Source organism: Streptomyces sp. NPDC008163 (assembly GCF_042956885.1).
Classification (GTDB): domain Bacteria; phylum Actinomycetota; class Actinomycetes; order Streptomycetales; family Streptomycetaceae; genus Streptomyces; species Streptomyces drozdowiczii_A.
The window spans coordinates 1-115,343 of the sequence record NZ_JBIBHG010000005.1 but is presented as its reverse complement, the minus strand read 5'-3'; the positions used below and the strand labels follow the sequence as shown (position 1 = coordinate 115,343).

At 72.9% G+C, this 115,343-nt stretch carries 88 protein-coding genes and 1 riboswitch (1 of these 89 running past the window's edge); of the genes, 63 read left to right on the top strand and 25 right to left on the bottom strand.

The features are described from left to right. A protein-coding gene (gene nusB / locus ACFZAT_RS13145) for a transcription antitermination factor NusB (RefSeq protein ID WP_391263725.1) crosses the window boundary here: on the top strand, positions 1-218 show its 3' portion. Its footprint begins 214 nt before the window's first position; the window shows 218 of its 432 coding nt (coding positions 215-432); its start codon lies off the left edge, out of view; its stop codon occupies positions 216-218. A gap of 166 nt (positions 219-384) precedes the next feature. Here nusB and bldD read toward each other — a convergent pair whose 3' ends face one another. After that, on the bottom strand, positions 385-885 hold the full coding sequence (gene bldD, locus ACFZAT_RS13140) for a transcriptional regulator BldD (RefSeq protein WP_018103903.1): 501 nt from the start codon (positions 883-885) through the stop codon (positions 385-387). Between the two features lie 221 nt (positions 886-1,106). Here bldD and pyrR point away from each other — a divergent pair, with 221 nt between their 5' ends. From pyrR to ACFZAT_RS13070, 14 genes are all read left to right on the top strand, one after another. Beyond that, a complete protein-coding gene (gene pyrR / locus ACFZAT_RS13135) occupies positions 1,107-1,691 on the top strand; it encodes a bifunctional pyr operon transcriptional regulator/uracil phosphoribosyltransferase PyrR (RefSeq protein WP_391263723.1) in 585 nt (194 codons plus the stop codon). Positions 1,692-1,776: 85 nt separating this feature from the next. Beyond that, positions 1,777-2,769 (top strand): aspartate carbamoyltransferase catalytic subunit, encoded by a 993-nt coding sequence (locus tag ACFZAT_RS13130; protein WP_391264271.1) that lies wholly within the window; start codon positions 1,777-1,779, stop codon positions 2,767-2,769. A 2-nt stretch (positions 2,770-2,771) separates the two neighbouring features. Further along, positions 2,772-4,058: a dihydroorotase gene (locus tag ACFZAT_RS13125; RefSeq protein ID WP_391263721.1), complete on the top strand. Its 1,287-nt coding sequence runs from the start codon at positions 2,772-2,774 to the stop codon at positions 4,056-4,058. Beyond that, positions 4,055-4,630 (top strand): hypothetical protein, encoded by a 576-nt coding sequence (locus ACFZAT_RS13120; protein WP_391263719.1) that lies wholly within the window; start codon positions 4,055-4,057, stop codon positions 4,628-4,630. Before ACFZAT_RS13125 ends, ACFZAT_RS13120 begins: the two co-directional genes overlap by 4 nt. Beyond that, positions 4,627-5,766, top strand: a complete 1,140-nt coding sequence (gene carA, locus ACFZAT_RS13115) for a glutamine-hydrolyzing carbamoyl-phosphate synthase small subunit (RefSeq protein ID WP_391263717.1) — start codon at positions 4,627-4,629, stop codon at positions 5,764-5,766. Before ACFZAT_RS13120 ends, carA begins: the two co-directional genes overlap by 4 nt. Further along, complete coding sequence (carB, locus tag ACFZAT_RS13110) at positions 5,759-9,067, top strand: carbamoyl-phosphate synthase large subunit (protein WP_391263715.1); 3,309 nt, start codon at positions 5,759-5,761, stop codon at positions 9,065-9,067. Before carA ends, carB begins: the two co-directional genes overlap by 8 nt. 56 nt (positions 9,068-9,123) lie before the next feature. Continuing rightward, positions 9,124-10,233 (top strand): quinone-dependent dihydroorotate dehydrogenase, encoded by a 1,110-nt coding sequence (locus ACFZAT_RS13105; protein WP_391263713.1) that lies wholly within the window; start codon positions 9,124-9,126, stop codon positions 10,231-10,233. Then, on the top strand, positions 10,230-11,069 hold the full coding sequence (gene pyrF / locus ACFZAT_RS13100) for an orotidine-5'-phosphate decarboxylase (RefSeq protein ID WP_391263712.1): 840 nt from the start codon (positions 10,230-10,232) through the stop codon (positions 11,067-11,069). The genes ACFZAT_RS13105 and pyrF overlap by 4 nt, the downstream gene beginning before the upstream one ends. Positions 11,070-11,314: 245 nt before the next feature. Beyond that, on the top strand, positions 11,315-11,638 hold the full coding sequence (locus ACFZAT_RS13095; protein ID WP_018103912.1) for an integration host factor: 324 nt from the start codon (positions 11,315-11,317) through the stop codon (positions 11,636-11,638). Between the two features lie 37 nt (positions 11,639-11,675). Beyond that, complete coding sequence (gene gmk / locus ACFZAT_RS13090; RefSeq protein ID WP_026171628.1) at positions 11,676-12,293, top strand: guanylate kinase; 618 nt, start codon at positions 11,676-11,678, stop codon at positions 12,291-12,293. 82 nt (positions 12,294-12,375) lie between these two features. Next, complete coding sequence (gene rpoZ / locus ACFZAT_RS13085) at positions 12,376-12,648, top strand: DNA-directed RNA polymerase subunit omega (RefSeq protein WP_003970369.1); 273 nt, start codon at positions 12,376-12,378, stop codon at positions 12,646-12,648. 170 nt (positions 12,649-12,818) lie between these two features. Then, complete coding sequence (gene coaBC, locus ACFZAT_RS13080) at positions 12,819-14,021, top strand: bifunctional phosphopantothenoylcysteine decarboxylase/phosphopantothenate--cysteine ligase CoaBC (RefSeq protein WP_391263710.1); 1,203 nt, start codon at positions 12,819-12,821, stop codon at positions 14,019-14,021. A 239-nt stretch (positions 14,022-14,260) separates the two neighbouring features. After that, a complete protein-coding gene (metK, locus tag ACFZAT_RS13075; RefSeq protein WP_018103916.1) occupies positions 14,261-15,469 on the top strand; it encodes a methionine adenosyltransferase in 1,209 nt (402 codons plus the stop codon). 129 nt (positions 15,470-15,598) lie between these two features. Then, complete coding sequence (locus ACFZAT_RS13070; protein WP_391263708.1) at positions 15,599-17,731, top strand: primosomal protein N'; 2,133 nt, start codon at positions 15,599-15,601, stop codon at positions 17,729-17,731. Between the two features lie 224 nt (positions 17,732-17,955). Here ACFZAT_RS13070 and ACFZAT_RS13065 read toward each other — a convergent pair whose 3' ends face one another. Next, positions 17,956-18,432 carry a hypothetical protein gene (locus tag ACFZAT_RS13065; protein WP_391263706.1) on the bottom strand — a complete coding sequence of 159 codons (477 nt, stop codon included), beginning with the start codon at positions 18,430-18,432 and terminating at the stop codon, positions 17,956-17,958. Positions 18,433-18,675: 243 nt separating this feature from the next. Between ACFZAT_RS13065 and fmt the strand changes: the two genes are divergently transcribed. The 4 genes from fmt to ACFZAT_RS13045 all read left to right on the top strand — a co-directional run bounded on the left by fmt (position 18,676) and on the right by ACFZAT_RS13045 (position 23,071). Next, positions 18,676-19,608, top strand: a complete 933-nt coding sequence (fmt, locus tag ACFZAT_RS13060; RefSeq protein WP_391263704.1) for a methionyl-tRNA formyltransferase — start codon at positions 18,676-18,678, stop codon at positions 19,606-19,608. 66 nt (positions 19,609-19,674) lie between these two features. Further along, a complete protein-coding gene (locus tag ACFZAT_RS13055) occupies positions 19,675-21,108 on the top strand; it encodes a transcription antitermination factor NusB (RefSeq protein WP_391263702.1) in 1,434 nt (477 codons plus the stop codon). Positions 21,109-21,223: 115 nt separating this feature from the next. Further along, positions 21,224-21,907 (top strand): ribulose-phosphate 3-epimerase, encoded by a 684-nt coding sequence (gene rpe, locus ACFZAT_RS13050; protein ID WP_391263700.1) that lies wholly within the window; start codon positions 21,224-21,226, stop codon positions 21,905-21,907. Positions 21,908-22,054: 147 nt separating this feature from the next. Then, positions 22,055-23,071 carry a sugar-binding domain-containing protein gene (locus tag ACFZAT_RS13045; protein WP_391264269.1) on the top strand — a complete coding sequence of 339 codons (1,017 nt, stop codon included), beginning with the start codon at positions 22,055-22,057 and terminating at the stop codon, positions 23,069-23,071. 86 nt (positions 23,072-23,157) lie between these two features. Here ACFZAT_RS13045 and ACFZAT_RS13040 read toward each other — a convergent pair whose 3' ends face one another. After that, positions 23,158-24,180, bottom strand: coding sequence for a terpene cyclase (locus tag ACFZAT_RS13040; RefSeq protein WP_391263698.1), 1,023 nt, complete (start codon positions 24,178-24,180; stop codon positions 23,158-23,160). Positions 24,181-24,486: 306 nt separating this feature from the next. On the opposite strand from ACFZAT_RS13040, the gene ACFZAT_RS13035 reads away from it, so the two are divergent. The 4 genes from ACFZAT_RS13035 to ACFZAT_RS13020 all read left to right on the top strand — a co-directional run bounded on the left by ACFZAT_RS13035 (position 24,487) and on the right by ACFZAT_RS13020 (position 29,347). Then, positions 24,487-25,953 carry a GuaB1 family IMP dehydrogenase-related protein gene (locus ACFZAT_RS13035; RefSeq protein WP_391263696.1) on the top strand — a complete coding sequence of 489 codons (1,467 nt, stop codon included), beginning with the start codon at positions 24,487-24,489 and terminating at the stop codon, positions 25,951-25,953. Positions 25,954-26,048: 95 nt separating this feature from the next. After that, positions 26,049-26,504, top strand: coding sequence for an Lrp/AsnC family transcriptional regulator (locus ACFZAT_RS13030; protein WP_073967758.1), 456 nt, complete (start codon positions 26,049-26,051; stop codon positions 26,502-26,504). A 288-nt stretch (positions 26,505-26,792) separates the two neighbouring features. Beyond that, positions 26,793-27,590, top strand: coding sequence for a nitrilase-related carbon-nitrogen hydrolase (locus ACFZAT_RS13025; RefSeq protein ID WP_391263694.1), 798 nt, complete (start codon positions 26,793-26,795; stop codon positions 27,588-27,590). A gap of 56 nt (positions 27,591-27,646) precedes the next feature. Continuing rightward, positions 27,647-29,347: an FAD-dependent oxidoreductase gene (locus tag ACFZAT_RS13020; protein WP_391263693.1), complete on the top strand. Its 1,701-nt coding sequence runs from the start codon at positions 27,647-27,649 to the stop codon at positions 29,345-29,347. Positions 29,348-29,359: 12 nt separating this feature from the next. Here ACFZAT_RS13020 and ACFZAT_RS13015 read toward each other — a convergent pair whose 3' ends face one another. Beyond that, a complete protein-coding gene (locus tag ACFZAT_RS13015) occupies positions 29,360-30,751 on the bottom strand; it encodes a solute carrier family 23 protein (protein ID WP_391263691.1) in 1,392 nt (463 codons plus the stop codon). Between the two features lie 156 nt (positions 30,752-30,907). Continuing rightward, entirely contained in the window at positions 30,908-32,134 is a 1,227-nt protein-coding gene (locus tag ACFZAT_RS13010) for an MFS transporter (RefSeq protein WP_391263689.1), read from the bottom strand. Positions 32,135-32,256: 122 nt separating this feature from the next. On the opposite strand from ACFZAT_RS13010, the gene ACFZAT_RS13005 reads away from it, so the two are divergent. After that, the gene (locus tag ACFZAT_RS13005) at positions 32,257-33,432 is read left to right on the top strand and encodes an ROK family protein (RefSeq protein ID WP_391263687.1); all 1,176 of its coding nucleotides are present in this window, start codon (positions 32,257-32,259) and stop codon (positions 33,430-33,432) included. Positions 33,433-33,525: 93 nt separating this feature from the next. Here ACFZAT_RS13005 and ACFZAT_RS13000 read toward each other — a convergent pair whose 3' ends face one another. Continuing rightward, complete coding sequence (locus tag ACFZAT_RS13000) at positions 33,526-35,871, bottom strand: chitinase C-terminal domain-containing protein (RefSeq protein ID WP_391263685.1); 2,346 nt, start codon at positions 35,869-35,871, stop codon at positions 33,526-33,528. Between the two features lie 286 nt (positions 35,872-36,157). Further along, positions 36,158-36,288: riboswitch (FMN riboswitch) on the top strand. Positions 36,289-36,443: 155 nt separating this feature from the next. On the opposite strand from ACFZAT_RS13000, the gene ribD reads away from it, so the two are divergent. The 10 genes from ribD to ACFZAT_RS12950 all read left to right on the top strand — a co-directional run bounded on the left by ribD (position 36,444) and on the right by ACFZAT_RS12950 (position 45,082). After that, complete coding sequence (gene ribD / locus ACFZAT_RS12995; RefSeq protein ID WP_391263683.1) at positions 36,444-37,544, top strand: bifunctional diaminohydroxyphosphoribosylaminopyrimidine deaminase/5-amino-6-(5-phosphoribosylamino)uracil reductase RibD; 1,101 nt, start codon at positions 36,444-36,446, stop codon at positions 37,542-37,544. Continuing rightward, positions 37,545-38,162: a riboflavin synthase gene (locus ACFZAT_RS12990; protein WP_391263682.1), complete on the top strand. Its 618-nt coding sequence runs from the start codon at positions 37,545-37,547 to the stop codon at positions 38,160-38,162. Beyond that, positions 38,159-38,803: a nicotinamide mononucleotide transporter family protein gene (locus tag ACFZAT_RS12985; protein WP_018103934.1), complete on the top strand. Its 645-nt coding sequence runs from the start codon at positions 38,159-38,161 to the stop codon at positions 38,801-38,803. The genes ACFZAT_RS12990 and ACFZAT_RS12985 overlap by 4 nt, the downstream gene beginning before the upstream one ends. Beyond that, on the top strand, positions 38,800-40,098 hold the full coding sequence (locus ACFZAT_RS12980; RefSeq protein WP_391263680.1) for a bifunctional 3,4-dihydroxy-2-butanone-4-phosphate synthase/GTP cyclohydrolase II: 1,299 nt from the start codon (positions 38,800-38,802) through the stop codon (positions 40,096-40,098). Before ACFZAT_RS12985 ends, ACFZAT_RS12980 begins: the two co-directional genes overlap by 4 nt. A 29-nt stretch (positions 40,099-40,127) precedes the next feature. Continuing rightward, positions 40,128-40,613 carry a 6,7-dimethyl-8-ribityllumazine synthase gene (gene ribH, locus ACFZAT_RS12975; protein WP_018103936.1) on the top strand — a complete coding sequence of 162 codons (486 nt, stop codon included), beginning with the start codon at positions 40,128-40,130 and terminating at the stop codon, positions 40,611-40,613. Between the two features lie 34 nt (positions 40,614-40,647). Continuing rightward, a complete protein-coding gene (locus ACFZAT_RS12970; protein ID WP_018103937.1) occupies positions 40,648-40,920 on the top strand; it encodes a phosphoribosyl-ATP diphosphatase in 273 nt (90 codons plus the stop codon). Between the two features lie 63 nt (positions 40,921-40,983). Continuing rightward, positions 40,984-41,832 (top strand): ATP phosphoribosyltransferase, encoded by an 849-nt coding sequence (gene hisG / locus ACFZAT_RS12965; protein ID WP_391263678.1) that lies wholly within the window; start codon positions 40,984-40,986, stop codon positions 41,830-41,832. 25 nt (positions 41,833-41,857) lie between these two features. Then, a complete protein-coding gene (locus tag ACFZAT_RS12960) occupies positions 41,858-42,322 on the top strand; it encodes a PH domain-containing protein (RefSeq protein WP_391263676.1) in 465 nt (154 codons plus the stop codon). A 310-nt stretch (positions 42,323-42,632) separates the two neighbouring features. Then, complete coding sequence (locus tag ACFZAT_RS12955; protein WP_391263674.1) at positions 42,633-43,994, top strand: CNNM domain-containing protein; 1,362 nt, start codon at positions 42,633-42,635, stop codon at positions 43,992-43,994. Then, a complete protein-coding gene (locus ACFZAT_RS12950) occupies positions 43,991-45,082 on the top strand; it encodes a CNNM domain-containing protein (protein WP_391263672.1) in 1,092 nt (363 codons plus the stop codon). The genes ACFZAT_RS12955 and ACFZAT_RS12950 overlap by 4 nt, the downstream gene beginning before the upstream one ends. A 50-nt stretch (positions 45,083-45,132) precedes the next feature. Here the strand turns inward: ACFZAT_RS12950 and ACFZAT_RS12945 are convergent, their stop codons facing one another. After that, positions 45,133-47,022 carry an AAA family ATPase gene (locus ACFZAT_RS12945; protein ID WP_391263670.1) on the bottom strand — a complete coding sequence of 630 codons (1,890 nt, stop codon included), beginning with the start codon at positions 47,020-47,022 and terminating at the stop codon, positions 45,133-45,135. Between the two features lie 404 nt (positions 47,023-47,426). Next, positions 47,427-48,011 carry a uridine kinase gene (locus tag ACFZAT_RS12940; protein ID WP_391263667.1) on the bottom strand — a complete coding sequence of 195 codons (585 nt, stop codon included), beginning with the start codon at positions 48,009-48,011 and terminating at the stop codon, positions 47,427-47,429. A gap of 192 nt (positions 48,012-48,203) precedes the next feature. Here ACFZAT_RS12940 and ACFZAT_RS12935 point away from each other — a divergent pair, with 192 nt between their 5' ends. Then, complete coding sequence (locus ACFZAT_RS12935) at positions 48,204-49,559, top strand: C39 family peptidase (protein WP_391263666.1); 1,356 nt, start codon at positions 48,204-48,206, stop codon at positions 49,557-49,559. 38 nt (positions 49,560-49,597) lie between these two features. After that, positions 49,598-50,647, top strand: coding sequence for an alcohol dehydrogenase catalytic domain-containing protein (locus ACFZAT_RS12930; protein WP_391263665.1), 1,050 nt, complete (start codon positions 49,598-49,600; stop codon positions 50,645-50,647). Between the two features lie 24 nt (positions 50,648-50,671). Here the strand turns inward: ACFZAT_RS12930 and ACFZAT_RS12925 are convergent, their stop codons facing one another. Next, positions 50,672-51,322, bottom strand: a complete 651-nt coding sequence (locus ACFZAT_RS12925) for a TetR/AcrR family transcriptional regulator C-terminal domain-containing protein (protein WP_391263663.1) — start codon at positions 51,320-51,322, stop codon at positions 50,672-50,674. A gap of 72 nt (positions 51,323-51,394) precedes the next feature. On the opposite strand from ACFZAT_RS12925, the gene ACFZAT_RS12920 reads away from it, so the two are divergent. The 5 genes from ACFZAT_RS12920 (at position 51,395) to ACFZAT_RS12900 (ending at position 57,514) form a co-directional block, all read left to right on the top strand. Then, complete coding sequence (locus tag ACFZAT_RS12920) at positions 51,395-52,807, top strand: FAD-dependent monooxygenase (RefSeq protein ID WP_391263661.1); 1,413 nt, start codon at positions 51,395-51,397, stop codon at positions 52,805-52,807. Between the two features lie 134 nt (positions 52,808-52,941). After that, the gene (locus ACFZAT_RS12915) at positions 52,942-53,643 is read left to right on the top strand and encodes a response regulator (protein WP_391263659.1); all 702 of its coding nucleotides are present in this window, start codon (positions 52,942-52,944) and stop codon (positions 53,641-53,643) included. 144 nt (positions 53,644-53,787) lie between these two features. Continuing rightward, positions 53,788-54,921 carry a non-hydrolyzing UDP-N-acetylglucosamine 2-epimerase gene (gene wecB, locus ACFZAT_RS12910; protein WP_391263657.1) on the top strand — a complete coding sequence of 378 codons (1,134 nt, stop codon included), beginning with the start codon at positions 53,788-53,790 and terminating at the stop codon, positions 54,919-54,921. Between the two features lie 45 nt (positions 54,922-54,966). Continuing rightward, positions 54,967-56,301, top strand: coding sequence for a glycosyltransferase (locus ACFZAT_RS12905; protein WP_391263655.1), 1,335 nt, complete (start codon positions 54,967-54,969; stop codon positions 56,299-56,301). Between the two features lie 37 nt (positions 56,302-56,338). Next, positions 56,339-57,514 (top strand): SpoIIE family protein phosphatase, encoded by a 1,176-nt coding sequence (locus ACFZAT_RS12900; protein ID WP_391263653.1) that lies wholly within the window; start codon positions 56,339-56,341, stop codon positions 57,512-57,514. 64 nt (positions 57,515-57,578) lie between these two features. Here ACFZAT_RS12900 and ACFZAT_RS12895 read toward each other — a convergent pair whose 3' ends face one another. After that, positions 57,579-61,853: a S8 family serine peptidase gene (locus ACFZAT_RS12895; RefSeq protein WP_391263651.1), complete on the bottom strand. Its 4,275-nt coding sequence runs from the start codon at positions 61,851-61,853 to the stop codon at positions 57,579-57,581. A 340-nt stretch (positions 61,854-62,193) separates the two neighbouring features. Here ACFZAT_RS12895 and ACFZAT_RS12890 point away from each other — a divergent pair, with 340 nt between their 5' ends. Next, positions 62,194-66,297, top strand: coding sequence for a S8 family serine peptidase (locus tag ACFZAT_RS12890; protein ID WP_391263649.1), 4,104 nt, complete (start codon positions 62,194-62,196; stop codon positions 66,295-66,297). Positions 66,298-66,340: 43 nt separating this feature from the next. Here the strand turns inward: ACFZAT_RS12890 and ACFZAT_RS12885 are convergent, their stop codons facing one another. After that, complete coding sequence (locus ACFZAT_RS12885; protein WP_391263647.1) at positions 66,341-67,192, bottom strand: helix-turn-helix transcriptional regulator; 852 nt, start codon at positions 67,190-67,192, stop codon at positions 66,341-66,343. Positions 67,193-67,398: 206 nt separating this feature from the next. On the opposite strand from ACFZAT_RS12885, the gene ACFZAT_RS12880 reads away from it, so the two are divergent. Then, positions 67,399-71,178: a S8 family serine peptidase gene (locus ACFZAT_RS12880; RefSeq protein ID WP_391263646.1), complete on the top strand. Its 3,780-nt coding sequence runs from the start codon at positions 67,399-67,401 to the stop codon at positions 71,176-71,178. Between the two features lie 194 nt (positions 71,179-71,372). Beyond that, positions 71,373-71,522, top strand: coding sequence for an SCO1431 family membrane protein (locus ACFZAT_RS12875; protein ID WP_391263644.1), 150 nt, complete (start codon positions 71,373-71,375; stop codon positions 71,520-71,522). 62 nt (positions 71,523-71,584) lie between these two features. On the opposite strand, the gene ACFZAT_RS12870 is transcribed toward ACFZAT_RS12875, so the two are convergent. Further along, the gene (locus ACFZAT_RS12870) at positions 71,585-72,859 is read right to left on the bottom strand and encodes a glycosyl hydrolase family 18 protein (RefSeq protein WP_391263642.1); all 1,275 of its coding nucleotides are present in this window, start codon (positions 72,857-72,859) and stop codon (positions 71,585-71,587) included. A 393-nt stretch (positions 72,860-73,252) separates the two neighbouring features. On the opposite strand from ACFZAT_RS12870, the gene ACFZAT_RS12865 reads away from it, so the two are divergent. Further along, positions 73,253-74,425: an acyl-CoA dehydrogenase family protein gene (locus ACFZAT_RS12865; protein WP_391263641.1), complete on the top strand. Its 1,173-nt coding sequence runs from the start codon at positions 73,253-73,255 to the stop codon at positions 74,423-74,425. Between the two features lie 399 nt (positions 74,426-74,824). Here ACFZAT_RS12865 and ACFZAT_RS12860 read toward each other — a convergent pair whose 3' ends face one another. Beyond that, entirely contained in the window at positions 74,825-75,220 is a 396-nt protein-coding gene (locus tag ACFZAT_RS12860; protein ID WP_391263639.1) for a hypothetical protein, read from the bottom strand. Positions 75,221-75,422: 202 nt separating this feature from the next. Between ACFZAT_RS12860 and ACFZAT_RS12855 the strand changes: the two genes are divergently transcribed. The 4 genes from ACFZAT_RS12855 to fxsA all read left to right on the top strand — a co-directional run bounded on the left by ACFZAT_RS12855 (position 75,423) and on the right by fxsA (position 79,491). Then, positions 75,423-75,863 (top strand): Lrp/AsnC family transcriptional regulator, encoded by a 441-nt coding sequence (locus ACFZAT_RS12855; RefSeq protein WP_018103953.1) that lies wholly within the window; start codon positions 75,423-75,425, stop codon positions 75,861-75,863. A 46-nt stretch (positions 75,864-75,909) separates the two neighbouring features. Next, positions 75,910-77,550, top strand: coding sequence for an amidohydrolase family protein (locus tag ACFZAT_RS12850; protein ID WP_391263636.1), 1,641 nt, complete (start codon positions 75,910-75,912; stop codon positions 77,548-77,550). Positions 77,551-78,077: 527 nt separating this feature from the next. After that, positions 78,078-78,845, top strand: a complete 768-nt coding sequence (locus ACFZAT_RS12845) for a glycosyltransferase (protein ID WP_391263635.1) — start codon at positions 78,078-78,080, stop codon at positions 78,843-78,845. A gap of 55 nt (positions 78,846-78,900) precedes the next feature. Next, the gene (gene fxsA / locus ACFZAT_RS12840) at positions 78,901-79,491 is read left to right on the top strand and encodes an FxsA family membrane protein (protein ID WP_391263633.1); all 591 of its coding nucleotides are present in this window, start codon (positions 78,901-78,903) and stop codon (positions 79,489-79,491) included. A gap of 175 nt (positions 79,492-79,666) precedes the next feature. On the opposite strand, the gene ACFZAT_RS12835 is transcribed toward fxsA, so the two are convergent. The 4 genes from ACFZAT_RS12835 to ACFZAT_RS12820 form a co-directional block, all read right to left on the bottom strand. Then, positions 79,667-80,041 carry an RNA polymerase-binding protein RbpA gene (locus ACFZAT_RS12835; protein WP_003959706.1) on the bottom strand — a complete coding sequence of 125 codons (375 nt, stop codon included), beginning with the start codon at positions 80,039-80,041 and terminating at the stop codon, positions 79,667-79,669. 274 nt (positions 80,042-80,315) lie between these two features. Next, complete coding sequence (locus ACFZAT_RS12830) at positions 80,316-81,692, bottom strand: MFS transporter (RefSeq protein ID WP_391263631.1); 1,377 nt, start codon at positions 81,690-81,692, stop codon at positions 80,316-80,318. Between the two features lie 51 nt (positions 81,693-81,743). After that, positions 81,744-82,508, bottom strand: coding sequence for a glycerophosphodiester phosphodiesterase family protein (locus ACFZAT_RS12825; protein WP_391263628.1), 765 nt, complete (start codon positions 82,506-82,508; stop codon positions 81,744-81,746). After that, positions 82,505-83,146 (bottom strand): YitT family protein, encoded by a 642-nt coding sequence (locus ACFZAT_RS12820; protein WP_391263627.1) that lies wholly within the window; start codon positions 83,144-83,146, stop codon positions 82,505-82,507. The genes ACFZAT_RS12825 and ACFZAT_RS12820 overlap by 4 nt, the downstream gene beginning before the upstream one ends. A gap of 103 nt (positions 83,147-83,249) precedes the next feature. On the opposite strand from ACFZAT_RS12820, the gene ACFZAT_RS12815 reads away from it, so the two are divergent. After that, complete coding sequence (locus tag ACFZAT_RS12815) at positions 83,250-84,749, top strand: aminotransferase class I/II-fold pyridoxal phosphate-dependent enzyme (RefSeq protein ID WP_391263625.1); 1,500 nt, start codon at positions 83,250-83,252, stop codon at positions 84,747-84,749. Positions 84,750-84,823: 74 nt separating this feature from the next. Here the strand turns inward: ACFZAT_RS12815 and ACFZAT_RS12810 are convergent, their stop codons facing one another. Together ACFZAT_RS12810 and ACFZAT_RS12805 are read right to left on the bottom strand one after the other, a co-directional pair. Next, entirely contained in the window at positions 84,824-86,413 is a 1,590-nt protein-coding gene (locus ACFZAT_RS12810) for a hypothetical protein (RefSeq protein ID WP_391263624.1), read from the bottom strand. Between the two features lie 37 nt (positions 86,414-86,450). Beyond that, the gene (locus ACFZAT_RS12805; RefSeq protein WP_018103962.1) at positions 86,451-86,645 is read right to left on the bottom strand and encodes a hypothetical protein; all 195 of its coding nucleotides are present in this window, start codon (positions 86,643-86,645) and stop codon (positions 86,451-86,453) included. A gap of 244 nt (positions 86,646-86,889) precedes the next feature. On the opposite strand from ACFZAT_RS12805, the gene ACFZAT_RS12800 reads away from it, so the two are divergent. The 6 genes from ACFZAT_RS12800 to ACFZAT_RS12775 all read left to right on the top strand — a co-directional run bounded on the left by ACFZAT_RS12800 (position 86,890) and on the right by ACFZAT_RS12775 (position 100,090). Next, positions 86,890-87,282 carry an ankyrin repeat domain-containing protein gene (locus tag ACFZAT_RS12800; RefSeq protein ID WP_391263622.1) on the top strand — a complete coding sequence of 131 codons (393 nt, stop codon included), beginning with the start codon at positions 86,890-86,892 and terminating at the stop codon, positions 87,280-87,282. 234 nt (positions 87,283-87,516) lie between these two features. Further along, a complete protein-coding gene (locus ACFZAT_RS12795; protein WP_391263620.1) occupies positions 87,517-88,938 on the top strand; it encodes a HEAT repeat domain-containing protein in 1,422 nt (473 codons plus the stop codon). A 101-nt stretch (positions 88,939-89,039) separates the two neighbouring features. Beyond that, positions 89,040-92,669, top strand: a complete 3,630-nt coding sequence (locus tag ACFZAT_RS12790; protein ID WP_391263619.1) for a hydantoinase B/oxoprolinase family protein — start codon at positions 89,040-89,042, stop codon at positions 92,667-92,669. 70 nt (positions 92,670-92,739) lie between these two features. After that, complete coding sequence (locus ACFZAT_RS12785; RefSeq protein WP_391263617.1) at positions 92,740-94,266, top strand: hypothetical protein; 1,527 nt, start codon at positions 92,740-92,742, stop codon at positions 94,264-94,266. A 58-nt stretch (positions 94,267-94,324) separates the two neighbouring features. After that, positions 94,325-95,239 carry a hypothetical protein gene (locus ACFZAT_RS12780; RefSeq protein WP_391263614.1) on the top strand — a complete coding sequence of 305 codons (915 nt, stop codon included), beginning with the start codon at positions 94,325-94,327 and terminating at the stop codon, positions 95,237-95,239. 57 nt (positions 95,240-95,296) lie between these two features. Continuing rightward, entirely contained in the window at positions 95,297-100,090 is a 4,794-nt protein-coding gene (locus ACFZAT_RS12775) for a hypothetical protein (protein WP_391263613.1), read from the top strand. 15 nt (positions 100,091-100,105) lie between these two features. On the opposite strand, the gene ACFZAT_RS12770 is transcribed toward ACFZAT_RS12775, so the two are convergent. Beyond that, complete coding sequence (locus ACFZAT_RS12770) at positions 100,106-100,552, bottom strand: hypothetical protein (RefSeq protein WP_391263611.1); 447 nt, start codon at positions 100,550-100,552, stop codon at positions 100,106-100,108. A 399-nt stretch (positions 100,553-100,951) separates the two neighbouring features. On the opposite strand from ACFZAT_RS12770, the gene ACFZAT_RS12765 reads away from it, so the two are divergent. From ACFZAT_RS12765 to ACFZAT_RS12750, 4 genes are read left to right on the top strand one after another with little or no spacing between them, the layout of a single operon-like run. Continuing rightward, a complete protein-coding gene (locus tag ACFZAT_RS12765) occupies positions 100,952-103,696 on the top strand; it encodes a nitrate- and nitrite sensing domain-containing protein (protein ID WP_391263609.1) in 2,745 nt (914 codons plus the stop codon). Then, complete coding sequence (locus tag ACFZAT_RS12760; protein ID WP_073967715.1) at positions 103,693-104,136, top strand: roadblock/LC7 domain-containing protein; 444 nt, start codon at positions 103,693-103,695, stop codon at positions 104,134-104,136. Before ACFZAT_RS12765 ends, ACFZAT_RS12760 begins: the two co-directional genes overlap by 4 nt. Positions 104,137-104,145: 9 nt before the next feature. Next, on the top strand, positions 104,146-104,568 hold the full coding sequence (locus ACFZAT_RS12755; protein ID WP_391263607.1) for a DUF742 domain-containing protein: 423 nt from the start codon (positions 104,146-104,148) through the stop codon (positions 104,566-104,568). Then, positions 104,549-105,154 carry an ATP/GTP-binding protein gene (locus ACFZAT_RS12750; RefSeq protein WP_391263605.1) on the top strand — a complete coding sequence of 202 codons (606 nt, stop codon included), beginning with the start codon at positions 104,549-104,551 and terminating at the stop codon, positions 105,152-105,154. The genes ACFZAT_RS12755 and ACFZAT_RS12750 overlap by 20 nt, the downstream gene beginning before the upstream one ends. Here ACFZAT_RS12750 and ACFZAT_RS12745 read toward each other — a convergent pair. Then, entirely contained in the window at positions 105,151-105,501 is a 351-nt protein-coding gene (locus ACFZAT_RS12745) for a DUF962 domain-containing protein (RefSeq protein ID WP_018103974.1), read from the bottom strand. The two genes, ACFZAT_RS12750 and ACFZAT_RS12745, sit on opposite strands and share 4 nt — an antisense overlap. Positions 105,502-105,615: 114 nt before the next feature. After that, positions 105,616-106,422, bottom strand: a complete 807-nt coding sequence (locus tag ACFZAT_RS12740; protein WP_391263603.1) for a M15 family metallopeptidase — start codon at positions 106,420-106,422, stop codon at positions 105,616-105,618. Positions 106,423-106,543: 121 nt separating this feature from the next. Between ACFZAT_RS12740 and ACFZAT_RS12735 the strand changes: the two genes are divergently transcribed. After that, entirely contained in the window at positions 106,544-107,053 is a 510-nt protein-coding gene (locus ACFZAT_RS12735) for an NUDIX domain-containing protein (protein ID WP_391263601.1), read from the top strand. Here the strand turns inward: ACFZAT_RS12735 and ACFZAT_RS12730 are convergent. Further along, on the bottom strand, positions 107,044-109,401 hold the full coding sequence (locus ACFZAT_RS12730; protein WP_391263599.1) for a TIM-barrel domain-containing protein: 2,358 nt from the start codon (positions 109,399-109,401) through the stop codon (positions 107,044-107,046). The genes ACFZAT_RS12735 and ACFZAT_RS12730 overlap by 10 nt on opposite strands. 231 nt (positions 109,402-109,632) lie before the next feature. On the opposite strand from ACFZAT_RS12730, the gene ACFZAT_RS12725 reads away from it, so the two are divergent. Beyond that, entirely contained in the window at positions 109,633-111,609 is a 1,977-nt protein-coding gene (locus ACFZAT_RS12725) for an acetoacetate--CoA ligase (RefSeq protein ID WP_391263597.1), read from the top strand. Positions 111,610-111,676: 67 nt separating this feature from the next. After that, positions 111,677-112,597, top strand: coding sequence for a hypothetical protein (locus ACFZAT_RS12720; protein WP_391263595.1), 921 nt, complete (start codon positions 111,677-111,679; stop codon positions 112,595-112,597). Positions 112,598-112,665: 68 nt separating this feature from the next. Here ACFZAT_RS12720 and ptsP read toward each other — a convergent pair whose 3' ends face one another. Both ptsP and ACFZAT_RS12710 read right to left on the bottom strand, forming a co-directional pair. Beyond that, positions 112,666-114,336 (bottom strand): phosphoenolpyruvate--protein phosphotransferase, encoded by a 1,671-nt coding sequence (ptsP, locus tag ACFZAT_RS12715; protein ID WP_391263594.1) that lies wholly within the window; start codon positions 114,334-114,336, stop codon positions 112,666-112,668. A 79-nt stretch (positions 114,337-114,415) separates the two neighbouring features. After that, a complete protein-coding gene (locus ACFZAT_RS12710; RefSeq protein ID WP_391263591.1) occupies positions 114,416-114,865 on the bottom strand; it encodes a PTS glucose transporter subunit IIA in 450 nt (149 codons plus the stop codon). Positions 114,866-115,343 lie beyond the last annotated feature (478 nt).

The following is a 115,343-nucleotide window of genomic DNA, read 5'->3' as shown; positions in this document are numbered from 1 at the left end:
TGGACTGGGAGCTCGACCGCATGCCGGTCGTCGACCGGAACATCCTGCGACTCGGTGCCTACGAGCTGATCTGGGTCGACGGCACCCCGGACGCGGTGGTCATCGACGAGGCGGTGCAGATCGCCAAGGAGTTCTCCACCGACGACTCCCCGTCCTTCGTGAACGGCCTGCTGGCCCGTTTCAAGGACCTCAAGCCGAATCTCCGCCGGGAGCAGTGACCCGGCGGCGTTCCGCCGACGAAGGGCCCACGGCTTCGGCCGTGGGCCCTTCGGCATGTTCGCGCGGATCTCTCGCGCTTACGGCCCACGAGAAAAGCCGGGCCCGGCGGGGCACCCGTGCGGGGCCCCGCCGAACCCGGCGGCAACGTTTCTCCGAGGGGGCTGCTCAGCCCTCGTCGTGGGCGACGGCGCGGCGCGCGTCCGCGTCGAGCACGCCCCAGCTGATCAGCTGCTCAGTCAGCACCGAGGGCGACTGGTCATAGATCACGGCCAGCGTGCGCAGGTCGTCCTGGCGGATCGACAGCACCTTGCCGTTGTAGTCGCCGCGCTGGCTCTGGATCGTCGCCGCGTAACGCTGGAGCGGGCCGGCCTTCTCCGGCGGCACGTGCGCCAGGCGCTCCAGCTGGAGGACCAGCTTCGGCGGCGGCTCGGCGGCACCGCCGGGCGTCGTGCCCGGCAGGAGCTCCTGGACCGGGACGCCGTAGAAGTCCGCCAGCTCGGCAAGGCGCTGTACGGTCACGGCACGGTCGCCGCGCTCGTACGAGCCGACCACGACGGCCTTCCAGCGGCCCTGGGACTTCTCCTCCACGCCGTGGAGGGAGAGGCCCTGCTGGGTGCGGATGGCACGGAGCTTGGCCCCGAGCTGCTTTGCGTATTCGCTGGACATAAGGCTCCCCGGACGCTGGAACGTACGCGGCTGGACCGCGTGTCTGGTAACTCACTGTGAGGTTACGCAGCGTTACTTGGTCGCGTCAAGCTGAGATGGTCCGTACCGGCTTTCCCCAGGGGTGCGGGCGAGCTCCGGCACGGGCCCTGGTAACGTGGATGACGCAATTTCGACGTCCTTTAAGGTCCGTCCCGTGAGGCGGAGAAGGAGGTCCGTTTCTTATGGACGCACAGTACGACGCCACCGGCAATGCGGCACGCCCCGTTCTGGAGGCTCCCGACATCGCCCGGGTCCTGACCCGCATCGCCCACGAGATCGTCGAACGCGCCAAGGGCGCCGACGACGTGGTGCTCCTCGGCATCCCGACCCGCGGGGTCTTCCTCGCCCGCCGGCTCGCCGCCAAGCTCGAAGAGATCACCGGCCGCACGATGCCGGTCGGTTCCCTCGACACCACGATGTACCGCGACGACCTGAGGCTGCGCCCCGCGCGCGCCCTGGCCCGCACCGAGATCCCCGGTGACGACATCGAGGGCCGCCTGGTCGTCCTCGTGGACGACGTCCTCTTCTCCGGCCGCACGATCCGCGCCGCCCTCGACGCGCTCGGCGACCTCGGCCGGCCCCGCGCGGTGCAGCTCGCGGTCCTCGTGGACCGCGGCCACCGCGAACTGCCGATCCGCGCCGACTACGTCGGCAAGAACCTCCCCACGTCGCTGCGGGAGACGGTCAAGGTCCAGCTCGCCGAGGAGGACGGCCGCGACGCCGTGCTGCTCGGGGTCGAGCAGGCCGCCCCCGCGGTCGAGCGCTAGCTGCCCCTCCGTACGGCCGCCCGCCGTACGGCGGCTTCCGCGCGCCCGCATGCCTGAAACCTCCAGCCACCCGGAGAACACCCAGATGAAGCGCCACCTCATCTCGGCCGCCGACCTCACCCGCGACGACGCCGTCCTGATCCTCGACACCGCCGAGGAGATGGCCAGGGTCGCGGACCGGCCGATCAAGAAGCTCCCGACCCTGCGCGGCCGGACCGTCGTCAACCTCTTCTTCGAGGACTCGACGCGTACCCGCATCTCCTTCGAGGCGGCCGCCAAGCGGCTGTCCGCCGACGTCATCAACTTCTCCGCGAAGGGCTCGTCCGTCTCCAAGGGCGAATCCCTCAAGGACACCGCCCTGACCCTGGAAGCGATGGGCGCCGACGCCGTCGTCATCCGGCACGGCGCCTCCGGAGCCCCGTACCGGCTGGCCACCTCCGGCTGGATCGACGGAGCCGTCGTCAACGCCGGTGACGGCACCCACGAGCACCCCACCCAGGCCCTGCTGGACGCCTTCACGATGCGCCGCCGGCTCGTGGGCGCCGACGCCGGGCTCGGCAAGGACCTCGACGGCCGCCGGATCACCATCGTCGGCGACATCCTGCACAGCCGGGTCGCCCGCTCCAACGTGCACCTGCTGAACACGCTCGGCGCCCACGTCACCCTCGTCGCCCCGCCCACCCTGGTCCCGGTCGGCGTCGAGCAGTGGCCCTGCGACGTGAGCTACGGCCTGGACGAGGTGCTGCACCGGTCCGACGCTGTGATGATGCTTCGTGTGCAGCGCGAGCGGATGAACGCCGCCTACTTCCCGACCGAGCGCGAGTACTCGCGCCGTTACGGCCTGGACGGCGAGCGGATGGCGAAGATGCCCGAGCACGCCGTCGTCATGCACCCCGGGCCCATGGTCCGCGGCATGGAGATCACCGCCGAGGTCGCCGACTCCGACCGCTGCACGGTCGTGGAGCAGGTCGCCAACGGCGTCTCCATCCGCATGGCCGTGCTCTACCTGCTGCTCGGCGGCTACGAGTCAGCCGCCCCCGGCACCCCTACCGCCGCCCGTACCGAGGAGAACAAGTAACCATGAGCAAGATCCTTATCCGCGGTGCGAAGGTCCTCGGCGGCGAGCCTCAGGACGTCCTCATCGACGGCGAGACCATCGCCGCCGTCGGCACCGGCCTGGACGCCGGCGACGCCACCGTGATCGAGGCGGCCGGACAGGTCCTGCTGCCCGGCCTGGTCGACCTCCACACCCACCTGCGCGAGCCCGGCCGCGAGGACTCCGAGACCGTCCTCACCGGCACCAGGGCCGCCGCGGCCGGTGGCTTCACCGCCGTCCACGCCATGGCCAACACCTTCCCCGTCGCCGACACCGCCGGTGTGGTCGAGCAGGTCTGGCGCCTCGGCAGGGAGTCCGGCTACTGCGACGTCCAGCCCGTCGGCGCCGTCACCGTCGGCCTGGAGGGCAAGCAGCTCGCCGAGCTCGGCGCCATGCACGACTCCGCCGCCGGCGTGAAGGTCTTCTCCGACGACGGCAAGTGCGTCGACGACGCGGTCATCATGCGCCGCGCCCTGGAGTACGTGAAGGCGTTCGACGGCGTCGTCGCCCAGCACGCCCAGGAGCCCCGCCTCACCGAGGGCGCCCAGATGAACGAGGGCGTCGTCTCGGCCGAGCTGGGCCTCGGCGGCTGGCCCGCCGTCGCCGAGGAGTCGATCATCGCCCGCGACGTCCTGCTCGCCGCGCACGTCGGCTCCCGGGTCCACATCTGCCACCTGTCGACCGCGGGCTCCGTGGAGATCGTGCGCTGGGCCAAGTCCAAGGGCTGGAACGTCACCGCCGAGGTCACCCCGCACCACCTGCTCCTCACCGACGAGCTCGTCCGGTCCTACAACCCGGTCTACAAGGTGAACCCGCCGCTGCGCACGGAGGCCGACGTCATGGCGCTGCGCGAGGCCCTGGCCGACGGCACCATCGACTGCGTCGCCACCGACCACGCCCCGCACCCGCACGAGGACAAGGACTGCGAGTGGGCCGCGGCGGCCATGGGCATGGTGGGCCTGGAGACCGCGCTCTCCGTCGTCCAGCAGACGATGGTCGAGACCGGGCTCCTCGACTGGGCCGGCGTCGCCGACCGCATGTCGGCGCGCCCCGCGGCCATCGGGCGGCTCGACGGCCACGGCCGCCCCGTCTCGGCCGGTGAGCCCGCCAACCTCACGCTGGTCGATCCGGCATACCGTGGAGAGGTGGACCCCGCGGGCTTCGCCTCCCGCAGCCGCAACACCCCGTACGAGGGGCGCGAGCTGCCGGGCCGAGTGACCCACACCTTCCTGCGGGGCCGTGCCACGGTCGTCGACGGGAAGCTCGCGTGACAACTCAGACCCTGTACCAGCTCGCCGCCGAGCAGAAGTCGGCGGAAGTGACCGATTGGTCCGCCCGGATCAGCTGGGCGATCGGACTCCTCGTCCTCGTCGCGTTCGTCTACTGGCTGATGCGCCAGGGCTGGAAGTGGCGCGGAAACCTCCAGTCCGACCTGCCCGCCCCGGCCACCGTGCCGGAGGGCTTCGCGGACGGCGAGAAGCTGCTCACCCTCTCCGGCCGCTACCACGCGTCGACCACGGCCGGGCAGTGGCTCGACCGGATCGTCGCCCACGGTCTCGGCACCCGCAGCCGCGTCGAGCTCACCCTCACCGCCGAGGGGCTCGACGTCGTACGGCCCGGCGCCGCGGACTTCTTCGTCCCGGTCGCCGACCTGCGCGGCGCCCGCACCGAAAAGGCACTGGCGGGCAAGGTCCTGCCCGAGGGCGGACTCCTCGTCATCACCTGGGCGCTCGGCGACCGGCTGATCGACTCCGGATTCCGCTCCGACCACTCGGCCGAACACCCTGCCTGGGTCGACGCCGTCAACCACCTCACCAGCACTACGGAAGGCATCGCACGATGACGACCTCCACCCGGGGAGCCCAGGCTCCCGCCGTACTCGTCCTGGAGGACGGCCGCACCTTCCGCGGCCGCGCCTACGGGGCTGTGGGGGAGACCTTCGGCGAGGCGGTCTTCTCCACCGGCATGACCGGCTACCAGGAGACGCTGACCGACCCGTCGTACCACCGCCAGGTCGTCGTGATGACCGCCCCGCACGTCGGCAACACCGGCGTGAACGACGAGGACCCCGAGTCGAGGCAGATCTGGGTCTCCGGCTACGTCGTCCGCGACCCCGCGCGCACCCCCTCCAACTGGCGCTCCCGCCGCACCCTCGACGAGGAGCTGGCGGGCCAGGGCGTCGTCGGCATCAGCGGCGTCGACACCCGCGCCCTCACCCGCCACCTGCGCGAGCGCGGCGCCATGCGCGTCGGCATCTTCTCCGGCGAGGCGGTCACCGACGAGGCGGCGATGCTGGCCCGCGTCCAGGAGGCCCCCGAGATGAAGGGCGCCGACCTGTCCGCGGAGGTCGCCACCAAGGAGGCGTACGTCGTCCCCGCGATCGGCACCAAGAAGTTCACGGTCGCCGCGGTCGACCTCGGCATCAAGGGCATGACCCCGCACCGGATGGCCGAGCGAGGCATCGAGGTCCACGTGCTGCCCGCCACCGCCACCCTGGAGGAGATCTACGCGGTTGCCCCGGACGGCGTCTTCTTCTCCAACGGCCCCGGCGACCCCTCCACCGCCGACCACCCCGTCGCGCTGATGCGGGGCGTCCTGGAGCGGCAGACCCCGCTCTTCGGCATCTGCTTCGGCAACCAGATCCTGGGCCGCGCGCTCGGCTTCGGCACGTACAAGCTGAAGTACGGCCACCGCGGTATCAACCAGCCCGTGCAGGACCGCTCGACCGGCAAGGTCGAGGTCACCGCGCACAACCACGGCTTCGCCGTCGACGCCCCCCTCGACAAGGTCTCCGACACCGCCTACGGGCGTGCCGAGGTCTCCCACGTATGCCTGAACGACCAGGTCGTCGAGGGCCTTCAGCTGCTCGACCGGCCGGCCTTCAGCGTCCAGTACCACCCCGAGGCGGCCGCCGGCCCGCACGACGCCGCGTACCTCTTCGACCGCTTCGTTTCCCTGATGGAGGGCCAGCGTGCCTAAGCGCTCCGATATCCAGTCCGTCCTGGTCATCGGCTCCGGCCCGATCGTCATCGGGCAGGCCGCCGAGTTCGACTACTCCGGTACCCAGGCGTGCCGCGTGCTCAAGGCCGAGGGCCTGCGCGTCATCCTGGTGAACTCCAACCCGGCGACGATCATGACCGACCCGGAGATCGCCGACGCCACCTACGTCGAGCCGATCACCCCCGAGTTCGTCGAGAAGATCATCGCCAAGGAGCGCCCCGACGCGCTGCTGCCCACCCTGGGCGGCCAGACCGCGCTGAACACCGCCATCTCCATGCACGAGAACGGTGTGCTGGAGAAGTACGGCGTCGAGCTCATCGGCGCCAACGTCGAGGCGATCAACAAGGGCGAGGACCGCGACCTCTTCAAGGGTGTCGTCGAGGCCGTCAAGGAGAAGATCGGCTACGGCGAGTCCGCCCGCTCGGTCATCTGCCACTCCATGGACGACGTTCTCGCCGGTGTCGACACGCTCGGCGGCTACCCCGTCGTCGTCCGGCCCTCCTTCACCATGGGCGGCGCCGGCTCCGGCTTCGCCCACGACGAGGAGGAGCTGCGCCGCATCGCGGGCCAGGGCCTCACCCTCTCCCCGACCACCGAGGTGCTGCTCGAAGAGTCCATCCTCGGCTGGAAGGAGTACGAGCTGGAGCTGATGCGCGACCGCAACGACAACGTCGTGGTCGTCTGCTCCATCGAGAACTTCGACCCGATGGGCGTCCACACCGGCGACTCGATCACCGTCGCCCCGGCGATGACCCTCACCGACCGCGAGTACCAGCGGCTGCGCGACATCGGCATCGCGATCATCCGCGAGGTCGGCGTCGACACCGGCGGCTGCAACATCCAGTTCGCGATCGACCCCGCCGACGGCCGCGTCATCGTCATCGAGATGAACCCGCGCGTCTCCCGCTCCTCGGCGCTCGCCTCCAAGGCCACCGGCTTCCCGATCGCCAAGATCGCCGCCAAGCTGGCCGTCGGCTACACCCTGGACGAGATCCCCAACGACATCACCGAGAAGACCCCGGCCTCCTTCGAGCCGACCCTCGACTACGTCGTCGTCAAGGCCCCGCGCTTCGCCTTCGAGAAGTTCCCCTCCGCCGACTCCACCCTCACCACCACCATGAAGTCGGTGGGCGAGGCCATGGCGATCGGCCGGAACTTCACCGAGGCCCTGCAGAAGGCCCTGCGATCCCTGGAGAAGAAGGGCTCGCAGTTCACCTTCACCGGTGACCCCGGCGACAAGGCCGGACTGCTCGCCGAGGCGGTCCGCCCGACCGACGGCCGCATCAACACCGTCATGCAGGCGATCCGGGCCGGCGCCACCCAGGAGGAGGTCTTCGACGCCACGAAGATCGACCCCTGGTTCGTGGACCAGCTCTTCCTGATCAAGGAGATCGCCGACGAGCTGGCCGCCGCCGACAAGCTCGTCCCCGAACTGCTGGCCGAGGCCAAGCGCCACGGCTTCTCGGACGTCCAGATCGCCGAGATCCGCGATCTGCGCGAGGACGTCGTCCGCGAGGTGCGCCACGCGCTCGGCATCCGCCCGGTCTACAAGACGGTCGACACCTGCGCCGCCGAGTTCGCCGCGAAGACCCCGTACTTCTACTCCTCGTACGACGAGGAGACCGAGGTCGCGCCCCGCACCAGGCCCGCGGTGATCATCCTGGGCTCAGGCCCCAACCGCATCGGCCAGGGCATCGAGTTCGACTACTCCTGCGTCCACGCCTCCTTCGCGCTCAGCGACGCCGGCTACGAGACCGTGATGGTCAACTGCAACCCGGAGACGGTCTCCACCGACTACGACACCTCCGACCGCCTGTACTTCGAGCCGCTGACGCTGGAAGACGTGCTGGAGATCGTGCACGCGGAATCCCTGGCGGGCCCGATCGCGGGCGTCGTCGTCCAGCTCGGCGGCCAGACCCCGCTGGGTCTGTCGCAGGCGCTCAAGGACAACGGCGTGCCCGTCGTCGGCACCTCCCCGGAGGCGATCCACGCCGCCGAGGACCGCGGCGCCTTCGGCCGCGTCCTGGCCGAGGCCGGCCTGCCCGCCCCCAAGCACGGCACCGCCACCACCTTCGCCGGGGCCAAGGCGATCGCCGACGAGATCGGCTACCCCGTCCTCGTACGCCCGTCGTACGTGCTCGGCGGGCGCGGCATGGAGATCGTGTACGACGAGGCCCGGCTCTCCGCGTACATCTCCGAGTCCACCGAGATCAGCCCCACCCGGCCGGTCCTGGTCGACCGCTTCCTCGACGACGCCATCGAGATCGACGTCGACGCCCTCTACGACGGCACCGAGCTCTACCTCGGCGGCGTCATGGAGCACATCGAGGAGGCCGGCATCCACTCCGGCGACTCCGCCTGCGCACTGCCCCCGATCACCCTCGGCGGCCACGACGTCAAGCGGCTGCGCGCCTCCACGGAGGCCATCGCCAAGGGCGTCGGCGTCCGCGGCCTGATCAACATCCAGTTCGCGCTCTCCGGCGACATCCTCTACGTCCTGGAGGCCAACCCGCGCGCCTCGCGGACCGTGCCCTTCACCTCGAAGGCAACCGCGGTCCCGCTCGCCAAGGCCGCCGCCCGGATCTCGCTGGGCGCGACCGTCGCCGAGCTGCGCGAGGAGGGTCTGCTGCCGAAGACCGGCGACGGCGGCACGCTGCCGCTGGACGCGCCGATCTCCGTCAAGGAGGCCGTCATGCCGTGGTCGCGCTTCCGCGACATCCACGGCCGGGGCGTCGACACCATCCTCGGCCCGGAGATGCGCTCCACCGGCGAGGTCATGGGCATCGACTCGGTCTTCGGCACCGCGTACGCCAAGTCGCAGGCCGGCGCCTACGGGCCGCTGCCCACCAAGGGCCGCGCCTTCATCTCGGTGGCCAACCGCGACAAGCGCTCGATGATCTTCCCGGCCCGCGAGCTGGTCGCCCACGGCTTCGAGCTGCTGGCCACCTCCGGCACCGCCGAGGTCCTCAAGCGCAACGGCATCAACGCCACGGTCGTGCGCAAGCTGTCCGAGGGCGAGGGCCCGAACGGCGAGCGGACCATCGTCCAGCTGATCCACGAGGGCGGTGTCGACCTCATCGTCAACACCCCGTACGGCACCGGCGGCCGGCTCGACGGCTACGAGATCCGCACCGCGGCCGTCGCCCGCTCCGTGCCCTGCCTGACCACGGTCCAGGCGCTCGCCGCGGCCGTCCAGGGCATCGACGCCCTCAACGGCGGGGACGTCGGCGTCCGTTCCCTCCAGGAACACGCGGAACACTTGACCGCGGCCCGCGACTAGGCAGCCCACAAGGGGGACACCGGAAACGGTGTCCCCCTCTTCATGAGGACACCGTGATGTACAAGTTCTTCTTCCAGCTGGTCTTCAAGCGCATGGACCCCGAGCGCGCCCACCACCTGGCCTTCCGCTGGATCCGCCTGGCCGCCCGCGTCCCCGTGCTGCGCACCTTCGTGGCCGCCGCTCTCGCCCCCCGCTACGAGGCACTGCGCACCGAGGCCCTGGGCCTGCGGATGCACGGCCCCTTCGGGCTCGCCGCCGGCTTCGACAAGAACGCCGTCGCGATCGACGGCATGGCGATGCTCGGCTTCGACCACGTCGAGATCGGCACCGTCACCGGGGAGCCGCAGCCCGGCAACCCGAAGCAGCGCCTGTTCCGCCTGGTCGCGGACCGCGCGCTCATCAACCGCATGGGCTTCAACAACGAGGGCTCGGCCGCCGTCGCCGCCCGCCTCGCCGCCCGCACCCCGGTCTTTCGCACCACCGTCGGCGTCAACATCGGCAAGACCAAGGTCGTCCCCGAGGCCGAAGCCGCCGCCGACTACGTGAAGTCCACCGAGCGCCTGGCCGCCCACGCCGACTACCTCGTCGTCAACGTCTCCTCGCCCAACACCCCCGGCCTGCGCAACCTCCAGGCCACCGCGTCGCTGCGCCCGCTGCTCACCGCCGTGCGCGAGGCGGCCGACCGCACCGTCACCCACCGCCGCGTCCCGCTGCTCGTCAAGATCGCCCCGGACCTCGCGGACGAGGACGTCGACGCGGTCGCCGACCTGGCCGTCGAGCTGGGCCTGGACGGCATCATCGCCACCAACACCACCATCGCCCGCGAGGGCCTGGGCCTGAAGTCCCCGGCGGCCCTGGTGAAGGAGACCGGCGGCCTGTCCGGCGCCCCCCTCAAGGAGCGCTCCCTGGAGGTCCTGAGCCGCCTGTACAGCCGTGTCGGCGACCGCATCACCCTGGTGGGCGTCGGCGGCATCGAGAACGCCGAGGACGCCTGGCAGCGCATCCTGGCCGGCGCCACCCTCGTCCAGGGCTACAGCGCCTTCATCTACGAGGGCCCGTTCTACGCCCGCGCGATCCACAAGGGCCTGGCGGCGCGCCTGGCCGCCTCCCCGTACGCCACGCTCGCCGACGCCGTCGGCGCGGAATCCCGGAAGGCCGCGAAATGACCCTGGAACCCTTCGGCGCCCGGCTGCGCCACGCCATGGACACCCGAGGCCCGCTCTGCGTCGGCATCGACCCGCACGCCTCCCTGCTCTCCGCCTGGGGCCTGAGCGACGACATCGCGGGCCTGGAGCGGTTCACCCGTACGGTCGTCGAGGCGCTGGCCGACCGGGTCGCCGTGCTCAAGCCGCAGTCCGCGTTCTTCGAGCGGTTCGGCTCGCGCGGCATCGCCGTCCTGGAGAAGGCCGTCGAGGAGGCGCGCGCGGCCGGGGCCCTGGTCCTGATGGACGCCAAGCGCGGCGACATCGGCTCCACCATGGGCGCCTACGCGGCGACCTACCTCGACAAGGACTCGCCGCTCTTCTCGGACGCGGTCACCGTCTCGCCGTACCTCGGCTTCGGCTCGCTGCGCCCCGCGCTCGACGCGGCTGCGGTCTCCGGCGCCGGCGTCTTCGTCCTCGCGCTGACCTCCAACCCGGAGGGCGCCGAGGTGCAGCGCGCCACCGCCGCCGACGGCCGTCCGCTGGCGCAGCTGATGCTCGACCACATGGCCGCCGAGAACGCGGGTGCCGCACCGCTCGGCTCGGTCGGCGCGGTCGTCGGCGCCACGCTGGGCGACGCGGGCGTGGACCTCGCGATCAACGGGCCGCTGCTGGCGCCGGGCATCGGCGCGCAGGGGGCGACCCCGGCCGATCTGCCGGGCGTCTTCGGCGACGCGGTCCGCAATGTGGTGCCCAGCGTGAGCCGGGGCGTGCTGCGCCACGGCCCGGACGTGGCGGGGCTGCGCGGCGCCGCGGAACGGTTCGCGGACGAGGTCCGCGCGGTCGTCTCGGACCGCTGACTCTGGCACGTAACCGTGTGTTGACGGAATCCTGACGAAAAAACTCGGTGGTTATGCCTGAAAAGTCCCGGTCGGCAGAGGCTGACCAGGACTTTTCGTCTGTTCTCGCTGACTCCGGCGGCCTTGGCCGCTAGTCTCCGTCGAGAGCCGACGCGCACGGGGTGTTCGCGGCTCAGCAGGTGAGGGGCGATCCCGCTGCCTCACCGGTCCGTATCCGACAGATCGACATCCGAGGTGACGTAGGCGTGGCTCTTCCGCCCCTTACCCCTGAACAGCGCGCAGCCGCGCTCGAAAAGGCCGCCGCGGCTCGCCGGGAGCGGGCCGAGGTCAAGAATCGACTCAAGCACTCCGGCGCCTCCCTCCACGAGGTCATCAAGTCGGGCCAGGAGAACGACGTCATCGGCAAGATGAAGGTCTCCGCCCTGCTGGAGTCCCTGCCCGGTGTGGGCAAGGTCCGTGCCAAGCAGATCATGGAGCGGCTCGGCATCTCCGAGAGCCGTCGCGTGCGGGGTCTTGGCTCCAACCAGATCGCATCCCTGGAGCGCGAGTTCGGCGGCACCGCCGCCTGAGTTCTCAGGCACCCCTGAGAACCTGGATAATCGCTCCATGGCTGCAACATCCCGGGGGACGTCCCCCGTACCCCCGGACGTACGTCCGCGGCTGACCGTGCTCTCCGGCCCCTCGGGGGTCGGCAAGAGCACGGTCGTCGCGCATATGCGCAAGGTCCACCCCGAGGTGTGGCTCTCGGTGTCGGCGACGACCCGCAAGCCCCGCCCCGGCGAACGCAACGGCGTCCACTACTTCTTCGTGGACGACGAGGAGTTCGACAAGCTGATCGCCAACGGTGAGCTGCTGGAGTGGGCCGAGTTCGCCGGCAACCGCTACGGCACGCCGCGCCGCGCCGTGCAGGAGCGGCTGGAGGCGGGGGAGCCGGTGCTCCTGGAGATCGACCTCCAGGGCGCCCGGCTGGTCCGCCAGTCCATGGCCGACGCCCAGCTGGTCTTCCTCGCCCCGCCGAGCTGGGAGGAACTGGTCCGCCGGCTCACCGGCCGGGGGACCGAGGCTCCCGAGGTGATCGAGCGCAGGCTCGGCGCCGCCAAGGTGGAACTGGCCGCCGAAGCGGAGTTCGATACGACGCTCGTCAACACCTCCGTCGAGGACGTGGCACGTGAGCTGCTAGCCTTGATGCTGGAGGCTTCCGGCCACCGCGCCGCCGGCGAGTGAAACACCGGCAGCGGGGGCCCGGCACCAAGGCCCCTGACTGTCAAAGAATTCTTTGATCTTCATCCCCTTCGGAAGGCAGAGCGTGTCCTCTTCCATCACCACGCCCGAGGGCATCATCAACCCGCCGATTGATGAGCTCCTCGAAGCAACCGACTCGAAGTACAGCCTCGTGATCTACGCCGCCAAGCGCGCGCGCCAGATCAACGCGTACTACTCGCAGCTCGGTGAGGGCCTCCTCGAGTACGTCGGTCCGCTCGTCGACACCCACGTGCACGAGAAGCCGCTCTCGATCGCGCTCCGCGAGATCAACGCGGGCCTGCTCACGTCCGAGGCCATCGAGGGCCCCGCGCAGTAAGCAGCGACGACGCACCTTCACCCCGGGCCCGGCGGATCATCCGCCGGGCCCGGGGCCTTTCCTTTGGATCAGGCTGGATCGGGGAGCGGGGTGTGTCCGGGCCGACCGTCCGGTGCGGGCACCCGTGAGGCAGCATGGGAGGCGTACGCAACCGAGTGCGGGGAGACGCAGTGGACAAGCCGAAGGTCGTTCTGGGGGTCAGCGGTGGCATCGCCGCGTACAAGGCGTGCGAGCTGCTGCGCCGGCTGACCGAGTCCGGCCACGACGTACGGGTCGTCCCCACCGAGTCCGCCCTCCACTTCGTCGGCGCCGCCACCTGGTCGGCGCTCTCCGGCCACCCCGTCTCCACCGAGGTCTGGAACGACGTCCACGAGGTGCCGCACGTCCGGATCGGACAGCACGCCGACCTCGTCGTCGTCGCCCCCGCCACCGCCGACATGCTCGCCAAGGCCGCCCACGGTCTCGCCGACGACCTGCTCACCAACACCCTGCTCACCGCCCGCTGTCCGGTCGTCTTCGCCCCGGCCATGCACACCGAGATGTGGGAGCACCCGGCCACCCGGGAGAACGTCGCGACGCTGCGCCGCCGGGGCGCCGTCGTCATCGAGCCCGCCGTCGGCCGTCTCACCGGCGTCGACACCGGCAAGGGCCGGCTCCCCGACCCGGGCGAGATCTACGAGGTCTGCCGCCGCGTCCTCGCCCGGGGCACGGCCGCCCCCGACCTCGCGGGCCGGCACGTGGTGATCAGCGCCGGCGGTACGAGGGAACCCCTCGACCCGGTCCGCTACCTCGGCAACCGCTCCTCCGGCAAGCAGGGCTACGCGCTCGCCCGCACCGCCGTCGCGCGCGGCGCCCGGGTCACCCTGGTCGAGGCCAACACCGGGCTGCCCGACCCGTCCGGCGCCGACGTCGTCCGCGCCGGCACCGCGACACAGCTGCGCGAGGCCGTGCTGAAGGCGGCCCGGGACGCCGACATCGTGGTCATGGCGGCCGCCGTCGCCGATTTCCGGCCCGCCGAGTACGCCACCGGCAAGATCAAGAAGAAGGACGGCCAGGAGCCCGCCCCGATCACCCTCGTCCGCAACCCGGACATCCTCGCCGAGGTCTCCGCCGAGCGCGCCACGCCCGGGCAGATCGTCGTCGGATTCGCCGCCGAGACCGACGACGTCCTGGCCAACGGCCGCGAGAAGCTGCGCCGCAAGGGCTGCGATCTGCTGGTGGTCAACGAGGTCGGCGAGCGCAAGACCTTCGGTGCCGAGGAGAACGAGGCCGTGGTGCTCGCCGCCGACGGCACCGAGACCCCCGTCCCGTACGGGCCCAAGGAGGCCCTGGCCGACACGGTCTGGGACCTCGTCGCGGCGCGCCTGGGATGAATTTCAGGTGACACGCCGGGGCGCACCTCGCTCCCACGACACGGTCCGGGACCTTGCGCCGGCGGGCTTCCGGGGGCCGAAGGGCCTGGTGGAACAGGTCACACGAGGGCCAAAGGGCGAGACATGTTGTCCCACGGCCGGAGCCGACCGATAAACTGCTCGCTGGACCATGCCGGGCGCAGCTCCCGGACCGTCCGGCCAATGATCAGCCAGCAGCCGCTGCAACCCCAGGGAGCGATGTGTCCCGCCGTCTCTTCACCTCGGAGTCCGTGACCGAGGGCCACCCCGACAAGATCGCCGACCAGATCAGCGACACCATTCTCGACGCGCTCCTGCGCGAGGACCCGTCCTCCCGCGTCGCCGTCGAGACCCTGATCACCACCGGTCTCGTGCACGTCGCGGGTGAGGTCACGACCAAGGCGTACGCCGACATTCCGACGCTGGTCCGCAACAAGGTCCTGGAGATCGGCTACGACTCCTCGAAGAAGGGCTTCGACGGCGCCTCCTGCGGCGTCTCGGTGTCCATCGGGGCCCAGTCCCCGGACATCGCCCAGGGCGTCGACACCGCGTACGAGAAGCGGGTCGAGGGCGACGAGGACGAGCTCGACAAGCAGGGCGCCGGCGACCAGGGCCTGATGTTCGGCTACGCGTGCGACGAGACCCCCGAGCTCATGCCGCTGCCGATCTTCCTCGCGCACCGGCTCTCCCGCCGGCTGTCCGAGGTCCGCAAGAACGGGACCATCCCGTACCTGCGCCCCGACGGCAAGACCCAGGTCACCATCGAGTACGACGGCGACAAGGCCGTCCGCCTCGACACCGTCGTCGTCTCCTCGCAGCACGCCAGCGACATCGACCTCGACTCGCTGCTCGCGCCCGACATCCGCGAGTTCGTGGTCGAGCACGTGCTGAACCAGCTCATCGAGGACGGCATCAAGCTCGACACCGAGGGCTACCGCCTCCTGGTCAACCCGACCGGGCGCTTCGAGATCGGCGGCCCGATGGGCGACGCCGGCCTCACCGGCCGCAAGATCATCATCGACACCTACGGGGGCATGGCCCGCCACGGCGGCGGCGCCTTCTCCGGCAAGGACCCGTCGAAGGTGGACCGCTCGGCCGCCTACGCCATGCGCTGGGTCGCCAAGAACGTCGTCGCCGCCGGTCTCGCCGCCCGCTGCGAGGTCCAGGTCGCGTACGCGATCGGCAAGGCCGAGCCGGTGGGCCTCTTCGTGGAGACCTTCGGCACCGCCGCGATCGAGACCGAGAAGATCGAGCACGCCATCGGCGAGGTCTTCGACCTCCGCCCGGCCGCGATCATCCGCGACCTCGACCTGCTGCGCCCGATCTACGCGCAGACCGCCGCGTACGGGCACTTCGGCCGCGAGCTGCCCGACTTCACCTGGGAGCGCACGGACCGGGTGGACGCCCTGCGCGCCGCCGCCGGTCTGTAAGCACCGCACTCAGCCGGTATTCCGCCGGAGCCCGGACGCCGTCACGGTGTCCGGGCTCCGGCGTTTCGCGGCCCGGGGTTACGAGGACGGCAGGCGCCGTTGTCCGAGGCGTCTGGTAGGGATGGAGCTGTGAGCAGCGAGAACGAGCGGTCCGACGAGCCCGGGGCGGGGGCGCCGGAACAGCTTGCGCTGATCCGGGAGGCCGTCCGCCGGGCCGATGTGCCGCGCGCAAAGCCGCGCACCTGGCGCGGTGCCGCCCTGGCCAAGGAGCTGCCCGTCGCCCGCGTCCTCGTCAACAAGGGCGCGCTCCACCTCGACCAGTACTTCGACTACGCCGTCCCCGAGGAGCTGGACGCCGACGCACAGCCCGGGGTGCGCGTCCGGGTCCGCTTCGGTGCCGGGGGCCGCCAGGTGCGCGGCGGCCGGCGCGAGGGCGGCGGACTCGTGGACGGCTTCCTCGTCGAGCGGCTGGCCGAGTCCGATTACAGCGGGGCGCTGGCCGCGCTCGCCTCCGTCGTCTCGCCCGAGCCGGTCCTCGGTCCCGGGCTCCTCGCCCTCGCCCGCGCCGTCGCCGACCGGTACGCGGGCAGCCTCGCCGACGTCCTCCAGCTCGCCGTCCCCCCGCGCAACGCGCAGGCCGAGGCCAAGCCGTCGCCCGCACCCCTGCCCGCCCCCGCGCCCCCCGCCCCCGGAAGCTGGGAGCGGTACCCGCAGGGGCCCGCGTTCCTCTCCGCGCTGGCCGGCGGGGGCGCCCCCCGGGCCGTCTGGACCGCGCTTCCCGGACCGCACTGGCCCGCCGAGATCGCCACGGCCGTCGCCGCGACCCTGTCCTCCGGGCGCGGCGCCCTCGTCGTCGTCCCCGACGGGCGGACCGCCGCCCGGGTCGACGCCGCGCTCACCGCCCTGCTCGGCGAGGGGCGGCACGCGCTGCTCACCGCCGGCTCCGGGCCGGGGAAGCGCTACCGGGAATGGCTCGCCGTGCGACGCGGCTCCGCCCGGGCGGTGGTGGGGACCAGGGCGGCGATGTTCGCTCCCGTCGCCGACCTCGGGCTCGTCGTCGTCTGGGACGACGGGGACTCCAGCCACAGCGACGACCGCGCCCCCTTCCCGCACGTCCGCGAGGTCCTGGAGCTGCGGGCCACGCACGGCCGGTGCGCCTTCCTGCTCGGCTCCGTCAGCTGCACCGTGGAGGCCGCGCAGCTCGTGGAGAGCGGGTGGGCGCTGCCGCTGCGCGCCGACCGGGAGCAGGTGCGGGTGGCGGCGCCCGTGATCCGCACCGTGGGCGACGGCGAGCTCGCGCGGGACGGGGCCGCCCGCGCGGCCCGGCTGCCCAGCCTCGCCTGGCAGACCGTCCGGGACGGGCTGCGCTGCGGTCCGGTGCTGGTCCAGGTCCCCCGCCGGGGTTACGCCCCCCGGCTCGCCTGCGAGCGCTGCCGTGAGCCCGCCCGGTGCCGGCAGTGCGCGGGGCCGCTGGAGGCGCCGGACCAGCAGGACCTGAACTGCGCGTGGTGCGGGCGGGCCGAGACGTCCTGGCACTGCGTGGCCTGCGGCGGGCGGCGGCTGCGCGCCCAGATCGTGGGGGCCCGGCGCACGGCCGAGGAGCTGGGCCGGGCGTTCCCGGCGGTCCCGGTGCGGACGTCCGGGCGCGACCATGTCCTCGACTCGGTTCCGGACCAGCCCGCGCTGGTCGTCAGCACGCCGGGCGCTGAGCCGGTCGCCGAGGGCGGATACACGGCGGCGCTCCTGCTCGACGGCTGGGCGATGGTCGGGCGGCCCGACCTGCGGGCCGGGGAGGAGGCGCTGCGGCGGTGGACGGCCGCCGCGGCACTGGTCCGGGGGCGGCCGGAGGGCGGCACGGTGGTCGTCGTCGCCGAGCCGACACTGCGGCCGGTGCAGGCGCTGGTCCGCTGGGACCCGGTCGGGCACGCCCGGCGGGAGCTGGCGGAGCGGGCCGAGCTGGGCTTTCCGCCGGTGTCCCGGATGGCTTCGGTGACGGGGGCGCCGGAGGCGCTGGCCGCGTTCTTCGCGGTGGCGCGGTTGCCTTCGGACGCGGAGGTGCTGGGGCCGGTGCCGGTGCCTGCCGCGGAGCCGGGGCGGCCCCGGCGGGCGTTCGAGGCGCCGGCGGGGGAGATCTGGGAGCGGGCGTTGGTGCGGGTGCCGCCCGGGAGCGGGGCGGCATTGGCCGCGGCGGTCCGCGCTGCGCGCGTGGAGCGTGGTGGGGGTGGGGTGCGGGTGCGGGTGGATCCGGTGGACATCGGCTGAGGTGGTGGCGGCGTGCGGGTGCGTGCCGCCTGGTGCCTTTGTCCTCACACGCCGCCGGACGGGCTGGATTTCGTGCGGCGGGCGTTTGGGTACGGGCGCCCCTAGGCCTCAAGCGCCGGACGGGCTCGATTTGCCGGCGTGCTTGGTTGTGCGCGGGCGCGGTCGGGGCGTGAGCCGGGCCGCCCCCTCGCTTGTGCGACGGGGCGGCCCGGCTCACCCCTGGGTCAGCCGTTGCGGGGGCCCGGGAAGGGGTTCGGGCGGTCCGTCGGGGGTTGGGGGGCCCGGGCTGCGGGGACCGTGGGGGCGCGTTGGGGGACCACCTCCGCGGGCTCCGGGGCCGTGGGCTGCTGGGTGGTCCGGCGGGATCCGTAGCGGCGGTGCACGGCCTGCTTGGTGACCCCGAGCGCGGAGCCCACCGCGTCCCAGGAGAAGCCTAGTGAGCGGTCGAAGTCCACGGCCGCCGTGACCAGGGTCTCGACGCTGTCCCGCAGTTCCTGGGCCAGTCTCACGGTGGGGGCCGGGGCCCTGCCGTATACGACGAAGCCCGCGGACGGGCCGGTGCGGCGCGGACGGTAGACGTTGCCCAGCTGTGCGGTGAGCGTGCGCAGTGCGTCCACCTGCCGCCGGACCCGCTCGATGTCCCGCACCAGGAGATGCAGGCTGGCCCGCGCTTGGGCGTCGTGGGTTGCGTGGTCGGCCATGAAGAAGCCTCTCGAACCGGCGTTGAAAGGGATCGGGCCGCACCAGGGCGGCTCGCTTCGGTCAATCTCTCTTGACCAACGCCGCACCGGGGGATCTGGTCACGCTCGGGGGGCGTATGCGCACCTGCAAGGGGCGCGCGACTGTGCGTACGCCCCCCGGCCCGCCGCCCCATAGACTTGTGCGTTGCTCGTCACCGTAACGTTTCGGCCTGAGAGTCCGGCCTGAGAGGCAGTCAGCCACCCATGAAGCTCGTCTTCGCCGGCACCCCCGAGGTAGCCGTCCCCGCACTCGACGCCCTGATCGCCTCCGGCCGGCACGAGGTGGCCGCCGTCGTGACCCGGCCCGACGCGCCCGCGGGGCGGGGCCGCCGGCTGGTGGCCAGCCCGGTCGCCGAGCGCGCCGAGGAGGCCGGGATCGAGGTGCTGAAGCCCGCCAGGCCCCGGGACGAGGACTTCCTCGCGCGGCTGCGGGAGATCGCGCCGGACTGCTGCCCGGTCGTCGCTTACGGTGCGCTGCTGCCCAGGGCGGCGCTCGACATCCCGGCGAAGGGCTGGGTCAACCTGCACTTCTCGCTGCTGCCCGCCTGGCGCGGCGCGGCCCCGGTGCAGCACGCGGTGATGTCCGGCGACGAGGTGACGGGGGCGTCCACCTTCCTGATCGAGGAAGGTCTCGACTCCGGGCCCGTCTACGGCGTTCTGACCGAGGAGGTCCGCCCGACCGACACCAGCGGCGATCTGCTGACCCGGCTCGCGTTCGCCGGCTCCGGGCTGCTCGCGGCGACCATGGACGGCATCGAGGACGGCACCCTGCACGCCGTACCGCAGCCCGCCGACGGTGTCACCCTCGCGCCGAAGATCACCGTCGAGGACGCCCAGGTCCAGTGGTCCGCGCCCGCCCTGCGCGTCGACCGGGTCATCCGCGCCTGCACCCCCGCCCCCGGCGCCTGGACGCTCTTCCGGGGCGAGCGCCTGAAGCTCGTCCAGGCCACCCCCGCCGTCGACCGGTCCGAGCTGGCACCCGGTGAGCTCTCCGTCGGCAAGAACAACGTGTTCGTGGGCACCGGGTCGCACGCCGTCGAGCTGCTGTGGGTGCAGCCGCAGGGCAAGAAGCCGATGCGCGCCGCCGACTGGGCGCGAGGGGTGCGCATCGTCCCCGGCGAGCTGGCCGGGAGCTGATCCCCGGGGGCGGGGACGTAGGCTGGGAGGGTTCCTCCTCATCACCTCCAGCGGAGCACCTTTCACGTGAACGACCAGCCGCGTCGCCGTCCCGCCAAGCCGCACCGCCGTCCCAAGAAGGATCCGGTCCGCTTCCTCGCCTTCGAGGTCCTGCGGGCCGTGGACGAGCGCGACGCGTACGCGAATCTCGTACTGCCCCCGCTGCTGAAGAAAGCCAGGGCCAAGGGCGACTTCGACCACCGCGACGCCGCCCTGGCGACCGAGCTGGTCTACGGGACGCTGCGCCGCCAGGGGACGTACGACGCGATCGTCGCCGCCTGCATCGACCGGCCGCTGCGCGAGGTCGACCCGCCGGTCCTTGACGTGCTGAACATGGGCGTGCACCAGCTCCTCGGCACCCGTATCCCGACCCACGCGGCGGTCTCCGCCAGCGTGGAGCTGGCCCGGGTGGTGCTGGGGGAGGGGCGCGCCAAGTTCGTCAACGCCGTCCTGCGCAAGGTGTCCGCCGACGACCTCGACGGCTGGGTCGCGAAGGTGGCCCCGGCCTACGAGGACGACGCCGAGGACCACCTCGCGGTCGTCCACTCGCACCCGCGCTGGATCGTCTCCGCGCTCTGGGACGCGCTCGGCGGCGGCCGCGCCGGGATCGAGGACCTGCTCGACGCGGACAACGAGCGCCCCGAGGTCACCCTCGTCGCCCGCCCCGGCCGCTCCACCACGGACGAGCTCACCGAGGAACTGGGCGCGGACAACTCGCTCCCGGGCCGCTGGTCGCCCTACGCCGTGCGGATGGCCGAGGGCGGCGAGCCCGGCGCCCTGACCGCCGTGCGCGAGGGCCGGGCCGGGGTCCAGGACGAGGGCAGCCAGCTCGTCGCCGCCGCCCTGGCCAATGCCCCGCTGGAGGGCGGCGACGCCCGCTGGCTCGACGGCTGCGCGGGCCCCGGCGGCAAGGCCGCCCTGCTCGCCGCCCTCGCCGCGGACCGCGGCGCCGCCCTGCTGGCCGCCGAGAAGCAGCCGCACCGCGCCCGCCTGGTGGAGCGCGCGCTGGCGGGCAACCCCGGCCCCTACCAGGTGATCACCGCCGACGGCACCCGCCCGCCCTGGCTCCCCGGCAGCTTCGACCGGGTCCTGGTGGACGTGCCGTGCTCCGGGCTCGGCGCGCTCCGCCGCCGCCCCGAGGCCCGCTGGCGCCGTCGCAAGGAGGACCTGGAGGGCTTCGCTCCGCTCCAGCGCGGGCTGCTCCGCGAGGCGCTGAAGGCCGTACGCGTCGGCGGTGTCGTCGGGTACGCGACCTGCTCGCCGCACCTCGCGGAGACCCGGGTCGTCGTGGAGGACGTGCTCAAGGGGCGCGGTGGGGCGCCCGTGGCGGCGGAGTGGATCGACGCCCGTCCGCTGCTGCCGGGCGTGCCCGCGCTGGGCGACGGGCCCGACGTCCAGCTCTGGCCCCATCTGCACGGCACCGACGCGATGTATCTGGCGCTGCTCCGCCGTACCGCCTGACCGCGCGCCCCCTCACCGGGGCGAAACGCCGGGAATGCGCGAACCGTAATGATCCCGTGAGCCTTTGGAGCGCACCGAGGCCGGGAAGTGACGCAGAACATGGCAGGCTTGGCCCATGGCCCAGATCAACCCGAGTATTCTCTCCGCCGATTTCGCGCGCCTCGCCGATGAGGCCAAGGCCGTCGAAGGTGCCGACTGGCTCCATGTCGATGTCATGGACAACCACTTCGTGCCCAATCTGACCCTCGGCGTTCCGATCGTGGAATCGCTCAGCCGGGCCACGGACACGCCGCTGGACTGCCATCTGATGATCGAGGACGCGGACCGCTGGGCGCCGCAGTACGTCGAGGCGGGAGCCGGGTCGGTCACCTTCCACGCCGAGGCCGCGGCCGCCCCCGTCCGGCTGGCCCGGGAGATCCGCGCCAAGGGCGCCCGCGCCTCCATGGCGCTCAAGCCGGCGACGCCCATCGAGCCGTACGAGGACCTGCTCCCCGAGCTCGACATGCTGCTGATCATGACCGTGGAGCCGGGCTTCGGCGGCCAGGCGTTCCTGGACATCATGCTGCCGAAGATCCGCCGTACCCGGGAGCTGATCTCCAGGCACGGGCTCGATCTGTGGCTCCAGGTCGACGGCGGCGTATCCGAGTCCACCATCGAGCGGTGCGCCGAGGCCGGTGCCGACGTCTTCGTCGCCGGCTCGGCGGTCTACGGCGCCGAGGACCCGGCCGCCGCGGTGCGGGCGCTGCGGGCCAAGGCCGACGGGGCCATCGGCGCGGCGGGCTGGGCCTGCGCGCACTGAGTCCGGGGCGGCCGGGGCGGGCGAGCGGCGCCCGGGCCAAGGGCAGATGAACGGGGTCCGACGGGGCCGGTCAGGGAGCGTCGTATCTGACAGGATGAACGGCGTATCAAGAGCGTGAACAGCAGTGAGGAGAACGCGGTGTCTGCAATGTCGGCGGGCCGGTCCGCCCTGCGGATGGGGCCCGCGGAGCTGGTGCAGGCGGCGGCCATGGCCCGCCGCTTCTACCTCGAGGGCAAGTCCAAGATCCAGATCGCCGAGGAGTTCGGCGTCAGCCGCTTCAAGGTCGCCCGGGTCCTGGAGACCGCCCTGGAGCGCGACCTCGTACGCATCGAGATCCGTGTCCCGGCGGAGCTGGACGCCGAGCGGTCCGACGCGCTCCGGGCCCGCTACGGGCTGCGCCACGCGGTCGTCGTGGAGTCCCCGGCGGAGGAGCAGGACGACGCGGCGGACCCGGAGAACCTGGGCGAGGTCGCGGCCGACCTGCTCGGGGAGCTGGTGACCGAGGGCGATGTGCTCGGGCTCGCCTGGGGCCGCTCCACCATCCACATGGCCGCCGCCCTCGACCGGCTGCCCCCGTGCACGGTCGTGCAGCTCACCGGGGTCTACGACGCGGGCACCGCCGAGCGCGGTTCGGTGGAGGCGGTGCGGCGTGCCGCCCAGGTCTCCGGTGGCGAGGCCCACCCGATCTACGCGCCGATGCTGCTGCCGGACCCGGCGACGGCCGCCGCGCTGCGCCACCAGACGGGGATCGCCCGCGCCTTCGAGTACTTCGACAAGGTGACGGTCGCGGCCGTCTCCATCGGTTCCTGGGAGCCGGGCATCTCCACCGTGCACGACATGCTCTCCGACGAGGAGCGCCGGCACTACGCCTCGCTCGGCGTCGCCGCCGAGATGTCGGCCCACCTCTTCGACGCGGACGGCCGCCGGGTCGGCCGGGACCTCGGCGAGCGGTGCATCACCGTCGAGGCGGACCGGCTGCGCCGGATCCCCGAGGTGGTGGCCATCGCGGGCGGACAGCGCAAGGCCGCCGCGATCGGCGCGGTGCTGCGGTCCGGCCTGGTCACCAGCCTGGTCACGGACACCGCGGCCGCCGACTACCTGCTGACGGAGTCCGCCGCCCCGCGCCGTCCGGCCCTGGAGCGGGCGGACCCGGACGGCGACTGAGACCTACGGGCCCGCGGGCCCGCGGTCGTACGGGAGAGGGGCGAGCGGTCCGTGACCGCTCGCCCCTCTCCCTTGTCTCCGTGTGCTCAGTCCTGGGGGACGCCCAGGACCGTGGATTCCAGATACTGCTCCGGCTGCTCGTACTGGCTGACGTCGGCCGGGTTGTACCGGGGCGTCTGCCGGGACCAGTCGAGATTGCCGCGCATCCAGCTGCGCATGCCGTCGAGATACGGCTCCAGCATCGGCGTCAGCTGCGGATACGCCTCCAGCAGCTCGGTCTCCGCCGTCAGGAAGCGCTCCGTCTCGACGGCGATCTCCGCGCAGACGTGCTCCAGTGCCTGCTGCTTGCCGTAGCCGCGGTGGTGGCGGACCAGGTGGACGAGGTTGTGGATCTCGCCGAGCACCTGCTCCTTCTCGTACGAATACACGTCGTTGGCCCAGCAGACGTGGTTGCAGGACGCTTCGAGCGCCGTGATGAACCGGGGGTCGTTGTGGATCGAGGAGGGTGCCTCGATGCCCGCGACGATCTCTATCAGGTCCATGCAGACGATGATCGCGCCGGTGTGGCGGCGCTTCTCTATGTACAGCTCCTCCGACGGCACGACGCCCGCCGCCCGGTTCCCGGCCTCCCAGGTGGTGGCGGTGGTGAGGTACTTCTTCAGGTGCCAGGCGAACCTGCGCCGCCAGTGCACCGCTGCGGTCGGCGTCGTACGTTGCCACAGGTCGATGAGGGCGACCACGGCGGCGGGCAGCTCCTCGTTCTCCAGCACGCCGGTGCGGGTGCCCTCGACCACCGCGAGCATGAGGGCGACGACGTCCCGGACCCGCTCCGGGCTGCGGCCGAGGTGGCCGTCGTCCAGCTGGTCGTCGACGAGGAAGAGCCAGACGAACCAGTCGGCGACCAGGTCCAGATTCTCACGGTCGGCGGTCGGGTAGACCATCCCGACGAACGCACCGAAGTCCGCCTGCTCGAAGCGCTCCCTGGCCGAATCCCGGTGCACCAGACCGGTGTTGCGGGTCCAGGAGTCCAGATGCTCCCGCACCTGGGCGACGTGCGGGTTCGTCCGCTGGGGGAACGGGCAGTAGATGTCCGGCAGTTCGTTCTCCACGGGCGGGTCGTGATCCTCTCCGGTCGTACGGGTGACGGAAGTTGAGCACGATCCGTCCGTTCCTCCGGGGCGTAGTGGTGACCCACGGGACCTGCGGGTTTGAAGCTACCTGACCCCTTGTCACCAGGTCCAGGGCAGATGATCGGGAATGGTTGAAAGCTGTTCGGGTAAGGTCCGGGGGTAAGGCAGGTGGCACGTGCCCGGGACTCCCGCAGCGGTCCTTCGTAGGAACATACGAGCGCGGGAGTCATTTGCTGTGTCTTCGTGGAAGCGACCTGCGCCATTTCGTATGAAAAAATGAGTGTTATGCGTTTTCTTGAGCCCGGCACCGGTCGCTATACAGAGTCCCCCTCCGTTCCGTACGACCTCACGTACGACGACGTCTTCATGGTCCCGGGCCGGTCGGCGGTCGGATCGCGCCAGGGTGTCGACCTGTCCTCGCCCGACGGCAGCGGCACCACCATCCCCCTGGTCGTCGCGAACATGACCGCCATCGCGGGCCGCCGGATGGCCGAGACCGTCGCCCGCCGCGGTGGCCTCGTCGTCATCCCGCAGGACATCCCGATCGAGGTCGTCACCGAGGTCATCTCCTGGGTGAAGACGCGCCACCTGGTGCTCGACACTCCCATCGAGCTGTCGCCGGGCCAGACCGTCGCCGACGCGCTGTCCCTGCTGCACAAGCGCGCGCACGGCGCCGGCGTCGTCGTCGACGCGGACCGCCGGCCCGTCGGCGTGGTCACCGACCACGACCTGTCCGGCGTGGACCGCTTCACCCAGCTCTCCGAGGTCATGTCCAAGGACCTGGTCGTCCTGGACGCGGACATCGACCCGCGCGACGCCTTCAACAAGCTGGACGGCGCCAACCGCAAGCTCGCCCCCGCCGTCGACGCGGACGGCCGCCTCGTCGGCATCCTCACCCGGAAGGGCGCCCTGCGCGCCACGCTGTACAGCCCGGCCACCGACGCGGCCGGCAAGCTGCGCATCGCCGCCGCCGTCGGCATCAACGGGGACGTGGCCGGCAAGGCCAAGCAGCTGCTCGACGCCGGTGTCGACACCCTCGTCGTGGACACCGCGCACGGCCACCAGGAGTCCATGATCAGCGCGGTGCGCGCGGTCCGGGCGCTGGACCCGCAGGTGCCGATCGTGGCGGGCAACATCGTCGCCGCCGAGGGCGTGCGCGACCTCATCGAGGCCGGCGCGGACATCATCAAGGTCGGCGTCGGACCCGGTGCCATGTGCACCACCCGCATGATGACCGGCGTGGGCCGCCCCCAGTTCTCGGCCGTGCTGGAGTGCGCCGCCGAGGCGAAGAAGTACGGCAAGCACGTCTGGGCCGACGGCGGGGTCCGCCACCCGCGCGACGTCGCCATGGCCCTCGCGGCCGGAGCGTCCAACGTGATGATCGGCTCCTGGTTCGCCGGTACGTACGAGTCCCCGGGCGACCTCCAGCAGAGCGCCGACGGCCGCCTCTACAAGGAGTCCTTCGGCATGGCGTCCGCGCGCGCCGTGAAGAACCGCACCTCCGACGAGTCCGCGTACGACCGGGCCCGCAAGGCGCTCTTCGAGGAGGGCATCTCCACCTCGCGGATGTTCCTGGACCCGGCGCGCCCCGGCGTCGAGGACCTGATCGACTCGATCATCGCGGGCGTCCGCTCCTCCTGCACCTACGCGGGCGCGGCCTCCCTCGCGGAGTTCGCCGAGAAGGCCGTCGTCGGCGTCCAGAGCGCCGCCGGCTACGCGGAGGGCAAGCCGCTGCACGCCAGCTGGAGCTAGGCCGTGGTCTACTGCCGGGGGGCGGCATCTGCCGCTCCCCGGCACAGTCATGCCCGGCTCCGGCCGGGCCACCGCAGAGAAGTGACCCGTACGACGTGCGACTGAACGACCTCGACGAACGCATCGTCCACGCCCTGGCCGAGGACGCCCGCCGCTCCTACGCCGACATCGGCTCGATCATCGGCCTGTCCGCGCCCGCGGTGAAACGCCGGGTCGACCGGCTGCGCGCCGAGGGGGCCATCACCGGGTTCACCGTGCGGGTCGACCCGGCGGCGCTCGGCTGGGAGACCGAGGGGTACATCGAGATCTACTGCAGCCGCAACACGTCTCCGGAGTCCATCAAGCAGGGCCTGGCCCGCTACCCCGAGGTCGCCTCCGCGTCCACGGTGACCGGCGACGCGGATGCGCTGGTGCAGGTGTTCGCGGCGGACATGCGGCACTTCGAGCAGGTGCTTGAGCGGATCGCGGGGGAGCCGTACGTGGAACGGACGAAGTCCGTGCTGGTGTTGTCGCCGCTGTTGCGCCGCTTCTCCTCCGGGTCCCCGGGGTAGGGCCGTCCGCTGGGCGGGCCAGGTCCCCCGGCGACGGTTCCGTCCTCAAACGCCGGACGGGCTGGACTGGGCTGGCCCCGGTCGCGAAGTGCGGGTCGGGCTGGAATGGGCTGTCCTTGCTCCTCGACGCGCGGGTCGGGCCGGAGTGACGCAATAAATCGCCGCGCCCCGCCCGAACCGCGCAACGGATCGGCTGTCGGTGCGCAACGGTCGCGTCTTGTTCGGGCCGAACGGCTGAACGTACCGTTTCTACGTCCCCGCCCCGCCCCGCATCGTCCGAGGTCAGCCATGCCGCCGTTGCGCACCGCCCTGCTCCAGAGCTGCGGGCGTCCCGGTTCGGTCGCCGGATCCGTCGAGCTGCTGGCGGACGCCGCCCGCCGCGCCGCCGCCACCGGGGCCCGGCTCCTGGTCTGCCCCGAGCTGTACCTCACCGGGTACGCCATCGGCGACGACGTCCCCCGCCTCGCCGAGGCCGCCGACGGGCCCGCCGCCCGCGCCGTCGCCGAGATCGCCGTGCGGCACGGGATCGCCGTCCACTACGGCTACCCCGAGCGCGAGGGCGACACCCTCTACAACTCCGCTCAGCTCATCGGTCCCGACGGCACCACGCTCGCCAACTACCGCAAGACCCACCTCTTCGGCGACTTCGAGCAGCGCTGGTTCACCCCCGGCGGGCAGCCCGTGGTCCAGGCCGAGCTGGACGGGGTCCGCATCGGCCTGCTGACCTGCTACGACGTCGAGTTCCCGGAGAACGTACGGGCGCACGCCCTGGCCGGCACCGACCTCCTGCTGGTCCCGACCGCGCTGATGCACCCCTTCTCGTTCGTCGCCGAATCCCTCGTCCCGGTCCGCGCCTTCGAGAGCCAGCTCTACCTCGCGTACGTCAACCGGACCGGTCCGGAAGGCGAGTTCGACTTCACCGGGCTGAGCTGCCTGGCCGGACCCGACGGCACCGTCCGCGCCCGGGCGGGGCGCGGCGAGGAACTGGTCACCGCCGACGTCGACCTCGCTCTCCTCGCGGACTCCCGGGCCGCCAACCCGTATCTCCGCGACCGCCGCCCCGGCCTGTACGGCTCCCTCGTCTGAGCCCGCCCCGCGCCCCCCTTCACGTCTTCGCCCGTCCCGCAAGGAGCCCGTACCCCATGACCGCCGTGCCCCCCGCCGTCCAGCACACCGAGGAAGCGGCCCCGCCGATCACCATGTTCGGGCCGGACTTCCCGTACGCCTACGACGACTTCCTCGCCCACCCGGCGGGGCTCGGCCAGATACCGGCGACCGAGCACGGCACCGAGGTGGCCGTCATCGGTGGCGGGCTCTCCGGCATCATCACCGCGTACGAACTGATGAAGATGGGCCTCAAGCCCGTCGTCTACGAGGCCGACCGCATCGGCGGACGGCTGCGCACCGTCGAGTTCGAGGGCTGCGCCACCGACGGCGAACCGCTCACCGCCGAGATGGGCGCGATGCGCTTCCCGCCCTCCTCGACCGCCCTCCAGCACTACATCGACCTCGTGGGCCTGGAGACGAAGCCGTTCCCCAACCCGCTCTGCCCGGCCACCCCCTCGACCGTGGTCGACCTCAAGGGCGAGTCCCACTACGCCAGGACCATCGACGAACTCCCGCAGGTCTACCGCGATGTGATGGACGCCTGGAACCGCTGTCTGGAGGAGGGCGCCGACTTCTCCGACATGAACCGGGCCATGCGCGAGCGCGACGTGGACCGGATCAGGGAGATCTGGTCCCGGCTGGTCGAGAAGCTGGACAACCAGACCTTCTACGGCTTCCTCTGCGATTCCGACGCCTTCAAGTCCTTCCGGCACCGCGAGATCTTCGGCCAGGTCGGCTTCGGCACCGGCGGCTGGGACACCGACTTCCCCAACTCCATCCTGGAGATCCTGCGCGTCGTCTACACCGAGGCGGACGACCACCACCGCTCCATCGTCGGCGGCAGCCAGCAGCTCCCGCTGCGCCTGTGGGAGCGGGAGCCGCAGAAGATAACGCACTGGCCGCTCGGCACCTCGCTGTCCTCGCTGCACGGCGGCGAGCCGCGCGGCGCGGTCACCCGGCTCAACCGCACGGCCGGCAACCGGATCACCGTCACCGACGCCTCGGGCGACATCCGTACCTTCCGGGCGGCCGTCTTCACCGGGCAGTCCTGGCTGCTTCTCTCCAAGATCGCCTGCGACGACGCGCTCTTCCCGATCGACCACTGGACGGCGATGGAGCGCACCCACTACATGGAGTCGTCCAAGCTGTTCGTGCCCGTCGACCGGCCGTTCTGGCTGGACAAGGACGAGACCACCGGCCGCGACACGATGTCGATGACGCTGACCGACCGGATGACCCGGGGCACGTACCTGCTGGACGACGGGCCGGACCGGCCGGCCAGCATCTGCCTCTCGTACACCTGGTGCGACGACAGCCTGAAGTGGCTGCCGCTCTCCGCGACCGAGCGGATGGACGTCATGCTGAAGTCGCTCGGCGAGATCTACCCGAACGTCGACATCCGCAGCCACATCACCGGCAACCCGGTCACCGTCTCCTGGGAGAACGAGCCCTGGTTCATGGGCGCCTTCAAGGCCAACCTGCCGGGCCACTACCGCTACCAGCGGCGGCTGTTCACGCACTTCATGCAGGACCGGCTGCCCGCCGACAAGCGGGGCCTGTTCCTGGCCGGTGACGACATCTCCTGGACGGCCGGCTGGGCCGAGGGGGCCGTGCAGACCGCGCTGAACGCCGTGTGGGGCGTGATGACCCACTTCGGCGGCGCGACCGACGCGACCAACCCCGGCCCCGGTGACCGCTTCGACGAGCTGGCCCCGGTCGAACTCCCGGAGGACTGACCGGGACCCCGGTCACGCGTCCGTGGCCGGGGGCTCCTTGTCGTACGCCGACGTGCCGGAGTCGAGCAGCGGCTCCTGCGTCTTCAGGTGCGCCGGGGCGAAGGCGCGCAGCACGTGGTAGCCGGTGATCACGACGATGGTGCCGAGGGCGATCCCGCTCAGCTCGAAGTTGTCCGTGATCTTCAGGCTGACCCCGCCGACGCCGATGATGATGCCCGCCGCGGCCGGCACCAGGTTCAGCGGATTGCGCAGGTCCACCTTGGCGTTCAGCCAGATCTGGGCGCCGAGCAGGCCGATCATGCCGTACAGGATGACCGTGATGCCGCCGAGCACCCCGCCCGGGATCGCCGCCACGACCGCGCCGAACTTCGGGCAGAGGCCGAAGAGCAGGGCGAAGCAGGCAGCGGCCCAGTAGGCGGCGGTGGAGTACACCCGGGTCGCCGCCATGACGCCGATGTTCTCGGAGTACGTGGTGTTCGGCGGCCCGCCCACCGCCGTCGACAGCATCGAGGCGGCGCCGTCCGCCGCGATGGCCGTGCCCAGCTTGCCGTCCAGCGAGCGGCCGGTCATCTCGCCGACCGCCTTCACATGCCCGGCGTTCTCCGCGATCAGGGCGATGACGACGGGCAGGGCGACCAGGATCGCCGACCACTCGAAGCTCGGCGCGTGGAAGGACGGCAGCCCGACCCAGTCGGCCTTCCCGACGCCCGACAGGTCCAGGCGCCAGTGGTCCACCGACTCCGCACCGCCGGCGGGGGAGTGGATCTTCCCGAAGACCAGGTCGAGCAGCCAGGACAGGACGTAACCGAAGACCAGCCCCAGGAAGATCGCGATCCGGGAGAAGAAGCCGCGCAGGCACACCACGGCCAGACCGGTGAACAGCATCACGAGCAGCGCCGTCCACTGGTCCTGCGGCCAGTACGTCGACGCGGTCACCGGCGCCAGGTTGAAGCCGATGAGCATGACCACCGCGCCGGTCACCACGGGCGGCATCGCCGCGTGGATGATCCGCGCGCCGAACCGCTGCACCGCGAGACCGGCCAGGAACAGCACCACGCCGACGACGAAGACCGCGCCGGTCACCACCGCGCTGTCGCCGCCGCTCGCCCGGATCGTCGCGGCGACCCCGACGAACGACAGCGAACAGCCCAGATAGCTCGGCACCTGGCCGCGCGTGGCCAGCAGGAAGATGGCCGTCGCGACACCCGACATCATGATCGCCAGGTTGGGGTCGAGCCCCATCAGGACCGGCGAGACGAACGACGCGCCGAACATGGCCACCACATGCTGGGCGCCCAGCCCGAAGGTGCGGGGCCAGGAGAGCCGCTCGTCGGGGCGGACCACCGCTCCCGGTGCGGGCGTCTTCCCGTCGCCGTGCAAGGTCCAGCGCACGCCGAGGCCCATGGTTGCTCCCTGTGTGTAGGTGCGTGAGCCCGTGCCGGCCCGGCATGGCGCTCATCGCGGAAAAGATCAGCGCCATGGTAGTGCCGCCCGGCCCGCGCCCCTCGGCCGGACCCACCCGTTCCGGTTCGCCGTTTCCGCGATGCCCGGGGGAGGGGGTCAGGCGCGCGGCTCGGCCGCCGCCGCGTCCCGCACCGCGCCCCCGGCCACCGGCTTGCGGTCACCGGCCCGCAGCACCCCGGCCCCCAGGACCAGGCCGAACGCCAGCACCGTCACCAGGCCGAACGACACGACCAGCGAGGTCGCCTCGGCCAGCGAACCGATCGCCGACGGGGCGATGAGCCCGGAGGTGTACGTGATCGTCGCGACGCCCGCGATGGCCTGGGCCGGCTTGGGGCCGCTGCGCCCGGCCGCCGCGAAGGCGAGCGGGACCACCACGGCGATGCCGAGCCCCATCAGCCCGAACCCGCACATCGCGAGCGCCACGTGCGGGGCGGTGACCACCAGGACCCCGCCGAGCGTCGCCAGGACGCCTCCGGCCCGGACCGTGCGCACCGCGCCGAAGCGGTCCACGACCCGGTCCCCGGCGATCCGGGCGACGGCCATCGTCAGCGCGAACGCGGTGGTGGCCACCGCCGCGAGACCGGCCGAGCTGTCCAGCGTGTCGCGGAGGTAGACCGCCGACCAGTCGAGGCTGGCCCCTTCGGCGAAGACCGCGCAGAAGCCCACCGCACCGATGATCAGGGCCGACCTGGGCGGCAGCGCGAAGCGCGGCGGCGGCTCCTCGTCCGGCTCGCTGCGCAGGTCGAACACCCACTGGCAGGCGGTCAGCCCGAGCAGGGTCAGCACCGCGGCGGCTATCACATGGTGCAGCCGGGCGTCCGTGCCCGCGTGGGCGGCCACCGTGCCCGCCGCCGAGCCCAGCAGGGCGCCCACGCTCCACATGCCGTGCAGCCCGGACATGATCGACTTGTCGAGGCGGTTCTCCACCTCGACCCCGAGCGCGTTCATCGCCACGTCGGACATGCCGGACGAGGCGCCGTACACGAACAGCGCCGCGCACAGGGTCAGCAGGTTGGGCGCCAGGGCGGGCAGCACCAGCGCCAGCGTCCACAGGGTCAGCAGACCGCGCAGGGCGGTCCGCGCGCCGAAGCGGTGGCTCACGGCGCCGGCCAGCGGCATCGCGACCGAGGCGCCGATCGCGGGGAAGGCCAGTGCGAGGCCCAGCTGGCCGGCGCTCACGCCCGCGTGGTCCTGGATCCAGGGGACGCGGGTGGCGAAGCTGCCGGTCACCGAACCGTGCACGGTGAAGACCGCCGCGATGGCATACCTGGCCCGCCGCACCTCCTTAGTGCCGAAGACCGTAGCCGTGGATGTGGTTGTCATACCGCCGTGCCCTCCCCTGAAGTTCTGTTCCACGATGCGGGCGATAAACTATCAGGAACCCTGCCTGATAAATAGACCGTCCGTACGACCCCGGTCCGGCGGTGATCTGGAAGGATTCCGGCATGCCCGCATCACCGAGCACCGCCCGGGCCATCAACGACCGGCTCGCCCTGCGGCTCCTCCAGCAGGACGGCCCCCTGACGGCCACGCAGTTGAAGACCCTGACCGGGCTCTCCCGGCCCACCGTCGCGGACCTCGTGGAACGGCTCCGGGGCGCGGGTCTGATCCATGTCGTCGGCGAGACCGGGGCCGACCGCAGGGGCCCCAACGCCCGGCTCTACGGCATCGTCGCGGACCGCGCGCTGCTGGCCGGGCTCGACGTGCGCACCGACAGCGTCGCCGTGGTCATCGCCGATCTGCTGGGCGCCACGCTGGCCGAGGCGACGCTGCCGGTCGGCGAGACGGAGGGGGAGGACGCCGTGGAGCGGGCCGTGGCGCTGCTGGCGGACACCGTCCGCAACGCGGGGAGCGCGCCCCTGCACAGCGTCGGTATCGGCGCACCCGGCCTCATCGACCCGGTCACCGGGGAACTGCGGGACAGCAGCGGGCTGCCGTCCTGGCACCGGAGCCTGGTCCGGGCGCTCCAGGAGCGGCTGCCGGCGACGGTGCTGGTCGAGAACGAGACGAACCTCGCCGCCGTCGCCGAGCACCGGGCCGGTGCGGCCCGCGGCCACGACACGTTCGTCCTGATCTGGCTCGGCCACGGAGTGGGGGCGGCGGTCATGCTCGACGGGAAGGTCCGCCGGGGGGCCTCGGGCGGCGCGGGGGAACTCGGCTTCCTGCCGGTACCGGGCACGGCGGGCACGCCCTCGGCCGTCAACTGCGACGGGGGCTTCCACTCACTGGTCGGCTCGGCGCCGCTCTGCGAACTGGCCGCGCGCCACGGGATCGCCGTCACGGAGAAGGGCCAGGAGCCCGGTGCGGCGGCGGCCGTCCGGGCGGCGCTCGCGGGGGAGGGCGACAGCGAGGGCTTCCTCGCCGCCCTGGCCGACCGGATCGCCCTGGGCGCCGCCGCGGTGGCCTCGGTCCTCGACCCCGGGCTCGTCCTGCTCTCCGGCGAGGTGGGCCATGCGGGGGGCGGCGTGCTGGCCGCCCTGGTCGAGGAGCGCCTGGCCGCGATGTCCCCGCTGCGCACCGGGGTGCGGGCGGGTCTGCTGGGCGGCACGGCGGTCCGCCGGGGGGCGCTGCTCGCGGCGCGGGACGCGGCGCAGGAGGCGATTTTCGCGCCGGGTGCTTGATCCCGGTACGCCGGTCCGGGGCGCTTGCGCGTCGCCCCGGACCGGCGTACCGGTTCCGTCCTCAATCGCCGGACGGGCTTTCAAGGACGGGGGTCAGCAGGTGCCCAGGTCCTGCCAGACGCCCCATTCACCGGTGGAGCCGGGCTTCTCGCCCTTCGTCCACCACTTCGCCTTCCACCGGTGGCCGTCCTGGCTCACCGTCGTACCGGCGCCGTACTCCGCGCTCGCGTTCCACGCCGCCGCCGCGCACGTGCCGCCCGACGGGTCGGGGCTCGGGCCGGTGGAGCCGGACGGGTCGGGCGTCGGCGTCGAGCCAGTGCCCGGCTCGACCACCGTCGTGCCCCGCGCCAGGTCCGCCGCCAGGGCGTACGACTTCCCGCCGAAGGTCACCGTCCAGTTGGACGGCGTGGACGTCGGCAGGTAGTACACGAAGTCGACCTGGACCGAGGCGCCGGGCGCCAGGCTCTGCCAGGACGGCAGCTTCAGCGAGACGCGGTTGTAGTCGCCCTTGAGCCCGCCGATGTTGTTCGCGGCGGTGTGGTCACTGCGCACGATCGTCGTGCCGAAGCCCGACTGGTCCTTGGCGTTGGCCGGTGCCGAGGTGGAGTAGTCGAACTGGAACTCCGTACCGCCCGGCAGCGTCGCCTTCGTGTGGTTGGTGATCGTCAGCTTGGGGCTGATCGGGTAGTTGGAGTCGCCCAGCGGGAACTGGCCGAAGGAGACGTCGATGTCCAGCGCCTGCGTCGGCAGGCCGATCGTGGAGCGCTTCGCTCCGTACGGCGCCGCTTTCCTGAAGGTGTCGTACATGGTCGAGGTGAGCGTGGAGCCGGGGCCGTACTGCCCCTTGGCCGCGTTCCAGCCGTAGTCGCCGGCCAGCTCCCAGATCATCGTGCCGCCGATGCCCTTGTCGGCCACGTAGTCCGCCTTGGCCTGCACGGACTGCTCGTCCTCGGTGGACAGGAAGACCTTCTTCTCGGCGTTCCACAGCCACGGGGCGACCAGCGTCGAGTCGTAGTTGCGGACGTAGCTGCCGGTCAGCTTCGTGTTCGCGGGGAACCCGTAGTCCGTGACGTAGTCGCCGACGATGCCCTTCTCCAGGTTCTTGGCGTGCCACATCGGGTTGGACCCGGCCGGCGACTCCTTGCCGTTGGTGTCCAGGTCGTGCCAGAGGTTGTCGATGCCTACGGCGCCGTCACCGCACTTGGTCAGCCCCGCACCGGCCGGGCAGTCGGTCGAAGCCGCCTTGCCCCACAGGCCGTTGGTGCCGCCCTGCACGTTCTTGAAGCCGCGGGTGTAGTACGGCAGGCCGATGTTGATACGGCCGGACGGCATCGAACCGCGGAAGTAGTGGTAGGCCCAGTCGGTGTTGAGGTAGCCGGTGCCGCCGTACTGCGAGGTGGAGTAGACACTCGCCTGGGCGAGCTCCGCGTCCTTGCCGTCGTCGAAGAGCGCCGCGTTGGGGCCGACGTACTCGTTCCAGGCGCCGTGCAGGTCGTACGACATGATGTTGACGTAGTCCAGGTACTTCTGGACCTGGAACGTCTCCATGCCGCGCAGCAGGTAGCCCGACGAGGGGGCGGCGACGCTGAGCAGGTAGTGGTGGCCGTCGGCCGCGGAGGCCCGGTCCAGCTTCTCGCGCAGGGTCTTCATCAGCGCGGCGTAGCCCTTGACCAGACCGGCGCGGCGGGCGTTGGACAGCGTCCAGTCCAGCGGGTTGCCCGCGTCCTTCATGGTCGTCGGGTACTCGTAGTCGATGTCGACGCCGTTGAAGCCGTACTTCCGGACGAAGTCGACCGCGGAGTCCGCGAAGGTGTTGATCCCGGTCTGGTTGACCGAGCCGTCGGCGTTGGTGGCCATCGCGTAGAAGCCGCCCGAGCCGACCCGCTCGCCGTCGTCGCCGAAGTAGCCGCCGGTCTCGGCCCAGCCGCCGACGGAGACCATCGTCTTCACGTTCGGGTACTGCTTCTTGAACTTGCTCAGCAGGTTGAAATGGCCCTTGTAGGGGAGGTCCGGGTCCATTTCGGCGCCCTTGACGCCCGGCCAGGTCATGCCGGTGGAGGCGTTTTCCGGCCCGTCCGCGCCCACCGAGAGCTTGTTGGCCCCGTCGACGTGGGCGAAGGCGTAGTTGAGGTGGGTGACCTTGTCCCAGGGGATGTCGGAGGCCAGGTAGGCGGGCTTGCCGTCCTTGCCGGTCCGCCAGTTGGTGAAGTAGCCGATGACCCGCCGGGGGTGGTCGGCGCCCATCTTCTCGCGGCCCTCGGAGTCGTACACGGAGCAGTAGGGGACGGAGACGCCCGGCGTCTCGTAGAGCCCGTCGGGACGACAGGACTCCTGGTCGGCGGCTTGCGAGGGGGTCGCGGCGAGCGAGCCGACGAGCAGCGCGGCGATGCCGGCGCCGGCGGCGAGGAGCGAGGCTCTCGCACGGGTGGGGGACAGCACGTTCGGTTCCTCCTGGGGAGGTCGGCAGAACACAACTGAACAAAGGGGGTGGGTCGTGCCTGGTCCCGGGCGTGCGCACACCGCGGAACCGCTCCTCGGAGGTGACGCAGAGATTAAGAGGACTAGACCAGTGCGTCAATAGGTCTGGACCAATCGCGTTCCCTCGTGGTTCATTCCTGCACGGATGTCCGAAAGGGGCCTTGTCACGTGCTGTCTGTGAGCCACTCCACAGCGTTCACCCGGTTGGCCTCTGCCGGGTCGTGGCACACTGATCGTGTACCAGCAGCAGCGCACTCCGGGGTCGGTGCAATTCCGAACCGGCGGTTACAGTCCGCGACCCGTCCGCATCCAGCGGCCGGTTGACCAGGTGAAATTCCTGGACCGACGGTTAAAGTCCGGATGGGAGGCAGTGCGCGGCGGGCCGTTTCGCGGGTACGCCGCCGTCGGCGGAGGTTCCGGATCACCGGACCCCTCCGTGTTTTCCGGCTTCAGGCGTCCCTGTCGTGCGTTCCGCTTCTTCTGTCGTCATCGACAGGCCCCGGAGTCCGTGCCCGAAGAGGCAGGAGGACCCGGTGGACACCGCAGCCGACATCACCGCCATGCGCCGAGCCATCGCGCTCGCCGCCCGCGGCCTCGGCTCCACCAGCCCCAATCCGGTCGTCGGATGCGTCGTCCTCGACACCGCCGGCGAGACCGCGGGCGAGGGCTTCCACCAGCGCGCCGGCGGCCCGCACGCCGAGATCCACGCCCTGCGCGCGGCCGGCGACCGGGCCCGCGGCGGGACCGCCTACGTCACCCTCGAACCCTGCAACCACACGGGCCGCACCGGCCCCTGCGCCCAGGCGCTCATCGAGGCCGGGATCGCCCGTGTCGTGTACGCGGTCGGCGACCCGAACCCACAGGCCACCGGCGGCGCCGACACGCTCCGCGCCGCCGGCGTCCGCGCCGAGGCGGGCCTCCTCGCCGACGAGGCCGAGGCGGGCAACGCCGCCTGGCTCACCTCCGTCCGCCGCGGCCGCCCGCACCTCACCTGGAAGTACGCGGCGAGCCTGGACGGCCGGGTCGCCGCCGCCGACGGCACCAGCCGCTGGATCAGCTCCGCCGAGTCCCGCGCCGACGTGCACCGGCTGCGTGCCGAGGCCGACGCGGTCCTCGTCGGCTCCGGCACCGCCCGCGCCGACGACCCCCAGCTCGGAGTGCGCGGCATCGACGGCGCGGTCCAGCCCCTGCGCGTCGTCATGGACACCCGCGCCACCGCCGTACGCCCCGGCGCCCGGGTCCTCGACGCCACCGCGCCGACCCTGGTCGCGGTCGCCGAGGACGCCGACACCGGCCACCTGCCCGACGAGGTGGTCCTGCGCCTTCCCCGCGCGGCCGGCGGGCCGGGACTCGACCCGGCCGCCCTGCTCGCCGCCCTCCACGAGCGCGGTGTGCGCTCCGTACTCCTCGAAGGCGGCCCGGTCCTGGCCGGTGCCTTCGTCGCCGCGGGACTCGTCGACAGGGTCGTCGGCTATCTCGCCCCCGTCCTCATCGGCGCGGGCCCCGCCGCCCTCGCCGACGCCGGAATCTCCACGATCAGCGAGGCGTTGCGCCTCGATGTGACGGAGACCGTCCGCATCGGCCCCGATCTGCGCGTCACCGCCGTCCCCGGCCCCGCCCGGAAGGAGAACTGAATGTTCACCGGAATCGTCGAAGAACTGGGCGAGGTCACCGCCGTCGAGCAGTTGGACGACGCCTCCCGCTTCCGCCTGCGCGGACCCGTCGTCACCGAGGGCGCCAAGCACGGCGACTCGATCGCCGTGAACGGCGTCTGCCTGACCGTCGTGGACCTCGGCGAGCACGAGTTCACCGCCGATGTGATGGCCGAGACGCTGAACCGCTCCAGCCTCGGCGCCCTGACGACCGGCTCCCGCGTCAACCTCGAACGCCCCATGGCGCTCGGCGGACGGCTCGGCGGCCACATCGTCCAGGGCCACGTCGACGGCACCGGCCGCATCCTGGAGCGCCGGCCCTCCGAGAACTGGGAGATCGTCAAGATCTCGCTCCCGGCCGCCCTCACCCGGTACGTCGTGGAGAAGGGCTCGATCACCGTCGACGGCGTCAGCCTGACCGTGGTGGACGCCGCACCCGACTACTTCACCATCAGCCTCATCCCCACCACCCTGGCGCTGACCACGCTCGGCATCAAGGGGCCCGGCGACCCGGTCAACCTCGAAGTCGACGTCATCGCGAAGTACGTCGAGCGGCTGCTCGGCCACGACGCGCCGCAGACCGCGGAGGACGCGAAGTGAGCGCCCTGCACTGGCTGAACTCCGAGGCGTTCACCGTCCTCGACCAGCACATCATCTGGTCCGACATGATCGGCAACACCGTCGGCCTGATCGCCCTCGCCCTCGGCTGGCTGCGCTCGATCTGGACCTGGCCCGCCCAGCTCCTGTCCGGTGTCGTGCTGGTCGCCGCCAACGTCTCCGTCCAGCAGGCGGGCAGCGTCGGCAAGCAGGTCATCGTCATCGCGGTCGCCGTCTGGGGCTGGCAGCAGTGGACCCGGGGCCGGCAGCAGGCCCAGGACGGCTCCATAGCGGTCCGCTTCGCCACCTGGCGCGAACGCGGCTACCTGGTCGGCGGGGCGGCCCTCGGCACCCTCGCGGTCGGCGGCCTGTTCACCGCCTTCCCCTCGCTCTCCTGGAGCCCGTGGGCGGACGCCTACATCTTCGCGGGCACGCTGGTCGCGATGCTCGCCCAGGCACGCGGCATGGTCGAGTTCTGGTTCGCCTGGCTCCTGGTCGACCTCGTCGGCGTCCCGCTGAACTTCCACAGCGGGCTCGCCTTCTCCGGTCTCATCTACGTCGTCTACGGCGCCCTCGTCCTGTGGGGCATGCGCGACTGGTGGCTGCGTACGCGGACACCCGCTCTGGAAGGAGCCACGGCATGACTGCCCAGCCCACCTGGTTGCACCGGGAACACGAAGTGCCCGCCGAGGACCTGGCCCTGGACCCCGTCGAGCAGGCCATCCGCGACATCGCGGCCGGCCGCCCCGTCGTGGTCGTGGACGACGAGGACCGCGAGAACGAGGGCGACCTCGTGATCGCCGCCGAGAAGGCCACGCCCGAGATCGTCGCGTTCATGATGAGCGAGTGCCGCGGACTGATCTGCGCGCCCATGGAGAGCGACGAGCTGGAACGGCTCGAACTGCCCCAGATGGTGGACCACAACACCGAGTCGATGAAGACCGCCTTCACCGTCTCCGTCGACGCCACGGCCGCCCACGGCGTCTCCACCGGCATCTCCGCCGCCGACCGCGCCACGACGCTCCGGCTGCTCGCGGGCGGCTCGGCAGGTCCCGGCGACTTCGTGCGCCCCGGTCACGTCTTCCCGCTGCGCGCCCGCTCCGGCGGGGTCCTCGTCCGCAACGGCCACACCGAGGCCGCCGTCGACCTGGCCCGGCTCGCCGGACTCCGGCCCGCCGGGGCGATCGTGGAGATCGCCGGTGAGGACGGCGTCATGCTGCGGCTGCCCCAGCTGGTGCCGTTCGCCCGCAAGCACGGCCTCACGATCATCTCCATCGAGGACCTGATCGCCTACCGCCGCAGCAACGAGCCCACCGTCCGCCGCGAGGCCGAGGTCCGGCTCCCCACCCGCTTCGGCGCGTTCACCGCGTACGGCTACCGCTCGACCGTGGACGGCGTCGAACACGTGGCGCTGGTGCACGGTGACATCGGGGACGGCGAGGACCTCCTGGTCCGGGTCCACTCCGAGTGCCTGACCGGCGACATCTTCGCCTCCGAGCGCTGCGACTGCGGCCCCCAGCTGCACGCCTCCATGGAGCGGATCACGGACGAGGGGCGCGGCGTCGTCGTCTACCTCCGCGGCCACGAGGGCCGGGGCATCGGCCTGCTCTCCAAGCTCCGCGCGTACGAGCTCCAGGAGCGCGGCGTCGACACGCTCGACGCCAATCTGGAACTCGGCCTGCCCGCCGACGCCCGGGACTACGGGGCGGGCGCCCAGATCCTCGCGGACCTCGGCGTGCGCAGCCTGCGCCTGATGACGAACAACCCGGACAAGACCGCCGCGCTCACCCGGCACGGCCTGACCGTCACCGGGCGCGAGCCGATGCCCGTCCAGGCCGGTGAGCACAACCTGCGGTACCTGCGCACCAAGCGCGACCGCATGGGACACGACCTGCCCTGGCTCGACGCGGTCCCCGCGTCCGCCTGCGGCAACCAGTAGCACACCCGTACAGAGAACCCAGGAGAGACATGAGCGGCAAGGGCGCACCCGAACTGTCCGTACGCAACTGCGGTGACCTCCGTGTGGCGGTCGTCGCCGCACAGTGGCACGAGAAGGTCATGGACGGGCTCGTCGACGGCGCCCTGCGCGCCCTGCACGAGCTGGGCATCGACGAGCCGACCCTGCTCCGGGTCCCGGGCAGCTTCGAGCTCCCCGTCGTCGCGAAGGTGCTGGCCGGGCGCGGGTACGACGCGATCGTCGCCCTCGGCGTGATCATCCGCGGCGGCACCCCGCACTTCGAATACGTGTCCCACGGCGTCACCAACGGCCTGACCCAGGTCGCCGTCGACACCGGCGTCCCGGTCGGCTTCGGGGTACTCACGTGCGACAACGAGGAGCAGGCGCTCGACCGCGCGGGCATCGAGGGGTCCAACGAGGACAAGGGGCACGAAGCGGTCACCGCCGCGGTCGCCACCGCCGCCACACTGCGCTCGGTCAGCGAACCCTGGCGCTGAGTGCGGGCGCGGCACCCCGTATTCTGAGCACATCATGGCGAACAAAACCTTCGAAGAGCTCTTCGCCGAGCTGCAGCTCAAGGCCGCCAACGGCGACCCCTCCACCTCCCGCACCGCCGAACTGGTGGAGAAGGGGGTCCATGCCATCGGCAAGAAGGTCGTCGAGGAGGCCGCCGAAGTCTGGATGGCCGCCGAGCACGAGAGCAAGGACGCCGCCGCCGAGGAGATCTCGCAGCTGCTGTACCACGTCCAGGTGATGATGGTCGCGCGCGGGATCTCCCTGGACGACGTCTACGCCCACCTCTGAGCCAGGCCCCGCACCCTCCCGTACGTCATCCCGCCACACCCTTCGCAAAGGAAACCCGACCTCATGCTGCGCATCGCCGTCCCCAACAAGGGTGCTATCTCCGGGCCTGCGATGGCGATGCTCCATGAGGCGGGCTACAAGCAGCGCAAGGAGTCGAAGGAACTCGTCCTGGTGGACCCCGCCAACGAGGTCGAGTTCTTCTACCTGCGCCCCCGCGACATCGCGATCTACGTCAGCTCGGGTCGCCTCGACATCGGCATCACCGGCCGCGACCTGCTGCTGGACTCCGGCGCCGAGGCCGAGGAGATCCTTCAGCTCGGCTTCGCCCGCTCCACCTTCCGCTACGCCACCAAGCCCGGGACCGTCGCGGGCCCCGAGGGCTTCGACGGCCTGACGATCGCCACCTCCTACGAGGGCATCGTCGCCCAGCACCTCGCCGAGGCCGGGGTCAACGCCTCCGTCGTCCACCTCGACGGCGCCGTCGAGACCGCCATCGAACTCGGCGTCGCCCAGGTCATCGCGGACGTCGTGGAGACCGGCACCAGCTTGCGCAACGCCGGCCTCGAGGTCATCGGCGAGCCCATCATGACCTCCGAGGCCGTCGTCATCCGGCGCACCGGCGCCCCCGCCGACGAGCCCAAGGTCCAGCAGTTCCTGCGCCGCCTCCAGGGCGTCCTGGTCGCCCGCAGCTACGTGATGATGGACTACGACTGCCGCGTCGAGCACCTGGAGCGCGCCGTCGCCCTCACCCCGGGCCTGGAGTCGCCGACCATCTCCCCGCTGCACCACGAGGGCTGGGTCGCCGTCCGCTCCATGGTCGCCGCCGCCGAGGCGCAGCGGATCATGGACGACCTCTACGACCTCGGCGCCCGCGCCATCCTCACCACCGCGATCCACGCCTGCCGGCTCTGACGGCGGGAGACGGAAGAAGAGCACGATGTCAGCCCCCACACCCCCGCCCGGCCCGCCGGTCCTGCCGGTCACCTTCCGGCCGACCCGCACCCGGGTGGTCCTGCTGACCGTCGGCGCGGTGATGTTCGCCGTCATCACCGTCGTCGCCTTCACCCTCGAACAGCTCAGCGGGGGAGAGCGGGTCAGCTTCGTCTTCACCGCGCTGCTCTTCTTCGGCGTCCTGGCGCTGCTCAGCCGCCCCAAGGTCGTCGCGGACGAGGAGGGCGTGACCGTGGTCAACCTCACGCGCAGCCGCCGTCTCTCCTGGGCCGAGATCGTCCGCGTCAACCTGCGGGTCGGCGACCCGTGGGTCTTCCTCGACCTCAGCGACGGCACCAGCATGCCCGCCCTGGGCATCCAGCCCGGCATCGCCAAACAGCGGGCCATCCAGGACGCCCGGGCCCTGCGCGCCCTCGCCGAGAACCACGGCACCGGCACGGACAAGGGCTAGGTTGCTAGGCCCTGTCGTCACATTGCCGTCGTCCGCCCGGCAGACGGGAATGTGACGACGGGGCCCAGGGGGCGTCTTGCCGATCATGGCCGGGTCCGGCCCCGGCCGACAAGCCGCGCCCCCGGCCCCCTGCCCCGTACGGCCTCACGTTGATTACTCTGGAGGGCGGTGGCGCCCCGTGCGCGCCCCGCCCCGCCCGAAGGCCCACGCGGCCGGCGGGGATTTTCCTGCGACCCGAGGAGTGACTCCCTCCAGCAATGGACGGATCGTCCGGTAGTACCTGCGCCGCCCCCTCCGTGGAGGCGGCGGCATGACAACCCCCCTGTTGCTGCTCAGCGCGGCATTCCTTCTCATCCTCGCCAACGGCTTCTTCGTGGCGGCCGAATTCGGTCTCGTCACCGTGGAACGCGCGGACGCCGAGCGCGCCGCCGCCGAGGGCGACCGGCGGGCCCGCACCGTCACCGACGCCCTGCGCGAGCTCTCCTTCCAGCTCTCCGGCACCCAGCTCGGCATCACCATCACCTCCCTGGTGGTCGGCATGCTCGCCGAACCGGCGCTCGCCCAGCTGCTGGACGGCCCCCTCGCCCTGACCGGGCTGCCCGACGGCGCCGTCCCCACCGTCAGCGTGGTGACCGGCATGCTGCTCGCGGCGGCCGTCCAGATGGTCATCGGCGAACTCGTCCCGAAGAACTGGGCGGTCTCCCGCCCGCTCACCGTCGCCCGGTTCGTCGCCGGACCGCAGGCCCGCTTCACCCGCCTCTTCCGGCCGGTCATCGGCGCCCTGAACACCGCGGCCAACCGGCTCGTACGCCTCCTCGGCGTCGAGCCCACCGAGGAGCTGGCCTCCGCCCGCACCCCGGGCGAGCTGGTCTCGCTCGCCCGGCACTCCGCCGAGGCGGGCACTCTCGAACAGGACACCGCCGACCTCTTCGTACGGACCCTGTCGCTCGCCGGGCTCACCGCCCAGCACGTGATGACCCCGCGCGTGAAGGTCAGCGCCCTGCAGACCTCCGCCACCGCGGAGGACGTCCTCAACCTCACCCGCGCCACCGGCCTGTCCCGCTTCCCCGTCTACCGGGAACGCATCGACGAGGTCGTCGGCATGATCCACCTCAAGGACGCCCTGGCCGTCCCGGCCCCCGACCGGCTGCGCACCACGGCCGGCCGGATCGCCGTGCCGCCGCTCCTGGTGCCCGAGACGCTGCCCGTCGAACAGCTCCTCCAGCGGCTCCGCAAGGAGCAGCCGATCGCCGTCGTCGTCGACGAGTACGGCGGCACCGCCGGGGTCGTCACCCTGGAGGACATCATCGAGGAGCTGGTCGGCGAGGTCCGCGACGAGCACGACGCCGAGGGCGCCGACCGCCCCGAGCTGGCCCCCGCCCCGCCGGAGGACGGCAGCCCCGCCTGGGACGCCGAGGGCAGCTGCCGGGTCCTCACCCTGCGCCGCATAGGACTCGACGTGCCCGACGGCCCGTACGAGACGGTCGCCGGGCTCGTCGCCGATCTGCTGGGCCGCATCCCCGCCCCCGGCGACCGGGCCGAACTCCCCGGCTGGCGGATCGCGGTCCGCCAGGTCGGCCACTACCGGGCCGAGAAGGTCCGCTTCGTCCGGGTGGCCGGTGCCGCCGGTCCGGACGCCTCGGAGCCGGCGGTCCTGGAGGCGGCGCGATGAGCCTCGTCCAGCTGGTCTTCGCCGGACTCCTGGTCCTCGCGAACGGCTTCTTCGTCGGCGCCGAGTTCTCCCTCGTCTCCGTCCGCCGCAGCCAGATCGAACCCCTCGCCGCGGCCGGTTCCGGCCGCGCCCGCCAGGTGCTGTACGGCCTGGAGAACCTGCCGCAGATGATGGCGGCGGCCCAGTTCGGCATCACCGTCTGCTCCCTGACCCTGGGTGCCGTCGCCGAACCCACCGTCGCCCACCTCCTGGAGCCGGTGTTCGCCGCCGTGCACCTGCCCGAGGGGCTGATCCACCCGCTCGGCTACGTCCTCGCGCTCGTCCTCGTCGTCTTCCTCCACCTCGTCATCGGCGAGATGGTCCCGAAGAACCTGGCGATGGCCGCGCCCGAGAAGACCGCGCTCTGGCTGAGCCCCGGCCTCGTCGGCTTCGCCCGGCTCTGCCGCCCGGTCACCGCGGCGCTCGGCGCCTGCGCCCGGCTGGTGCTCCGCCTCTTCGGCGTCGAACCCAAGGACGAGGTGGAGGCCGTCTTCACCAGCGAGCAGCTCAACCGCCTCGTGGAGGACTCCGGGCAGGCCGGCCTCATCGAGCCCGAGGCGCAGGAGCGCCTGGAGGACGCCCTGGAGCTGGGCAGCCGCCCCGTCACCGACGTCCTGCTGCGCCGGGCGTCCCTGGTGACCGTGGACCCCTCGGTCACCCCGCGCCGCATCGAGGAGCTGACGGTCCGCACGGGCTTCTCGCGCTTCCCGGTCTGCGCCGAGGGCGGCGGCCCGTTCATGGGCTACCTGCACGTCAAGGATGTCCTCGACCTGGAGGACCGGGAGCGTGCGGTGCCCCAGCAGCTGTGGCGCCCGATGGCCACCGTACGGGCCGAACTCCCGCTGGACGACGCCCTCACCGTGATGCGCCGCGCCGCCACGCACCTCGCCCAGGTCGCGGACGCCTCCGGCCGGGTGCTCGGCCTGGTCGCGATGGAGGACGTCCTGGAGACCCTGGTCGGCGAGGTCCGCGACCCGGCGCACCGGGTGGCGGAGCCGCGCCGCACGGAGGAGCGGACGACGGACCCGGACGGCGCCCTGGTGGGCTGAGCCGGACGCGGGCCGGCCACCGGGACGCCCCGGTGGCCGGCCCGCGCGGCTCACAGCGCCGGTGGCTCCTGCTGCCCCCGGCCCACCGGTCCGCGCCCCGACAGGACCTCGCCGTACGCCTGCATCAGGTCCGGCAGCCGCAGCGTGGCCAGGTCGTCCCGGGTGGGCGTCGTCGTGCAGCCGGAGAGCCGCAGATCGCGGTAGGCGCAGCTCTTCTCGTACAGCGTCCGCAGGAAGCGGCCGTTGCCCAGCTCGTCCAGCCAGCCCTGGTCCACCACGTGGCCGCTGATCGAGCGCAGCTCCTCCAGCGACTCCTCGTCCCACGCATCGCCGTTCTCGGCGGCCAGCACCTCACCGATCGCGGTGAGTTCGAGGGGCCGGTAGCTGGGGAAGTCCACCCGGGTGGTGAAGCGCGAGGAGAGCCCGGGATTGGTGGACAGCAGCCGGTCCATGCCCTCCGGATAGCCGGCCAGGATGACGACGAGGTGGTCCCGGTTGTCCTCGGCCCGCTTGAGCAGCACCTGAAGCGCCTCGTCGCCGTACGCGTCGCCCTTGCTGTACCCGGTGTTGGACAGGCTGTACGCCTCGTCCACGAACAGCACCCCGCCCAGCGCCGAGTCGATCAGCTCGTTCGCCTTCACGGCGGTCTGGCCCAGGAACTCGCCGACCAGGTCCGACCGTTGCGCCTCCACGAGGTGGTCTCCGCCGAGCAGGCCCAGCGCGTAGAAGACCCGGCCCAGGATGCGGGCCACGGTCGTCTTGCCGGTGCCGGACGGCCCGGAGAACACGAAGTGCCGCTTCGGCGGCTGGACGGGCAGCCCCTGGCCCGCCCGGAGGCGCGCCATGTTGAGCTGCGCCGAGAGGGCCTTGACCTGGCGCTTCACCGGTTCCAGGCCGACCATCCGCTCCAGCTCGGCCAGCGCCTCGGCCAGTAGCGCCGGGTCGCTCGGTCCGGCCGGGAACGGCTGCGACGCCGCGGACTTCGCCCGCGCCCCGCCGGGCAGCGGGGTGCCCCCGGCACCGGGCACGTCCTGCGGTTCACCGCCGGGCCGCAGCTCCCGCCCGTCCGCCGGGTCGGTGCCCAGCGGCGGGGCGCCCTCCGCGCAGAACGCGTCGGCCTCCACGCCGGTCAGGGACACCGCCGCGAGGCCCTGCACCTCGTCGGAGCCGTCGAGCCCGTCGTAGTCCGCGATGGCCGCGAGGCGCGCGGAGGTGTCCATGAAGGCCGGATCGATGCGGTGCACGGCGCGGTAGAGGGGGAGCGCGGCGGCGCTGCGGCCGGTGCCCTCGTGGGCGCGGGCCAGCCAGTAGCGCAGCTCCTTGCGCTGCGGCTGCTCGCTGCGGCACCGCATCAGGGCCGTCGCCAGCATCGGCTCCGCCTGCCGGTACATCTCCAGCCGCACCCGGGCCATCCCGCCGAACAGCCCCGCCTCGATGCCCAGCAGAGGGTCGTCGATCAGCTGCTCGGTGTGGCGTACGAGCTGCTCCCAGTCCTTGACCAGGTAGGAGCGGCAGGCGTGCAGGAAGCGGACCTGGGGGTCGGTCTCCACCGGCGGCAGGGCGGCCAGCGCCCGGTCGAGCTCGGCGACATGGCGGCCGTCCAGCCAGTGCGAGGCGTGGGCGAGCAGCAGATCGCGCGGGCTCTCCAGCACCGGCTGCACCCACCAGCCCAGCCAGTACCAGGAGTTGAGCGTGCGCCGGTAGCGAGTGCGCTGTTCACCGAAGCGGTCGCGGTGGCGGTGCATGTGCAGCAGCGCCGAAGCGGTGTCGACGCGCAGCGCGTGCAGTCCGAGCCAGGCGTCCGCCATGCCGGGGTCCCGGCCCACGGCCGCCCGGAACTCCTCCTCGGCCTGCGGATACGCGCCCATCGTGTAGGCGTCCACGCCCCGCAGCCAGGCGAGGTCGGCCGGGGCCTGCGCGCCCTGCGTACCGAAGTCCATCAGGTCCCCCACAAACGTGCCCCCAGGATGTCCCGCCGCCCGAAAGCCCGCCCCGGAGCCTGCCGTGGCGCGCCGAATCGCTGTGCCGTGGACGGGAATTGACCGCACCGAGAGGCATCGTACCTGTGCGGTGCGTATCCGACGAAGGGTGCCGCAGGTCGAAGAGGTGTCGTGACCCAGGGTGAGGAACGGGGCGCCTGACCGACGCCGCCGGCACAGGACGAAGCCCCCGGTCACGGGGGAACAACCGGGGGCTTCGCGTCTGTGGGGGCTCCGAAAAGCCGCACATTGAGAACGTAAGACCTGTACCGCCCCCGGGTCAAGCGGAGTTGAGGTACTTCCGAGCCGTTTTCCGGCGGCGCGAGAGTGCGGCGCGAGGCGGTCACACCGGGTGACGGAACGGTTCAGCGCCGCTGCCGCACGGGTCCCTTTCGCCACTCGTACCCCACGGGCAACTGCCGTACCAGAGCGTCGGCCCAGGGGCGCGACGGATCGGTCGTGAAGTGCGCCGTCTCGGCCGCCGTCCAGCCGTCCCAGAAGGAGTCCAGCGCCGGCCCGTCGCGCCGCCGGCCGCGCGCCCACGACTCCGCAGCGGGCAGGTCCATCCACAACAGCCGTGCCAGCAGCGGCCGCAGGGCGCGCCGACCGGCGCCGACGCCCTCGATCAGGACGACGGGCGCGGGCTCCAGGGTCCTGACCGGCCCGAAGGCCCGAGCCGTCCAGTCGTACGGCGCGTAGCGCGCGGGCGCGCCGTGCGACAGCGGCCCCGTCACCTGCTCGCGCAGCCGGTCCGTCCAGGCGAACAGTTCCTCGTGCGTGGCCAGATCGTCCAGGTGCAGCACGGGCGCCCCGCCGAGTGCTTCCGCGAGCCGGCCGGCGAAGGTGCTCTTGCCCGATCCCGCGTGCCCGTCGACGGCGACCAGCCGCACCGGCCCGCAGGACGGCGGGAGGGCGGAGAGCCGCGCGGCATGGGGCGCGAGAGCGTTCATGCCTCCAGACTACGAGCCGGGGCAGACGGTAGGCCGTTCGGCCCAGCCGCAGGTCACGCCAGTGGTAGAGACCAATATTGGTTGATCGGCACGGGTCGAATCGCTGGCCGAACCGGGACGCGACCCGCGATAGTTGGCCCACTGTCGTGCACCGCAGCCCCATTCCGCAGACGACGACCGGGGGTCTCGCCCATGCCCAGTCCCACCTCACGCCGCACCGTGCTCGCCGCCGCCGCCGTCGTGGCGGCCGCCGGTGCCGGAACGCTGTCGTCCGCCGCCTCGGCGGCCGCGGCCCCGCGCCGCGCCCGGCCCGCGCCGCCCTCGGTGGACAACCACGCCTGGACCACGTACACCGACTGGCGCTGCGGCGACCGCGCCGGGACCGGTGCGGTCGCCGGACGCCGTGCCGGTCTGGTCATCGCCCACCCGCTGGGCCGTACGGACTACACCGACCCGCACACCGGCACCACCGCCGCCTGGGAGTACGCGACCTGGACCTCGCCGGTCCACCGCTCCCGCGTCCCCGCGACCGAGGTGATCGCCTCCTGGAACGCCGAGACCCCGGCCGGCACCTGGATCCAGATCGAGCTGAGCGGCCGCTACTCGGACGGCACCGAGACCCCGTGGTACGTGATGGGGCGCTGGGCCGCCGGAGACGCGGACATCCGCCGCACCTCGGTGGACGACCAGAGCGACGGCAAGAGCTCCATCTGGACCGACACCTTCTCGGTGGACGACGCGGCGAGCGGGCTGCGCCTGCTGTCGTACCGCCTCCGGCTGACCCTGTACCGCACCCCGGGCAGCCGCCTCACCCCGACGGTGTGGCGGGTGGGCGCGATGGCCTCGGACATCCCGGACCGCTTCACGGTGCCCGCGAGCACCCCGGGCCTGGTCCGCGAGCTGCCGGTGCCGCGCTACTCGCAGAACGTCCACGTCGGCCAGTACCCGGAGTACGACAACGGCGGCGAGGCGTGGTGCAGCCCCACCTCCTCGCAGATGATCATCGAGTACTGGGGCCGCAAGCCCTCCGCCGATGACCTGTCCTGGGTGGCGCCCGGCATACAGGACCCCTCGGTCTGCCACGCCGCCCGCTTCACGTACGACAACCAGTACGAGGGCTGCGGCAACTGGCCGTTCAACGCGGCCTACGCTGCGACGTACCGCGACATGAGCGCCGCCGTGACCCGGCTCGGCTCGCTGAGCGACGTGGAGACCCTGGTCCGCGCCGGTATCCCGGTCATCACCTCCCAGTCCTTCCTGAAGGAGGAGCTGACGGGCGCGGGCTACGGCACGTCGGGCCACCTGATGACGGTCATCGGCTTCACCGCCGAGGGCGACGTCATCGCCAACGACCCGGCGTCCCCGAACGACGACGCGGTCCGCCATGTCTACCAGCGCCACGAGTGGGAGACGATCTGGCTGCGGACGAAGCGGTACGACGCGAGCGGCAACGTCAAGAGCGGGACCGGCGGGGTCTGCTACGTCTACTGGCCCGCGCGTCCGACGCCGGCGCAGCGGTGGGCGCTGCGGTCGTTCGGCCTGATCTGAGCCCGCTGCTCCGAGCCCGCCGCTCGAAGGGAGTCCCTGTGCGTGCCGTGACCGTCCGGCCCTCGGCCGCGAAGAGCCTTGGGGTCCGCGAGGTGCCCGACCCGGTGCCGGGCGCGGGGGAGCTTCTGGTCGACGGGATCTCCGTGGGGGTCTGCGGCACGGACCGGGAGATCCTGGCCGGCGGGCTCGGGCGGGCGCCGCGGGGCGAGGAGCGGCTGGTCATCGGGCACGAGTCCCTGGGCCGGGTGCGGCAGGCGCCCGCGGGCAGCGGCTTCGCGGCCGGGGACCTGGTCGTGGGCGTCGTGCGGCGCCCCGATCCGGAACCGTGCGGAGCCTGCGCCCGGGGCGAGTTCGACATGTGCCGCAACGGGCGCTACACGGAACGCGGGATCAGGGAACGGCACGGTTACGCCAGCCGGTTCTGGACCGTCGAGAGCGATTACGCGGTCCGGCTCGACCCGTCCCTGGAGCGCGTCGGCGTCCTGCTCGAACCGGCCACCGTGCTGGCCAAGGCGTGGGAGCAGGTCGAACGGATCGGCGCGCGCTCCTGGTTCGAGCCGGAGCGGGTCCTCGTCACCGGCGCCGGGCCGATCGGCCTGCTCGCCGCGCTGTTCGGCCGGCAGCGCGGGCTGGACGTCCATGTGCTCGACCGGGTGACCTCGGGGCCGAAGCCCGCCCTGGTGGCCGGCCTGGGTGCCACGTACCACAGCGGCTCGATCGACGAGGTGGCCGCCGCCCTCCGGCCCGACATCGTGATCGAGGGGACGGGCGCCGCGGACGTGGTCCTGGGCGCGATGCGGGGGACCGCGAGCTACGGGATCGTCTGCCTGATCGGTGTGTCGCCCGAGGCCCACCGGCTGCCGGTGGAGGCGGGGGCGCTCAACAACGAGCTGGTGCGGGGGAACGTCGCCGTGGTGGGCTCGGTCAACGCCAACCGGCGCCACTACCGGGCGGGCGCCGAAGCCCTCCGGCGCGCAGAGCCCGCCTGGCTGGAGCGGATGATCACCCGGCGGGTGCCGCTGCGGGACGCCACCGAGGCGTTCACCGCGCAGGACGGTGACATCAAGGTCGTCATCGACCTGGAGTGACGCCCACGGGCGCGGCGCGCGCGGTCAGCCGATGCCGTAGGCCGCCGCGATGCCCGCGATCACCAGGTCGAGCGCTTCTCCGTAGTGCTGCTCGTAGTCCGCGAAGATCTCGGCGCCCGCCGCGGCGGTCAGCGGGTAGGCGGCGAGCATCCGCGCGCGCTCGTCCACGTCGAAGCCCTCCCGGCGCAGGCCCGGCAGGGGCTCGGCGCCCTGCTGCTCGATGACGAAGCCGAGCGTGAACATGTAGGTCGTGGTGGCCGCCCGCACCGCCTGGGCCAGGGTGAATCCGGCGGCGGTGAGCAGGCGCAGGCTCTCCTCCATCTGCTCGGCGTGCACCGCGCCCGTGAAGCGCGAACCGCTGAACACCTTGGCGCCGTCCCGGTAGCCGAGCAGCGACGTCCGCAGGGCGTGGTTGGTCTTCCGCAGCAGCTCCCGCCAGGTGTCGGCCGGGTCGAGCGGGGTGCCGGCGAGCATGCGCCGGTACATCTCCGTCGCCATCTCGTCCAGCAGGGCCTGCTTGTCCTTGAAGTGCCAGTACAGGGCGGGCGCCTTGACGTCCAGCTCCTTCGCGATGGCGCGCAGGGTCAGCCCGTCCAGGCCCACCTCGTTCAGCAGGCGCAACGCCGTGTCCGCGACCCGTCGGCGGTCGAGGGGGGCGCGTCGTTCGGTACTCACGCTTGACAGCTTAACGCCGTTAAGGGCACTCTCGGAGCCATCGAGCACTTAACGGCGTTAAGGAGAATCGTCATGGACGCGGATGTCCTGATCGTCGGCGCCGGGCCCACCGGTCTCGCCCTCGGAGTGGACCTGGCCCGGCGCGGCGTGCACGCGCTCGTCCTGGAACGCGCGCAGGCGCTGTTCCCCGGCTCCCGGGGCAAGGGCCTCCAGCCCCGCACCATGGAGGTCTTCGACGACCTCGGCGTCATCGACGCGATCCACGCGGCGGGCGGCACCTATCCGGTCGGCATGGTCTGGCGCAACGGCGAACGCGTCGGCGAGCACCACATGTTCGACCCGGCCGAGCCGAGCGAGGACGCGCCGTACAACAAGCCGTGGATGGTGCCGCAGTGGCGCACCCAGGAGATCCTGGCGGCGCGGCTGGCGGAGCTGGGCGGCGAGGTCGTCCTCGGCCGCGAGGCCGCCGGCCTCACGCAGGACGCGGAGGGCGTCACCGTGCGTCTCGCCGACGGCGGTTCGCTGCGCGGCCGTTATCTGGTCGCCGCGGACGGCGGCCGGTCGGCGGTGCGCCGCGCGCTGGGCATCGGGATGACCGGAGAGACCGTCGACCCCGGCCCGACACTGGTCGCGGACGTCCGGATCACCGGCCTGGACCGCGACAACTGGCACATCTTCCCGCCGCACGACGGCGGCGACTTCCTCGCCGTCTGCCCGCTGGCCGGTACGGAGGACTTCCAGCTGACCGCCCGCTTCCCGGAGGGGACGGACGTCGACCTCGCCCCGGACGCCATCCGCAAGGTCCTCGCCGCGCGCTCGCACCTGCCCGCCGATGCCCTGACCGAGGTGCGCTGGGCCTCCGACTTCCGCCCCCGCGCCGCCCTGGCCGACCGCTTCCGCGCGGGCCGGGTCTTCCTGGCCGGGGATGCCGCCCATGTGCACTCCCCGGCGGGCGGGCAGGGCCTGAACACCAGTGTCCAGGACGCCTACAACCTGGGCTGGAAGCTGGGCGCGGTGCTGACGGACGGTGCCCCGGCGGCGCTCCTGGACAGCTACGAGGAGGAGCGCCGCCCGGTCGCCGCCCAGATGCTCGACCTGTCCACCGGCGTCCACCGCGGCGAGGTCCGCCGTGGCGACGCCACCCGCCAACTGGGCCTCGGATACCGCGATTCACCGCTCACCGAGGAGACGCGCGCCGCGGTCCCGGAGGGCGCGCTCCGCGCCGGTGACCGCGCCCCCGACGCGACCGTGGACGGCGTCCGCCTCTTCGACGCCTTCCGGGGACCGCACTGGACGCTGCTCGCCCTCGGGACGGACGCGCCCGCCGCCCGGGTCGCACAGCTGGTGACCGGCAGCGCCCCCGCCGCGTACGGCACCGGGCTCTTCCTCGTCCGCCCGGACGGGTACATCGGCTGGGCCGGCGCCACGCCGGACGGGCTCGACGCCTACCTGCGCCGGTTCGGTGCCGCCGGCTGGGGCAGCTGAGGCCGGAAGGCACGGACGAGGGGGCCGGGGCGCCCGCGGCGGGCGGCGGGCGGGTATTGCTGGTTCACTCGGAGTGTGTGCCCGGCGCGCCCGTGGTGGTGCGGGCCGGGCTGCCAGGAGGGCGACGGTCCGCGATGCCGAGACTCTTGATCGTGGAGGACGACCCGGCCTCGGCCCTGGCGTTGCGCCAACTGCTCGCGGGGGACGGGTACGAGGTGCTGCACGCCGCCGACGGCCGGGACGCGCTGCGGCTGCTGTTCGAGGAGCGGCCTGCCCTGATGCTGCTCGACCTCGGGGTGCCCGGGCTCGACGGCTGGCGGGTGCTGGCCCGGACACGGGACATGAGCGACCTCCCGGTCATCGTCCTCTCCGCCCGCGACGACCTCGCGGACCTGGTGCGCGGGCTGCGCGGCGGCGCCGACGACTACGTGGTCAAGCCGTTCCGGAACGAGGAGCTGCTGGCCCGCGTCGAGGCACTGCTGCGCAGGTCGGGCGCGCGGCGACGGCCGGGCGGCGAGGTCAGCAGCCACCTCAGGCTCCTCGCGGACCGGCGGACCGTCCTGTGGCACGGGGCCGAGGTGCACCTCAGCGACATCGAGTACCGGCTGCTGCAACTGCTGGTAAGCAACCGGGGTGCCGTCGTCACCACGGAAACCCTGCTCGACCGGGTGTGGCACGACACGACCGCGCTGGGCCGGGACAGGGTGAAGTTCGCCGTGCTCCGGGTGCGCCGCAAGCTGGCGTCGGCGGCCGGTGACGGCGTGCCGGACCCGGTCGAGTCGGTGCGGGGCGTCGGCTACCGCTTCGTCGGCGGCGCCGAGCCGGGACCTCGGTGAGTCCCCGGCCGGGACCTCGGTGAGTCCAGCCGGGGCCGAACGACCCTGCCGTACGTCCCCGAGGGCAGCCCCCGCACCGGAAGCAACCGTCCGACAACGTTGTCACACCCGTTTTGGCAACCGTGTTCATCAACACTCGGGGACATGGCTACCCTCCCCGCACACAGCGTCGCAGTCGTTCTCGGCACCCGCCCCGAGCTGGTCAAACTCGCCGAGCTGATCCGGGTACTCGGACCCGCCGCCCGGGTCGTGCACACCGGCCAGCACTACGACGAGGGCCTGTCCGGGGGCTTCCTCGACGAATTCGGGCTGCCCGAGCCGAGATTCCTCACCGGCGTCGGCGGGCGGCCCAGGGCGGTGCAGGTCGGCGCCGCGCTCACCGGTCTCGACCAGCGCTTCGCGGCCGATCCGCCGCGCGCGGTCGTCGTCCAGGGCGACACCAACGCCGCCCTCTCCGGAGCCCTCGCCGCCAACGCGCGCTCGCTGCCGCTCGTCCACGTCGAGGCGGGGCTGCGCAGCCACGACCGGAACATGCCCGAGGAGCACAACCGGGTCCTCATCGACCAGCTCGCCGACGTGCTCTGCGCCGCCACTCCCGACAACCGCGCCCACCTCGTAGAGGAGGGGATCGACGCGGACCGCATCGCCGTCACCGGCAACACCGTGGTCGAGGCCGTCCACGACCATCTGCCGGAGCCGGACGAGCGGGCCCGGCTCCTCGCGGACCACGGGCTCGAAGCGGACGGCTATGTCCTGGCCACCGTGCACCGCCCGGAGAACACCGACGACCCGGCCGTGCTGGCCGTCGTGCTCGGCGAACTCTCGGGTCTCGCCAAGCGGCTGCCCGTCGTCATGCCCCTGCACCCGCGCACCCGCGCCCGCATCGAGGAGGCGGGACTGTGGCCGCTGCTCGACGCGGTCACCGTCGTGCCGCCCACGGGCTACGGAGCCTTCCTGGCCCTCGCGCGGCACGCGGCGCTGATCATCTCCGACTCGGGCGGCATCCAGGAGGAGGCCACCGTCCTCGGCCGGCCGCTCGTCGTCGTACGGCGGTCCACCGAACGGCCCGAATCGCTCACCGACTTCGCGGACCTCGTGGAGCCCGGCCTCGGCATCGAGACCACCGCGCGCCGCAGGCTCGCCGAGGGCCCGGACGGCCTGCGGCGGCTCGCCCGGCTGCCCAGCCCGTACGGCGACGGCGGCGCCTCGCGCCGGATCGCCGGTCTCACCGCGGACGCGGCGCTGCCGGACGGGGTGCCCGGCCCGGTCCCCGCCTGAGCCCCGGAGTGCCCGCCCCCGTCCGCCGCCTCCCAGGAGCCCCGCATGGTCCTCGATCTCTTCCTCTACGTCTTCCCGTTCTTCCTGCTCGCCTGTTTCCTCCTCTACTGGGCCGGTGCCCGCCGCGCCTACGCGCGCCGGCAGCCCTCCCGTACCGGCGATCCCTCCGCCTTCACCTGGCACTTCTTCGTGCCCTGCCGTGACGAGGAGGCCGTGATCGAGACCACCGTGGCCCGGCTGCGCGCCGACTTCCCGGGCGGGCACGTCTGGGTGATCGACGACGCGAGCGAGGACCGGACGGGCCCGGTCGTCGGCGCGCTCGCCGCCCGCGACGACCGGGTCCACCTCGTCTCCCGGCGGCTGCCCGACGCCCGCAGAGGCAAGGGCGCCGCGCTCAACGCCGCGTACGCGGCTCTCTCCGGGGAGCCGGACCGGGACAGGGCCGTCGTCTGCGTGGTCGACGCCGACGGCAGGCTGTCGCCGGACGCGCTCGCCCACGCGGCGGGCCCCGACGCCTTCGGCGACCCGGAGACCGGCGGAGTGCAGATCGGCGTCCGCATGCGCAACGTCGAGGACGCCCGCCCGCTGCCCGGCCGTGGCAGGCTCGCCAACGCCTACGCCCGGCTCCTGATCCGCATGCAGGACGCGGAGTTCGCCGTGTCCAACACCGGCATGCAGCTGCTGCGCCGCCGCACCGGCTCGGTGGGCCTCGGCGGCAACGGCCAGTTCACCCGGCTCACCGCGCTCGACCGGATCGCGGCGGAGCACGGCCGCCCGTGGGCGCGCGCGGCGCTCCTGGAGGACTACGAACTGGGCGTCCAGATGCGGCTGGCCGGCTACGGCGTCACCCATCTGGCGGACACCTGGGTGACTCAGGAGGCCCTGCCGCGCACCCGGCGCTTCCTCACCCAGCGGACCCGCTGGGCGCAGGGCAACATCCAGTGCGTGCGGTACGCGGGCCGGATCACCGGGTCCCGGCACTACTCGGCCAGGGGCGTCCTGGAGTGCCTGTACACCTTCTTCCAGCCGGTCGCCCATCTCGCGACCCTGCTGCTGAGCGTCCTCATGCTGACCGCGCTCGTCATCGACGGCGAGGCCGCCCACGTGGTGCTCGCCGCCTGGCCGGTCGCGCTCGCCCTGGGACTGCTGTCGATCGTCCCGTTCGTGCTCTGGGGGCCGGTCTACCGCCGCGAGTTCGCCCCCGGTCGGTCCCGCCTCACCGGGGTGCTCTGGGGGATCGCGCTCTGGTTGTACGCGTACCACCTGTTCATCGTCTCGACGCGCGGCTTCGTCCGGCTGCTGCGGGGCCGTACCGGCTGGGCGAAGACCCGGCGCAACGCCGAGACGGCGGCCGACGGCCGGGTCGCCATCGAGGTCTGAGACGTCCCGAGACCGGGACGCCCACCGGAGGAGAGCCATGAAGAACCCGAGAATGCCGACCTTCACGTATCTCGACTGCGGCGGCGCGTGGGCCGTGCTCGGCGTCGCCCTGCTCGATCTGGTGCTGGGGGAGGAGGTGAGGCTGCTGGCCCTCTACGCGGTGGGCCCGGTCGTCGCCTCGGCGCGCGGCCGGGTCCCGGCCGTCGCCGGTACGGGCCTGTTCGCCGCGGTCTGGGCGGGGGTGCTGGCGTACCACGACGACGTGCTCGCTTCTCCCCGGGCGGGGGTGTCGCTGCTGGCCATCGCCCTGGTCACGGCGGTCGCGGCGGCCGCGGCGCGCGTCCGGCAGGGCCACGAACGCGGCCATGCCGTGATGCGCGACGTGGCCGCCACCGCCCAGGACGCCCTGGCCCCGCCGGTCCCCGAGACGGTGGGGCCCGTGCACATCGCGGCGTCGTACGAGTCGGCGGCGGACGCGGCACGGATCGGCGGGGACTTCTACGAGGTGGTGCCCGTCCGGGGTGGCGTACGGGTGCTGATCGGGGACGTCCAGGGGAAGGGGCTGCGGGCGGCCGGGCTCGCCGCGGCCCTGCTGGGGGCGTTCCGGGAGTACGCGGCGGTGTCGCCGAGCCTGGAGGAGGTCGGGGTACGGATGTCGTGCGCCCTGGCCCGGCGGCCCGACGACGAACGGTTCGCCACCGCCGTACTCGCCGAGCTGACCTCGGACGGCCGGATGAGCCTCCTCAACTACGGGCATCCCGCGCCGCTGCTGGTCCGGGCGGGCGGCGGTGCGGAGTGGATCGAGCCCGAGCGGCCCGGGATGCCGCTCGGACTCGACGATCTCGCGGACGGCCGGCCGGGGCGGCACCGGGAGGTGCTGCACACCGGAGACCGGGTGCTGTTCCACACCGACGGACTGGCCGAGGCCCGGGACGAGGGCGGCCGCTTCTACCCGCTGGGCGCGCACAGCGGACTGCTGCGCGACGCGCCGGTCGGCCGCTGCCTGGCCAGGATGCGCGAGGACGTGCACCGGCACGCCGCTCCGTGCGGGGCGGACGATTCGGCTTTGCTGCTGCTGGAGTTCGAGGGGCCGGCGGGGGCCGTCGGCGCCCCGCGAGGCGCCGGGGCCCACGTCCCCCTCCGGACGGCGGAGCTCGGGTGCGATGTGTGTGCCGTGCGGGACTGCCCGATCGCCGCGCGGCTGAGGGCCTGAAGAAGACACGCCGCCCTCCCCGCCACCGGTCGGCCGGTGGCGGGGAGGGCGGACGGGAGGAGCGTCAGGAAGGCAGCTGGGCCAGGACGACCTTGGTCGAGCCCCCGTCCTCGGTGTCCATGGCGTAGTACGCCACCTCGCCCCGGTTGTTGATGCCGATGCCCTCCAGCGGAACGAAGCGCGAGGAGCCGGTCATCGCCGACAGCGGGTACATCCGGCCCTCGGGGTCCCAGACGACCGCGGTGTCCGCGTCCGGCTCGGTCTCCGCCGTGCCCAGCACCCAGCCCGCGTCGTTCACCTGCAGGGCCTTGGCGTTGAAGCCGAAGTCCGGCAGCCGGGTCATCGTGCCCCCGGGCCTGATGACGAACGCGTCGTCACCGCTGACGCCGACGACGGCACCGGAGGCGTTGACCGACTCGGCGTAGCTGTCGGCCATGCCCGGCAGCGTGCCCAGGTCGGTGATCTTCCCGTCCGCGTCCCACTTGACGGCGCGGCGCTTCCCGCCGTTGGAGGAGTGGCCGACCACCACGCCCGCGTCGTTGACCGCGAGCGGCTCCGTCAGGCTGCGGCTCTGCGTGAGGTGCGGCAGCTTGCGGAAGCCGGTGTCCGCGTTCCAGACGAAGCCCTCGTTCACTTCGATGCTGCGGCCGGTGGCCGGGTCGGTGACATTGCCCGTGGCGTTGCCGACGACCGTACCGGCGTCGTTGACGGCGAAGCCGCGCGCGAAGCGGTAGGGCTCCCAGCCGGGCAGCGGGAGCGTGGTCAGCTTGCCGTCCGCGTCCCAGACCGCGGCCCGGGTGCCCTCGGTCAGCGTCAGCTGGCCGGTGGCGTACCCCTTGGTCCGGCTCTGGCCGAGCACGTGGCCTTCGCGGGCGGCCGCGCTGTCGAGCTGCGCGACACCGTTTCCGGTGTCCCAGCGGATCGGCCGGCTCCGGCCGCTGATCTGCTTCGATCCGGCCACGCGGCCGTTGTCGTCCAGGCTGAAGGCGATGGCCGGGCCGAAGGAGGCCGTGACCTCCGCGTGCGGGGCGGTGACCTTGCCGAGCAGTACGTCGGCGCTGCCCAGCACGGTGCCCGTGTCGGAGGCCAGCGAGAACCGCCCCACCATGCGACGGCCCGCCGGAGGCACGAGGTCCGCCACCAGACGCCCGCTGACCTTCACCGACTTGCCCGACGCCAGGCGGACCGGCGTGTCCTGGTCCACGGTCACCGAACCGAGCGACGAGGAGAACATCGTGTCCTGGATGTCGAACGCGGTGCTGCCCGACGGGACGTCCGTACCCGCGATGTACAGCAGGTAGTAGCCGGGCGCCGGTTTGTCGATCACGATCGACTCACGGGAGCCGCCGTTGGTGGAGGAGGCGACGAGCTGCCCCGACTGCGCGATCAGATACAGGTCCAGGTCGGCGTCCGGGTCGGACGCGTTGCCCATCGACACCTCAAGACGTGTCGCGTCCCTCGGCACCGTCACCTGCTTGCCGGTCATCTGCTGGTCGGCGACGGTCGGGTGGGCCTCGGAGAGCGCGCCCAGAGCGCCGCCCACCGCGTGCGCGGTCACCGGCGCGAACCGGTTGACGGCCGTGAAGCTCTTCTCGGTCGCCGCGTGCAGCGCCGCCTGGTCGATGACCGAGGACGCCGGGTCGAGCGTGGCCCCCTGCACGGTCGCGGTCAGCCGGTACGGGTTGGTGAGCATCGGCGAGGTCCGGCGGGCCTCCACCTCGAACTCCCAGACGCCGGGCATCGGCCGCCCGTACGTGCGCGAGCCCGGGGCGCAGTCCGCCTCGTCCGAGAAGTGGGTGTAGCAGCGGCTCACGGCGGTGTCCTCGACCGGCATGCCCTGCGGGTCGACCGCCAGGAACCGGGTCTGGCTGTCGCGGGCGACACCGGTCAGGTCCACCTTCAGCGCCGCCGCGCCCTCGGGCACGGAGACGAAGAAGGAGCGGGTGGCGTTGCGGTCGACCGCGCCGGCGGTGGACACCGCGTACGACGGCTTCGCCGGGTCGGCGGCGGCCACGACGGTGACCGGGACCAATCGGTCGACGCCGGGGGTGGCCGGGTCGTCCACGCGCAGCAGCGCCGAGTGCGCGCCGGTGGACCTGGCCTGGGCGCGGACGGTGACGGAGGCGGCCCGGCCCTGGTCCAGCCGCACCGTGCGCGGGGCGCTGAACGTACCGTCGTTGCCGAGCCAGGAGAGGTGGGCCTCACGGCTGCCCGAGCCGGTGCGGGTGAGCTTCACCGTGTAGTTCTTCGGCCGGTGGAGCGGCTGCCCGCCGTCGTCGGGGGAGCAGCGGTTGTAGACGCCGGTGCCGGTCTCGGGGGTGGTCAGCATGCCCGCGAGGACACCGCAGACCGGTGCCTCGACGGAGTACGCGGTCGGCTTCAGGCCCTTCGCCAGCAGCTTCCACGCCGCCGGTACGGAGACGAGGCCGGCACCCTGCGCGTACGCCGGCTGGTCCGGCAGATACGTCGCCGAGCCGGTCAGCGCGGACCGCAGCCCGGCCGGCGACACCTCGACGTGCGAGGCGGACGCGGCGGAGAGCAGGACGGCGACGGCACCCGCGGCCTGCGGCGAGGCCATCGACGTACCGTTGAACATGCCGTAGCCCGGGGGCAGTTCGTAACCGGCCTGGGGCACGCCCTCGCCGGGCAGCCAGGTCGGGATGGAGGAGACCGCGGCGCCCGGGGCGACGATCTCCGGCTTCATCCCGCCGTCCTCACGCGGCCCCCGCGCGGAGAACGGGAACAGCGACTGACGGTCCTTCACCTCGGAGCCGTAATCCGCCCACCAGGTGTCCTTGCTGACCGAGGCGCCCACCGCGATGACCTTGTCCGTCACCGCCGGGTCCGACACCGTGTTCATGCCGGGACCGTCGTTGCCGGCCGACGAGACGATGTGCACGCCGTACTCGTCGATCAGCCGGTTGTAGAGCACCGAGCGGACGTTGGCGCCGTCGTTGAGCGCGGGCAGCCCGCCGATCGACAGGTTGACGACGTCCACGTGCTTGTTCACGACGACGTCGATCATGCCCTCGGTGAGGGCGTACGAGGTGCACCCGGCGGCGAAGAGGCAGACCCGCTCGGAGACGATGCGGGCGCCGGGGGCGGCGCCGTCCATCGTGCCGCCGAACAGCCCGTGGCCCGCGGTGATACCGGCGACATGGGTGGCGTGGGCACCGGAGACGATGCCGATGTTCACGAAGTCGGCCTTCTTGCCGGTGCTCGTCCCGCCCCGCGCCGACAGGTCCACGTCGTCGCGGTACTCGACGGTGAACGGCATCGACTCGGCGAGGGCCGTGTCCGGGTCGTCCTTGCCGAACATGGCCCACGTGCCGGACTTCGCGTACGGCTCGACCACATCGGCGTCGTCGAAGGTCTGGTTCAGGTCGGCGTCCACCCACACCCGATGGTCCGCCCTGCGGTACAGGACGCCGAACACGTCCTTGTAGTCGCCGTCCCGGTTGACGTCGCCCTCCAGTTCGCCGCCCCAGGTGCCGGACTCCTTGAACAGCTGGAACTCGTAGTCCCCGTCGGGCGCCCTGTAGTCGACGCCGCCGTAGCGGAAGGTGCCGTCCTTCGCGGTGACCTTCAGCCGCATCTCCAGCCAGGTCGGGTCGCCGTCCGTCACCGGGTCGGTCGCGGTCACCCAGTCCTTGATCTTCGGCTGCCCGGTCGTGGTGGTGCGCAGCGCCGGGTGGGCGAGGTCGACGCCGGTGTCCAGGATGCCGACGGTGACGCCCCGGCCGTCCCAGGAGGGGTGGTCCTCGGTGAAGCCGGTGGCCCCGGTCTCGGCCACGGGCAGGTAGGGGTTGTCCGCCGGGGTGGTGCGGCCGGGGGCCTTCGGCGGGGTGGGACCGTGGCCGCCGTGGTCCTTCCTGTCCTGGGCGGCGACCGGTGACGGGTCGGGGATCTTGAAGGTCTCGTCGAGGTCGACGGCCCGGACCGAGGAGAGGGCGGCGAGCGCGGTGACCTTGCCGGTCGGCACGGTGGCGCGGACGTAGCCCAGCTTGTCGTCGGTCCTGGCGACCCGGCCGCCGAGGTCCGCGACCTTCTTGCGCAGCGCCTCGGTGTCGCCCTCGCCGGTGGCCAGCAGCACGGTGACCGTCCTGGCCTTCTTGCTCTCCGCCTTCTGGAGCAGCGTGCGGTCGTGGGCGCCCAGCTTGTCGCGTTGGGCGGTCAGGGCCTTCTTGGGCGCGTCCGGGACGGCCGTGCCCAACGGGTGCGGCACGTCGGCGGCTTGCGCGGGCAGCGCCGTCAGGCTCATCAGCGAGCCGGTCAGGCCGGCCGCCAGGACGGCGGCGGTGAACCGGCGTCTGCGGCGCGTGGTGGTGGGGCGGGACATGGGTGCCCTTTCGCATGGCGGGGGCCTCGGCAGGACCGGGACCACGTCGGGGACCTCCCGCCGGAGCCCCGGGCGCCGGCGGGAGGTCGTGGCACGGGTCTACCGAGTCCGGCCGGGGCGCCGCAGCACAGACGCGTGGCGGATGCATGACACGACGTGTTGTCGCCACATCCCGAACCCACCGCGTCCGATGGCGACTTGACGACAGGCGGAATCTCGCCACCGGTTCCCCATTCCCGCCGGAGGCCCAGGCGCCGACGATCATGCGATGCCCGTCCCCCGCAGCTCACGAGGTGAGGGGGACACCGTCCGTCCCCGTCCAGAGCGGAGCCCACGCATCATGACGCAAGCCCCGGGGCGCAGACACCTCGCCCTGGCCGCGGCGGCAACCGTGCTCGCCACCCTCGCGGCCACCGCCCCCGCCGCCTTCGCCGCACCCTCCACCACCGGTACGCCGGGTGCCACCGCCCTGCTCGCCTCCCTGGACGACCAGGAGCGGGGAGCCCTGCACCGGATGGCCGCCCTGGACCTGGGCGGCCTGCACCTCACCGACAAGGCCGCGCTGCGCAGCAGCAAGCCCGTCGACGTGATCGTCCAGCTGAAGACCCCGCCGGCCAGGACCGCCCGCCTGCTCGCCGCGGCCGAGGGCCGCACGGTCGGCGAGGACGCGGCGAAGGACGCCGTGACGAAGGCGCACCAGCGGTTCCGCACCGCGCTGGACGACATGTTCGCGAAGGGCGCCAAGACGGCCGAGGCCCCCAGGCCCGGCCGCACCTACACCCACAGCTTCGACGGGGTCAGCCTCCGGCTCCCCGGCGACCGTGTCGCCGAACTCCTCGACAACGACGAGGTCACCGCCGTCTGGCCGGACACCACGGTCAAGGCGCTCGACCGCCCCGCCCCCGCCGACGGCGGCGGGACGTCCGGCACCCCGGGGGCCTCCGGGACCACCGGCGACGACGGCGTGGCCCGGCTGCACGCCGAGGGCATCACCGGCAAGGGCGTCAAGGTCGGCATCATCGACACCGGCATCGACTACCGCCACCCCGACCTCAAGGCCGCGTACAGGGGCGGCTACGACTTCGTGGACGACGACGCCGACCCGATGGAGACCACGTACGCCGACTGGAAGGCGTCCGGCCGGGCCGAGACCAACCAGGGCTCCACGTACTACACCGAGCACGGCACGCACGTCGCCGGGATCGTCGCCGGCCGGGGTGACACCTCGCAGGAGCGCGCCGCGCACGGGGTGGCGCCCGGGGCCTCCGTGTACGCGTACCGGGTGCTCGGCCCGTACGGGAGCGGCCGTACGAGCGACATCATGGCCGCGATGGACCGGGCGGCCGACGACGGCATGGACGTCGTCAACATGTCGCTCGGCGCGGCCGTCAACGACCCGATGAGCCCGCAGGCGATAGCCGCCGACAACCTCGTGCTCGCCGGGATCACCACCGTCATCGCCGCCGGCAACAGCGGCCCGGGCGCCAACACCCTGGGCACCCCGGGCGCTGCCGCGCTGCCGCTCACCGTGGGCGCGCACGACGAACCGATGACCCTGCCGGAGTACCGCATCGGCACCGGTGCCACGACCGCCGACGGGCGGCTGCTGGCCCAGCCGTTCGGCGACGCGCTCTCCGGCCTGACCTCGGGCGACTACTCGGTCGCGGACGTGGGGACCGGCACGGGAGCCGGCTACAGCGGCAAGGACGTCAAGGGCGGCGCCGTCCTCGTGAAGCGCGGCGGGATCACCCTGGACGAGAAGGTGCGCCGCGCCGCCACCATGGGCGCCGTCGCCGTCCTCCTGGTCAACGACAACGCGGACGAGGGGCACATCCCGAACTACATCGGCGAGAGCCCCGGCTACGTGCCCGCCTTCTCGCTCACCGCCGCCGAGGGCGCCGCGCTGACCGCCGCGACCGCCGACGGCAGCGCCCGCCTCACCTTCACGGAGTCCGGCACCTTCGTGCTCGGCACCGGAGCGCTCGCGGACTTCAGCTCGCGCGGCCCGGCGTACGGCACCGGTGCCATCAAGCCCGAGGTCACCGCGCCCGGCGTCAGCGTGCTCTCGTCGGTCCCGGCGGACACCGTCGCGCCGGAGACCGGCGACTACACCGCCGCGTACGCCCGCCTCAGCGGCACCTCCATGGCCTCGCCGTACGTCGCCGGGGCCGCCGCGCTGCTGCTCCAGCACGACCACCGGCTCACCCCGGACGGGGTCAAGGCGGCCCTGATGAACACCGCCCGCCCGATGCCCGGCGAGGTGAGCGTCTTCGACGCGGGCGCCGGAGCGGTCGACCCGTACGCCGCCGTGCACACCGAGACCTCCCTCCAGGTCTCCGCGAAGACCCCGTACGTCTCCCTGGACGGCACCCGGTCCGAGCTGGACCACCGCACCGGCGCCCTCGACCTCGGGGTGCTCCCGGTCGGCCGGTCCACCCGCGTCGAGAAGCGGCTCGACCTGGTCAACAACACCGGCTCCAGGGGCCGATACGAGGTGGACGCCACGTTCACCCGGGGCAACGGGGCCTCCGGGGACGCCCGCGCCGCCGGTATCACCCTGAGTGCCGACCGCCAGGTGACCAGTAAGCCGCACGGCGGCACGCCCGTCCGCACCACGCTGCGCGTGCCGGGCGACGCACCGGCGGGCTACTACGAGGGCTTCGTCACCCTGACCCCGGTCTCCGGCAGGGGACTTCACACCCTGCGGATGCCGTTCGGGCTGCGCGTGGCCGAGTCCGGCTTCGCGGAGATCGACATGACCAAGCCGGTCATGTCCACCAACCAGTTCTCCGACGCCGGGTCCGTCGGCGGCGGCGCCGCCACCTTCAACCTGCGCATGGCCGGGCAGCTGACGAGCGTCGACATCTTCCTCGCCGACACCCGTGGCAAGGACCTCGGCTACGTCGGCGGCATCAACACCACCGGCCTCACCGAGGGCGTCCTCTACGGCCCCGCGACGGTCGGCGGCTGGTACTTCCCGGTGACCGGACGCGAGGCCACCCCGTTCGACCCGCGCGGCCGGTGGATCGCGGACGGCCACTACACGCTGCGGATCGTGGGCACGGACGCCTTCGGCGGGACCGACACCGAGCTGCGCGACATCTACGTCGACTCCCACGCGCCCGCCTACGACGACGCGTACGGCGCCTGGGACCCGTCCCACCCCGTGGTCGTCGAACGCCCGGCGGACGCCACGTCGTTCAGCTTCACGGGCTCGCTGCGCGACGGCGAGACCGGCGCGATCCGCAAGGCCGGCCTCGATATCGGCCAGGACGACAACGCCCTCTACTACTCCACGTACAGCCCCAACTCGCCCACCGGCCACGTCAACGCGGACGCGAAGGGCGATGTGAAGTTCCAGGTCCCGATCTCCGCGGGCCCGCCGACCACCTACGTCAAGATGTGGCCGGCGGACGCCGCCGGGAACATCGGTGACGTACGGGTGCTCAACCTGATGAAGGAGGGCATGCCGTACGTCGTCGCCGACGCCGACAGGCCCGCCGCCCGCGCCGGAGACCGGGTCACCTACACCCTCACCGGCCACAACCTGAAGAACTGGAAGCACTACAACTCCCAGATCCGCTACGACGACCGGAACATCCGGATCACCGGCATCGAACCCACCGCCGAGCTGGCCGCCCACGGCTCCTCGAAGATCACCACCACCGACGTGTCCGCCGGGGCCTCGTCGTACACGACCCTCGACTTCGACGTCTCCGACCCCGAGGGTCTGAGCGGTGACTCGATGCCGCTGCTGAAGGTGACGTACGAGGTGACGGGCGAGCACTGGACCACGGCGGCGGGACTCACCACGGGCACCACGAGCGCCACCGACACCGCCGGCACCAAGGTGCCGCTCAACATCCAGTTCTACGGCTCGGTCCGGATGCTGAACCCGGAGTCCACCTTCGGGGCCCGGCCCGCCGCCGAAGCGCTCCTGACCAAGGACTACGGCTACGACACCACGCGCGACTACAGCCTCGACGGCATCCGCACCGAGCTGACCGCGCCGGACGGCACCCGGCACACGCTGACGGCCGACGCGACCGCCCGGGTCTCGGCGGGCGACCTCGCGCCCGCCGTGAAGCCCTACCGCCTGGAGATCCGGGTGCCGGGACACTTCACCTGGAACGAGGACATCGAGCTCGGCCTCACCGGCTACGGGGCCGTGGCCGGGACCAGCGGCACTTCGGTGGCCTCCCTGGTCGCGGGCGACGTCAACGGCGACGACGTCATCGACGTCCGCGACGCCGCCGCCGTGTACGACGCCCGGGGCACCGCGAAGCGCGCCGCGGACATCAACCACGACGGGACCGTCGACGGGAAGGACCTCACCTGGGTGGTGACCAACTACCTTCAGCACAACAGCATGTCGGACCGCGTCACCGACCCGGTGAAGCGCCTGCACGGCCGGACGCTGGAGTACTACACCGCCCGGATGTGACGGCCCGCCGCCCGGGGTGCCGTTCGCACCCCGGGCGGCGGACTCACACCCAGTTGTTGCGCATCGCGTACCAGCCGAGCTGGACGCGCGAGGAGACCGAGGCCGCGTCCATCAGGGCGCGCAGCCTGCGCTGGACCGTACGGGGCGACGTGCCGAGCTGGTGGGCCGTCGCCGCGTCCGTCAGCCCGGACAGCATCAGCTGGAGCAGCCGCCGGTCGGCCGGGTCCAGATCACCGTCCTCCCGCAGATACGGCCGCGAGCGCTGCCACACGGACTCGAACAGCTCGACCGCCAGCCGGACCAGGGGCGGCCCGAGAATCATCGAACGGCCCGCCTCCAGCTGGACCATGGCGGTCTCCTCGTCCGCTATGAGGAGCTTGATCAGGGGCTGGTCCACCACCCGCACCTGATGACCGGCCGCCAGCCGCTCGTCCAGCGCCCGCAACGCCTCCGGCTCGGTGAGGAAGGCCCGGTCCACGACCACGCGGTACGCGGCGTGGGGATTGCCGTCCTTGCGCATCGGTGGCTCCGCGTCGGCGTCCCGCGCCTCCTCGGCCTCTTCCTCCTCCGGGGTCACGTGCGCCGGGTCCGCCAGCGTGGACGGGACCGGGGCGACCGTGTTGGCCCCCGACTGGAACCCCAGCAGCGACGTCCGCGCACCGTACTCCAGCTCGTACAGACGGCGGGCCTGGGCCTCGCGCCCCTCCCAGAACTCCACGAACTGCCCGGGCACCTCACTGCCGTCGGGCCGCCAGGCCGCGAGCAGCCGCACCAGCGAGTCATCGGCTCTGCGCAGGTCCTCCTGCAACCGGATCAGGGAGGAGCGCGCGGCGGCGGGCGGCCCGGGCGGCTGCTCGGCCGAGGGGAACGGTGGCACTTCTGGCTGGGACGACATGGCACAAGTGTCGCCACCTGCGGAGCGGCCTGGCAACGGACCCTCGCGCGGTGCCGGCGACCGGCTCCGCGCACGTGTCGGGATTACGCCATGGCAGCCACTCGCCAGCCCCAAGCCCCCCACGGAGCAGCGGTGTTGGCCACGCTGCTGCTCACCGGGCCCCTCCCTCCGAGGTCACCGGACACCTTCTCTCCTGGAGACCCACGATGAGACGTACGAGGCCATGGCGCCGGACAGCCGCCGGGCTCGCCACCGCCGCCCTGCTCGCGACGGCCGCCCCCGCCGCATCCGCCGGCACCCCGGCGGACACCACCCGGCCGCTCACCGGCGAACCCGGCCGCGCGGTGACCGTCACCCTGATCACCGGTGACGTGGTCGAGGCCCGGGTGGACGGCGCGGGGCGGGTCCTCTCGGCGGCCCTGCGCGGCGACTCCACCGGGCACGCCGCCGCGACCTGGCAGGACGGCAAGCGGACCTATGTCTTCCCGCAGGGCGTCGAACACCTCGTGGACGCCGGGCTCGTGGACGCCGCGCTCTTCGACATCGGGCGGCTCGTCGCCGACGGGTACGACGACGCGCACACGGACAGCCTGCCCGTCGTCGTGGAGTACGCGGGCGGTGCCGCGGCCCGGGGCCTGCGCAGCCCCGCCGTCCCCGGCACCCGGACCACCGCGACCCTGGAGTCCATCGGCGGCGCCGGACTCGCCGTCAGCAAGGAGTCCGCCGCCGACGCCTGGCAGAGGCTCGCCCCGAGCGCCCCCGGTGCCGCGAGCACCGAGCGCTCCACGGCCCGGACGACCGCCACCACCCGCACCGTCAGCAAGATCTGGCTCGACGCCAAGGTCAAGGGCACCGCCGTCACCGGCCTCGGCACCCCCACCGTGCCCCTCACCGGCGCCACCACCGCACACCGGGCCGGGCTCGACGGCTCCGGCGTCAAGGTCGCGGTTCTGGACACCGGGGTCGACGCCGGCCACCCCGACCTGGCCGGACGCGTCGCCGCGAGCGAGACCTTCGTCTCCACCCCGGCCACCGACGACCGCACCGGCCACGGCACCCACACCGCGTCCACCGTGGCCGGCACGGGCGCCGCGTCCCACGGCACCTACGCGGGCATGGCGCCCAAGGCGGACCTGCTCATCGGCAAGGTGCTCGACGACGACGGCTCCGGCTCGATCAGCGGCATCGTCAACGGCATGGAATGGGCGGTCGACCAGGGCGCCCGGGTCGTCTCCATGTCCCTCGGTTCCGACGGCGACACCGCCTGCGCCGGACCCGGCGTCGACGCCGTGGAACGCCTCAGCGACCGGGCCCTGTTCGTCATAGCCGCCGGCAACGCCTCGCTGCACGGCACCGTCTCCACACCCGGGTGCGCGCCCAGCGCCCTCACCGTCGGCGCCGTGGACCGGAAGAACGCCACCGCCTCCTTCTCCAGCCGGGGCCCCTCCGTCGACGGAGTGAGCGCCAAGCCGGACCTCGCGTCCCAGGGCGTCGGCGTCGTCGCCGCCAACTCCGGTGGCCGGGGCACCCAGGCGTACCAGGAGATGTCCGGCACCTCGATGGCCACCCCGCACGTCGCGGGCGGCGCCGCGCTGCTCCTCCAGCAGCACCCCGAGCTGACCCCGGCCGGGCTCAAGGCCCTGCTGACCTCGTCGGCCCGGTCCACCGACGCGCCGGTCCTGGAGCAGGGCGCGGGCCCGATGGACGTGGCCCGGGCGGTGACCCAGCCGGTCACCGCCCCGCCCGTGCCGCTCCTGGGCGACTTCGCGTATCCGCAGCGGAATCTCGCCCCGGTCGACAGGACGGTCACCCTCACCAACCTCACCGGCAAGGACGTCCGCCTCAGCGTGCGCGTCGAGGACGTCCGGGGCGACGACGGCAGCCGCGTCTCCGGATTCGCGCGCCCGGCCCGCACCACGGTCACCGTCCCGGCGCGGGGGACCACCGATGTGCCGGTCCGCGTCGACCCGGGCACCCGCCTCTCCGCCGGGGCGTACGGCACGGTCACCGGCCGCCTCGTCGCGACCGGCTCGCACGGGGTCCGCGTCACCGTCCCGTTCGGCGTGCACATGGAGGTCCCGTCGGCCGACGTCACCGTCAAGGGGACCGACCGGCACGGCGACCCGGCGTCCGCCCTCTCCACCTTCCAGCTCTTCGACGACCACCGCGACACGGCGAAGCGCTACACGATCGGCTACCCCGAGCCCGGCAGCACCACGATCCGGGTGCCGTTCGGCACGTACGCGCTGAGCGGCGTCATCCTGACCCGCGACGAGCCCGGCGACATCGGCAGCGTCGACTCGGTCAGCCAGCTCTACCGCGAGAGGCTGACGGTCTCCGGCGACACCGAGGTCACCCTCGACGCCCGCGACGCGCGGCGGCTGTCCTGGGACACCGAACGTCCCAGCCAGGCCGCCGGATTCGCCATCGGTCTCGCCCTCGGCCTGGACGACTCGCGCCGTCTCCGGGCCGGATACCTCACCTCCGTACCGTCCTACGTGAAGGCGCTGTACGCGGAGCCCGTGCACGGTGACGACCGGCTGACGTTCCTCGCCTCCGCCCGGCTGACCGCGCCGCGCGCCGCCCTCACCGCCGGCGGCCGGGTCCTCGACTCGCTGCCGGTGCAGAAGGGCACCGAGTTCGACGGCAAGGGCTCGGCGCCGGTGACGTACATCGGCAAGGGCACCGACGCGAACTTCGCCGCCCACGACCTCAAGGGCCGCATCGCCCTCGTGGACGCGGGCACCGGCGGCGGGAACGCCTTCCTCTGGGACCAGGCCGCGCAGCGGGCCGGTGCCGTGGGCGTCGTGGCCGCTGTCCCGGACAGCGAGGGGCGGTTCCAGCTGACGGGTGCCGAGGGCCTGCCGCAGGCCACCATCACCTGGGCCGACTCCCTGGCGGTCCGGGCCGCGCTGGACAAGGGCGACGTCTCGCTCACCTGGTCGGGCACGGCGACGGCGCGGAGCCCCTACGTCTACAACCTCGCCCTCGCGGGGCGCGGCTCCATCCCGACCGGCACCCAGCGCGTCCGCGACCGCGACCTCGCGGCCACCGACGCCCGCTACCACGTACAGGGCGCCGACGACGCGACGTACTGGTCGGACGTGAAGGTCGGCGCCCCGGGCATCCCCGCGGTCTGGGCCGGCGGCACCACCCTGCCGCTGCACGCGCCCCAGCAGCGCACCGAGTACTTCACCCCGTCCGGCCGCGACGGGATCACCTGGACCACCCTGATGCGCCGGGACCTCGGCCCGTACGGCGGCACCGCCTACGACGGGCCGCGCGGAACGGACAAGGGCCGCACCACGTCCCAGTGGTACAAGTCGCCCTACGGACCCGTCCGCAACACCTACGCCCAGCCCCTGATGAACCGTGAGAGCAACCGCCTCGGCTACACGATCGCCCCGTTCGGCGACGCGGGCGGGCACGACTCCACCCTCGCCATGACCGACTCCGGCACCCGCCGGCTGCTGGTCGACGGCGAACCGCAGGCGATGGTCTCCGGCACCTTCGACCTGCCCGACAGGAAGGCGGAGGTCACCTTCCAGCAGCAGTGGCAGCGCCGCGCGGGCACGCTCGACCGCACCGGCCTCGCCTACGCCACCGACTGGGTCTTCACCACCGACGCCTCCGACCAGGGCGCCCAGCACCTGCTGATCCCGGTCCTCGACGTACCGTCCGACCTGCGCAACTCCCGTCCGGCGGGGGAGCCGGCCACGATCGGCCTGAGTGCCGTCACCGACGACTCGGCCCAGCCGGCCACGCTGCGGAAGGCGAGCCTGGAGTACGCGTACGGCACCGAGTCCACCGTCGACGCGGTCACCACCTGGCACCGGACCCACGCCACGGCCGGCCGTGACGGGTGGCAGGTCCGCATCCCGGGCGACGCGCCCGCCGGAACGTTCGTCCACCTGAAGGTCACGCTCACGGACAAGGAGGGCGCCCGGGTGAGCCAGACCATGATCCGGGCCTATGAGGTGCGCTGACCACGCGTGTGGTCTGCGGCACACCCGCCCCCGCCCCCTCGTACGGTTTCCGCACGTCGTGGGGGCGGGGGGCAGGGACGGCCGCCCCCGCCAGTGACGGACGTCTCTACCCCCGGACCCGCCGGGCTGGCACTGTGGTCGGGTCCCGGCCGGGTGCTGGGTACACCTTCTGCCGGCCGACCGAACGAGATGCCATGAGCGCGAACGCCGCCACCCTCACCGCCGCCCGCCGCCGCGCCCGTACCGGCGGTCCCGACGACGGCCCCAAGCTGCTGGAGCACATCGCGGGCTGGACCCTCGTGGTCGTGGTCGCCATGCTCGTCACGCAGCTCGGCCTGCTCTAGACGACATCAGGGGCGGGGAGCCCGCAAGGCTCCCCGCCCCTGACGTTCACCGCGTCACCGGGTCAGTCGATCGCCTTGATCAGCTCGCCGTCGGTGGTGTCACCGCTCAGCTCCCAGAAGAAGGTGCCGCCCAGGCCCTGCTGGTTCTTGTACGCCATCTTGGTGCCGATGGTGGCGGGGGTGTCGTAGCTCCACCAGTCGCTGCCGCAGTGCGCGTACGCCGTGCCCGCGACGGTGCCCGTGGCGGGGCAGGTGTTCTTGAGGACCTTGTAGTCCTCGATGCCCGCCTCGTACGTACCCGCGGCCGCGCCCGTGGCCGTTCCGCCCGGCTCGGCCTGCGTGACGCCGGTCCAGCCGCGCCCGTAGAAGCCGATGCCGAGCAGCAGCTTCGAGGCCGGGACGCCCTGAGCCTTCAGCTTGTCGATGGCCGCCTCGCTGTTGAAGCCGTCCTTCGGGATGCCCTCGTAGGAGCTCAGCGGGGAGTGCGGGGCCGTCGGGCCCTTCGCGTCCCAGGCGCCGAAGAAGTCGTACGTCATCGGGTTGTACCAGTCGACGTACTGCGCCGCGCCGCCGTAGTCCACGGCGTCCAGCTTGCCGCCCTCGGAGCCGTCCGCGGTGATCGCCGAGGTCACCAGGTTGTCGCCGCCGAACTTCGAGCGGAGCGCCGACAGCAGCTTGCCGTAGGCGTCCCGGCCGCTGGTGTCACAGGTGAGACCGCAGGCGTTGGGGTACTCCCAGTCGATGTCGATGCCGTCGAAGACATCGGCCCACCGGGGGTCCTCGACCAGGTTGTAGCAGGACTCGGCGAACGCGGCCGGGTTCTGCGCGGCCTCACCGAAGCCGCCGGACCAGGTCCAGCCGCCGAAGGACCACAGCACCTTCAGATCCGGGTGCAGTTTCTTCAGCTTGCGCAACTGGTTGAAGTTGCCCCGCAGCTCCTGGTCCCAGGTGTCGGCGACCCCGTCGACGGACTGGTCGGCGGTGTACGCCTTCTCGTAATCCGCGTACGAGTCGCCGACCGTGCACTTGCCGCCCTGGACGTTGCCGAAGGCGTAGTTGATGTGCGTGAGCTTGTCGGCCGAGCCCGAGGTCTCGATGTTCTTGACGTGGTAATTCCGGTCGTAGACACCCCATTCGGTGAAGTATCCGACCACCTTGTCACCGGCCGCTGTGGGGGCGGCGGGTGCTGCTGCCGGTGCGGCGGCCCGGGGCGCGGCGGGGGCCGCGCCGGCGGAACCGGTGCCGGCGACGCCGAGCAGGGCTGCGCCCAGAGCGGCGGTACACGCGGCAGCGGCGAGGGCCCGAAGTCGGGCTCCCGGGCGATGCAGTCCGGTCATGGTTGCTCCTCGTGGGGGAGGGGACGTGCCAGTGGACTACCGGCTTCCGGCGCTCGAATTTGGCATGAACGCGGAAAGCCGGTTCGCCGGGAACGGTAGATGGACTAGACCAGTTGGGTCAATGGTTCGGACCAATATCGATGATCTCCGTGCACCCGGAGCCGGGTGATCGAAGCCCATTCATTCGTATGTTCGGTCAACCGGTGACGGATGCCATCCGATCGGGCATACTCGTCCCGCCACAGCCGCCTGCCTGCGCCTCTCGTAATCCGGGAGGGCAACATCGGCTGGGCAGCAGTGAATTCGGGCATCGCCCGGAGATCCCCCCGGCGGCGCCGCTCCCACCCCGCGCGCGCGACCGCCGCAACGCCCGACAGGGAGGAGAGCGCCGTCATGTCCGACCGTGCCCCGCAGTGGGTCGAACGCCGTCTGCCCACCGAGGAATCCAGCCAGCTGATCGACCTCGTACGGGACATCGCCCAGCGGGAGATCGTCCCGGCGGCGGCCGAGGAGGAGGAAGCCGGCCGCTTCCCCCGCGAGATCTTCACCCTGCTCTCCGAGTCCGGACTGCTCGGCCTGCCCTACGACTCCGAACACGGCGGCGGCGACCAGCCGTACGAGGTCTACCTCCAGGTCCTCGAAGAGCTCAGCGCCGCCCGGCTCACCGTCGGCCTCGGCGTCAGCGTCCACTCCCTCGCCTGCCACGGACTCGCCGGCTTCGGCACCAAGGAGCAGCGCGCCGAACACCTCCCGTCGATGCTCTCCGGCGGTCTGCTCGGCGCCTACTGCCTTTCCGAACCCGCCTCCGGCTCCGACGCCGCCTCGCTGCGCACCAAGGCGGTACGGGACGGCGACGACTGGGTGATCACCGGCACCAAGGCATGGATCACGCACGGCGGAATCGCGGACTTCTGCACCGTGCTGGCCCGCACCGGCGCCGAGGGCGCCCGGGGCATCACCGCCTTCCTCGTCCCCGGCGACGCCGCCGGGCTGAGCGCGGCAGTCCCCGAGAAGAAGATGGGCATGAAGGGCTCGCCCACCGCCCAGCTCCACTTCGACGGCGTCCGGGTCCCCGACGCCCGCCGGATCGGCGACGAGGGCCAGGGCTTCGCGATCGCCCTCTCCGCCCTCGACTCCGGCCGCCTCGGCATCGCCGCCTGCGCCATCGGCGTCGCCCAGGCCGCACTGAACGAGGCCCTCGGCTACGCCACCGGCCGCAAGCAGTTCGGCCGCCCCATCGCGGACTTCCAGGGCCTGCGGTTCATGCTCGCCGACATGGCGACCCGCATCGAGGCCGGCCGCGCGCTCTATCTGGAAGCCGCCCGGCTCAGGGACGCCGGCCGCCCCTTCTCGCGCCAGGCCGCCATGGCCAAGCTCTTCTGCACGGACGCCGCGATGCAGGTGACCACCGACGCCGTCCAGGTGCTCGGCGGCTACGGCTACACGCAGGACTTCCCCGTCGAACGCCTCATGCGCGAGGCCAAGGTGCTCCAGATCGTGGAGGGCACCAACCAGATTCAGCGGATGGTCATCGCGCGCCACCTCGCGGGCCCTGAGTCCCGCTGACCCGCAGCGGCCGCTCCGACCACACGGGCGTCGTCATGATCCGGTTCCAGTCCTGGTCATGACGGCCCGGCAGGGTCCGGCCGGTGCTCTCCCAGTGCCGCAGCAGCGCCCGGTAGATCGGCGGATCGCTGGAATGGGGCACCGCGCGCGGCGCCGACCGGGGCGGTTCGGACTGGGACGCCGGTACGGAACCGGGCTGCGGAACCGATTCTTCGGAGGGCGGAGCGGCGAGCCGGCGGCGCCCGGGGCCGGCCGTGGAATGCAGCGGGGTCATACCGGGCCAACGCCGTAGGGCGCGGTGGGGTCACTGGCTGTTCGATTCGGGCGCATGTTCACCCGGTTCTCCCGGGCTGCCGGGTTGCTCACGCACCCCGGCCGCGCGTTCGGAAGAGCGGAGGCTCAGGCGGCCTGGCGCCGGAGCGGGTGGTCCACCCGGATCGGGCGGGAACCGGCACCGCCGGCGTGCGAGAAGGGCTGCGTCCGCCAGTCGAGCCCCTGCGGGAGCGTCAGCAGCAGCGCCGTCTCCTGCTCCTGCACCCCGTCCGCCTCGGCGGGACGGTCCCCGGCGGCGCGCCCCGTGCCGGGGCAGACGGTGAGCACGAACGGGTTCCACGGGGACGGGCACAGCGCGTGCTCCGGGAGCACGTCCTCGTCCGCCAGGAGCGCGATGGGCTGCGCGCAGTCCGGGCAGACGACCCGGTACATCTCGAAGGTGTCGTACGCGTCGGGAGCGGTGTCCTCGAACGGATCAACGGGCTCCGGTTCGGTACGTCCGGTGAGCTTCAGGTGTGGCATGGGAAATCCCCCCTCGGATGGGCCGGCATGACGCTGTGGCCTCGGCCACAGCAAGCACTTCCCGCCACCGATCGGCCGTAACCGTTCTGTGTCCCACTACTGGCGCGTAAACCTGTGGCGTTGGTCACATGCCCGGCGCAGGTGCCGTCCCAAGGGCTGGGCAGCTGTGCCGGGAACCACTCATGGCCATAGATTGATCCATATGGAGGAGCTGGACCGTCACATCGTGGAGTTGCTCGTCAAGGACGGGCGGATGAGCTACACCGACCTGGGCAAGGCCACCGGCCTGTCCACCTCGGCGGTTCATCAGCGCGTCCGCAGGCTGGAGCAGCGCGGGGTGATCCGCGGCTACGCCGCGGTCGTGGACCCGGAGGCGGTCGGCCTGCCGCTGACCGCGTTCATCTCGGTCAAGCCGTTCGACCCCAGCGCCCCCGACGACATCGCCGAACGGCTCGCCGGCGTCCCCGAGCTGGAGGCGTGCCACAGCGTCGCCGGCGACGAGAACTACATCCTCAAGGTCCGCGTGGCCACCCCGCTGGAGCTGGAGAACCTGCTCACCCGCATCCGCTCGCTCGCCGGCGTCTCCACCCGCACCACGGTCGTCCTGTCCACGCCGTACGAGGCGCGCCCGCCGCAGATCTGAGGGGGCGCGCACGGAGGACGTGCGCGCAGGCGGGAGACTGGTGCTCATGACCGAGAGCACCGCCCCCCAGAGCGAACACCGCACCGTGCTGCTGCGCGGTGGAGACGTCCACAGCCCCGCCGATCCCTTCGCCACCGCCATGGTGGTCGAACGGGGCCATGTCGCCTGGGTGGGCTCCGAAGGCGCCGCCGACGCCTTCGCGAGCGGCGTCGACGAGGTGATCGACCTCGACGGGGCGCTGGTCACCCCCGCCTTCACCGACGCCCACGTCCACACCACCTCCACCGGCCTGGCCCTCACCGGCCTCGACCTCTCCGGCACCCGCACCCTCGGCGACGCGCTCGCCCGCGTCCGCGCCCACGTCACCGCCCACCCCGCCGACCGGGTCGTCCTCGGCCACGGCTGGGACGCCACCCGCTGGCCCGAGCAGCGCCCGCCCTCCCGCGCCGAGCTGGACGGGGCGGCGGCGGGCCGGGCCGTCTACCTGCCCCGGGTCGACGTGCACTCCGCGGCCGTGAGCACCGCCCTGCTCGACCTCGTCCCCGGCGTCACCACGATGCCCGGATACGACCCCGAGGGCCCCCTGACCGCCGCCGCCCACCACGCCGTGCGCGCGGCCGCCCACGACGCCGTCACGCCCGCCCAGCGCGCCGAAGCGCAGCGTGCCGCGCTGCGCCACGCCGCCTCCCTCGGTATCGGCTCGCTCCACGAGTGCGGCGGCCCCGACATCTCCGACGAGGACGACTTCACCGGGCTCCTGAAGGTGGCCGCCGAGCAGCCCGGGCCCCGGGTCTTCGGCTACTGGGCCCAGGAGGTGGCCGACGAGAAGGACGCCCGGCGCGTCCGCGAACTCGGCGCCGTCGGCGCGGCCGGCGACCTCTTCGTGGACGGCTCCCTCGGCTCGCACACCGCCTGCCTGCACGAGCCGTACGCCGACGCCCCGCACACCGGCACCGCCCACCTGGACGCCGCCCGGATCGCCGCCCACGTCGCCGCCTGCACCGAGGCGGGGCTCCAGGCCGGATTCCACGCCATCGGGGACGCGGCGCTCTCGGCGGTCGTCCAGGGCATCAGGGCCGCGGCCGAGAAGGTGGGCCTCGCCCGGGTGCGGGCCGCCCGGCATCGCGTCGAGCACGCGGAGATGCTCACCCCGGAGACCGTCGCGGCCTTCGCGGAGCTGGGCCTCACCGCCTCCGTGCAGCCCGCCTTCGACGCCGCGTGGGGCGGCGAGGAGGGCATGTACGCCCAGCGCCTCGGCGCCGGCCGGGCCGCCACCCTCAACCCGTACGCGGCGCTGCTGCGGGCCGGTGTGCCGCTCGCCTTCGGCTCGGACAGCCCGGTGACCCCGCTGGACCCGTGGGGGACCGTGCGGGCTGCCGCCTTTCACCGGACGCTGGAACACCGCGTCTCGGTCCGGGCCGCCTTCACCGCGCACACCCGGGGCGGCTGGCGGGCCCTGGGGCGGGACGACGCGGGGACCCTGGTGCCCGGCGCGCCGGCCGACTACGCGGTCTGGCGCACCGACCAGCTGGTGGTCCAGGCGCCGGACGACCGGGTGGCGCGCTGGTCGACCGACCCGCGGTCCGGGACGCCGGGTCTGCCCGACCTCGGCCCCGGCGCCGACCTGCCGGTCTGCCTGCGCACCGTGGTCCTCGGACAAACTGTCTACGTAAGGCCGAACGAGTGACGTGCGGACATTCCGGTCCGCCGATCGAAGGCGGGCCGGCTCTTCCGCTACCTGGGGATCTTCGGGACTGACCAGGCAATTTCCGTAATCGACGCAGGTCAGCCAAGTATTGACAGAATGCGGCCACCGGCCGGTAGGTTCGGCCGAGTCCACCACAGGACGTCCGACCGGTGAAACCTCCACGCAGTCGTCGAACGCCGCTGGGTCACGGGGTGGTGTGCCGCACCGGCGCACCGCCACTGACAGCCAGGTTCAGCGCCCGCGCCTCGGGGGCGAGGGAAGGTTTCAGCCGGACGGAGGGTGCGACCCGGGTGGGGCCCGGACGTTCAGTAGACAACGGCTCTAGGTCGACCCGCAGCCAGCGGGTCCCAGGTCGGCCCGAAGGACACCGGGCCCCGATCCGCACTTCTGTCCCCGATTCCGCTCTTCTGTCCGCCGCGGCGCCCGCGCCACCCCGACCGGGTCGGCATTCCGCGCCGCCGCGCTCGATATGGTGTGCACCTGCGTACGGACGTGAGGGGCAGTAAGTGAACGACGGCGGTCAGCGGCAATTCGGCCCGCTCGGCAGTGTCTTGGTGATCATCCCGACCTATGACGAGGCCGAGAACATCAAGCCGATCGTGAGCCGGGTGCGCGCCGCCGTGCCGGAGGCCCACATCCTCGTCGCCGACGACAACAGCCCCGACGGCACGGGCAAGCTCGCGGACGAACTGGCCGCGGAGGACGACCACGTCCACGTCCTGCACCGCAAGGGCAAGGAAGGGCTCGGCGCGGCCTATCTCGCCGGCTTCCGCTGGGGCATGGACCACGACTACGGCGTCCTGGTCGAGATGGACGCCGACGGCTCCCACCAGCCCGAGGAACTGCCCCGGCTGCTCACCGCGCTCAAGGGCGCGGACCTGGTCCTCGGCTCCCGCTGGGTGCCCGGCGGCCGGGTGGTGAACTGGCCCAAGTCCCGCGAGTTCATCTCGCGCGGCGGCAGCACGTACTCCCGCCTCATGCTGGGCCTGCGGACCCGGGACGTCACCGGCGGCTACCGGGCCTTTCGCGCCGAGACCCTGAAGGGCATCGGGCTCGACGCGGTCGCCTCGCAGGGCTACTGCTTCCAGGTCGACCTGGCCCGCCGCGCGATCGAGGCCGGCTTCCATGTGGTCGAGGTGCCGATCACCTTCGTGGACCGCGAGGTCGGCGACTCCAAGATGAGCAAGGACATCCTGGTCGAGGCGCTGTGGCGGGTCACCGCCTGGGGCGTCACCAGCCGGACGAACAAGGTGCTCGGCCGCCGCACCCCCTGAGCCGGTCCGGCACCCTCTTACGGCGTACGGACGTGTGGCCAGGCACACTGGGGGCATGACGACCGGCACACCGCCCCCGACCGCCCGCGGCCGTTCGCGCGCCCGGACCCTCGTACCCCTCGCCGTCGCCGCCTGGGCGGTGCTGGAGATCTGGCTGCTGATCCTGGTGGCGGACGCCGCAGGCGGGCTGACCGTCGTGATCCTGCTGGCGGCCGGGATCGTGCTCGGCGCCGCGGTGATCAAGAGCGCGGGCCGCCGGGCCTTCCGCAACCTCACGGAGACGCTTCAGCGGATGCCCGGCCGGCCGGGCGCGGAGGGCTCCTCGCAGGCCGCCCCGGAGAGCGGCCGGGGCAACGGTTTCCTGATGCTCGGCGGGCTGCTGATCATGATCCCCGGTCTGCTCTCGGACGTGGCCGGGCTGCTGCTCCTGGTCCCGCCGGTGCGCACGGCGCTCAGCCGTTACGCGGAGCGCTCGCTGGACCGGCGCATGCGGAAGGCCGCCCCCGGCGGCTTCTCGGACGCGTTCCAGCAGGCCCGCATCCATCGCCCGGACGGCAAGGTGGTCCAGGGCGAGGTCATCCGCGACGAGCCGTCCGGACCGGACGCGGGCCCGAACGACGAGCCCCGCCCGCCGCTGACGCGGTAACCCGTCACGCCCGTCGGGACCTCCCACGCCGGTCCGGCCCCGGGTCAGAGATTGTCCCGGCAATCGCCGCACGGGCTGGAGATTGCCGGGACGAGCCACAGCAAACGACAAAGCCGCGGGCCCGGCACGCGAAACGTGCCGAACCCGCGGCCTGCCGCGAAACCGTGCTAGCGGGTCACGCAGACTTCCTGCTGTCCCGAGGATGCACGGCGATATTCATCGCCCCGGAGCGCAGGACGGCCAGCCGCTCGGCCAGCACCTCCTCCAGCTCCTCGCGCGTGCGCCGCTCCATGAGCATGTCCCAGTGCGTACGCGCGGGCTTGCCCTTCTTCTCCTCGGGGCCATCCCCGTCCACCAGGAGTGCCTGGGCGCCACACGCCTTGCACTCCCACTCCGGCGGAATTTCCGCCTCTACCGAGAACGGCATCTCGAATCGATGTCCGTTCTGGCATGCGTACTCCACCGCCTGGCGCGGGGCCAGATCGATGCCGCGGTCCGTCTCGTAGCTGGTAACCACGAGTCGCGTGCCGCGGAGAGCTCGCTCACTCATGAATCGTGCCTCCCGGGCTTGTCGCCCACAGGACAGGTGTCGCTGTCGTCGTCAATCGGTCAACGTCCGGTCGGCGGCAAAGATTCCCGTTGCCGGTCATGCGTCGCCCGTCGAACCGCTGATTTTCAGGTTTCCCAGGGTTCAAGTACCCGCCCATACCCGGTTTGTCACCTTTGACGGAAGTTGTCACCCAACGGTTCGCGAAGTTCCACTCGCCGTAACGGTCACCCGGGGCAGGCCAAAGGCGTACACTACCGGCCTTTTACTTCAACGTCTAAATCCGCTCCGGTACGGGGTTTCCCGCCGCCGCCACCGCACGCCTGAGCGGGACGCGCGCGAGCAGCACCGAACCCACGACGAAGAAGACCACCAGCGAGATGATCGCGTCCCGGTAGCTTCCGGTCAGCTGGTAGGCGAGACCGAACACCAGGGGCCCCAGCCAGCTCAGGCCCCGGTCGCTCATCTCGTACGCCGAGAAGTACTCGGCCTCCTTGCCGCGCGGCACCAGGTGCGAGAACAGCGAACGCGACAGCGCCTGACTGCCGCCCAGCACCAGCCCGATCGCCGCCGCCAGCACGTAGAAGTAGACGGGCGACCCGGCAGGCAGGAAGTACCCGCCGACCAGGATCAGCGTCCACACCACCAGCGAACCCAGGATCGTGCGCTTCGCGCCGTACGCGCGGGCCATTCGGCCCATCGCGAGCGCCCCGGCCACCGCGAGCAGCTGCACCAGCAGCACCGCCGTGATCAGCGTCGACTGGCCGAGGCCCAGCTCCTCGGAGCCGTACACCGACGCCTGCGAGATCACGGTCTGCACGCCGTCGTTGTAGACGAGGTAGGCGAGCAGGAAGGCGAGGGTCAGCGGATGGCGCCGCATGTCCGCCAGTGTGGCCCGCAGCTGCCGCCACCCCGAGCCCGCCGCCGTACCCCGGCCGCCCGGCGCCACCCGGCGGTCGCGCAGCCGGCGCAGCGGGATGACGGTGAAGACGCCCCACCAGAGGCCCGCCGAAGCCAGGCAGATCCGTACCGCCTGGGACTCGGAGAGGCCGAAGGAGTCGTGGCCCGAGTACAGGACCAGATTCAGTACGAGGACCAGCGCCCCGGAGGTGTAGCCGAACGCCCACCCGCGCGAGGAGACGTCGTCGCGCTCCTCGGGCTCCGCGATCTGGGGCAGGTAGGAGTTGTAGACCATCATCGCCACCGCCGTCGCGGCGTTCGCCACGATGAGCAGGAAGGCGCCGAGCAGATAGCGCTGCCCGTCCAGGAAGAACATGGCGGTCGTCGCGGCGGCCCCGGTGTACGCCGTCGCCGCGAGGAGCGGCTTCTTGCGGCCCGTGCGGTCGGCCGCCGCGCCCACCACGGGCATCAGGACGATCGCCAGGACGAGCGAGGCCGAGACCGCGTACGCGAACAGGGACCCGGCACGCACCGGGATGCCCAGCGGATGGACGAAGCCGTCGGGATCCGCGGCGGCCTTGGCGACCGAGGTCAGATACGGGCCGAGGAAGACCGTGACGACGCTCGTCGAATAGACGGAGCACGCGAAGTCGTAGAAGTACCAGCCGCGCTGCTCCCGGCGCCGCCCGGCCGGACCGTCCGCCCCGGCCGTGCCCTCGGCCGGCTCGGCGGTGTCTGCGGTGTCGGCCGTCATGGCGCCCCCTGGAGATCTCCCCGTGAAGACGCCCGCCCGGCCCGTGGCGGGTCAGGCCCAGGCCCCCCGCCCGCTCAGCACCGTGCGCAGCGTCTCGATGTGATCGGTCATGATGCCATCCACCCCGAGGTCCAGGAGAGCGGCCATCCGCTCCGGTTCGTTCACCGTCCACACATGCACCTGGAGCCCGCGCGCGTGGGCCTCGCGCACGAAGCGGCGGTCGACGACCCGGATGCCGTTCCGGCTCTCCGGCACCTGTGCGCACACCGCCCCGGCGCGCAGCGCGGCCGGGATGCCGTACGAGCGCAGCCGCAGCCCGAGCACCCCGCGCATGCCGTACGAGGTGGCCAGGCGCGGGCCGCCCAGCCGGTGCGCCCGCGCGACCCGGGCCTCGGAGAACGAGCCGACGCACACCCGGTCCCAGGCGTCCGTCGCCCGGATCAGCTCCAGGAGCGGTCCGAGGGCGGCCTCCGCCTTGACGTCCACGTTCCACCGGGCCCCGGGGAAGGTCTCCAGCAACTCCTCGAACAGCGGCAGCGGCTCGCGCCCGGCGACCCGGGCCCGGCGTATCTCGCTCCACGGCAGCTCCGCCAGGCGGCCCCGGGCGTCCGTCACCCGGTCCAGCGTGGCGTCGTGGAAGGCGACGAGCCGGCCGTCCGCCGAGGCGTGCACATCGGTCTCGAAGTAGCGGTACCCGGCGTCGGCCGCGCGGCGGAAGGCGGCCGCCGTGTTCTCGGCGCCGTCCGCCGCGCCGCCCCGGTGGGCGAACGCGAGCGGAGCGGGGTGGTCCAGATAGGGGTGGCGTTCGGAGGTCACCGCCGCAGTATGGACCGCCGGGGCGCGGACGTCCCGGCCGAGGGGGCGCTTTCCCCGGGGATCGCGAAGACCCGCAGGAAGACCTGGGCGAGCGGGCCGATGGCCAGGGCGTACAGGACCGTGCCGACGCCGAGGGAGCCGCCCAGCAGGAATCCGGTGACCACCACCGCGATCTCGATCGCCGTGCGGACCAGCCGGACCGACCGGCCGGTCCGCCGGTGCAGCCCGGTCATCAGGCCGTCCCGGGGGCCTGGTCCGAACCGGGCGCTGATGTAGAGCCCGGTCGCCACACCGTTCAGCACGATCCCCGCCGCCATCACCCCGGCCCGGGCGACCAGGCCGTGCACCTCGGGGACGAGGGCGAGCGTGCCGTCCATCGCGATGCCCACGGCGAACACGTTCGACACCGTGCCCAGGCCCGGCCGCTGCCGCAGCGGGATCCACAGCAGCAGCACGATCGCGCCGATGACGATCGAGACCACGCCGATGCTGATCCCGGTGCGCTCGGCGAGCCCCTGGTGCAGCACGCCCCACGGCTCCAGACCGAGACCGGCGACGACCAGGAGGGCCGAGCTCGCCCCGTACAGCGCGAGCCCCGCGTACAGCTGGACCAGCCGACGGGTGAGGATCTTGGACAAGGAGTGCCCCCTGGTGTGGTGGTGTTGGACTGCTCCGTGTCACTCTGTGGCAGGGGATTGGCTGCCAACCATGGCCAATCCGAGGAAGGTGGACTGATTCTCAATGGCGCAGTGGACTTCGGCCGTCGGCGCGGCCCAGCTGGCCCGGCAGCTCCAGGCCCAGCAGCAGCGGCCGGCCGGCCCCGGCACCCGCCGCCCGCCCGCCTACCGCGCCCTCGCCGACGGCATCCGGCTGCTCGTCCTGGAGGGGCGGGTCGCGGTCGCCGCCCGCCTCCCCGCCGAACGCGAGCTGGCCCTCGCCCTCGCCGTCAGCCGGACCACGGTCGCCGCCGCCTACGAGGCGCTGCGGGCCGAGGGCTTCCTGGAGTCCCGGCGGGGCGCGGGCAGCTGGACGGCGGTCCCGGCGGGCAACCCGCTGCCCGCCCGCGGCCTGGAACCCCTGCCGCCCGAGGCCCTGGGCTCCATGATCGACCTGGGCTGCGCCTCGCTGCCCGCCCCCGAGCCCTGGCTCACCCGCGCCGTCCAGGGCGCCCTGGAGGAGCTGCCCCCTTACGCCCACACCCACGGCGACTACCCTGCCGGGCTGCCCGCCCTGCGCCAGATGATCGCCGACCGCTACACCGCCGACGGCATCCCGACCATGCCCGAGCAGATCATGGTCACCACCGGCGCGATGGGCGCCATCGACGCCATCTGCCACCTCTTCGCCGGGCGCGGCGAGCGCATCGCCGTGGAGTCCCCGAGCTACGCCAACATCCTCCAGCTGATGCGCGAGGCGGGTGCCCGGCTCGTCCCCGTCGCCATGGAGGAGGCGCTCGGCGGCTGGGACCTGAACCGGTGGCGCCAGGTGCTGCGCGACGCCGCGCCCCGGCTCGGCTACGTCGTCGCGGACTTCCACAACCCGACCGGGGCGCTGGCCGACGAGGAGCGCCGCCGGGCCCTGGTGGACGCCGCCCGCTCGGCCGGCACGGTCCTCGTCGTGGACGAGACGATGCGGGAGCTGCGTCTCGACGAGGACGTGGCGATGCCGCGCCCGGTCTGCGCGTTCGACCCGGCGGGCAGCACGGTCCTGACCGTGGGGTCGGCCAGCAAGGCGTTCTGGGCCGGCATGCGGATCGGCTGGGTACGGGCCGCGCCCGATGTGATCCGCAGCCTGGTCGCCGCCCGCGCGTACGCCGACATGGGCACCCCCGTGCTCGAACAGCTGGCGGTGAACTGGCTGATGCGCACCGGCGGCTGGCAGGAGGCCGTGCGGCTGCGCCGGGAACAGGCCCGGGAGAACCGCGACGCGCTCGTCGCCGCCGTGCGCCGGGAGCTGCCGGAGTGGGAGTTCTCCGTGCCCGCCGGCGGGCTCACGCTCTGGGTGCGCACCGGCGGCCTCTCCGGCTCCCGGCTCGCGGTCGCCGGCGAAGGCGTCGGGGTCCGTGTGCCGTCCGGGCCCCGGTTCGGGGTCGACGGCGCCTTCGAGGGTTACGTACGGCTGCCGTTCACGGTCGGCGGCCCGGTCGCGGACGAGGCGGCCCAGCGGCTCGCCCAGGCGGCCCGGCTGGTCGGCGCGGGCGGCGGGGCGGGCGTGGAGGCACCGCGTACGTTCGTGGCGTGAACGGTGGCGGTGCGGCCCCCTGAACGCGGAGGAGGGCCCGGCGCGCCGCCGGGCCCTCCTCCGCCGACATGCGTTCAGTCGCCGACGGCCACGGCTTCCAGTGCGACCGGTGCCTCCACGGCCTCGACCGGCGCCGGTTCCGGCGCCCCCGCCTCGACCGCCGTGCGCCGCTCCGGCAGCAGGCTGAGCACCGCCGCGCGCTGCGCCTCGCTGGTGGCGTCGTCGTACGGGTCGGGCGTGGCCGGGACCTGGATGCGCAGCACCGGACCGGCGCCGAACCGGGCGTAGCCGCGGCCGGCCGGGGCGTCCGGCGGCGGGGTGGTGTGCGGTCCGGTGCCGAGCACCGACGCGACCTGTTCGGCGCTGCACTCACCGAGCACCACCCGGGCCCTGGTGTGCGTCCGGACGGTCTCGCCGAGGCCGTCGAGGTGGTCGAACGCCTCGGCCAGGACCACGACGACATGGGCGGCCCGGCCGTGCCGCAGCGGGATCTGGAGCAGCTCCTGCGCGTCGGGCGTGCCGTCGCCGGCCGGCCGGGCAAGCGCGCTCGGCCGGTCCAGCAGGATCCAGAGCGGCCGCGTCAGGTCCTCGGGGACCGGGTCCCCGGCCTGCCGGGCGCGGTTCGCCCCGATCAGCCGGCGTTCCGTCTCGTTGGCCGCCCACTCCAGGGTGGAGAGCGCCCCGGCGGGCCCGCACTCGACGGCCAGGACGCCTTCGCGGCCGGTGAAGCAGGCGTACTCGCCGGTGCCGCTGCCCTCCACGATGAGGATGTCGCCCTGCTGGAGCGCCTGGAGGGCGATGGACCGCAGCAGGGTGGTGGTGCCGCTGCCGGGCTGCCCGGCGACGAGCAGGTGCGGTTCGGTGGAGCGGGGGCCGGTGCGCCAGACGACGCCGGGCGCGTCCCGGGTGCCGTCGCCGTCGCTCACCGGGAGGGTGCGCCGCACGGCGTCCTCGTCCGTGAAGCCGAGGACGGTCTCGCCGGGGGCGGTGACGAAGCGCTGGGCGGTGAGCGAGGTCGGCAGGGCGTCCAGGACGCTCATCGCGAGCCGGTTGCCCTCCTCGTCCCAGCTGAACCGGTACTCCCGGCCGCGGCCCGACTTGGCGTGCAGCAGCTGTTCGATCCGGGCCCGGGACTCGGGCTCGCTGTCGGTGAAGTACGCGGGATACGCGACCTGGAGGCGCGAGACGCGGCCGTCGCCGTCGAACGCGTAATCGCTGAAGACCTTCTCCCACTCCCCGCCGTGGCTGAACAGCGGCTCGGGGTCGTCGGCCGTCGAGAAGTACGGCACGAGGGCTTCGTACAGGGAGCGCAGCCGCGCGGTCTCCGCCTCGTCGGGGCCGGTCCTGACGGGGGTGCGGTCGCGGCCCGTCCATGCGGCTGCGCCCATCACCGTGACGAGGGCCAGCACCGGCCCGTACGGGATGAGCGCGACCACGAGTACGCAGGCCGCGACGAGGAACAGCGTGGGGCCACGCCGGTCCCTGGGTGTCGCGGCCCACTTCTGCCGTCCTGCGCCGGCCAGCAGCCGCAGACCGCGCGTGAGCGTGATCAGCGGATGGAGCACGTCGGTGGCGCTGTCGGCGGCCGTGCGCGCGAACTCTCGACTGCGAGTGATCGAAGCGCTGCCGCTGCTCAGAATGCGGGGGAGTGGTCGCCTGGCCACGTCTGTCTCCTGAAGGGGTCGGTGCGGACGCGGAGGGTCAGAACTTGATCCCGCCCAGGAGTCCGGCCAGGCTCGCTCCGCCCGCGGTGATGCTCGGTGCGATGGCGGTCCCGGCCAGGTAGAAGCCGAACAGGGCGGTGACGAGGGCGTGCGACGCCTTGAGGCCGTCCTTCCTGAAGAACAGGAAGACGATGATGCCGAGGATGACGACGCCGGACATGGAAAGGATCATGAGTGTTCTCCTGGTTGGAGGGGACGGTCACCATGAGTCCTTCCAGCCTCACCCCAAGTATCCATAGGATAAAAGGCGCAATCGGGTGAAAAGGGTGATTATCCACTCGATCGGCGGAGGTGAAGCCCGGGCCTGATCATGGACCCGCGCGGGCAGTACCCTGTCGGTTCACTCGCACGGCCCCCCGCCGTGCACGTCCCGGCCGCCGACGGCGGCCCGAACGGTCAAGGAAGGCGGTACCCCGATGAGCGACGCCCCCGATCCCGAGGTCGTGGAGCTGGCCTCCAAGGTGTTCGACCTGGCGCGCGCCGGCGACGCCGACGCCCTCGCGGCCTATGTGGACGCCGGGGTGCCCGCCAACCTCACCAACGACCGGGGCGACTCCCTGCTGATGCTCGCCGCCTACCACGGGCACGCCCCCGCGGTCACCGCCCTCGCCGCCCGCGGCGCCGACCCGGGCCGGGCCAACGACCGGGGCCAGACCCCCCTCGCCGGAGCCGTCTTCAAGGGCGAGGAGGCGGTGATCCGTGCCCTCCTCGACGCGGGCGCCGATCCGGCCGCCGGAACGCCCTCCGCGGTCGACACCGCACGCATGTTCGGCAAGGGCGACCTGCTGGAACTCTTCGGCGCCCGCTGAACGGGTACGTCGTAAATGTGGTCGCGGTGGCGAAATGGCTGGGTCATCATGACGTCGCGGGCCCGATCCGGGCCACCCGACGAGAGGCAGAGGAAGATGCTCTACACCAGGCAGAAGACGGCGGTCGGCGAATCATGTTGCCGCGCGGCCTAGTGCTCGCCCCAGTGCTCGTCCCGGAGCACGTGGAACTGCACAGTCCCGGTTGCGTCGACAGCTTGATGTGAGGCTTTCCCTATGTTCGATCCGTTCATAGCGCCGAGCGGCACCCTGCTCGGCCTGCTCCAGAGAGGTCGCGGCGACGGCACGCTCCACGCGCTCGCCGCACCGCGCTCCGAGGCCCTGGCGGCCCTGAACCACTGCGTCCTGAGCGACCCGCGCCACGACTGGCAGGTGGAGAACCGCTCCCTGTACTACGCGCGCCTCTACCTCGACCTCGACGGCGGTGTCGAGGAGATCGAGCGGCACCTGACCGACCCCGAGGACCACCTCGACACCGAGGACTCGCGGACCGGCCTCGCCCTGTCCGTCCTCGGCCACCTCGCCTCCTACGGGCGCGGCGACGCCCTCGCCCTGCTGCGGCGCTACGCCGCGACCGGCTCCAACTGGGCCTGGGCCCTGGACGAGCTGGCCCTGCGCGACGACGACGCCGGACTCCGCTCCCTCGCCGAGCCCGTGCTCGCCCGCTTCCCCGACGACCCCGAGGGCCGCGCCGACCTGGCCGCGACCGTGCGGGACGCCTACGAGCCCCGCCCCTGGCGCCTGTGGGCCGACGACCCGCGCGGGGCCGTCGGCGCCCGCGTCCGGGCCGCCTCCGAGCAGGGCTCCTTCGACCGCTGGCAGCGCCAGATGCGCCCCGGCGGGCCCCGGCCCGGCTGGAGCGTCCAGGCGGTCTTCGACTGGGCCCAGCAGGGTCTTGAGCGCGGCAGCGTGCTGCACGTGCCCGCCGCCCGCTGCCTCGCCGCCGTCGCGGGCCCCGATGACCGGGCCGCCATCGTCGCGGCCGCCCGCAGCGGACCCGACGCCGCCCGCTGCGCCTCCCTCCACTACCTGGCCGCCGAGGTCCGCGACCCCGTCGTGCTCGACCTGATCGAGGCCGCCGCCACCGAGCCCCGGGGCACCGTCCCCGACGCCGCCGTCGCCGCCTTCGAGCGCATGTGCGGCGAGGACGCCGTCGAGCGCGCCCGCCGCTGGGCGCGCAGGCCCGACCCGCTCGGAGCCTCCGCCGCCGGTGTGCTGGCCGGACGCGGCGGTCCGCAGGACGCCCCCGCGGTGCTCGGCGCGCTGCGCGACGCCGTACGCGGCGACGGGCCGGACGCGCCACGGCTGTGGGCGCTCGTGGACGGCGCCGGCCGCCTCGGCATCGCCTGCGCCGCACCCGTACTGCGCCACATCTACCGGGAGACGTCCTCCTCGCAGCTGCGCGGCCGGACCGCCCGGGCGCTCGCTGCCACCGACCCGTCCTTCGCCACCGGGTTCGCCGTCGAGTGCCTGTGGGACTGCGAGGAGACGACCCGCGAGGTCGCCGCCCGCCACGCCGAGACCGGTGACCTGCGCGTCGCCGACCGGCTCCGCCGACTGGCCGCCGACCCCGCCGAGGAGGCCGAGGTCCAGTCCGCGGTACGCAGCAGGATCGGCCCGGACGCCCCGGCGGTCTGACCGGCGGACCACCCCGCAGTACCCCAGGAGTGCAGCGCGTCGGGGGCGCGCCGCTCCCCGCCCTGTTCCGCGATCACCGGACGGCGGGCCAGTATGGGGGCATGACCGGGCGCTGGGAGTTCTGGATCGACCGTGGCGGCACCTTCACCGATGTGGTGGGGAGGCGCCCCGACGGACAGCTCGTCACCCGCAAACTCCTCTCCCACGACCCGGACCGCTACCGCGACGCCGCCGTCGCCGGCATCCGGCTGATGCTCGGGCTCGGACCCGACGAGCCGGTCCCCGCCGACCGGGTCGCCGCCGTCAAGATGGGCACCACCGTCGCCACCAACGCCCTGCTGGAACGGCGCGGCGAACCGACCGTCCTGGTCATCACCGAAGGCTTCCGGGACGCCCTGCGCATCGCGTACCAGAACCGGCCCCGCCTCTTCGACCGCCGCATCCTGCTCCCGGAAGCCGTCTACGACCGGGTCATCGAGGTCCCCGAGCGCATCGACGCCCACGGCCGCACCCTCACCCCGCTCGACCGCGACGAAGTCGCCCGGCTGCTCCGCGAGGCCCGCGCCGACGGGCTGACCAGCGCGGCCGTCGTCCTGATGCACGGCTACCGCCACCCGGCCCACGAGCAGGCGGTCGCCGACGAGGCCCGGTCCGCCGGCTTCACCCAGATCAGCTGCTCCCACGAGGTCAGCCCGCTGATCAAGCTCGTCCCGCGCGGCGACACCACCGTCGTGGACGCCTACCTCTCGCCGATCCTGCGCCGCTACGTCGACTCGGTCGCCGCCGAACTCCCCGGCATCCGGCTCATGTTCATGCAGTCCAACGGCGGACTGCGCGAGGCCGCCCACTTCCGGGGCAAGGACGCCGTGCTCTCCGGTCCCGCCGGCGGAGTCGTCGGCATGGTCCGCACCTCCGCCCAGGCCGGCCACGACCGGGTCATCGGCTTCGACATGGGCGGCACCTCCACCGACGTCTCCCACTACGCGGGCGAGTTCGAACGCGAACTGGGCACCGAGGTCGCCGGCGCCCGGATGCGCGTCCCCATGATGAACATCCACACCGTCGCGGCCGGCGGCGGCTCCGTCCTCCACTTCGACGGCAGGCGCTACCGGGTCGGCCCCGACTCCGCAGGCGCGGTCCCCGGCCCCGCCTGCTACCGCAGGGGCGGGCCGCTGACCGTCACCGACGCCCAGGTCATGCTGGGCCGCATCCGCCCCGCCCACTTCCCCGCCGTCTTCGGGCCGAACGGCGACCAGCCGCTCGACGCGGACATCGTGCGCGAGCGCTTCGAGGAGTTGGCCGAGGAGGTCGCCCGGGCCACCGGCACCAAGCGGACGGCGGCCGAGACCGCGGCCGGTTTCCTGGAGATCGCGGTCCTCTCCATGGCCAACGCCGTCAAGAAGATCTCCGTACAACGCGGCCACGACATCACCCGCTACGCCCTCACCGGATTCGGCGGCGCCGGCGGCCAGGCCGTCTGCGCCGTCGCCGACGCCCTCGGCATCGACACCGTCCTCGTCCCGCCGCTGGCCGGGGTGCTCTCCGCGTACGGAATCGGGCTCGCCGACGCCACCGCCATGCGCGAACAGTCCTTCGAGGCCGCCCTGGACGCGCACTCCGAGAGCCGGGTGCGGGAACTGTGCGACGAACTCGCCGCCCGCACGAGCGACGACCTGCGCGCCGACGGGGTGCCCGCCGACGCCATCACCACCCGCGCCCGGGTCCTGCTGCGGTACGAGGGCACCGACGCGAGCCTGCCCGTCGCCCTGGACACGGCCGCCGCCATGACCGACGCCTTCACCCGCGAGCACCGCGCCCGCTACGGCTTCACGGCCGACCGCGGGCTCGTCGTGGAGACCGTCTCCGTCGAGGCCACCGGGACCGCGGGCGGCCACGCCGAGATCCGGCCGGCCGGACGCGACGAGGGCGCCCCCACCGCGCCCCGCCCGCACGACACCGCCCGGATGTTCGCGGAGGGGCACTGGCAGGAGGCCCCGCTCCACCGCCGCGACGACCTGCGCGCCACCGACGTCGTCACCGGCCCCGCCGTCGTCGCGGAGGCCGACGCCACCACCGTCGTGGACCCCGGCTGGCAGGCCGAACTCGCCGCCACCGGCCACCTGGTCCTCACCCGGGCCCGCCCGCGCCCCGCCCGGCAGGCCGTCGGCACCCAGGTCGACCCGGTGATGCTGGAGGTCTTCAACAACCTCTTCATGTCCATCGCCGAGCAGATGGGCGTGACCCTGGAGAACACCGCCCGCTCCGTCAACATCAAGGAGCGCCTCGACTTCTCCTGCGCCCTGTTCGACGCCGACGGCAACCTGATCGCCAACGCGCCCCACATCCCCGTCCACCTCGGCTCCATGGGCGAGTCGATCAAGGAAGTGCTCCGGCGCAACGCCGACACCCTGCGCCCCGGCGACGTCTACGCCATCAACGACCCCTACCACGGCGGCACCCACCTGCCCGACGTCACCGTCGTGACACCCGTGTTCGACACCACCGGCGAGGAGCCGGAGCTGCGCTTCCTGGTGGCCTCGCGCGGCCACCACGCCGAGATCGGCGGCATCACCCCCGGCTCCATGCCCGCCTTCAGCCGGACCGTGGACGAGGAGGGCGTCCTCTTCGACAACTGGCTCCTCGTCCGGGACGGCACCTTCCGCGAGGACGCCACCCGCGACCACCTCACCACCGCCCCGTACCCCTCCCGCGACCCCGCGACCAACCTCGCCGACCTGCGCGCCCAGATCGCCGCCAACGAGAAGGGGATCGCCGAACTGCGTGCCGTCACCGACCAGTTCGGCACCGAGGTCGTGGACGCCTACATGGGCCATGTGCAGGACAACGCCGAGGAGTCGGTGCGCCGCATCGTCGCCGGGCTCGACGACGGCCACTACCGGTACGAGACGGACAACGGCGCCGTCATCGAGGTGACCGTCACCGTCGACCGCGAGGCCCGCGCCGCCGTCATCGACTTCACCGGTACGTCCCCGCAGCAGCCGGGCAACCTCAACGCCCCGAAGTCCGTGGTCATGGCCGCCGTGCTGTACGTCTTCCGCACCCTGGTCGCCGACGACATCCCGCTCAACAGCGGCTGCCTGAACCCGCTGGAGATCCGCATCCCCGAGGGCTCCATGCTCGCCCCCGTCCCGCCCGCCGCCACCGTCGCCGGCAACGTCGAGACCTCGCAGGCGGTGACCGGCGCGCTCTACGCGGCCCTGGGCGTCCAGGCCGAGGGCTCCGGCACCATGAACAACCTGACCTTCGGCAACGACCGCGTCCAGTACTACGAGACCGTCGCCAGCGGCTCCGGCGCGGGCGAGGACTTCGACGGCACCGACGCCGTCCAGACCCACATGACCAACTCCCGCCTCACCGACCCCGAGATCCTGGAATGGCGCTACCCGGTCCTGCTGGAGAGCTTCCGGGTGCGCGAGGGCAGCGGGGGAGCGGGCCGGCACCGGGGCGGCCGCGGGGTCGAGCGCCGCATCCGTTTCCTCGAACCGGTCACCCTGGCCCTGCTCACCGGGCACCGCCGCGTCCCCCCGTACGGCATGGCGGGCGGCGAACCCGGCGCCCTCGGCAGCCAGCACATCGAACGCGCCGACGGCGGCCGCACCGAGCTGGGCGCCTGCGACAGCGCGGACGCCGGACCGGGCGACGTGCTGGTGCTGCGTACGCCCGGGGGCGGGGGTCACGGGCAAGAGGGCGGGGAGAACGCGGGGGCCTGACCGGTCCGCCGGGAGCGGCCCTTCTGCGCCGTTTCGACCGTTGTCAGTGCGAGGACCTAATCTGTGCACCGTGACTTCGCCTGCCTACACGGACAACGCTGCGCCCCAGCTCAGCGCGGGGCCGCGGCCCGCACCGGGACCGGCCGCCGACGAGGGGCTGTCCCGGCGGCTGCGCGCGCTCGCCTGCACCGCGCCGCTGCACGACCTGGACGTCCGCAAGGCGAACCTCGCCGGTGAGTACAGCGGCTACGCGATGGCCGAGGTCGCCCTCGCCGCGATCGACCACGTCACGCTCAACATGGACTTCGACACGGGCGCCGACCACGACCAGATAGTGACCAGGCTCCTCCCTCGCGTCGCCGCCCAGGCCCCCTCCCGCCCCGCCGCCGAGCACGAACGGGTCGCCCGCTGGGTCCTGGAGAACCTGATCAACGTCGGCAGCGTGGACCGCGGATTCCGGGCGGTCTACGGCACCTTCGGATCCGACGGCGTCTACGTCCGCCGCGACTACGACTTCAAGCTCATCGAGGAGGTCCCCGGACACGGCGGCAGCGTCTATCTGCGGGCCACCGACGAGGCGGTCAACGTCCTGGTCGGCGCCCTCGACACGGACGTCACCAGCGCCCAGATCGCCGCCGAGGTCAAGCTGGAGGTCCTGATCAGCCGGGGCCGCCTCGCCGACGCCCAGCTCGCCGCCGAACAGGCCCGCTACCGGACCGTGCAGTACGCGGAGACGCTCCGCAAGACACTCGACGCCACCCGCCGCAACGTCCGCGCGGTCGACTGGCTCAACGCCGTGCCCGACATGATCGCCGAGGCCCTGGACCACGTCGCCGACCGCTACCGCCACGAGAACGCGATCCTCACCAACATCCGCAAGGCCCGCGACGAGGCCGAGGACCCCGAGCACAAGCGCCGCGCCGCCGAGCTGGTCGACATCGTCAAGGACTGCATCCGCCGCCACACCCAGCTCCAGTCCCGACTGCTGGAAGCCGGACCGCTCTTCCGCGCCGAGCAGGACCGCCAGGCGTTCGCCGCACCCGCCGCCCGCACCGGACTCGACCTCTACGGACAGCTCCTCGGCCCGCTGCTGCCGCTCCCGGTCGAGCAGGCGAGCCGCGCCACCGACGCCTTCTTCGCCCACGGCACCGGCCTGCGCACCCCGGTCTCCGTCCGGGTGGGCGACCTGGTCGACCTGCTCCTCAGCCCGCCCCCGGCCCGCGAACACCTCGGCGCCGAGATGCCCGAACCGGACCTGATCGCCACCCCGGACGACAGCCGCTTCAGCGAGGAGCAGCTGGCCGCCGCGATGGAACTGCTCGACCTGGAGCACGACGCGCCGCGCCGCCTCTCCGGCCTCCTCGCGGACGCCCGCCGCCGCGACCCGGACCTGCCCTACCTGGTCGCCCTGCTCGCCGTGCACGCCGCGAGCCCCCCGGTCGGCACCGCCTACCGCCAGGGCGAGCGCCGCCTGCTGTTCTCCGTGGACGACGGCACCCCGCTGGACGACGAGGAGTTCGGCGGCGCCGACCTGATCGTCGGCACCGCCCTGCTCGACGCCGCCGGCATGGCGGCCGACCGTACGGAGGCGCCGTGACAGCCCCCTGTCCCCGTACCACCTTCCGCCGTACCTTCCGCACCGAGGAGCCAGTGTCGTGAGCGACCACCGCGCAGAGCACGCCGACGCGTGGAGCGAGCCCGCCGACCGGCCCGCCCCCGCCTACGAGCCCGACCGCCCGGCGCCCGCGGCCGTCACCCCGGCGGACGCGGCCGACGCCGCCCGGCTCGTCGCCTTCGGCCTCCAGCCCAAGCTGCTCCCCGCCCGCGACGCGGAATACGCCGAACTGCTGCGCCGCTACCGGGACGACCCCGCCTTCGCCCGGCTCGCCGACGCCGTCGCCACCGGCCTCGGCCTCATCGTCCTGGAAGTGTCCCCCCGGGCCGGCATGGCCGTCACGGCGGGCGAGGACTCCGTCTTCGCCGTCCGCATGGGCGACTACGCGCGCCGCGCCTCGTCGGACAGCGCCGACCGCTTCCTGCACGGCCTCGCCCACCTCGCCGTCGCCGCCATGGCCTTCCCGCGCCCGGAGGACCTGGCCGACGACGCCTACATCGGCCGGATCACGGTCAACGGCGTCGACGCCTTCGTCCGCCAGGCATGCGACCGCCTGGAGCAGCGCGCCGAGGAACAGGGCGACAACACCGACCCGGCCAGCGACGCCCCGGGCCTGGAGGCCGGCTGGCGCGTCTACGCCCGGCGCAGCGCCACCGGCGCCACCAAGGACGCCCGCCGGCTCGCCGGATCCACCACCGGCATCATCGGCAAGGCCGTCGCCTTCCTCACCGACTCCGGCTTCCTCCAGCGCACCGGCGACGACGCCGGAGGCACGTACCGCACCACCGCCCGCTACCAGCTCCAGGTCCGCGACATGGCCGGAAGCGCCGCCATGGCCGAGCTCCTCGACCTGGGCGTCGTCCCCGTCACCGACGGGAGCGCCACGCTGCTGCCGCCCCCGGACCCCCACGACCTGGAACTGGTGGCCGACGCGGGCCTGCCGTTCCACGGCTGACCCCCGCCCGCCACCCACGCCTTCCCCCCGCTCCCAGAACGACGAGAGTCCGCCGCCATGTACGAGCTGTCCCGGGTCCGCCTCTACTCCATCGGACCGGCCGGCGCACGCTACGCCGACACCGTGCTCGACCTGCGCGGAGTCGGCGAACCCGTGCCCCGCCCCGCCCCGGCGCAGGCGGAGTTCTTCGAGGACGAGCCGGTGGGGCCGCCGCGCCGCCCCGCCCCCGCGGGCGTCCTCTTCCTGGAGAACGGCGGCGGCAAGTCCGTCCTGCTGAAGCTGATCTTCTCGGTGATGCTCCCGGGCCACCGCAACACCCTCGGCGGCGCCAGCTCCGGCGTGCTGCGCAAGTTCCTCCTCGCCGACGACTGCGGGCACGTCGCCCTGGAGTGGCAGCACACCCTGACCGGCGAGTGCGTGGTCGTCGGCAAGGTCAGCGAGTGGCGCGGGCGCCAGGTCTCCAACGACCCCCGGAAGTTCGCCGAGGCGTGGTACTCGTTCCGGCCGGGCCCCGGACTCGGGCTCGACTCGCTGCCCGTCGCCGAATCCACCGCCGTCGGCCGCCCCGCCGAAGGCGTCTCCGGCGCCCGCGGCCGCCGCCGCACCATGAAGGGCTTCCGCGACGCGCTCACCGAGGCCGGGAAGTTCTACCAGCACCTCGACGTGTACTGGGAGGAGATCCACGACCGCTGGAACGAGCACCTGGGCGACCTGGGCCTCGACCCCGAACTCTTCCGCTACCAGCGCGAGATGAACGCCGACGAGGGCGAGGCGGCCGGCCTCTTCGCGGTCAAGAAGGACTCCGACTTCACCGACCTGCTGCTGCGCGCCGTCACCGACACCCGGGACACCGACGGCCTCGCCGACCTCGTCAGCGGCTTCGGCAACAAGCTCGGCCGCCGCGCCGAGCTCACCGCCGAACGCGACTTCACCGCCGGCTCCGTCGACCTCCTCGGCCGCATCGTCGAGGCCGCCGGGACCCGCGCGCGCGCCCGCGACATCCACGCCGGGTCCGAGCGCCGCACCCGCACCCTCGCCCGCCGCCTCTCCGCCCGCGCCGGCGAGGAGCGCGGCCGGGCCGCCGAGCTCGCCCAGCAGGTCACCTCCGCCGCCCACACCGTCACCGGCGCCGAGGAGAACCGCGGCCACTGCGCCCTCATCGCCGCCGAACTCGCCTACCGGCACGCCTCGCTGGCGCTCACCGCCGCCGAGAAGAGCGCCGCCGCCCAGCGCCGCGAACTGGGCGACGCGCGCACCCTGCACTCTGCCTGGCAGGCCGCCGAAGCCGTCCTGCGCCACCGCGCCGCCGCCGACCGCTCCGCCCGCGTCGCCGCCGCGATCCGGGAGGCCGAGCGCGACGCCGCCCCCGCCCTCGCCGCCCGCGCGAGCGCCGCCGCCGACCTCGTACGGGCCCTGCACACCGCCGCCGAGGCGGGCGAGAGCCGGGCCAACGAGGAGGAGGAGCGCTCCGACACCCTGCAGAGCGCCGGAGAGGCCGCGCACCGGGACGCCACCACCGCCGCGACCGAGGCCCAGCGGGCCCGCAGCGAGGCCGGCCACCTCCGCCAGCGTCTCGCCGAGGTCGAGCAGGAGACCGCCGAAGCCGTCCGGGCCGGCTGGCTGGACGACACCGCGCCGCACGCCGACCCCGCGAGGGCCGCCCTCGCCGCCAACGACGCCGAACAGGCCGCCGTCGCCGCCTGGGACACCGCCCGCGAGGCCGCCGGAGCCGCCGCCGACCGGGCCCGCCAGGCCACCGCCGACGAGTCCCGCGCCGAACTGGCCGCCGCCCGCGCCGCCGACGCCGCCCGCGCCGCCGAGCAGGCGTACGAAGCGGAGCTGAGGGCCGCCGACTCGATCGCCGCCGAACCCCGCCTCGCCGAACTGCTCGGGCTGTCCGCCGACCGCACCGGCGCGGTGCCCCGCCCCCGGCAGGCCGCCCCAGGGACCGGCCGGACCGCTGACGCCCAGCACGGGCACGACGAGGGGCAGGCCCCCGCCCCGGACGGAGCCGAACCCGCCCCGCACGGCGCGCCCGCCGCCACCGCGGCCCTGCCCGGGCCCGCCGGAGCGGCCCTCACCGCCGACGAGTTCGACCGCAGCGCCGACGAGCTGCGCGAGCTGCTCGACCAAGGCGTCACCTCCGCCGAACGGCGCCTGTTCGAACTGCGCACCGCGGCCGCCGACGACGCCCGCATCCTCGGCGCCCTCGGCGACGGCGGCCTCCTCCCGCCCAGCCCGGACGTCCTGGCCACCGTGGAATACCTCGGCGAGCAGGGCATCCCCGCCCTCCCCGGCTGGCGCTACCTCGCCCAGGCCGTCGACCCCGCCGACCACGCCGCCGTCCTCGCCGCCCGCCCCGAGCTCGTGGACGGCGTCGTCATCACCGACCCCGACGCGCACGCCCGCGCCCGCGACGTGCTCGGCGCCGCCGCCCTGCTGCCCCGGTCCGCCGTCGCCGTCGGCACCGCCGCCGCCCTCCTCGCCCCCGTGCCCGACCCCGGAAGCGGCGCGTCCGGCCCCGGCGAGGGCGTCTTCCTCGTACCGCCGAACCCCGCCATGCACGACGAGCACGCCGCCGACGAGGAGCGCCAGGCCCTGCGCAGCCGGGCCGCGGCCCGCGACGAGGACATCCGGGTGCTCGCCGCCCGGCTCGGCGCCGACCGCGCGCTCGCCGCCCGCATCGGCTCCTGGCGCGCCGACTGCCCGCCCGGCATGCTCGCCGAGCTCGCCGAAGGAGCCCGCACCGCCCGCACCGCCGCCGAGACCGCCGAGGCCGTCCTCGCCGAGGCCCGCACGGTCCGCGCCGAGGCCGACGAGGCCGCCGCCGACACCGCCCGCGTCCGCGAGGAGCGCCAGGAGGCGGCTCAGCGCGCCCGCCGGGCCGCCGACGCCCTCGCCGGACTCGCCTTCCGGCTGCGCGAACGGGCCGGCTGGCAGGCCAAGCTGCGCGAGCTGACCGACGAGGCGGCGGAGAGCGAGGCCCGCGCCACCGTCTTCCTGGAGCGCGCCCGGGCCGCCGACGAGGACCGCCGCGCCGCCCAGCGCGCCGCCGACGACGCCCGCCGCACCGCCCGCGCCCTGCGTGCCGAACGCGCCGAGATCGCCGGCGCCCCCGAACACCTCCCCGACCTCGGCGCGGACGCCCCCCGCCAGGCGCTGCCCGCCCTGCGCGAGGCGTACCGGGCGGCGTCCCAGCTGTACGAGAAGGTGGGCGTCGGCGCCGACCTGCGCGCCGAGCAGGCCCGCGCCGAGAGCGACGAGAGCGCCGCCCTCGCCGAGCTGGACCGCCTCACCAACAAGGTCCGCACTCGGGCCGCCCAGCTCCTGGAAGGCACCGACGGTGCCGACGGCCCGTCCCGGCAGGCCGCGGCCGCCCGCGCCGAATCCCTCGTCCAGCTCCTGGAGACCCGCGCCTCCGCCGCCAGCGAGCAGCTGGGCCGGCTGCGCGGCGAGGCCGAACGCCTCGCGCCCGCCGACGGCGAGAGCCTGCACACCGAGCTGCCCGACGGCCGGGTGCCCGCCGACGCCGAGCAGGCCCAGGCCCTGCTGCGCACCGCCACCGCCGAGCTGGCCGCCGCCACCGCCGCGCTGGACACCGCCCGGGCCGCCCACGCCGAGCTGCTGCACGCCCACCGCGCGGCCGAGGACGCGGCGGGCGGCTTCGACGAGACGGCCGCCCTGCTGCGCGACCTGCTCAGGGACCACGGCGCCGAGGACGACCCGGAGGAGCCCGAGCCGTACCCGGGCAGCCTGGAGGAGGCCCGGCAGTCCGCCGCCGAGGCCCGCCGCTCGCTGCGCGGCTGCGCCGCTGACCTCTCCGCCGCCGAAGCGGCCGTCCGGGAGGCGAGCGACGTCCTCGTACGGCACGCCAACTCCACCCGCTACGAGCAGGTCCGCACCCCGGCCCGGCAGCAGATCCGCGAACTGCCCGCCGCCGCGCTCCCCGAGCACGCCGAGAAGTGGGCCGCCGCCTTCGCGCCCCGGCTGCGCGTCCTCACCGACGAGCTGGCCCAGCTGGAACGCAACCGCGACTCCATCGTGGACCGGCTGCGCGGCCTGGTGGAGTCCGCGCTCACCACGCTCCGCTCCGCCCAGCGGCTCTCCCGGCTCCCCGAGGGCCTGGGGGAGTGGTCCGGACAGGAATTCCTCCGCATCCGCTTCGAGGAGCCCGATCAGGCCACCCTCACCGAACGGCTCGGCGAGGTCATCGACGAGGCGACGAGGGCCGCCCTCCGGAAGAACTCCGACCTGCGGCGCGACGGCATGTCGCTGCTGCTGCGCGGGGTGCAGGCGGCCCTGGAGCCCAAGGGCGTCGCCGTCGAGATCCTGAAACCGGACGCCGTGCTGCGCGCCGAGCGCGTACCGGTCGGGCAGATGGGCGACGTCTTCTCCGGCGGCCAGCTGCTCACCGCCGCCATCGCCCTGTACTGCACGATGGCCGCCCTCCGCAGCAACGACCGGGGGCGCGACCGCGCCGAGCACCGGCACGCCGGCACGCTCTTCCTGGACAACCCGATCGGCCGGGCCAACGCCACCTATCTGCTGGAGCTCCAGCGTGCGGTGGCCGACGCGCTCGGCGTACAACTGCTGTACACGACCGGCCTGTTCGACACGACGGCCCTCGCGGAATTCCCGCTCGTCATCCGGCTGCGCAACGACGCGGACCTGCGCGCCGGGCTGAAGTACATCAGCGTCGAGGAGCACCTGCGCCCCGGCCTGCCGCAGCAGGACCCCGGCAGCGAGACGGTGCACGGCGAGATCACCGCGACCCGCATGTTCAAGCGCGGCGCCCCGGCCCCGCGGACCCCGGACGCGTCCGAGACCGTTGAGGAGGCCAGGACCAGCTGAGCCCGCCGGGCGCGGTCAGGCCCGCGACAGCCGGTCCGCGCCGCTCCGGTGGCCTATCCGCGCCGTGTCCCGCTGCGCGGCGCGGGCCTCACGCCGCGCCCTGCGCCGCTCGCGGCGCAACTGCCGGGCCGAGCTGCTGGGTTCGGAGACCACGCCGTTGCGCTGGTTCCACACCTGACGGGTGACCCAGACGTCCAGCACCGCCCAGGTCGCCACCACCGTGCTCGCCACCCCGCTCAGCACCATCGGGAAGGAGAGCCAGGACCCGGCCAGGGCGGTGAGGAACGCCACCATCGCCAGAATCATCGTCAACGACATGACGAGCACCGCCCGCACCGCCGCCGTCCGCACCGGATCGGGCATGCGCCTGCGCTGCGCCGGCTCCTCCACCCACAGGGGCTGCCGCCCCGGCTCGCTCACATCCCCCACCGGCTCCACAGCCTCACGCTCCTGTGTGTCCAAGGCCCTTCACTCCCACCGCTGTCCGACTTCAGGGTTGCTGCCCGGCATACACCCTTTCTACGCGGACGGTCCGTCCCGTCCGCCCGAGCGTGCCCCGTTGGTCCCTCTACCCCCGTACAGGCAGACGAGTGGTCAGCGGTGAAGATTCCTCCCAGGCGTCACGAAACGAAGAATTCCAGCCAACCGGGACGTGAAGGAACTTGCCATGCCTCAGGGCCTCTTCTGTCGCTTTCGTGAATTTCATCTCCCGGAATACCGGGACAAGCCATGGTCAACTCCCGGTAAGGCGGCCGAAAATCGTCCGGACATGCCTTCGAGTTGTCTGTGTGTCGGTAGTAGGCTCGCGCCGTTTGTTGACGAAACCCGTCCCCGGTCCCGCGGGGATGACCTGGGGGAGGCATGCGCTTTCGCGGAAAGTCCATCCGCAGGAAGATCGTGGCGTTGCTCGTGGTGCCTCTCGTATCGCTCACCGCCCTCTGGGGATTCGCCACCTATCTCACCGGGCGTGAGGCCGGGAAACTGCTCGGCGCGAGCACCGTCGTGGAGAAGGTCGGCCACCCGCTGGAGGACACCGTCCGGGTCATCCAGAGCGAACGCCGCCAGACCCTCGTCTTCCTCGCCGACCCGCGCGCCTCCGACGCCCTGCCCGTGCTGCGCCGGCAGCGCGCCGCGACCGACCGGGTCGTGGCCGAGGTACGCGAGAGCGCCGGGCAGAAGGACATCCGCGACGCGCTCGGCCCGACCGCCGAGACCCAGCTCGGCTCGATACTCGGCGCCGTCGAAGGACTCGACGCGCTGCGCGACTCCGTCGACAAACGCACCATCGGCCGGCTCAAGGCGATGGCGTACTACAACCGCCTGATCGACCCCTGCTACCGATTCCTGTCCGGGCTGCACACCATGGAGAACGTCTCCATGGACCGGCAGGTCCGGGCACTGACCGGCCTGTCCCGCGCCCGCGAAATGCTCTCCCGGGAAGACGCCCTGGTCGCCTCCGGACTTCTGGCCGGCCGCCTCACCGCCCCCGAGCTCCGCCAGATATCCGACCTCGTCGCCCAGCGCGGCCTGCTCTACGAGACCAACCTCGACCTCCTCCCCGCCTCCGAACGCCGCCGCGTCCAGGAGTACTGGCAGGGCCCGGACAGCGAACCGCTGCGCTCCGCCGAGGACGGGATCATCACGCGGGGCCCCACCACCAGCCCGCGCACCGCCGACGCCGCCCGCTGGCAGGAGGTCGCCCCGGCCGCCCTGGAACGGCTGGCCAACGACTCGACGGAGATGAACAACCGCTTCAAGGACCGGGGCAAGCCCGCCGGCTACGGCATCCTGATCAAGGCGGGCATCGCCGGCGTCCTCGGCTTCCTCGCCCTCGTCGTCTCCGTGTTCGTCTCCGTGCGCATCGGCCGCGAACTCGTCCGCGACCTCACCCGGCTCCGCAAGGACGCCCACGAGGTCGCCGGCGTCCGCCTGCCCAGCGTGATGCGCCGCCTCGCCGCCGGTGAACAGGTCGACGTGGAGACCGAGTCCCCGCACCTCCAGTACGAGCGCGACGAGATCGGCCAGGTCGGCCAGGCCCTCAACACCCTGCAACGCGCCGCGGTCGAGGCCGCCGTCAAACAGGCCGACATGCGCCGCGGCGTCTCCGAGGTCTTCGTCAACCTCGCCCGCCGCAACCAGGTCCTGCTCCACCGGCAGCTCACGCTCCTGGACACCATGGAGCGCCGCACCGAGAACACCGACGAACTCGCCGACCTCTTCCGCCTCGACCACCTCACCACCCGCATGCGCCGGCACGCCGAGGGCCTGGTGATCCTCTCCGGCGCCGCCCCCTCCCGGCAGTGGCGCAAGCCCATCCAGCTGATGGACGTGGTGCGGGCCGCCGTCGCCGAGGTCGAGGACTACGAGCGCATCGAGGTCCGCCGGCTGCCCCGGATCGGCGTGGGCGGCCCGGCCGTCGCCGACCTCACCCACCTGATCGCCGAACTCCTGGAGAACGCCACGGTGTTCTCGCCCCCGCACACCGCGGTCCAGGTGCACGGCGAGCGCGTCGCCAACGGCTTCACCCTGGAGATCCACGACCGGGGCCTCGGCATGCCGCCCGACGTCCTGCTCGACGCCAATCTCCGGCTCGCCGAGACTCCCGAGTTCGAGCTGTCCGACACCGACCGCCTCGGCCTCTTCGTGGTCAGCCGGCTCGCCCAGCGGCAGAACGTCCGGGTGTCCCTCCAGACCTCCCCGTACGGCGGCACCACCGCCGTCGTGTTCATCCCGGCCGCCCTCCTCACCGACGCCCCCGAATCCCACGGCACCGGCTTCCGCCTCGACCGCAGGGCCGAGAAGGCCATCTCCGGCAGCACACCGGACGGCGACCCCCGGCGGCCCGAGGCCGACGACTCGGTCCCGGGCCGGCCGAACGGCCTCTCGCCGGTCCCCACCGGACTCGTCGACCCGGCCCTCCTCAACGGCCCCGTCGAGCTGGAGGGCGACGAACCGCTGGACTTCACCCGCGACCCGGCCCTCGAAGCGGTGGCGGGCCCCGGCCTCGACTCCGTGCTCGACGGCGTCTCCGACCTGGAGGACACCGAGAGCGAACGCGGCGGCATCTTCCGCGCCCGCGCCCTGCGCCGCGACGGCGACCGCGAGCAGCACCAGCAGGCCCCCGACGACGGGGTGCGGGCCCTGCACCCCGAGGGCGTCCGGCCGCTGCCCCGCCGGCGGCGCCCGCCGACGCTGGTCACCGACCGCGGCCGCCGGGTCGACGGGGGCGGCCGTGCCCACCCCGCGGCCGAGAACCGCGAACCGGCCCGGCCGGGAGACCGCGAACCCGCCCGCCAGGGGGACCGCCGCCCCGCCGTGCCCGCACCCCGTACGCCCGAACCCGCCCCCGACACCGTGGGCGGCCTGCCCCGCCGCGTCCGGCAGGCCAGCCTCGCCCCGCAGCTGCGCGAGGGACCGGACGGCCGCACGGCGCGGCCCGCCCCGGTGGAGAGCGCCGACGACATCGAGCGGGACGCCGAAGAGGTACGCAGCCGCATGGCTTCGCTCCAGCGCGGCTGGCAGCGCGGCCGCCAGGAGAACGCCGAGGACCCGACGGGCCCCGGCGACATCGCACCAGGAACCACTCCGGGAGGGGACGGTCCATGACCGCACCGAACGCCGCCGCAACCGAATCCGCACGCCAGGGGTCCGGTGAACTCAACTGGCTCCTCGACGAACTCGTCGCGCGCGTCGCCAGCATCCGCAAGGCGCTGGTGCTCTCCAGCGACGGGCTGCCCACCGGCGCCTCCAAGGACCTGACGCGGGAGGACAGCGAGCATCTGGCCGCCGTCGCCTCCGGCTTCCACAGCCTGGCCAAGGGCGTGGGCCGCCACTTCGACGCGGGCAGGGTCCGCCAGACCGTCGTGGAGCTGGACGAGGCGTTCCTCTTCGTCACGGCGGCGGGTGACGGCAGCTGTCTGGCGGTCCTGGCCGAATCCGACTCGGACGTGGGGCAGGTGGCGTACGAGATGACGCTCATGGTCAAGCGCGTGGGGAGCCACCTGGCCAACGCGCCCCGGACGGCCGGTCAGCCCTCCGGGGGGTGAGCGGACGCCATGAGCGCCGCATCGCCCGGCTCCCCGGAGACCCCGGAAAGACCGCGGACCCCACGCTGGTACGACGACGACGCGGGGCCCGTCGTCCGCCCCTACGCGATGACCCGCGGACGCACCAGCAGTGCGTCCCGCCACCGCCTCGACCTGATCGCGATCGTCGTGCCCGAACCCGCGGCCGACGACCCGGACAGGGACCAGCTGCTCTCCCCGGAACACGTCGAGATCCTCGAACTCTGCGGTGAGCTGCCCCAGTCGATCGCCGAGCTCGCCTCCTCCCTGGACCTGCCCGTAGGCGTGGTACGGGTGCTGGTGGGCGATCTCGTGGACGACGAGCTGGTCCACGTGACCCGTCCCGTTCCGCCGGCCGAGCTGCCGGACGTGAACATTCTCCGTGAGGTGATCAATGGCCTTCGGGCGCTCTAGCCGCGACAGGCGGCCCGTGGAGCCCGTCACCCTCAAGATCCTGGTGGCGGGCGGCTTCGGCGTGGGCAAGACGACACTGGTGGGCGCGGTCAGCGAGATCAGGCCGCTGCGCACCGAGGAACGGCTGACCGAGGCCGGCCGGCCGGTGGACGACCTGGACGGCGTCGAGGCGAAGACCACGACGACCGTGGCCATGGACTTCGGGCGGATCACGCTCCGCGAGGACCTGGTGCTGTACCTCTTCGGCACGCCGGGGCAGGACCGGTTCTGGTTCCTCTGGGACGAGCTGGCGCAGGGCGCGCTGGGCGCGGTCGTGCTCGCGGACACCCGGCGCCTGGCCGACTGCTTCGCGGCTGTCGACTACTTCGAGCGCCGCGAGATCCCGTTCGCCGTCGCCGTCAACCGCTTCGAGGGCGCGGAGCTGTTCCCGGAGGCGACGGTACGGGCCGCGCTCGACCTGGACCCGCAGGTGCCGCTCCTGATGTGCGACGCGCGGGACCGGGCCTCGGCACGCGATGTGCTGGTGGCCGTGGTCGAACACGCCCTGGCCCGCGCGGACCGCCCGCGCGAGCCGGTGACCACCTAACGGCCGTTCTCCGCCAGCCACTTCTCGGCGGTCTGCGCCAGCTCGTGGTCGCGTCCGGCCAGCATCATGCGGATCATCTGCGCGTCACCGCGCAGCGACCAGGCCGGGTGGCCGAAGGTGGCCGGGTTGTTCTTCTCGATCAGGAAGTGCGCGGGCCAGGCCGTGCCGTATCCGATGAGCGGCAGCGCGGCCAGATACCGCTTGCGGCCGCGCGCCAGCCCGTACGCGCTGATGGCGAGACCGGTCAGGGTGCCGGTGAGATGCACCCAGCGGGTCGCCGCCCGCGAGTGCATCGCGACGTAGTACGGCCAGAACTCTTCGTACGAATCGAACGTCTGCTGTGACATACGGGCACCGTAATGGCTGATCCGGCAACCGGAAACGGCTGCGCCGCGTCCGGAAGGAAGAACGGGCGGCCGGAACCCACGGGGGTGGTCCCGGTCGCCCGTTCTCGCGCCGGCTCAGTGCCCGGCGACCGACCTGCGGGCCACCGGGAAGTCGAAGTAGGTGTCGGGGAACGTCTCCGGCTGGAAGGTGTAGTGCCACCACTCCTCGGCGAGATTGACGAATCCGGCCTCGGTGAGCGTCTTCTTCAGGAACTGCCGATGGGCGCGCTGCACACCCTGGATACGGGGATCATCGGTGTGCGAAAGCGTGTCGAAGCAGTCGAAACCGGTACCCATGTCCACCGAGTTGTCCGGGAACCGGTCGGCCTGCGGCGCGTAGCACGGCACCAGCTTCTCGCCCGGACGGTACGGCCTGGTCGGCAGCGCGGGCAGCCGTACGAGCGTCAGGTCGACGGTGCTGCCCCGGCTGTGCCCGGACTTCTCCGCGATGTAACCGTCGGCGAACAACCGGGACTTGTCGACCCGGGGATAGAACTCGCCCTTCATCGTCTCGTCGTCCAGATCCTTCGCCCACCGCACGAAGTGGTCGACGGCCCGCTGCGGGCGGTAACAGTCGTACACCTTCAGCGAGTAGCCCTGGCGCAGCAGCCGGAGCTGCGCGCGGTGCAGGGCCTCGGCGGCCGGCCGGGTCAGGATGCAGAGCGACTGACGGTAGCCGTCCACGGGTTCGCCCATGAAGTCGTGGGCGGTGGGATAGCGCATCTCCTGGATGATCGTGGGGTCCACCGAACGCAGCGAGACGAACTCCCGGGGCGCCTTCGGCTCGGGCTTCGCCTGCGCCACCGGGGCGGTGACGGTCACGGCGAGCAGGGCTGCGGCGGTGGCCGCCAGGGCACGGAATGCGGTCGCAATGGCTGTCATGAGCACATCCTCCATGCTGCGCGTCCGCCGCGAGGGCGATCCGGTACAGTCCGCGCGTGTCCGCCACCGGTTCCCCGCCCGGTCACCACGAGAGCCGGCCCCCGAGGAAACGGAGCAACCCGTGACGTTCTCCCACTGCCCCGCCTGCGGAGCCGCCTACACCGGCCTCCCGGCCCCCGACACCTGGCCCCGCACCTGCGCCGCCTGCGGCGAGACCGCCTACCGCAACCCGCTCCCGGTCGCCGTCGCCCTGCTCCCCGTCACCGACGGCGACACCACCGGCCTCGTCGTCATCACCCGCACCATCGAACCGGCACGCGGCGGCCTCGCCCTGCCCGGCGGCTTCATCGACCACGCCGAGGACTGGCAGCACGCCGTCGTACGGGAACTGCGCGAGGAGACCCGCATCGAGGCACGCCCAGGGGACGTCCGCCTCGCCGACGCCCTCAGCTCACCCGCCGGACACCTGCTCCTCTTCGGACTGCTCCCCGAACGGCCCGCCGCCGCGCTCCCGCCGTCCGCCCCCACCGACGAGACGTCCGGCCACACCCTGCTCACCGCCCCCGCCGCGCTCGCCTTCCCCCTCCACACCGAGGCCGTCGACCGCTGGTTCGCCGGCCGCTACCGCTGAGCCCCGGCACCCCGCACCCGCACCGGCCACTCCACCGCCCCGCCGTCCCGCTCCACCACGACGCGCCCGCCCTCCAGCCGGGACGTGTACCGCTCGACCTCCACCGGCTCCCAGCCGTCGCCCGCGTCCCGGACCACCGTCCCGCCACCCGGACGCCCCGCCACCGGCGCCCACACCTCCAGCTCAAGGCCGCCGTCCGCACCCCGCACCGGAATCACCGCCCCCGCCCGGGCCAGCACCGGCACCCGGGACAGCGGCGCCTCCACCACCACCCGCCCCGGCCCCTCGTACACCGCCCCGCTCACCGTGTCGTACCAGCGCCCCGGCGGCAGCCGCACCGACCGGCGCACCACACCCGGCTGCAGCACGGGCGCCACCAGCAGGGCGTCACCGAGCAGGAAGGCGTCCTCGCAGTCCCGCAGCCCCCGGTCCCCGGGCGCCGACCACCACAGCGGACGCACGTACGGCGCACCCGTCAGCGCCGCCAGCCGCGCCAGGGTCACCCAGTACGGCCGCAACCGCTCCCGCTCCAGCAGGACTTCCCGCGCCCCGGCCAGCACCTCGGGCCCGAACTCCCACGGCTCCCGGCGCCCCGCGCCGATCGCCGCGTGGGTACGGAACAGCGGCATGTACGCGCCTAGTTGGAACCACCGCAGATACAGCTCGGGCGACGGCGACCCGTCGAACCCGCCCACATCCGGACCCGAATACGGCACCCCGCACAGCCCGAGCCCCAGGGCCAGCGCCAACGATGCCCGCAACCCCGGCCAGCCCGTCGCCACATCACCGGACCAGGTGCCCCCGTACCGCTGCAACCCCACCCAGCCGGACCGCGAGAACAGGAACGGCCGCTCCTCGGGACGCAGCCGCACCAGCCCCTCGTAACCGGCCCGCGCCATCGCCAGGCCGTACACGTTGTGCGCCTCCCGGTGGTCACCGCCGCGCCCCTCCAGCGCGTGGAGCGCCGAACGCGGCAGCGACGGATCTCCGAACGCCGCGAACGACACCGGCTCGTTCATGTCGTGCCACACCCCGGAGAACCCCTGCGCCAGCCGCTCCGCGTACAGCCCGCCCCACCACTCCCGTACCCCCGGATCCGTGAAGTCCGGATAGACGCACGCACCCGGCCACACCTCCCCGAGCACCTCCCGCCCCCGCGCGTCCCGGACGAACGCGCCCGAAGCGCCCACCGCCCGGCCCGATGCGCAGACCTCGTTCCCCCCGGCCACCGCGACCGCCGGGTCCACGATCGACACCAGCCGCACCCCGGCCTCCCGCAACTCCGCGGCCAGCCCCGGCAGATCAGGGAACCGCCCCCGGTCCACGGTGAACGCCCGGTGCGCGTCGTAGTGGTCGATGTCCAGGTGCAGCACCGACAACGGCAGCCCCCGCTCCCGGTACCCCGCCACGATCCGCCGGACCTCCCGCTCGGAACCGAACCCCCACCGGGCGTGCTGCGCACCCAGCGCCCAGGACGGCGGCACCGCGGCCGCCCCCGTCAGCGCCGTCCACCCCGCCAGCACCCGGGCCGGCGTACCCGCCACCGCCCAGCAGCGCAGCGGCCCGCCGTCCACCCGCACCTCCGAAGCGCCCGGCCGGTCGTGCCCGGACCCCGCGCCCTCCTTCCCCTCCCGCAACGACACCCGGCCCGACCAGGAGTTGTCGTAGAGGACCAGGTGCGTCCCCGCGTCCGCCACCACCAGCTGCACCGGCATCGTCAGATACAGCGGATCGTCCCCCGGCCCGAACCGGCCGCCCGGATCCGTGTTCCACAACGCGTACGCCCCGTTCCGCAGCCGAGGCCCCGCCGCCCGCCCGCCGAGACCGAAGAACCGCGCGTCCGCCGCCACCTCCGAACGCTGCACCCACCGCGCCGCCCCGCCCGCCACCGGCTCCCACCAGCGCGGCGGAAGCTCCCGGCGCAGCACCACCCCGCCCGGCGTCCGCAGCTCCACCGCCCCGTGCCGCGACACCGCGACCGTCAGCCGCTCCGCCACCACCTGCCAGCCGCCGTCCGTACCGGGCTCCAGCACCGCACGCGGATCAGCGGCGGGCGCATCCCCGTCCACCGCGTACGACGGCCCCGGCCCGGCCCCGTCCCACCCCCAGAACACCGCACCGCCCACCGCCACCCGGATCCGCAGCTCCGAACGGGCGAACCGCACCACCCCGCCCCCGGGCCCCTGCTCCGCCCCCGTCACGGCACCCGGCACCCGCGCCCGCTCCGGCCCGCGCCCCGGCAGCGCCCGCGCGTCCGCACGCGCCCGGCGCCACGCCGAACGCACCGTGCGCAGCCCCCGCTTCGAACCCACCAGCTTCACCGAGCGCACCAGGTCACGACCGTCCATGCCGCTCACCCTGCCACCCGCCCGACCGCGAGCAGGCGCCGTTCAACTTCCGTTCACCCCGCACCCGACGTGGCCGGACCACATAACGGGACACGACAGCATGTACGGGCAACCCTGGTGCTGGGGACGATCACATGGCATCGTCCGTGACGTCGCCTCACGCGCACACCCCGCACGTGCGCGCGGCCTGCGCACACTCCGCGTACCCGCTACAGCCAGGGAGCCGCCCCCATGACCTCAGCAGCCGACGAAGCCCCCCTGTGGCAGCCCGGCCCCGACCGCATCGCGGCCGCCGCCGTCACCCGGTTCCAGAGCTGGGCCGCCGAACACCACGGCGCCCCTGCCGAGGGCGGCTACGCCAGTCTGCACCGCTGGTCCGTCGACGAGCTCGACACCTTCTGGACGGCCGTCGCCGAGTGGTTCGACGTGCGCTTCTCCACCCCGTACGAAGAGGTCATCGGCGACCGCTCGATGCCCGGCGCCACCTGGTTCACCGGCGCCGCCCTCAACTACGCCGAGCACGCGCTCCGCGCCGCCGAGGACCCCCTGCGCGCCGACGCACCCGCCCTGCTCCACGTCGACGAGAGCCACACCCAGGCCCCGACCTCCTGGTCCGAGCTCCGCCGCCAGGTCGGCTCGCTCGCCGCCGAACTCCGCGCCCTCGGTGTCACCCCCGGCGACCGCGTGAGCGGCTACCTCCCCAACATCCCGCAGGTTGTCGTCGCCTTCCTCGCCACCGCGGCCGTCGGCGGCGTCTGGACCTCATGCGCCCCCGACTTCGGCGCCCGCAGCGTCCTCGACCGCTTCCAGCAGGTCGAACCCGTCGTCCTGTTCACCGTCGACGGCTACCGCTACGGCGGCAAGGAACACCACCGCGCCGACACCGTCGCCGAACTCCGCCGCGAACTGCCCACCCTGCGCGCCGTCGTGCACATCCCGCTGCTCGGCACCGAAACCCCCGAGGGCGCCCTCGACTGGGCCGCCCTCACCGCCGCCGACACCGAACCGGTCTTCGAGCAGGTCCCCTTCGACCACCCGCTCTGGGTGCTCTACTCCTCGGGCACCACCGGCCTGCCCAAGGCCATCGTCCAGTCCCAGGGCGGCATCCTGCTCGAACACCTCAAGCAGCTCGGCCTCCACTGCGACCTCGGCCCCGAGGACCGCTTCTTCTGGTACACCTCCACCGGCTGGATGATGTGGAACTTCCTCGTCTCCGGCCTCCTCACCGGCACCACCGTCGTGCTGTACGACGGAAGCCCGGGCTACCCGGACGTCAGCGCCCAGTGGCGCGTCGCCGAACAGACCGGCGCCACCCTCTTCGGCACCTCCGCCGCCTACGTCATGGCCTGCCGCAAGGCCGACATCCACCCGGGACGCGACTTCGACCTCTCCCGCGTGCAGTGCGTCGCCACCACCGGCTCCCCGCTCCCGCCCGACGGCTTCCGCTGGCTCCACGACGAGGTCGCCGACGACCTGTGGATCGCCTCCGTCAGCGGCGGCACCGACGTCTGCAGCTGCTTCGCCGGCGCGGTGCCCACCCTCCCCGTCCACATCGGAGAGCTCCAGGCCGCCTGCCTCGGCACGGACCTCCAGTCCTGGGACCCCGCGGGCGAACCGCTCACCGGCGAGGTCGGCGAGCTCGTCGTCACCCAGCCGATGCCCTCCATGCCGGTCCGCTTCTGGAACGATCCCGACGGCAGCCGCTACCACGACAGCTACTTCGACGTGTACCCCGGCGTCTGGCGCCACGGCGACTGGATCACGATCAACGACCGCGGCTCCGTCGTCATCCACGGCCGCTCCGACTCCACCCTCAACCGGCAGGGCGTCCGCATGGGCTCGGCCGACATCTACGAGGCCGTCGAACGCCTCCCCGAGATCCGCGAATCCCTCGTCATCGGCCTGGAGGAACCGGACGGCGGCTACTGGATGCCGCTCTTCGTCCACCTCGCGGAGGGCGCCACCCTGGACGACGCCCTCCGCGACAGCATCAAGCGCACCATCCGCGAGAACCTCTCGCCCCGTCACGTCCCCGACGAGGTCATCGAGGTCCCCGGCATCCCGCACACCCTCACCGGCAAGCGCATCGAGGTTCCGGTCAAGCGCCTGCTCCAGGGAACAGCCCTGGAAAAGGCCGTCAACCCCGGCTCGATCGACAACCTGGAGCTCCTCCACTTCTACGAGAAGCTGGCCCGCGAACGCCGCTGACCGCCCCGTTGTCAGTGCCCGCGATTACTCTGAGTGAGCAATGGTCGACAGCGCACTGGGGGACATCATGGCGCAGACGAGAAACAAGCGGACCACCGTCCACGGACGGACCGTGACCACCACCATGCGACGCACGCTGCGCCGCGAAGCACCCACCACCATCGGCCTGTTGGCCGACGAGGAGGACTTCGCGGCGATGCGCCGCTTCCGCACCTTCACCTTCGACGACCACGGCGTCTACCTGGAACAGGTGGAGGCCCTGCTCAGGGCCCTCACCGCGCAGGGCGTGCACACGACGGTCGCCCTCTTCGACCCGCGGGAGTACGCGCAGTACTGCGCCGAATCCGGCATCGCCCCCGACACCCCGGCCGCCCGCAGCCGCTTCACCGCGGAGATCGCCGCCTGCGGAGCCACCGTCACCTACGAGGGCCAGCCCCTGGACGCCCTGATCCAGGTCCTCGTCGGCCGCGCGGTCCGCCGGGCCACCTGGGAGTACGCCACCATGCTCCTGGCCGGTGTCGGCGACTGCGCGGACTGCGGCCGGGACATCGGCCACGCCGCCTTCGACCGCGCATCGCACCTCCTGGAACGCACCCTGGAGGCGGCCGGACCCGGCACCCACCACCTGGTGTGCAGCACCCCCACGGAGAACGACCAGCTGCTCGCCGCCCTGCACACCGACCGGCCCGACGCGGGGGCCGTCCTGCTGGACACCTCGGAGGGCGCCGAGTTCGTGAGCGTCCTCGCCGTCGCCATCGCCCTGGAGAGCCACGGCGGAGTCGTCCTGCGTACGAGCACCCCCGGGGCGCCGGACCGCGTGCACGGCTGGCGGCTCAGCCGGGGCAGCCTCGACCCGCTCACCGCCGGCGAGGTCTTCAGCGCCTACTGCACCGACGCGGACACGGGCGAACCCGTCGCCCCCGAGTCCGGTGTGGAGTACTGCGCGGGCTTCGACATCGGCGCCGACGAACCGGAGGAGCACCGCTGACACGACGAAGGGGCTTCCCGCCGGTCCCCGGCGGGAAGCCCCTTCACCTCGCGTCGTCCGCTCCCGGACTACTCGCCCGACAGCACCGCCTGCGCCGCACGGCGCGCCTCGTCGGCGGAGTCGGCAGCGCGCGCGGCCGAAGCGGCCCGCTCGCACTGCGCCAGCGTGTACTTGGCCAGCGTGGCGCGGACGTAGGGAATGGAGGCCGCACCCATCGACAGGGAGGTCACACCCAGACCCGTCAGCACACAGGCGAGCAGTGGATCGGAGGCCGCCTCACCACACACACCACAGCTCTTGCCCTCGGCCTTGGCGGCCTCGGCGGACAGCGCGACAAGATCCAGCAGCGCCGGCTGCCACGGGTCCTGGAGCCGGGAGACGGCACCGACCTGACGGTCGGCGGCGAAGGTGTACTGCGCCAGGTCGTTGGTGCCCAGCGACAGGAACTCCACCTCCTGGAGCACCGAGCGCGCCCGCAGCGCGGCGGACGGGATCTCGACCATCGCGCCGAACTTCGCGTTCAGCCCGGCCTCGCGGCATGCGTCGGCGAAAGCCTTGGCGTCCGCGCGGTCGGCCACCATGGGCGCCATGACCTCGAGGTAGACGGGCAGCCCCTCGGCAGCCTTCGACAGAGCGGTCAGCTGGGTACGCAGCACGTCCGGGTGGTCCAGCAGGCTCCGCAGCCCGCGCACACCCAGCGCCGGGTTCGGCTCGTCCGCCGGGGTCAGGAAGTCGAGCGGCTTGTCCGCACCGGCGTCCAGCACCCGCACCACGACACGCCCCTCGGGGAACGCCTCGAGGACCGCGCGGTACGCCGCGATCTGCTTCTCCTCGGACGGCGCCTGCTTGCTGTCGTCCAGGAAGAGGAACTCCGTACGGAACAGGCCGACGCCCTCCGCACCCGCTTCGACGGCCGCCGGCACATCGGCGGGACCGCCGACGTTGGCGAGGAGCGGCACCTTGTGACCGTCCGATGTGGCACCGGGGCCCGTCGCGGCGGTCAGCGCCGCCTTGCGCGCGGCGGCGGCGCTCTCCAGCTCCGCCCGCTTCGCATCGCTGGGGTCGACGAAGATCTCGCCGGTGCTGCCGTCCACGGCGATGAGCGTGCCCTCGGCGAGCTCACCGGCTCCGGGCAGGGCCACCACGGCGGGGACACCGAGCGCCCGGGCCAGGATGGCGCTGTGGCTGGTCGGCCCGCCCTCCTCGGTGACGAAGCCGAGGACCAACGCGGGGTCCAGCAGCGCAGTGTCGGCGGGGGCGAGGTCCCGGGCGATCAGCACATAGGGCTCGTCGCTGTCCGGCACGCCGGGCATCGGCACACCGAGCAGCCGCGCCACGATGCGGTTGCGGACGTCGTCGAGGTCGGCGACCCGGCCCGCCAGGTACTCGCCGGCTCCGGCCAGGAGTGCCCGGTACGAGGCGAACGCGTCGTACACGCCGCGCTCGGCGGTGCTCCCGACGGCGATGCGGCGTTCGACATCGGCCATGAGCTCGGGGTCCTGAGCCATCATGGCCTGGGCCTCCAGCACGTGCTGGGCCTCGCCACCGGCCAGGTTGCCGCGCGCGATGAGGTCGGCGGCCACGGCCTCCACGGCCTGCCGGGCCCGCCCCTGCTCGCGCTCGGCCTCCTCGGCCGGGATCTGCTTGGCCGGCGGTTCGAGCACCGCGGTGCCCATGTGCCGTACCTCGCCGATCGCCACTCCGTGGCTCACGCCCACGCCTCGCAGCGTTGTCTCCATTTCACCCGTCTCCGGTCGTGCGGTGGCCGTTGCCTCCGCGGTGGTGGATATCCAGTCGGCTGTCACTGCGCCGATCGCGTTACTGCCAGCCGAACAGGGAGTCGCCGACGGCCACCTCGCCGGACTCGGCCACGGCGGAGAGGGAGTCGGCGGTCGCCTCCAGGGCAACAATCGGGCACACCGGCGACTTGCCGGCCTTCTCGACGGCGGAGGGGTCCCACCGGACGACGCCTTGGCCGCGGGTGACGGTGTCGCCCTTGCTCACGAGCAGTTCGAAGCCCTCGCCGTTGAGCTGGACCGTGTCGATGCCGAGGTGCGTCAGCACCCCGTGCCCCTCACTGTCGACCACCACGAATGCGTGCGGGTGGAGGGAGACGACGATGCCGTCGACGGGCGCGACCGCCTCGGAGGGCTCGCGGACGGGGTCGATCGCGGTGCCCGGACCGACCATCGCGCCGGAGAAGACGGGGTCGGGTACGGCAGCGAGCCCAATGGCACGTCCGGCAAGAGGGGACGTCACGTTGGTCATGGGGGGCCTCCCAGTGGAGCTTCGAAGGTGCCGCCACGGCTTGATAGGAGGACGGCGTACTGCTCAGCAGAGTAAGTCATAGGAAGTCCCGGTTCCGCCCGAGTCCTGACGGTTCGAGGACCTAGGGGCGCACCGGAAACGATTTGCCTCGACTCCCGGCAGCCTGTACTGTCGTACTCCTGCCTGGCCCCAACGCGACTTTGAGTCGGGGGTCGGCAGCGGCTATTGAGCCCAAACCCTAACCCGAAATCGGGCACCCGCATGTCTGCGGGGGGCCGGTCAGGGGGACCGGAAAGGTTTGATAGTGTTGGAGCCGCCGGAAAGGGAAACGCGAAAGCGAAGAACTGGAAAGCGAAAATCGCTTGACCCGCTTCGACCGGGAATCGGACACGAAAGAGTCTGATAGAGTCGGAAACGCAAGACCGAAGGGAAGCGCCCGGAGGAAAGCCCCAGAAAATGTTCTGCGGGTGAGTACAAA

Coding starts and splice junctions, on each gene's coding strand:
- bldD (WP_018103903.1), bottom strand. CDS start 885: ATGTCCAGCGAATACGCAAAGCAGCTCGGGGCCAAGCTCCGTGCCATC.
- pyrR (WP_391263723.1), top strand. CDS start 1,107: ATGGACGCACAGTACGACGCCACCGGCAATGCGGCACGCCCCGTTCTG.
- ACFZAT_RS13130 (WP_391264271.1), top strand. CDS start 1,777: ATGAAGCGCCACCTCATCTCGGCCGCCGACCTCACCCGCGACGACGCC.
- ACFZAT_RS13125 (WP_391263721.1), top strand. CDS start 2,772: ATGAGCAAGATCCTTATCCGCGGTGCGAAGGTCCTCGGCGGCGAGCCT.
- carA (WP_391263717.1), top strand. CDS start 4,627: ATGACGACCTCCACCCGGGGAGCCCAGGCTCCCGCCGTACTCGTCCTG.
- ACFZAT_RS13105 (WP_391263713.1), top strand. CDS start 9,124: ATGTACAAGTTCTTCTTCCAGCTGGTCTTCAAGCGCATGGACCCCGAG.
- pyrF (WP_391263712.1), top strand. CDS start 10,230: ATGACCCTGGAACCCTTCGGCGCCCGGCTGCGCCACGCCATGGACACC.
- gmk (WP_026171628.1), top strand. CDS start 11,676: ATGGCTGCAACATCCCGGGGGACGTCCCCCGTACCCCCGGACGTACGT.
- ACFZAT_RS13065 (WP_391263706.1), bottom strand. CDS start 18,432: ATGGCCGACCACGCAACCCACGACGCCCAAGCGCGGGCCAGCCTGCAT.
- fmt (WP_391263704.1), top strand. CDS start 18,676: ATGAAGCTCGTCTTCGCCGGCACCCCCGAGGTAGCCGTCCCCGCACTC.
- rpe (WP_391263700.1), top strand. CDS start 21,224: ATGGCCCAGATCAACCCGAGTATTCTCTCCGCCGATTTCGCGCGCCTC.
- ACFZAT_RS13045 (WP_391264269.1), top strand. CDS start 22,055: ATGTCGGCGGGCCGGTCCGCCCTGCGGATGGGGCCCGCGGAGCTGGTG.
- ACFZAT_RS13035 (WP_391263696.1), top strand. CDS start 24,487: ATGCGTTTTCTTGAGCCCGGCACCGGTCGCTATACAGAGTCCCCCTCC.
- ACFZAT_RS13025 (WP_391263694.1), top strand. CDS start 26,793: ATGCCGCCGTTGCGCACCGCCCTGCTCCAGAGCTGCGGGCGTCCCGGT.
- ACFZAT_RS13020 (WP_391263693.1), top strand. CDS start 27,647: ATGACCGCCGTGCCCCCCGCCGTCCAGCACACCGAGGAAGCGGCCCCG.
- ACFZAT_RS13015 (WP_391263691.1), bottom strand. CDS start 30,751: ATGGGCCTCGGCGTGCGCTGGACCTTGCACGGCGACGGGAAGACGCCC.
- ACFZAT_RS13010 (WP_391263689.1), bottom strand. CDS start 32,134: ATGACAACCACATCCACGGCTACGGTCTTCGGCACTAAGGAGGTGCGG.
- ACFZAT_RS13005 (WP_391263687.1), top strand. CDS start 32,257: ATGCCCGCATCACCGAGCACCGCCCGGGCCATCAACGACCGGCTCGCC.
- ACFZAT_RS12990 (WP_391263682.1), top strand. CDS start 37,545: ATGTTCACCGGAATCGTCGAAGAACTGGGCGAGGTCACCGCCGTCGAG.
- ACFZAT_RS12980 (WP_391263680.1), top strand. CDS start 38,800: ATGACTGCCCAGCCCACCTGGTTGCACCGGGAACACGAAGTGCCCGCC.
- ribH (WP_018103936.1), top strand. CDS start 40,128: ATGAGCGGCAAGGGCGCACCCGAACTGTCCGTACGCAACTGCGGTGAC.
- ACFZAT_RS12970 (WP_018103937.1), top strand. CDS start 40,648: ATGGCGAACAAAACCTTCGAAGAGCTCTTCGCCGAGCTGCAGCTCAAG.
- hisG (WP_391263678.1), top strand. CDS start 40,984: ATGCTGCGCATCGCCGTCCCCAACAAGGGTGCTATCTCCGGGCCTGCG.
- ACFZAT_RS12960 (WP_391263676.1), top strand. CDS start 41,858: ATGTCAGCCCCCACACCCCCGCCCGGCCCGCCGGTCCTGCCGGTCACC.
- ACFZAT_RS12955 (WP_391263674.1), top strand. CDS start 42,633: ATGACAACCCCCCTGTTGCTGCTCAGCGCGGCATTCCTTCTCATCCTC.
- ACFZAT_RS12950 (WP_391263672.1), top strand. CDS start 43,991: ATGAGCCTCGTCCAGCTGGTCTTCGCCGGACTCCTGGTCCTCGCGAAC.
- ACFZAT_RS12945 (WP_391263670.1), bottom strand. CDS start 47,022: ATGGACTTCGGTACGCAGGGCGCGCAGGCCCCGGCCGACCTCGCCTGG.
- ACFZAT_RS12940 (WP_391263667.1), bottom strand. CDS start 48,011: ATGAACGCTCTCGCGCCCCATGCCGCGCGGCTCTCCGCCCTCCCGCCG.
- ACFZAT_RS12935 (WP_391263666.1), top strand. CDS start 48,204: ATGCCCAGTCCCACCTCACGCCGCACCGTGCTCGCCGCCGCCGCCGTC.
- ACFZAT_RS12920 (WP_391263661.1), top strand. CDS start 51,395: ATGGACGCGGATGTCCTGATCGTCGGCGCCGGGCCCACCGGTCTCGCC.
- ACFZAT_RS12915 (WP_391263659.1), top strand. CDS start 52,942: ATGCCGAGACTCTTGATCGTGGAGGACGACCCGGCCTCGGCCCTGGCG.
- wecB (WP_391263657.1), top strand. CDS start 53,788: ATGGCTACCCTCCCCGCACACAGCGTCGCAGTCGTTCTCGGCACCCGC.
- ACFZAT_RS12905 (WP_391263655.1), top strand. CDS start 54,967: ATGGTCCTCGATCTCTTCCTCTACGTCTTCCCGTTCTTCCTGCTCGCC.
- ACFZAT_RS12900 (WP_391263653.1), top strand. CDS start 56,339: ATGAAGAACCCGAGAATGCCGACCTTCACGTATCTCGACTGCGGCGGC.
- ACFZAT_RS12895 (WP_391263651.1), bottom strand. CDS start 61,853: ATGTCCCGCCCCACCACCACGCGCCGCAGACGCCGGTTCACCGCCGCC.
- ACFZAT_RS12890 (WP_391263649.1), top strand. CDS start 62,194: ATGACGCAAGCCCCGGGGCGCAGACACCTCGCCCTGGCCGCGGCGGCA.
- ACFZAT_RS12885 (WP_391263647.1), bottom strand. CDS start 67,192: ATGTCGTCCCAGCCAGAAGTGCCACCGTTCCCCTCGGCCGAGCAGCCG.
- ACFZAT_RS12880 (WP_391263646.1), top strand. CDS start 67,399: ATGAGACGTACGAGGCCATGGCGCCGGACAGCCGCCGGGCTCGCCACC.
- ACFZAT_RS12875 (WP_391263644.1), top strand. CDS start 71,373: ATGAGCGCGAACGCCGCCACCCTCACCGCCGCCCGCCGCCGCGCCCGT.
- ACFZAT_RS12870 (WP_391263642.1), bottom strand. CDS start 72,859: ATGACCGGACTGCATCGCCCGGGAGCCCGACTTCGGGCCCTCGCCGCT.
- ACFZAT_RS12865 (WP_391263641.1), top strand. CDS start 73,253: ATGTCCGACCGTGCCCCGCAGTGGGTCGAACGCCGTCTGCCCACCGAG.
- ACFZAT_RS12860 (WP_391263639.1), bottom strand. CDS start 75,220: ATGCCACACCTGAAGCTCACCGGACGTACCGAACCGGAGCCCGTTGAT.
- ACFZAT_RS12855 (WP_018103953.1), top strand. CDS start 75,423: ATGGAGGAGCTGGACCGTCACATCGTGGAGTTGCTCGTCAAGGACGGG.
- ACFZAT_RS12850 (WP_391263636.1), top strand. CDS start 75,910: ATGACCGAGAGCACCGCCCCCCAGAGCGAACACCGCACCGTGCTGCTG.
- fxsA (WP_391263633.1), top strand. CDS start 78,901: ATGACGACCGGCACACCGCCCCCGACCGCCCGCGGCCGTTCGCGCGCC.
- ACFZAT_RS12835 (WP_003959706.1), bottom strand. CDS start 80,041: ATGAGTGAGCGAGCTCTCCGCGGCACGCGACTCGTGGTTACCAGCTAC.
- ACFZAT_RS12830 (WP_391263631.1), bottom strand. CDS start 81,692: ATGACGGCCGACACCGCAGACACCGCCGAGCCGGCCGAGGGCACGGCC.
- ACFZAT_RS12815 (WP_391263625.1), top strand. CDS start 83,250: ATGGCGCAGTGGACTTCGGCCGTCGGCGCGGCCCAGCTGGCCCGGCAG.
- ACFZAT_RS12805 (WP_018103962.1), bottom strand. CDS start 86,645: ATGATCCTTTCCATGTCCGGCGTCGTCATCCTCGGCATCATCGTCTTC.
- ACFZAT_RS12800 (WP_391263622.1), top strand. CDS start 86,890: ATGAGCGACGCCCCCGATCCCGAGGTCGTGGAGCTGGCCTCCAAGGTG.
- ACFZAT_RS12795 (WP_391263620.1), top strand. CDS start 87,517: ATGTTCGATCCGTTCATAGCGCCGAGCGGCACCCTGCTCGGCCTGCTC.
- ACFZAT_RS12790 (WP_391263619.1), top strand. CDS start 89,040: ATGACCGGGCGCTGGGAGTTCTGGATCGACCGTGGCGGCACCTTCACC.
- ACFZAT_RS12775 (WP_391263613.1), top strand. CDS start 95,297: ATGTACGAGCTGTCCCGGGTCCGCCTCTACTCCATCGGACCGGCCGGC.
- ACFZAT_RS12765 (WP_391263609.1), top strand. CDS start 100,952: ATGCGCTTTCGCGGAAAGTCCATCCGCAGGAAGATCGTGGCGTTGCTC.
- ACFZAT_RS12760 (WP_073967715.1), top strand. CDS start 103,693: ATGACCGCACCGAACGCCGCCGCAACCGAATCCGCACGCCAGGGGTCC.
- ACFZAT_RS12755 (WP_391263607.1), top strand. CDS start 104,146: ATGAGCGCCGCATCGCCCGGCTCCCCGGAGACCCCGGAAAGACCGCGG.
- ACFZAT_RS12750 (WP_391263605.1), top strand. CDS start 104,549: ATGGCCTTCGGGCGCTCTAGCCGCGACAGGCGGCCCGTGGAGCCCGTC.
- ACFZAT_RS12745 (WP_018103974.1), bottom strand. CDS start 105,501: ATGTCACAGCAGACGTTCGATTCGTACGAAGAGTTCTGGCCGTACTAC.
- ACFZAT_RS12740 (WP_391263603.1), bottom strand. CDS start 106,422: ATGACAGCCATTGCGACCGCATTCCGTGCCCTGGCGGCCACCGCCGCA.
- ACFZAT_RS12730 (WP_391263599.1), bottom strand. CDS start 109,401: ATGGACGGTCGTGACCTGGTGCGCTCGGTGAAGCTGGTGGGTTCGAAG.
- ACFZAT_RS12725 (WP_391263597.1), top strand. CDS start 109,633: ATGACCTCAGCAGCCGACGAAGCCCCCCTGTGGCAGCCCGGCCCCGAC.
- ACFZAT_RS12720 (WP_391263595.1), top strand. CDS start 111,677: ATGGCGCAGACGAGAAACAAGCGGACCACCGTCCACGGACGGACCGTG.
- ptsP (WP_391263594.1), bottom strand. CDS start 114,336: ATGGAGACAACGCTGCGAGGCGTGGGCGTGAGCCACGGAGTGGCGATC.
- ACFZAT_RS12710 (WP_391263591.1), bottom strand. CDS start 114,865: ATGACCAACGTGACGTCCCCTCTTGCCGGACGTGCCATTGGGCTCGCT.